Genomic DNA, 115,343 nt, shown 5'->3' on the forward strand with positions numbered 1-115,343 from the left:
TCCAGTGGCAGCCGGGCCGATACCCGAAACCGGTTGTCGCCCAGTTCTTCTACCGGCAACACCTCGTCGGTGTCGTATTCGTCGGCGATCTCACCGACGATCTCCTCCAGCACGTCCTCGATCGACACCAGACCGGCGATCGCACCGTATTCGTCGACCAGCAACGCCATGTGGTTGCGGGTGCGCTGCATCTCGTTGAGCAGGGCGTCGAGTGGTTTGGAGTCCGGCATGAACACCGCGGGACGCATCACCGCGGCAACCTTGGTCTCGCGGCCGCCGTTCGTGGAGTTGTAGGTCTGCTCCACAAGGTCTTTGAGGTAGACGACGCCGACGACGTCGTCCACGTTCTCCCCGATCACCGGGAGCCGGGAGTGCCCGCTGCGCACCGCCAGCGACGTCGCCTGCCCGGCCGACTTGTCGCTCTCGATCCACACCATCTCGGTACGGGGCACCATGACCTCGCGGGCAGGGGTGTCGCCGAGTTCGAAGACGGACTTGATCATTCGCCGCTCTTCGGCGGCCACGACACCACGCTGCTGCGCGAGGTCGACGACCTCGAGCAGCTCGATTTCCGAGGCGAAGGGTCCGTTGCGGAAGCCCCGGCCCGGTGTCAGGGCGTTTCCGATGAGCACCAGCAACCGGCTGATCGGGGTCAGCAGCACCGCGATCACCTGTAGCGGGAGCGCCGACAGCAGTGAGATCGAGTAGGCGTTCTGCCGCCCGACGGTGCGGGGGCCGACGCCGATGGCCACGAAGCTGACGACGACCATGATGGCGGCCGCGGACACCAGTGCCCACCCCCGGCTCAGCTGTTCATCGAGATAGTCGACGAGCATGACGGTTGCCGACGCCTCGCAGACAACCCGAAGCAGCACAACGAGGTTGACGTACTGCGGCCGGTTCCGGACGATCTTCGCCAGCCGCACCGCACCGGGCCGCTCATCGCGGATCAGCTCATCGACGCGGGCGATCGAGACGGTGTTGATGGCGGCATCGATCGCCGCGAACAGCCCGCCGATCACGACGAGCACTATGGCGCCGATCAACGGCGTCAACCCGGTCACGGTTCGTCGAAGTACCGCGACTTGTCCAGCAGCCGGCGGTCTTTCTCGGTCTGCCGATCCTTGTGGTAGGCGTGCACCTGGTCGGCGACCCACTCTTCGAGCAGCTGACGCTGCAGGTCGAACATCTCTTTTTCTTCGTCCGGCTCGGCGTGGTCGTAGCCCAGCAGGTGCAGCACGCCGTGCACGGTCAGCAGCGCCAGCTCATGGCCCAGCGAATGTCCCGCGGCCTCAGCCTGATTCGCGGCGAACTCGGGACACAGCACGATGTCGCCGAGCATCGAGGGCCCCGGCTCTGGCGCGTCCGGGCGGCCGCCGGGTTCGAGCTCGTCCATGGGGAAGCTCATCACATCGGTCGGGCCCGGCAGGTCCATCCAGCGCATGTGCAGGTCGGCCATGGCCGACTGGTCGACCAGCACCATCGAGAGTTCAGCGGCGGGGTTCACGTCCATCTTGGAGATGACGAACCGCGCGACGCTGATCAGCTCGTCTTCGGATACGTCGATTCCCGACTCGTTGGAAACCTCGACCGTCACCCCGTCACCGCCTCGTCCGGCCGGTGGATCGGCGGTGCGCACGGTTGGCCAGACCGTGCTCGCTCACTTTGGCTTCCGCGGCTTCGTACGCGTCGACGATTTCCGAAACCAGCTTGTGGCGCACCACATCTGCACTCGTGAGCTCCGCGATGTGGATGTCGTCGATGCCGTCGAGCACCTCGACGGCCGACCGCAGACCCGACTTCGATCCGCCCGGCAGGTCGACCTGGGTGACGTCACCGGTGACGACGATCTTGGACCCGAAACCCAACCGGGTCAGGAACATCTTCATCTGCTCAGCGGTGGTGTTCTGCGCCTCGTCGAGGATGATGAAGGCGTCATTGAGGGTTCTACCCCGCATGTAGGCAAGCGGCGCAACCTCGATAACCCCCGCCGCCATGAGCTTCGGGATCATCTCGGCGTCCATCATGTCGTGCAGCGCGTCGTACAGCGGCCGCAGATACGGGTCGATCTTCTCGTTGAGCGTGCCCGGCAAGAAGCCGAGCCGCTCCCCGGCCTCGACGGCGGGACGCGTCAGGATGATGCGGCTGACTTGTTTGGTCTGTAATGCGCTGACGGCCTTGGCCATTGCGAGATAGGTCTTGCCGGTACCGGCGGGGCCGATGCCGAAGACGATGGTGTGGGCATCGATGGCGTCGACGTAGCGCTTCTGGTTGAGCGTCTTGGGCCGGATCGTCTTGCCGCGCCGCGACAGGATGTCGAGCGTCAGCACCTGCGCCGGCGACTCGGCGTCGGCGCCGTCGAGCATGCCGACGCTGCGACGGACGACGTCGGGGGTCAGCGTCTGACCGCCGGCGGCGATCGTGATCAGCTCACTCACCACGCGCTCGGCCTTGGCCACGTCGGCGGGCGAACCGGATATCGACAGCGAGTTGCCGCGCACGTGGATGTCGGCTGTCAGGAGATTCTCCAGGGCTCGCAGATTCTCGTCGGCCGAGCCGAGCAGGCCCACGACAAGATCAGGCGGAACAGTGATGCTGCTTCGAACCGACGGGTCGAGCTCCGAGGAGCGCGACGCAGCGGCGTTCGTATCGCGGGGCGTCACGTGGTTTTCGATGCCTGCTTTCTGGTGTAGAGCTGAGGAGCACATTCTACCGCCGGGCCGCGGGGACGCCCAACGAGTTGGCTGGTCACGCAACCGCGGGCGGCACCTTTCGGTGCCGCCCGCGGGTTGCGTAGTAGTTGGGTCGCCGATTACCGGCTCTGGTGGACGTTGGTGTCGACCTTGGGCGACTTGGCGCCCTGGTGCACGTCATCCAGCCAGTTCAGGTGATCAACTCCCGTCGGCACCACTGTTGCCTGCACCCCTGTCGGGGCCGGTCCGGTGGCGGCTACGGCGGGAACGGCGAACCCCATGGCACCGGCGGCCAGGCCACCGGCGATAACTGCTGCAATTCCGAAATTCTTCATGGAGTGTTCCCCTTCGCGTCTTCTGTCCGTCTTTGTCCCCTTGCGGCCCGAGCCGCTGTGACATCCATGTAAACAGGCAGGTCAAAGGATTAATTCCGCTGGCAGGAAATTAGTGTTTACTGGCAGGAATTGCTGTAACCCAGGCCACACGGTTCGGCCCCTCCGACCGCCCCACAGAGTTCCGAATTAGCGCAATGGAGGGGCGTTCAGCGCTGTTAGGCTCGAATTCACCGGCGAGGGTCCGCCGGGGCGATGAGGAATCGGGGAGGGTTCTGCATGGGTCCGCGTCATAGTCATGGCGGCAGTCACCACGGCGGCACCAGCCATCCATCGCCGAGCTCCCGTCACAACCGGCACGGCGACGACGAACCCACCCAGGTCATCCCCCGCCCGCACCGCGACGACCCCCGGCACCGCCGCGGCGACGATCACGACGGCAACTCGCACCGGCGCGACCACGACGGCGGTGACAGCCCGAGCCTCGGCGAGAAGATCAACGACATCCTCGACAAGGCCAACGACGTCCTGGACACCGCATCGGACATCGCGGACAACGTCAAGAAGCTGATGGAGGGCGACCCGATGGGCGCCGTCGGACTGCTCAGCGATGCCGGCGACATCGCCAAGATGCTGATGCCCGCGGCCGCGGGCACACCCATCATCGAGGGTGGTTTGTGGGCCCTGGACCTCGCGGGGCTCGGTTTCGGCATCGGCGATCCGGACACCGGTGAATCGTTCTCCGATGGCGCCGGGCTCTTTCAGGCCGCCGGCGACGGGCTCAGCAGCGCCTATCCGACCGTGTGGAAAGGCACCGCCTCCACGGCCTACTCCAACCGTAACGCCGAGCAGATCGGCAGCGCCGAACAGCTGCTGCAGGCCGACAATCTCGTCGTACAGATCCTGAGCGCCGAGGCCCAGCAGGTGGACGCCGGACGCCAGCAGATGGACAACATCGCCACCTGCCTCGGCGCGATGATCCCCGTCTGCCTCGCACTGGAGGCGACGGTCATCGGCGCCCCCGAGTCGCTCGCGCTACAGGCCGCATCGGTCGCCGTCGCCGCCGCGGCCTCGGCGCTGACGATGAACAACATGATGGCCCAATCATCGAGCAACGCAGCGCAATTGAGCCAGGCGACGAGCATGTACCAGAGCGCGTCGCACGCCCCTCCGCTGAGCACCATGCCGCCGCCCGCGAAAAAGCCGGGCGACGGACCAGATTTCGGCAACGCCGATCCCAATGCGCCGGGCAACCCCAACCAGCCCGGGACGCCGGGAACAGGCACGCCGTCCGGCCCGCCGACGAGCAACCCGCCCGGCACCGGCAGCCCGACGGGCACCGGCGGCGGCGGATCCGGTGGCGGTTCGGGCTCCGGTGGTGGTTCGGGTTCCGGCGGCGGTTCGGGGTCCGGCGGCGGCGCACCGAGCATGCCGAAGATGCCCGAAATGCCCTCCATGCCAGCGGCATCGGGTGCGGGCACCGGCGCAGGCGCCGGCATGGGCGGTATGCCGTCCCTGCCGCAGATGGGCGGCGGCTCCGGCAGTGGGGGCGGCGGCGGCCTGCTCGGCACCCTCGCCGGCCTGGCCGGCCAGGCGGCACAAACCGCGACGCAGGCAGCTCAGGCCGCCCAGCAGGGCAAGCAGGATCCGAACGCCCAGGATCCCAATGCGCCCGGCGAGGACAAGGACGGCGACGGCAAGCCGGACGATCCGGCCGCCGATCCCAATGCCCAACCCGCGCAGGAGAATCCGCCGGGCGCCGCGGCCGGGGCCGAGTCCCCTGCCGGACGCGCACCCATTCAGGTGTCGTTCGATGACGGCGCCCACCACGTCGAGGTGGCCGTCGACCCCGACACCGCCAAGGGCCCGGTGCACGTGAGCCTCGACCCGGCGAATCCCACTGCGCCCCCGCGCATCACGACCGAAATCTAGCTTTCCCGAAAGGAGCAACACATGAGCAGCAGACTCACCGTCGAGACCTCGGAGTTGCAGGCGCTCTCCACCAAACAAGACGATGCCGCCGCCACGTTCAGCGCAGCCGGCGACACGACGTCCTACGTCGAGGTCAAGGTGCTCGCGACGCACGGGCCGCTGTGCATGTCGACGCAGTCCGCGCTGAGCGCCGCGAACAACGCCCGCAAGGCCGCCTGCGAGCAGATGATGAACAAGTCGCGCAACCTGGCCGACAACCTGACCAAGGCCGCGTCGCAATACGATCAGACGGATTCGCAGGAAGGCGCCCACCTCAGCAAGCAGATGCAGATCTGATCGATGTCAGACCATTCCTGGGACGATCACGACGACGATCACGACGACGACCATCTCGCCGAACCCGATGGCGCACTCGACTACTTCGCCACGGACAGCAGCTCTGACACAGACCCGGAGGACTCGGATCTCGACCTCCTGGTGACGTCGGATGGTGAGACACCCGAAGTCGATACGGCGGGCTCCTACGCGGACGCGATCGCGCCGGAAACCGACACCTCATTCGACGACGGCGAGACGCCGGACGACGAAGCGCCGCGAGTGGTGGTGTTCGCGGTATCCGATCCCGCCGGAAACGTCACTGCCGAGGCGTCCATCGCCGGATCCATCCAGCGGATCAAGCTGGCACCCAAGGCCACTTCGATGACCGAGGCCGAACTGTCCCGCAGCATCCTGGCGACCGCGAAGCTCGCGAACATGAAGGGGCGCGCCGTACAACGGGCGCTCATCGAGGGCGTCCTCGCGGCCGAAGGGCTGGACGACGAGCGGGTCGAGGCCATCATCGAGATGAACGCACCCGACCTGCCGACACCGCGACAGGCCGACGACGCAGTAGCCGCGGCAGAGGCGGCATACCTCCGCGGTGAGCACCGCTAGCCGAGCTGCGGGCCACGCGCGAACATGCCTGGGCGACTTGGCTGTTCGGCGGACCCACCAGCGCCGGTCGCGGTGGTACTAGACCTGCCAGCGCGGCGTCAGCACACCCAGGGCGCCCAGCGCGACCGCGGCCGCGGTCGACGTCCGCAGCACCGACGGTCCCAGCCGAACAGCGATGGCACCGGCGGCGACCAACGCCGCCACCTCGCCGTCGGTGATACCGCCTTCGGGCCCCACGATGAGCGTCACCGACTCTGTGGACGCCGAAATCACATCGCGCAGCGGCACTTCCGCCGATTCGTGCAGGACGAGGGTGACACCCATGCCGATGGCCGCGACAAGCTCAGCGGTCGACACCGGGCCACTGACGGACGGCACGTAGGGGCGGCGGGACTGCCGCGCCGCCGACCGGGCCACGGCACTCCAGCGACGTAAACCCTTCTCCACCTTGGCCGCGCCGTCCCAGCGCGCGACGCACCGCTCGGACTGCCATGCCACGAAGGCGTCGGCGCCGGCCTCGGTGGCCAATTCGATGGCCAGTTCGGAACGTTCGGATTTGGGCAGGGCCTGCACCACCGTCACCGTCGGCACCGCGGCCGGGACGTCGGTGACCGACAGCACCCGTGCCGTCAACCGGCCCTTCACGGCGTCTTCGATCACGCAGTGCGCCAACGTGCCCGCGCCGTCGGACAGGTCGAGTTCCTCACCCGGACGGATGCGTCGCACCGTCGCCGCGTGGAAGCCCTCGTCACCGTCGACGACGGCGATACCGCCGACCTCCGGCACCGCGTCGACGTAGAACAGCGCCCGGCTCACCAGCAGCCCCGAAGGCTAACGGCCGCTGAAGGTTTCGCGCAGGCGGCTGAACAGCCCACCTCCGCCGCCGGCCACAGCCTGCGTGGACCGCACCTCGGTGACGTCCCGGGACCGCTGCTCCTTGAACTTGCGCAGCAGCTCGAGGTCACGATTGTCGAGCCGGGACGGCACCACCACATCGATGTGCGCGTGCAGGTTGCCGCGGACCCCGGACCGCAGGTGCGGCATGCCGTGGCCACGCAGGGTGGTGATCGAACCGGGCTGGGTGCCCGGCGCGATGGTGATCTCGGTGGGCCCGTCGAGGATGGCCTCGACGGTGACCGTGGTGCCCAGCGCGGCGTCGACCATCGGGACCGAGACGGTGCAGTGCAGGTCGTCGCCGTCGCGCAGGAACAGCTCGTGCGCCTGCTCGTGCACCTCGACGTACAGGTCGCCGGCGGGTCCACCGCCCGGGCCGACCTCGCCCTGGGCCGCCAGGCGCACCCGCATACCCTCACCGACGCCGGCCGGAATCTTCACACTCACGTCGCGCCGGGCGCGCACGCGGCCGTCGCCGCCGCAGCGGTGACAGGGGTCGGGAATGACCTCGCCAACACCGCCACACACGGGGCAGGGGCGCGATGTCATGACGTTGCCGAGCAGCGAGCGCTGGACCGTCTGGACCTCACCCTGGCCGTGGCAGGTATCACAGCGGGCGGGCTGGGAATTGCCGTGCGTGCCCTTGCCCTGGCACAGGTCGCACAGCACGGCGGTGTCGACGGTCACCTGCTTGGTGACGCCTGTTGCGCACTCCTCGAGGTTCAGCCGCAGGCGCAGCAGCGAGTCCGAGCCCGGGCGCACCCGGCCGATCGGACCGCGCGAGGACGCGCCGCCGCCGAAGAACGCCTCGAACACGTCGCCGAGTCCCCCGAAGCCTGCGAAACCCCCGGCACCGCCGCCGCCTCCGCCGCTCTCCATCGGGTCACCGCCGAGGTCGACGATGCGCCGCTTCTCCGGGTCGCTGAGGACCTCGTAGGCGGTGCTGATCTCAGCGAACCGCTGCTGTGCGCCCTCGTCGGGATTGACGTCGGGGTGCAGCTCCCGGGCCAGCCTGCGGTAGGCCTTCTTGATCTCCGAGTCGCTGGCGCCCTTGCTCACGCCGAGCAGGCCGTAGTAATCGCGTGCCACGCCTAAGAACCTTGCCTAATCTCTCGAACTGCTGGGCACCCTCACCGGGTGCCCAGAACCTCGCCTATGTACCGGGCGACAGCCGCGACGTTGGCGATGGTGCCCGGATAGTCCATCCGGGTCGGGCCCACCACGCCCATGCCGCCGTAAACCTTGCCCAAACTGCCGTAGGCGGTGCTCACGACGGATGTCCCAGCCATCTGCTCGGCCTCGGTTTCGTGGCCGATGCGTACCGTGACTTTACCTGCCTCCTGCTGGGCAGCCAGCAACCGCAGGACCACGACCTGCTCCTCCAGCGCCTCCAGCACGGACCGCAGGGACCCGCCGAAATCAGCCGTGTTGCGCGTCAGATTGGCGGTGCCGCCGAGCAACAGCCGCTCTTCCTGGTGCTCAACCAGCGTCTCGACCAGCACCGTCGCCGCGCGGCCGACAGCGTCGCCCAGGCCGCCGTGGCCGTCCATCTGCGAGGCCAGGTCGGCCACCGCGATCGACGCGGCCGACAGCAGCTTGCCTTCCAGGGCGGCGCCGAGGCGCTCCCGCAGCTGCGACAGCTCATGCTCACCGATGGAGTCGCCGAGTTCGACCACGCGCTGGTCGACGCGTCCGGTATCGGTGATGACCACCAGCAACAGCCGCGCGGGCGTGAGCGCCACGACCTCGAGGTGGCGCACCGTCGAGCGCGACAGGGTGGGGTACTGCACGATCGCGACCTGCCGGGTCAACTGCGCCAGCAGGCGTACCGCACGGCGCAAAACGTCGTCTAGGTCAACGCCGGATTCGAGGAAACTCAGGATGGCGCGGCGCTCGCTGGACGACAGCGGCTTGACGTCGTCGATCCGGTCGACGAACTCGCGGTACCCCTTCTCGGTGGGCACCCGCCCCGAGCTGGTGTGTGGCTGGGTGATGTAGCCCTCGGCCTCCAGAACGGCCATGTCGTTGCGCACCGTGGCGCTCGAAACGCCGAGGTTGTGGCGCTCGACGAGCGTCTTGGAGCCGATGGGCTCCTTGGTGGAGACGAAGTCCGCAACGATGGCACGCAGCACTTCAAAGCGACGGTCGTCGGCACTACCCATTCGTCACCTCCGGTTTCACCGCCATTTTACGGTGACGATGGATTCGGGCGGTTGACAGACGCCATTCGGGGCGATCTTGATGGCCGGATGCCTCGGCAAACCCCCAGTCGACCCGCTAGGGTCACCTGTATGCCGACGCTGTCACCGCGGACCCGCTCGGCGCACGGGGAGCTTGCGGAGTGATCTACTCATGATTTTCAAAGGGGTGCGCGACGGAAAGCCCTACCCGGAGCATGGGCTGAGCTACCGCGAGTGGGCCCAGATTCCGCCGCGCCAGCTGCGTCTCGACGAAATCGTCACCACCACGACGGTGCTCGCCCTGGACCGCCTGCTGTCCGAGGATTCGACGTTCTACGGCGATCTGTTCCCGCATGCCGTGCGCTGGCAGGGCACCATCTATCTGGAAGACGGCCTGCACCGCGCGGTGCGGTCCGCGCTGCGGAACCGGGTGGTGCTGCATGCCCGGGTGTACGACATGGATGTGCCACTGTCGCAGCAGCTTTCGCCAGCCGGCGAATGAGCGCGCGCTAGCGCAGGTACATGCCGGCCAGCACGACGATCACCAGCGCGACAAGCCCGATACCCAGGCACATCAGTGCCGTGACGACCCGGCTGCGGGCGTCGCCCCCCAGCCGGTAGGTGCCACGGAACAACGTGGACATGGCGATGCTCGCGGCGCGCCAGCCCGCGGAGTTGCCGTTGCTCTGCTGTTCGGTTTGCGGCTGCTGGTAGCCCGGTTGCGAGTAGGGGTACGGCGACGGGGCGTACGGCTGCTGCGGGTTCGGGTACCCGGGCGGTGGATATCCGTAGCCCTGCGGGACGGGATGGCCCTGCGGATACGGCCCCGGCTGCGGTTGTTGTTGCGGATACCGGGGATCCGGATACGTCATTGCTGCACTCCCCCTGGTCAGCGTTGGCCATCCGACTCTACTCGGGCCTTCGAGCGTGCGGGACAGCGCAGAAATCCACATGCGTCGAGGGTGCGGAGAGATCGTCGGATCCGCGGCGGAGACGGTCTGACTGCACATTCGTCGTCACGTGCGGTGTGGCCGCTTCGCGACGGTGCGCGCAGATCGTCGGATCTGCGCGGGAGACGCTCTGGCTGCACATTCGCGCGCATGCGCGTGCTGGGCACTTGACAAGCGAATGCCTTCTGGCATTGATTCTGCGCTGAGGCCCACAAAATTCGAGTGGCGAAGACCCCAGGCGCAGAATCGACGTGAGGCCGGCACTGATTCCGCGGCTACGGCGCAAAAACCCGAGTGGGTGAGACCGTGAGCGCAGGATCAAGTGGCGTGACTCGACGGACCGCTTCAGCCCACCAAGGTGTCCCGCAGCGTCTTGGGCCGGATGTCGGTCCAGGTCTCCTCGACGTAGGCCAGGCAGTCGGCGCGCGTGCTCTCACCGAACACGACCCGCCAACCGGCGGGCACGTCGGCGAACACCGGCCACAGGCTGTGCTGCTCTTCGTCGTTGATCAGGACGTAGAACGCGCCGTTCTCGTCATCGAACGGATTGCTGCTCATCGCTTCTCCTCACGGATGGTGTGGCATATTCGGCACCCAGCACGCGGTCGCTGAGCAGACCGAGACAGCTGAGGTTGGGGAATCCGGGGCCCTGCGTGAGCCAGGACAGGCTGGGCAGGAACAACTTCGGCGTCACGCCGCTGACCGCGAGGTCGTAGCCGATGGCCCGCTGCAGCGAGTCGCCCGACAGTGGCGCACCGATACCGAGTTCCAACACGTCCAGCGCGTCCTGGCTCAGGAGCGGCGCGAACCACATGGAATCGGCGCCGGAACCGTCGATCACCAGGTCGAAACCGTGCACCGTCTCCAGGCAGCCGGAGTCGCGTTCGGTCTGCAGCGTCAACCGGATCCGGTCTTCGCGGGGCACGGCATGGGCGACGCGGCCACGCAGGTGCCGGATGCGGTCGTCGGCCAGTAGCGAGTCCTGGACGCGGGCGGAGAACACGCCACGGTCGGTGCGGGCCATGGCATCTCGGCGCTCCGAGATGCTGAGGCCGGCCCAGCCCGTCGGGTCGGAGAACAGGGTGTTCTCGAAATAGCCCTCACCGCGGGTGAACAGGGTGACGCCCGGGGAGATCACCGTGATGGTCGAAACCCGGTGCGAGAACAGCTCATCGAGCATGGTGGCGGCGGTCTCGCCACCGCCGATGACGGCGACCCGCTCGGCATTGATGCGCTCGTCCTGCGCGACGCGATGCCAGAACTGGGCGATCGACAGCACCCGCGGATGTCCCGGCAGGATGGAGCGCTCGGCCTGCCCCGGCCCGGTGATCATCACGCCGTCGGCACGCACCTGCTGATCGCGGCAGTGCAGCACCCACTGGTCACCGTCCACCGACAGCTGGGTGACTTCACCCGTGACCACTTGCATGGCAACGCTTTCCGCCACCCATGCCAGGTACTGGCTCCAGCGCCGGTGCGTGGGTGCGGGCCGGCCGCGGTCGATCCACTCGGCGAACTGTCCCGTCGAGATCAGGTACGACTGCCAGCTGTGCCGCATCATCCGTTCGTCGAGTTCGACGTTGCGGCGCGGCACGAGCGCCGACCGGTACGGGAAGCCGACGTCCTTTTCCGGTCCGGTGCCCAGCCGGTGCCGGCCGTCGGTCCAGCCGCCGGCGGCCTGCCAGTTGGCGCCGACGCCCAGGCGTTCCACCGCGATGACATCGGGCGCGGCCACGCCCATGGCCCGCAGTTCGGCGGCTTTGGCGGCCACGGCGACCGCTTTGGCGCCGGCGCCGATGACGGCCAAGGTGTTCGGGGTTGTCATTTCACCACTTCCCTGAGCTGCGATTCCCACAGCTGTTGCAATTCGGCAATATCGTCTGCGCTGAGAATGTCCGGCACCGTGCGCCATTGGACACCGAGCGCCGCGGTGCCGTCGTGATCGATGACGCCCGCCAGCAGCGTCAGCTCGTGGTGCACCGCGTAGTTCGGTTCGGGTACCGGTGACGCCCCGGCCAGCAGCGTGCCGTCGAGCTGCAGTGCCGCTCCGCTCGCCCCGAGATGTACCCGGCCCAGGTAGTTCAGCAGCACCTGCGGCTCCGGGTACGCCGACAACCGCTCCGCGGTGTCCGCACGCAGATACCGCAGCAGCCCGAAGTCGATGCCATGCCCAGGGACCGCGGCGATCTCGGCGCTGACCTGGTGTGGCGCTTCGGAACTGATCCGCACCGGGTAGATGGCACTGAACAGGCCGACGGTGTCGCCGGTGTCGACCTGGTCCGCGGAGACGACGGTGTCCGCGCGGCCATGGGTCTCCAGCGCCACCAGCGGAGCCGGAGTCTCCTGCCCGCGGCGGTGCCGCCACCTGGTGATGGTGCGGGCGGTCGCGGCGGCCAGCAGATCGGTGACCGGCTGGCTGGCCGCGAGCAGCCGTGCGGTCAGGTCCGGGTCGATGACCGCCATCGACATCACCACGTCTGCGGCACAGTCGGTCTCGGGCTTCACCCGGCGGCTGCCGAGCGCCGGATCCGGCCCGGCGACCTGCGATTCCCAGAAGTCCGCGGTGTCGAGGTCCTGCGCGCGCTCGGCGACCAGCCGGGACCAGGCCCGGTAGCTGGTGTGCTCGCGGACGGCGGCGGGTTCGGCACCGGACTCCAGCGCGTGCCAGCCATTTTCCAACTCGCCGAGCACGATTCGCCAGGATGCCGGGTCGATGGCCAGCACATGGGCACTGAGCACCAGCACCTTGCCGCCCGAGCGCCCCGCGCTGTCCTGTGGGTGCAGCAGCACTGCCTGCAACAGGCGACCCTGCTCCGGATCCAACCGCTCGACCGCGAGATCGGTCTGCTCGGCCACCGCGGCCACCAGGTCACCGTCGACGGTGACCTCGGAGAGGACGTCGCCGACCGGATGGTCGACCAGGGTCATGGTGGCCCGGTCCAACCGGCTGCGCAGGGCGGGGTGCGCGGCAATGACGCTGTGCAGCAACGTGTTCAGTTGCTCGGCGGTGATGGCGTCCGGCAGCCGCACCGCCTGGGTCTGGGCCAGGCGCCGGCCATCGCCGTACTGGTACAGCCAATGCACGTTGGGCAGCACCGGCACCGGTCCGGACTCCTCGACGGCCGCCGCGGCCAACTCGTTCTCGGCATCCAGTTCGTCGGCCAGTTCGCGAATGCTGCTGCAATCCAGCATCATCCGGGCCCGCACCGCCAGACCGCGGCGGCGCGCGGCCTGAACCACCGACAGTGCCACGATGCTGTCGAGCCCCAGATCGAGGAAGTCGGCGGTGACGTCGAGCCCGGCCGGATCGGCCACCTCCAGGACGTCCGCGAACAACTCCGCCACGGCCAGTTCGGTCGCGGTGGCCGGAGCGGCTGCCTGCCCGGCCCCGGCGGCGGCGTCGATCGCGGCCAACGCCGCGTCGTCCACCTTGCCGTTGACCGTCAGCGGAATCTCGTCCACGGCGATGATGTGGTGCGGCACCAGGTATCTCGGCAGCCGGGACGCCAGCATGCGCCGCAACTCGGCGGCACCTGCCGCCCCCGCGACATATGCGACGAGCCGCGGCCCACTGCCGTGCCGCCGGACGGTGACATGCGCGTGCCGCACCCCGGGATGCGCGTGCAACACGGCGGCGACCTCGCCGGGCTCCACCCGGAAACCACGGATCTTCACCTGATCGTCGGAACGCCCCTGGAATTGCAGACCGCCGGTGGCGGGATCGCGGCGCACCACGTCGCCGGTGCGGTACATCCGCGCGCCGGCGACGAACGGGTCGGCGACGAATCGCGCGGCCGTCTCGCCGGCGCGGCCCAGGTAACCGCGGGTGAGCTGGCCACCGGCCAGGTAGAGCTCACCGGTGACACCGTCGGGCACCGGCCGCAGCCACGCGTCCAGCACGTAGGCGCGCGTCGCGGTGGTCGGATGCCCGATCGACGGCGCGTCGTGCTCGGTGAACGCGGCCACGACGGCTTCGACGGTGGTTTCGGTTGGGCCGTAACAGTTGTAGGCCGACATGCCGGTGCGGTCGCACTCGCCGCGGATGGCCGCCCACGCGTTCGGGTCGACGGCTTCGCCGCCCAGTGCCAGCGCGGTCAGCGGCACCGTCGTCAGCAGTCCTTCGGCTTGCAGCTGCGTGAACATCGACGGCGTGGTGTCGATCAGGTCGATGCCGTACTGCCCGATGGTCGCCACCAGCGCCTCGGCATCACGCTGCACCTCGTCGCCGACGATGTGCAGACCGTGGCCGTCCAGCAGCGCGGCCAGCGGCTGCCAGGCCGCATCGAAGGTGAACGACCAAGCGTGCGCAACCCGCAGTGGCCGACCGGCTTTCGCCACCGCCGGGTGCAAGACCCGGGCGGCATGATCGGCGGCATAGGACAGCACCGCGGCGTGGGTGCCGATCACGCCCTTGGGCTTGCCGGTGGTACCCGACGTGAAGACGATGTAGGCACCCTGGCCGGGATGTGTTGGTAGCGGCGTGAATTCGCCGACGGGATGGGTGCCCGCGGCGGCCAGCAGGGCGTCGTCCACGATCACCGACGCGTTGGTCTGGCCCAGGATCTCCTCGACCCGGTCGGCGGGCATCGACGGGTCCAGCGGCACGATCAACCCACCGGCCTTGAGCACGCCGAGCATCGCGACGACGTAGTCGGGCCCCCGGCGCAGCAGCACCGGCACCGGCGCCTCGGTCTCGACGCCGCGCCGCCGCAGTTCGGCGGCGACGCGGTCGGACGCCTCGTCGAGACCGCGGAAGGTCAGTGCGCCGCCGTCATAGGACAGCGCCACCGAACCCGGCTTGTTGCGCGCCGTGGCGGTGAACTTCTCGTGGATGCCACCGGTTTCGGTGGCAGCTGGGGGCACTGCCACCTCGGGTCCGACAAGTTGAATACCGACGTCGCGCAACGGCCGGTCCCAGCCGTCGACGAGGCGCTGCATCACCGCGAGCACCTGCCGGCCGAGGTCCTCGGGTGAGATCAGCCCCGTGGCACCGTCTTTCGTCTCGACCAGGACGGTCAGTTCACCACCGGTGAGGTGCGCGGCGACCGTGACCGGGAAATGCGCCAGGCTCTGCAGCGCCCGGGGCCGGAAAGTGGCGCCACGAACGTCGAATTCACCGCTGCCGACCAAGCCGCCGGGCGGGAAGTTCTCATAGACCAGGAGGCTGTCGAACAGTTCACCGACACCGCCGAGCGAGCGCAGTTCGGTGTGCGACAGGTAGCTGTGCTCACGCAGCTCGGCGGCATCGCGCTGCAGGGCCAGGCACTGCTCGCCGACGCGGCGCAGCGGGTCCAGCCGGACTCGCAGCGGCACGGTGTTGATGAAGAGACCGACCATGGACTCGACGCCGGCCAGCTCCCCCGGCCGGCCCGAGACGGTGACGCCGAAGACGACGTCACGCCGGTCGGTGAGCACCGACAGGATTGCCGCCCAAGCCATCTGGGTGAGGGTGTTGACCGTGACGCCACGGGCCCGGGCGGCCTCGACCAGACGGTGCGTCTCGCCCGCGGATGCCTTGATCTCGGTGGTGTGGGGCAGGTCATCGCCGAGTTCACCGGAGCCGAGCGCCGGTGCCAGCATCGTCGGGCCGTCGAGCCCGGCCAGGTGCTGCTGCCACAGCCGGCGACTGAGTTCGGGCTCGCGGGCCGCGAGCCACCCGATGTAATCCCGGTACGGGCGCGGCGCCACAGGCAGCACGGAGATGTCGCCGCCGGCCGCATACAGTGCGAGCAGTTCACCGACGAACAACGGCAGCGACCACCCGTCGATGACGATGTGGTGCGCGACGACCGCGAAACGCCAACGCTGTTCCGGCATCTCGATGAGCAGGAACCGGATCGCCGGTCCCCGCTCCAGGCTGAACGACCGCCGCCGTTCCTGCGCTTCGAGGTCGTCGGCAGCGTCGGGCGAGGCCGCGGTGAGCTGCCGCCACGGTAGGTCGACCGCACTCGGAATCACCTGCACCGTGCGGGCTCCGGCCTGCACGAAGCTGGCCCGCAGGTTGGGGTGACGCACCAGCAGGGCCGCCGCGCAGTCCCGCAGCAGGACCGCGTCGACGTCGCCGTCGATGTCGGCGGACATCGCGATCAGATACGGGTCATCCGCCTGATCGAGTTGCGCCATCGAGTACAGCCCCTGCTGCAGCGGGCTGAGCGCCAGCACGTCCTCGATGACCGGCGCCGGTTGCAGTGTGGTCACTGCGGATCCTGCGGTGCGGTCCAGGATGTCGCGAACGACGCGGTCAGTTCGGCGAGTTCCTCGGCGGAGAGCCCCGACACCGTCATCGGTGCATGCTCGCGGTCCTCACCTTGTGCCCCTTGGGTATCCGCCGCGGACCGGGCGTCGATGGCCGCGGCCAGCTCATGCACCGTCGGGTACTCGAACACCATGCGGGCGGTCAGTTTCATACCCGCGTCACGGCCACGCGCCGCCAGCTGGACCGCCTTGATGCTGTCGCCACCGAGGCTGAAGTAGTCGTCGCCCCGGCCGATCTCGGTTTCGGCGTCGAGCACCTCGGCCAGCAGGGCGATGAGGGCGCGTTCGGTGTCGGTCCGTGCGGGCTCCACCACCGTCGACCCGGCTCGCGCCGCGCGCAACTGCACGGCCTCGATGCGCTCGAGCTGCCCGTCGGCCAGCCACCTACCACGTTCGCCGGTCGGTGCCGACTCCTGGTAGATGTCGCCGACCACGCCGATGCCCACAGGCTGATGCCACTCATCGAGCACGAGAATGCCGCCTGCCCCCGCTGCTTCAAAGGCTTCGTCGACCCGCAGCTCCCGTAGCCGCTGATCGGCGTTCTCGGCGATGCCGTTGATCACCCGGACGAGCCGGTCGGCGAGGCGCTGCGCGGTCTCCGCCGTGTACAGGTCGGTACGGAAGATCAGGTGACCGCGGTAACCGTCCTGGGTGGCAAAGAAATTCACCGACAGGTCGGCGTGCGCCACGTCGAAGGTCGGCTCGAGTGCGGTGAACGTCGTGTCGCCGTCGGTCCGCGAATCGATGACGTGGTCGGTCGGCAGGTCCTCGCGCACGTGCACGACGACACCGAACAGCGGGTTGCGTGACAGCGAGCGGGCCGGGCTGACGGCATCGACGACGTGGTCGAACGGCAGGTCCTGGTGCGCGTATGCCGCCAGCGCGGTGTCCCGGGAGCGGACCAGAATCTCGCGCAGCGTCGGGTCGCCGCTCAGGTCGTTGCGCAGCACCAGGATGTTGATGAAGAAGCCCACCAGCGCATCGAGTTCGGCCTCGGTGCGGCCGGCCACCGGGGTGCCGAGCGGAATGTCGAGCCCCTCACCCGATTTCGCGAGTGCCACCGCCACGGCGGACTGCAGCAGCATGAAGTCGGTGATGCCGAGTTCCCGGGTCAGCGCGGTCAGCTTGGTCCGCACCTCGGGATCGACGACGAACGGCACCGACGCACCCTCACCCGAGAGCACCGGCGGCCGGGTGAAGTCGGGCCGCAGACCGGGGTCGGCGGGCGGTTCGGCCAACTGGACACGCCAGTAGTCCCGTTGCGCGGCAAGCAGTCCCGACTCGTCGGACAGCAGCGTCGCCTGCCAGGCCGCGTAGTCCGAGTACTGCACCGGCAACGGCGCGAACTCGGGTGCCCGCTGCTCGAGACGCGCCCGGTAGGCGGTGACCAGGTCGGTGAACAGCACGCCGGCCGACCAGTGGTCGGCGGCGATGTGGTGCACCATGATCGACAGCACGTGCTGGCCCGGAATGGACAGCACCGCGGCGCGGATCGGCCACTGCGCTTCCAGGTCGAAAACGTAGCGCCGCTCCCGGTCGAGTTCGGCCTGCAGCCACTCCTCGTCGGCGCCGCGCGCGCGGCGCACCGGCAGCGGTGCCGGGTCGTTCACGACCTGGTAAGGCACACCGTCGATTTCGGTGTAGGTGGTGCGCAGCACCTCGTGCCGTTCGACCAGATCACCGAGCGCGCTGACGAAGGCGTCGACGTCGCACGGGCCGGTGATCCGGGCCGCGAACGGGATGTTGTTGACCGGCCCCGGACCGTCGATGCGGTACTGGAACCACTGGCGCAGTTGCGATGCCGACATCTGACGCGGGCCGGAGTGCTCGATGGCGAGCAGCGGGGGCCGGTTGCGCGGTGCCCCGGTGTCGACGCGCGCGGCGATCTCGGCGACCGTGCCCAGCTCGAATACCTCACGCACCCCGATGTCGGCGTTGCACCGCGCCCGGATCGCCGCGACCAGCTTCGTGGCCAGCAGCGAGTGCCCGCCGAGTTCGAAGAAGGAGTCATCGGCACCGACCTGCTCGACGCCGAGCAGGTCGGCGAACAGCTCGGCGACCTTCCGCTCGGTGTCGGTGGTCAGTTCACGGAATGCGGTGCGGGACTGGATGTCCGGATCGGGTAGTGCGCGGCGGTCGATCTTGCCGTGCGCGGTGATCGGGATTTCGTCGAGCACGACGTAGCCGGCCGGCACCATGTACTCGGGCAGTGCTGCCACCACCCGCGCCTTGATCCGTTGCACGTCAACCGATTCCAGATCGCCACGCTCGGCCGGGGTGAGGTAGCCGACGAGGCTCTTGCCCAGCCCGGGGAGGTCGCTCGCGACGACGACGGCCTGGCCGACGCTGGGGTCCACCGCGATGGCGGCGGCGATCTCGCCGAGTTCGATACGGAAGCCGCGGATCTTGACCTGTTCGTCGGCGCGACCGACGAACTCGATGTCGCCGTCGACGTTGAGCCGGGCCAGGTCGCCGGAGCGGTAGAGCCGGCCGCCCGGGGTGAACGGGTCGGCGACGAAACGCTCGGCGGTCAGACCGGGCCGCTGATGGTAGCCGTGCGCGACATGTGTTCCGCCGATGTAGATCTCGCCGATGACGCCGACCGGCACGGGCCGCAGCGCGTCGTCGAGCAGGTGCATCTGCGTGTTGATCTTCGGCTTGCCGATCGGCACGATGCGCGTGCCCTGCTTGCCCTCGACGCGGTACCGGCTGGCGTTGATGACGGTCTCGGTCGGGCCGTAGAAGTTGTGCAGCAGGGCATCGAAGGTGGCGTGGAACTTGTCGGCCACCTCACCCGGCAGGGCTTCGCCACCGATCGGCACCCGCTTGAGGCTGCGCCACTCGTTGACGCCCGGCAGCGACAGGAACAGCCCCAGCAGCGAGGGCACGAAGTGCATCGAGGTGATGCCCTCGGTGCGCAGCAGCTCGGTCAGGTACCCGATGTCGTTGAGACCGCCGGGGCGCGGAATCACCAGGCGCGCACCGCAGGCCAGCATGCCGAACACCTCGGCGATGGACACGTCGAAGCTCGGCGAGGCCACCTGCAGCAGCCGCTCGTCGGCGTCGATCTGGTACTCGTCGACGAACCACACGAAGTACTCGGCGACCGGCCGGTGCGGCACCGGGACGCCCTTTGGCAGACCCGTCGACCCCGAGGTGTAGATGAGGTAGGCGGTGTTGGCTGCCGTCAGCGGCCGAACCCGGTCGGCATCGGTCGGGTTGTCGTCCCGCAGTCCGTCGAGGTCGGTGATCGGCTCACGGATCACGAGTTTCGGGTCACCGTCGCTCAGGATGAACGACAGCCGGTCCTCGGGGTAGGTCGGGTCGACCGGCAGGTACACACCGCCGGCCTTGACGATCGCCAGCGCGGTGATCACCAGTTCGGGCGACTTCTCCAGCAGGACCGCGACGCGGTCCTCGGTACCGATGCCCTGGCCGATCAGCCAGTGCGCCAACCGGTTCGCTTCGGCGTTGAGTTCGCGGTAGGTGTAGTACCGGCCCTCGTACGCGACGGCGACCGAATCCGGGGTGCGCTCGGCCTGCGCTTCGATCAACGCGGCCAGCGTGGTGTCCGGGGTGCTGAACTGCTCGCCGGTGGCCATCCGGCGCAGCCAGTCGGCGTCGGCGTCGTCCATCAACGCGAACTCGGCCAGGGGCCGGCCCGGATCTGCCAGCGCGGATTCCAGCAGCACCACGTAGTGCCGCAGCATCTGGTCGGCCAGTGCGGCGTCGAGGATTTCGGTCAGGTACTCCGCCTCGACCAGCGCCCCGTCGTCGTCGAATTCCACCATGAAGCCCAGCGGCAGCTGGGTCTGGTGACCGCGGTACTCGGCCCGGCGGCAGGTGATCCCGGACGGGCAGAAGCCGCGGCCGTCGGCCTCGCGCGCGCCGAACGAGACCCGGGCCAGTCGCTCGACACCGTGGCGGCGGTCCGGGTTGAGCTCACGCACCACGCGGTCCAGGTTGATCTGCTGATGGGCGAACGCCCCGTGGGTCGTGTCCTTGGCATGAGTGACGAATTCGCCGAAACTCTGGCGCGCTTCGGGACGCAGGCGCAGCGCCACCGTGTTGCCGTAGTACCCCAGCGCGTCCTCGGTGCCGCCGCCGCGGTTGAGGACCGGGGTGGCGATCAGGATGTCGTCGGTGTGGGTGTAGCGGTGCAGCACGGCGCCGAAGGCCGCCAGCAGCACGGTGTACGGCGTGGCCGCGGTCTGGCGGGCCAGCTCGCCGATCCGGGCCACGGTAGCGGCATCGATACGCCGGGTGACGCGCTGCGAGCGGTGGCCGGTCGGCACGAGGGAGCCGTGCGCACCCGGAAGTTCCAGCGGCTCAGGCGGATCGGCGAGCACGGAGCGCCAGTACTCGAGTGCCTCGGTGTGGTCTTCGGCCGGCACGGGCGCCGGGATCACCTCGGGCAATTGCTCACCTTCGTAGGCCCGCGTGAGATCGCCGAAGAACACCTGCCAGGACGCGTCGTCCCAGGCGATGTGGTGCGCGGTGAGCAGCATGATGTGCTCGTCCGCGCCGGTGCGGATCAGGCTGATGCGCAAGGGCGATTCGGTGTCGAGCCGGAACGGCGTGCCGAACTCCCGCTGCGCCAGCACCTCGAGCCGCAAGGTGCGCGACGCCTCCGGCAGGTCGCTGAGGTCGTGTGTGCTCCAGCCCGGTGCCAACTCGTCGTGGATCGTCAGACCGGGCTCGCCCGTCGCATCCGCCCGATAGGTGGTGCGCAGGACGGGGTGGCGGCGGGCCACCGCGGTCACCGCGTCCTGCAGGCGCTGGTGGTCCAGCGCGCCGGTGATCACAAAGGACACACAGACATTGAGCAGTGCGCCCTCGGGTTCGGCGGTCTGCACGAACCACATCCGGCGCTGGCCGTCGGACAGCACCGGGACGACGGGCGTGCCGTCGCCCGCTTGTGCCTGCCCCTGGGACTGCAGGCCGCGCTCGGCGAGCTTGCGCCGCAACAGCTCCAGGCGCGCGTCTTCTGCCCGGATGTCGGTCTCGGTCACGCTAGCTCTCCACCTTCTCTGATCTGTCGGTTAGCAAATCCACCAGTTCGATACCGGTGATGCCGCTGAGCAGCCCGGCCAGCGGCACGGACCGGCCGGTGCCCCGGCGCAGTCGCTTGCGCAGGTCCAGTGCCAGCAGCGAATCCAGGCCCAGATCGAACAGGGCCGCGGTCAGGTCGATGTCGGCGGGGTCGCCCAGTTTGAGCACCGCCGACAATTCATGACGGACGACGTCTTCGGTGTCGGCGCCGGCGCCCAGTTCGAACGGAACCTGCTGCGGTGCAGCCGGTTCCGTCGCGGCCGGGACCGCACCGAGCAGTGCCGCCAGCCGCTCGGCGTCAGCGCTGAAGATCAGCGGTGCGGACGCGCGGGTTCCGAGCGCCGCCTCGATGGCGATGTCGGGCTCCATTTCCCGCAGTCCGGCGCGCTCGATCCGCGCCACTTCGTCGGCCCCGACGATGCCGGCACCCGGCCACAGTCCCCATCGCACGGCCACACAGTCGAGGCCCTTGGCGCGGAACTGCCCGCCCAGCACATCCTGCATGCGGTTCACCGCCGCGTACGCGACATGACCGAGCCCGCCCCACAGTCCGGACACCGACGAGCACACCAGGATTCGGGCATCCGGACGCAGCGGCCAGTACTCGGCCAGCCGGGCGAGACCTCCGACCTTCGCGGCCGCGGTGGCGATGAATTCGTCCGCCGCCACCGTCGTGCCGAACGCCGCCGCGCCGGCCGCATGGACCACGAGCGTCGCACCGTCACCGCCGTAGGTCGCCGCGGCCGCCGAAATCTGTTCGGGCGACGTGATGTCGCACTGCACCGAGAATACGTCGGTGTCGCCGTCGTACTCGGCCAGTTGCTGCGCGCCGGTGCCACTGCGGCTCACCAACACGATGCGGCGGGCACCCGCGGCGGCGAGGGTCCGCGCGAAGTGCAGCCCGACCGCGCCGTTGCCGCCGGTGATGACCACGTTGTCGAGAAGCCCGGGCGCCGGTGCGTCGACGTCGGGAAGGGCCTGCAGACCGCGCCGGTACTGCTGCGAATCACGCAGCGCCACCTCGGTTCCCGTACCGAGCATGGTCTCGATGACGGCGGTGGCCGACGGCGCGTCGAGGTCCCAGGACGCCAGGTCGAGGTGGCGGAACGTCTGGTCCGGATGGTCGAAGGCGATGCTGCGGTGCATGGCGGCCAGGGCCGCCTGGGCGGGCAGCGCCACCGGCTCGTCGTCGCGCACGTGCTCGCCGCCGACGGTCACCAGCCACACGTCGCTGCATTGCGGCCCAATGGCATTCGGGTATTCGCACAGTCCATCGCCGATCAGCTCGGCGAGGTCGGTGATCGCCGCCTCGGTGTCGGGGTGATCGAGCATCGGTGCGACGACGATCAGCAGATCGGCGTCCGCCGGCTCGACGAGCACGGTGCCGAGGTTGGCCCGCACGCCGTCACGGAGATGGTCGGCGAGCGCACCGGGCGGTCCCGGCAGGTCGACCACGGCAGCGCGCCGGATGATCAGCGGCACGGTCTCGCCCGACTGTGGCAGCCACTGCTCGGCACTGACCGTCAGTCCGGCCACCGGGGGCAGCGGTTCGGGCGCGGCCCAGAGGTGCATCGCCGCCATCGGCGCATGCGGAAATCCCCGCAGCAGCGGTTGATTCGGCTCGATGTGCCCGGCCCAGTCGTAATCCGGGTCGGACACCGCCACTGTGGCGATGTTGTCGGAGAGCACGTCGGCCACCGCCTCGTCGCGGCGTCCAGAGCCGACCGTCAACGGCGCATCAACATCGGCGAGCGCGTGCAGCAAGGCCGGGTGTGCCGACATCTCCACGAAGGCCTCGACGCCGCTGTCTCGCGCCGCGGCGGCGGCCCGGTCGAATCGCACGGTGTTCCGCAGGTTCCGGTACCAGTACTCACCGAATTCGGTGCCCGCGCCGACCGCTTCGCCGGTGACCGATCCGATGAACGGCACCGCCCCGGCGCCGAACTGTGCCTTCGGCACACCGGACAGCAGTTGTGCGCGTAGCGGATCGAGCGCACTGGTGTGCGCGGGGAAGCTCATGGCGATGACGCGGGCGAAGCGGCCGCGGGACTGTAGGTCGGCGACCAGGTCCGCGATGGCGGTCCGGTCGCCGGACACCACGACCGATGCCGACGAGTTGACCACGGACAGTTCCATCCACCCGGCAGCGTTCGAAACCTCTTGCTGTGCTTCGTCGACGCTCATCCCCAGGGCCGCGGCGCCGAAATCGCCGGCCAGGCTGTCCAGTGCCCCGGCCCTGGCGATGACCACGGCGACCGCCTCGTCCAGCGTCATGGCACCGGCGACGTACGCTGCGGCGATCTCACCGAGGCTGTGCCCCAGCGTGGCATCCGGCTCGATGCCCAGGGCCTGCCACACCGATGCCAGTCCGACGGCGTGCGTGAACTGTGCACTCTGACTGTGGATTTGGGTCCAGTCCCGGCCGGCCGGGTCGACCAGGAAGGCCAGCGGCGAGTCGATGCCCGCGGCGACGAACGCGTCGGCGCAGCGGTCGGCCGCGGCGCGGTACACCGGCAGCTGCCGGTAGGCATCGGCGCCCATCGACGGCCATTGGCCGCCGTTACCAGGGAAGACGAAGGCCGTCCGGGGCGCTGCCGTCCGTGCGGAGACCGCGACCAGGGGGTGCTCCTCCCCCGCCGCCAACGCCCGCAATGCGGCAGCCAACTCGGCCGCGTCATGCGCCCGGACCACAGCCCGGAACCGCCGACGGCGACGCAGCCGCAACAACATCGCGGCCACCGAGCCGATGCCCACGGCACCACACGTGTCCAGGTAATCGGCGATGCCCGTCGCCTCGGCAGCCAGGAGCTCTTCGGTGTGTGCGCTGAGCAGGACGGGCACGCGGCCGTCGGGAAAATGCGAAAGGCTCATCACGCCACCAATCCCTCCGGCATCGCGACGACGACGTGCGCGTTGGTGCCGCTCATGCCGAAAGCCGACACCGCGGCGAGGCGCTCGCCGTCGACGGCGGGCCACGGAGTGTGGTCGGTGGCGAGCCGCAGTCCCTGTGCGTTCCATTCGATTTCGGCGCTGGCCTGCGCGGTGTGCAGGCTCGCCGGGATGGTGGCATGCTCGGCCGACACCAGGACCTTGGCCAGTCCCAGCGCACCGGCGGCGGCCTGGCTGTGCCCGACGTTGGATTTCACCGAACCCAGGACCGCGCCCCGACCGGGTGCGGTGGCGCCGTAGGTCTGGGCCAGCGAGGTCAATTCGGTCCGGTCCCCGAGCTTGGTTCCGGTGCCGTGCCCTTCGATCATGCCGATCTGGTCGGGCCGGGCACCGGCGAGATCGAGCGCGCGGCCGAACAGCCGCGCCTGCGCCGGTCCGCTCGGCGCGGTCAGGCCGGTGCTGTGCCCGTCCTGGTTGAGGCAGCTGGCCCGGACTTCCGCGAGCACGCGGTGACCGCCCTGCTGCGCCACCGACTTTCGTTCCAGCACGAACATGCCGGCGCCTTCGGCCCACACCGTGCCGCTGGCCTGCGCGCTGTAGGGCCGGCAGTGCCCGTCGTCCGAGAGGGCGTGCTGTTTGGCGAATTCGACGAAGTATCCCGGCGACCCCATGACGCACACCCCGCCGGCCAGCGCCATGCTGCAGTCGCCCGTGCGCAGGGCTTGTACGGCGGTGTGGAACGCGGTCAGCGCCGATGAGCACGACGTGTCGATCGTCAGCGCCGGGCCATCGAGGCCCAGCAGGTAGCCGACCCGTCCGGAGATCACCCCCAGCGACGTCCCGGTGATGAGATGGCCGCTCAGGTCGGAGTATTCGGCGAGGTCGGGGCCGTACCCGGTGCCCGAGGCGCCGATGTAGCAGCCGACGTCATGCCCGGCCAGGTCATCGGGGTTGATGCCGGCGTTCTCCAGGGCCCGCCACGTCACCCGCAGCGCGACCCGCTGCTGCGGGTCCATCGCCACCGCCTCGCGCGGCGAGATACCGAAGAACGAGGGGTCGAAAAGGGCGGCGCCGGTGAGGAATCCGCCGCGGTTGTGGATGCGCTTGAACCCGTCGCGGCGCGAGCCCGCGAGCAGGTCGCGCACGGCCCAGCCGCGGTCCTCCGGGAAGGTGCTCAGCGCCTCACGTCCGGAAGACAGCAACTGCCAATAACTTTCAGCGCTGTCCACATCGCCCGGGGCTTCCACCGCCATCCCGACGATGACCACCGGATCGTCCGCATTCATCGAGTCAGCCCGCACTGATCACTTCCGCGATCGCGTCGAGCTGGTCGTTGAGGTAGAAGTGGCCGCCGTCGAACTCGGCCAGGGTGAAGGCGCCCGACGTGTGGTTCGCCCAGCGGCTCAGCATGTCCCGGTCGATGCGATGGTCATCGCGGCCGCCGAGGGCATGGATGTCGGCGGCGATGCGGCCGCCGCCCACGTACCGGTTGAGCGCTTCGTAGTCGGCGCCCACCGCCATCAGCAGCATTTCCACGAAATCCACGTCGGCGAGCAGCCGGGGGTCGGTGCCGCCGAGATCGACCATCTCGGCGAGCATTTCGCGCGGTCCGGTGGGCAGCGGCGGCGCGTCGACCACGTCGCACGGTGCCTGGCCGGCCGATGCCCAGAGGCTGTGCACGGTCGCTCCGCTCTGTTCGGCGACGCGCGCGAACTCGAATGCCACCACCGCGCCCATGCAGTGCCCGACGAGCCGCAGCGGGCCCACGCCCGCCCAGTCACCCGCGGCGAACAGGTCGGCGGCCAGCTGCTCGACCGTCGGGTGCGCCGGATGCGCCAGCCGGTCGGCACGGCGCGGGTACTGCACGACATAGGTGTCGATGCCGTTGTCCGACAACGTGGTTGCGAGGTCCCGGTAGGCCACCGCGGCACCGCCGGCATGCGGGAAGACCACCACGGCCCCGGTGTCGCCGGAGCCGGGATAGTGCTTGATCCACGGCGCGAAGGCGCCAGTGGACTCAGGCGCGAAAGCCGTATTGATCTCGGTCATGAGACGGCCGCCGGGTCCAGCGCGGTGAGCACGTCGTCGTGGTTCATCTGAGCTATCTCCAGGTAGAGCTCGGCGACCATCTCCAGTCGCCCGCTGCCGTCCTCGCGGCCGATGAGCCGCTGCGCCAGCGCCCGCACGGTGCGGGCCGCGAAGATGTCGGGCACGCCGACGGTCGGGGTGTCCAGCCATTTGCGGATGCGCGCCACCGTGGCGGTGGCCAGCACCGAGTCGCCGCCGAGTTCGAAGAAGTCGTCTTCGACGCCTGCTTCGACTGTCAGGAGTTCCGAGACGATGGCCACGAGCGCCCGCTCGAGCATCGTTTCCGGCAGGGCCCGTCCGGCGCCCTCGGCCGACGAGACCAGAGCCGCCAGCTGTCCCGCCGCGGCCCTCCGGTCGGTCTTGCCGCCGACGGTGAACGGAATCGCCGCGACCACCTGCAGCTGCCGCGGGATCATGTGCGGCGGCACGAGTTCGGCGACGGCCGAGGTGATGCGGTCGGTGGACAGCTCCGCGTCGTCGACAGAGACCAGGGCCGCCAGCACGTCGTGCCCACGCTCCCCACCGGAGACCACACCGGCCACCGCGGCACGCACCCCCGGAACCCGCTGCAGCGCGGCCTCGACATCGCCGAGCTCGATCCGGTAGCCGCTGATCTTCACCCGGTGGTCGGCACGCCCGACGAACTCGAGGACGCCGTCCGGCCGGTAGCGCGCCAAGTCCCCTGAGCGGTACCAGGTTCGGCCCGCGTAGCGCACGAAGCGGTCAGCAGTCAGGTCCGGTCGGCCGCGGTAGCCCGAGGCGATGCCACGTCCGGTGAACCACAGTTCGCCGGCCACCCAGTCGGGGCAGTCCTGGCCCGCCTCGTTGACCACCCGGCACGCGTTGTTGGTGAACGGCACGCCGTAGGGCACCGCCGACCAGGTGTCCGGCAACTCGCCGGCCTCGAAAATGGTTGCGTGGATGGCGGTTTCGGTGGCGCCGCCGAGACCGGCGACGCGGACACCCGGGGCCTGCGCCTGCAGGTGCCGGACCATGGCGGTCCGAACCCAGTCGCCACCGGTGAGCACCACCCGCACGGTGTCCAGCCGCCCGGCACCGACCTCCACCAGCATCTCCAGCCAGCCCGGCAGGAAGTTGAGCACCGTCACGCCGTGCTCGGCGATGAGGGCGGCCCAGCGGTCCGGGTCGCGCCGGTACGGCTCATCGACGACGACGATGCTGCCGCCGGTGGCGAGCGTGGCGAACATGTCGAGCACCGACAGGTCGCACTCGAGGGTCGCGAGCGCCAGGCAGCGGTCATCCGGTCCGATACCGAAGTGCCCGTACAGGAATTCCGCGGTGTTCATCGCGGCGCCATGGGTGACCTCGACGCCCTTGGGCTCACCGGTCGAGCCCGAGGTGAACAGCACATAGGCCAGCTCGTGCGGATCGGTGGCGGCCGGGACGAATGGCCCCTCGGCGCGGCGCCCGATGCGCAGCGCCTCCGTCACGGTGAGCGACGGCTTCCACGACGGCGCCAGGTCACCGCAGTACAGCGCCATCCGAACCCCGCCGGTGGCCAGGATCTTCTCGGTGCGGTCGGCGGGCTGGTCCACGCCGATCGGTAGGTAGACGCCACCCGCGGCCAGGATGGCCAGCAGCGCGATGATCTGCTCTGCGCCCTTGGGCCCGAGCACCGCGACGGTGTCCCCCGGCACGATGCCGGCGATCTGCAGCGCCGATGCCACGGCGGAAACTTCCTCGGCCAGTTCGGCATACGTCCACTGCCGGGCCTCACCGATCATGGCCGTGGCGGCCGGCCGGGCGGCAGCCGCGGCGAAGAAGCCGGTGTGCAGCGCCGCGCCGCTGGGTGCCGCGGTGCGGCTGTTGGCCGCATCGCGAACCGCGCGCTGCGCGGCAGACATGGGCTCCGGCGTGGGCGCCTCCCACGCCATGTCATCGGTGGCCAGACGCTCCAACTCGGCGATGTGCCGGGCGAACATGGCGTCGATGACGCCGTCGGGGAAGGCGTCCTCGCGCACATCCCAGTTCACCAGCACGCCACCGTTGAACTCGGTGACCTGGGCGTCCAGCATCACCTGCGGCCCTTGCGAATTGATCCACCCGGGAGTGCCGAACGCCTCGATCACGGCCGAGCCGAACAGTTCACCGAGCCCGAGGGCACTGGTGAACACCACCGGCGCCAGCACCTGGGTGCCGCGGTGCCGGCTCAGGTCGCGCAGCACCTCGAGGCCGGAATACTCGGAATGCGCAGCGGCGCCACGGAATGCGTCCTGCAGGACACCGCAGCGTGCCGTCGCGGTGGCCGCATCGGTGAGGTCGACATCGAGCAGCAGCGACGAGGTGAAGTCACCGACCAGGCGGTCGACATCGGCGTGCCGTTGATCGCGCCCGAACAGCGGCACATTCAGCAGGAAGCGCTGCCCGGCCGACCAGCAGGCCAGGGCGTCGGAGAAGGACGCCGCGAGGGCCATCGCAGGCGTGATACCGCGCCGGCGGGCCGCGGCATACAGCGCGTCCCGTACGTCCGGGGCCAGCCAGTGCCAGCGCCGGGTGGTGTGCCGCGGGTCATCCTGCTCAGCGACCGGAACCAGTGGCAGGCGCGGCGGATCGGGCAGTTCCGGGAGCCGGTCGCCCCACCACTGCCGATCCGCGTCGGCCCGAGGATTGGGCTCCTGCGCCGATTGCGCTGTGGCCATCCGGTATTCGCGGTACGTGTAGGCCAGCGGAGCGAGCTCGACACCGCCGTACAGGGCCGCGAGATCCGTCATCAGGGTGCGGTAGCTCATGGCGTCGGCGGCCTGCATGTCCAGATCGACGTGCAGGCGGGTCTTACCGTCCGGGAGCAGCGTCAGGCTCAGTTCGAAGACCTCATCGGTCAACTGCTGATGCGCCTTGCGGCGCTGAGTGACGGCGAGCTGTTCGGCGATCTGATCCGCCGGCAGGTCCCGCAGGTCGGTGACCGCGACCGGGAAGTCGCCGTCCTGGGGTTTGATGCGCTGCGTACCGTCGGCCAGGAACTGCACGCGCAGCATGGGATGCCGCGCCGCCAAAGCCGTTGCGGCGGCGGTCAATCGCTCGGGATCGACGCCGTGGCCGTCGAATTCGACATAGAGGTGTCCGGCGACGCCGCCCAATTGCTGGTCGTCCTCCCGGCCGATCCACATGGCGTGCTGCATCGGGGCCAGGCCGAACGGCTGATCGTGTGCCGAATCAACCTGCGGTACCGGCACTTCCGCGCGCTGCAGGCCACCGGCGGCAGACAGCAGTTCGGACCAGGCGGCGATGGTGGGCTCGGCGGCCAGCGCCGCGAAGTCGATGTCGATGCCCTGCTTCCGCCAGCGTCCGGCGAGCGACATCATCCGGATCGAGTCCAGCCCCTGGCCGATGAGGTCGGCGCCAGGGTCGAGGGTGTCGGCGGGCGCACCCAGCAGTTCGGCAACCTCCTCGCGGATGGCCTGCGAATTCACTGCCACGACGCCCACAAAACCCTCCCGAACACGTTAAAGACAGGCTGTCCTAATTTTGATTAGGCTACCCTATATTGCTGCTACCTCCATGCCTACCCCGAGGGATCTGCCGTGACGCGCACCACTGCCTCCACCGAGGCCGACCAGCATTTGCTGAACGGATTCGTTCCGTTCCCGCACGAACGCGCCGAGCGCTACCGCCAGGCCGGCTACTGGGTCGGCAAACCACTGGACAGCATCCTTTCCGACGCCGCACGCCAGTGGCCGGACGGTGTCGCCGCCGTCGACCCGTCCGCGTCATACACATTTGCTCAACTCGATCAGCTGGCCTCCGAAGCAGCCGCCGGGTTCGCCGCTCTCGGCATCGGAACCGGCGACCGGGTACTGCTGCAAATGCCCAACACCGCCGACTTCGCCATCGCCCTGTTCGGGCTGCTGCGCGCGGGCGCGGTGCCCGTCATGTGCCTGCCCGCCCACCGCCGCGCCGAGCTCAGCCATTTCGCCACGGTCAGCGGCGCCGTCGCCCTCGTCATCGCCGACCGGTTCGGCGGCTTCGACTACCGCGACATGGCGCGCGAACTGGTCGCCGAGCACCCGCTCCTGCGGCAGGTGGTCGTCGACGGCGATGCCGGCGAATTCACCAGCTGGACTTCCCTTTTCGGCCACGGATCGGCAGCCGCACCGACGATCAACACCGCGGAACCCGCCCTGCTCCTGGTATCCGGCGGCACCACCGGGGCACCGAAGCTCATCCCCCGCACCCATGACGACTACTACTACAACGCCACCGCCAGCGCCGCGCTGTGCGAAATGACCGGCGACGACGTGTATCTGACGGTGTTGCCGGCGGCGCACAACTTCCCGCTGTCCTGCCCGGGAATGCTCGGCGCCATGTCCGTCGGTGCCACCACCGTCTTCACCACCGACCCCAGCCCGGAGTCCGCGTTCGCGACCATCGCCCGGCACCACGTCACCGTCTGCGCTCTGGTGCCCGCGCTGGCCACCCTGTGGACGCAGGCCTGCGATTGGGAACCGCAGCGCCCCACCACTTTGCGACTGCTCCAGGTCGGCGGCGCCAAGCTGTCCGCACCGGATGCGGCGGCCGCGCGCGACGCGCTGACGCCCGGCCTGCAACAGGTTTTCGGCATGGCCGAAGGGCTGATCAACTACACCCGCCCCGGGGACGATCCCGAACTGCTGGACCACACCCAAGGGGCACCGCTGTGCCCCGACGACGAATTGCGCATCGTCGACGACGAGGGCGCCGACGTGCCGGTCGGCGGCGAGGGCGAACTGCTGGTGCGCGGGCCGTACACCCTGGGCGGCTACTACCGGGCCCCTTCCGACAACGAGCGGTCGTTCAGCCCCGACGGCTTCTACCGCAGCGGGGACCGGGTGCGCCGCCGCGCCGACGGCTACCTCGAGGTCACCGGCCGCATCAAGGACGTCATCCACCGGGGCGGCGAGACCATCTCGGCGCTCGATCTCGAGGAACACCTGCTCACGCACCCGTCGATCCGGGCTGCGGCCGCCGTCCCGGTACCCGACCCGTACCTCGGCGAAAAGATCTGCGCGGTGGTGGTTTTCAGCGGACCTGCCGTCAGCCTCAGCGACCTCAACGGCTACCTCGATGACCGCGGTGTCGCGGTCCACAGCCGGCCTGACACCCTGATCGCCCAGACGTCACTGCCGGTGACCGCGGTCGGCAAGGTCGACAAGAAAGCCATCACCCGAAACCTCACCACATCTCGCGAGCAGACGTAAAACTGTCGATTTTCGACTGATATCGACAGTTTTCGGTCTGCTCGCGGGAGAAACCGACCCCCGCAAGGAGCCAGTCCCCCATGTCCGATACCCCGAAGACCCTGCGCGAGTACATCGTCAACACCGCGATCAACACCATTCCGCCACTGATCGCGTACTACGTGCTGCGCGTGTTCGACTTCGAGCCCTACCTGGCGCTGGTCGGGGCGATCATCACCGCGGCCTTGCAGGGCGCGCTGACCATGGTGCGCAAGCGGAAGGTCGAGCCCGCGAACGTAGTGGTGATCGTCGGTGCGGCGTGCTCGCTGATCATCGCACTGACCACCAAGAACCCGCGCATCGTTCAGGCCCTCGAGCTCGTCCCGATGTCACTGTTGGTCTGGTCGTTCGCCATCAGCGGGCTGCTGCGCAAGCCAAATTCGAAGAAGATGGCAGGCGTCATCTCGCCCGCGCTGGCCGAAGCGGCCCTGCCCGAACGCGGCTGGCCCGAGCAGAGCATCCAGGATTGGCACCGGTTGCACACGCAGCTGTGCATCGGGCTCGGGCTGCTCTGTGGTTTCTACCCCGTCTTCGCGCTGTACATGATCTTCAACTACCCGGTCGACATCTCGCAGTTCGTCATCGTCGCGACCGGACCCACCCTCGTCGTACTCTGCATCGTCTTCGCGGTGGCCCGCGTTCGCCGGTTCGTCGGGCACCACGACGCGGCCGCCGACACCGCGGTGATCGCCGGCGGGTCTGAGTAGTCACACTCATCCGCGCCGCGCGGCGCTCGGGCATCATCAGGTCATGCCCAGACTGTTGCCCGACTTCCGCGCCGTGATCGACGGCACCGCGCCCGACCGGGACCGCAGCATCGACGTGGCCCGGCTGAGCGCACTGCTGGTGGTGATGTTCGGCCACTGCGCGCTGTTGCTCGCCACCATCACCGCCGACGGCGTCCAGATCGGCAACACCCTGGGCGCCGTCCCCCGACTGCAACCGGCCACCTGGGTACTCCAGGTCATGCCGCTGTTCTTCTTCGCCGGAGCCGCAGCGGGCGTGCACAGTTGGCGGGACGGGACGCCCTGGGGCACCTGGCTTTTCACCCGGGCGCAGCGGCTGTGCCGGCCGGCGCTGTGGTACCTGGGCGCGTGGACGGTCGCCTTGATCGCGGTCCGGTTCACCATGGGCGCCGAATCCGCAGCCGCACTGGGCAACGAGGCGGTGGCCCTGCTCTGGTTCCTCGGCACCTACCTGATCGTGCTGGCATTCGTCCCCGCACTGGCCCGGTTGCGGTCGGCACGTGCTGCCGCGTTGGTCATCGCTGTCCTCCTGGTGGTCACGGCGCTCGGTGACTGGGCCCGGATCAGCACGCACACGTTGGCGGCGGGCGCGGCGAATCTCGTTGTGGTCTGGCTGATTCCGATGGTCATCGGCGCGGTCTACGCGCACCGATTCGTCACTGCCGGCAGGGCGCTGATCGTGGCGGCCGGCGCGCTGGCCGTCCAGGTGGCGGTTGCCAGGTTCGGGCCGTACGACGTGTCACTGGTGGTCACCGGCACCGAGCGCATGTCGAACGTCACCCCGCCCACGCTTCTGCTTGCCCTGCAGTGCATCTGGATGTCCAGTCTGTTCATCGCCTGCGCCGGCGCGGTCCGCCGGTGGGCCCAGCGTCCCCGCGTCTGGTACCTGATCGTGGTCGGCAACAGCGGGGCGATGACCCTGTACCTGTGGCACATCGCCGCCATCGCCATCGCGACGTTCAGCCTGCATGCGGTGGGCCTGGACGCCTATGACCCTGCGGCCCCGCACTTCTGGCGCAACATCGCGATCCGGGCGCTGGTCTTCGCGGTGGTGATGACGGTCATGTTCCTGCTGCTGTCCCCGCTCGAGCACAACCCGCTGTGGTGGTGGGATGCCCGGGTCCGGGCGACGGGACGCGCGGCAACCCTCGCCGGTGCGCTGATCTGTGCCGCCGGGGCCGCGCTCCTGCTGATGGCCAAGTACGGTCTGGGCACGACGTCGGGCTGGATGCTGCTGGCGCTGTTCACGGTCACCGTCGTCGCTGCCCGGATCAGCGCGGGACGACCGCCGGCGCGCCGCGAGGCTGCGGAAACGAGCCCCGCCGCCGGGATCAGTGCGCGCTGACGAACGTCACGGTCGGCGTCGGTGCGCCCTTGACCAGCGTCGGCCCCGAAGCCGACATGACATAGGCCTCGTTGCCCGTCGGGTAGCCGCCGCCGTTGGTCGAGATGTGCACGTGCGTGTAGTGATTGGCGTCGGGGCCGCCGTAGTCCGGCATCCGGTGGGCGGTGCCGTCCGGGAAATAGATCGCCTGCCGCCAGATCACATGGTTCAGATCGAACTTCTGCGCGTTGGCCAGCACGTACGCCAGGATGCGGTCCCCGAGCGCCTTGCCGCCGGACGAACCGTAGTCGGGCACCATCACGTCCAGAGCCAGGCCCTCGGGGTGCCAGCGCAACGAGTCCGGACGGACGCCGGTCATGGTGTGGATCTCCGGGAACGTCGCGCTGACGGCCCGCTCGGCGAGGATGGTGTCGACCTGCAGTCCCCGTTCGGCGGCGACACCCACCGGCAAAGCGACGGTGCGCACCATGGCGCGGGAACTCTCGGCCGCCTCGGCGACCACCAGCGCACCCGGATGCGAAGCGGCCGAATCGGCCAGGACCACCTGCGCACAGCAGACATCCACTTCACTGGCAGTGGTGACCGCGTGGGTCGCGGTGCCGGCGGTCACGAACGCCGTGGCCGGCATGACGAGCGCCGCCAGAGCCACCGACCAACGGCGCCGGGAGCGCGTGTCAGTAGCTAATTCGGGCTTGTCCACCGGTGCACCATACCCCGCAGGTCACCGTTTGGTAACGGCTTCAAATTTGGCAAACTGGTAAATTTGCACTACCCCAGCCGAGGAGGAACCGCGGTGACCGCCCGTCCGAGAACCGCCGCCGAGCCGTCGGTCGACGCCATCGCCGACGCACTCGTCACCGCATCGCGCCTGCTCCTGGACATCACCGCCCGCGCGGTGGCGGTCGTCGACGACACGCTGACGGTTCCCCAGTTGCGGGTGCTGGCGCTGCTGTCGTCACACGGTCCCACCAACCTGACCACGCTGGCCGCTCAACTCGATGTACAGCCCTCGACCGTCGGCCGGATGGCCGACCGCCTGGTCACCGCCGGTCTGATCGACCGGCACAGACACCCCAGCTCGGGCCGCGAGATGGTCGTCGAACTGACGCGCCGGGGACGGGCCGTCGTGGACACCGTGAGCGCCCGACGCCGCGCCGAGATCGCCCGGGTCGTCGAGGTCATGCCACCGCGTGAGCGCCTGGGCATGGTCCGCGCGCTGCATGCGTTCAGCGAAGCCGGTGGCGAACCGCCTGCCGATGCCCCGGCCGGCCTGGACTTCTAGCTCAGGCTCGCGGCACCAGGTAGGGCGCGAGCGTCGTCAGCTTCTCGCAGGTCTCTTCGAACTCACGCTCCGGAGTCGACTCGGCGATGATGCCGGCGCCGGCGCGCAGCCAGGTCTGACCGTCGGCCTCGTAGGCCGAGCGCAGCGTCAGCGCCGCGTCCATGCCGCCATCGGCACTGAACATCACGACCGCGCCCGAGTACAGCCCGCGCGGCGCCTCGTCGAGCCGCATGATGGCGTCGACGCTCTCCGCCTTGGGGATTCCGGAGGCCGTCACCGCCGGGAAGAGCGCCTCCAGCGCATGCATCCGGTCCATCTGGTCCGACAGCTGCCCGGACACCGTCGAACCCAGGTGCTGCACGCTGCCACGCTCACGCACCGTCATGAAGTCACTGACGACCGTGGTGCCCGGCTTGGCCACCTCGGCGATCTCCTCCTGCGAGCTGCGGACCGAAATGGCATGCTCGACAATCTCTTTCGAGTTCGATTCCAGGTCCTCACGGGCCGCGCGGTCGTGATCCTCGCCGCGGCCGAACGCACGGGTGCCGGCCAGCGGCTCGGTGATGACGGTGCCGTCGGCGCGGACCGCGGCGACGAGCTCGGGGCTGAAGCCGAGGGCGCGAATCCCGCCCAGCCGCAACAGGAATGACCGCACCGGGGTGTTGTTCGCCCGGCCCACGCGGTACGTCGCCGGGAAGTCGACCGCGAACGGCACCTCGAACCGGCGCGACAGGATCACCTTCTGGTAGTCGCCCGCCACGATCTCGGCGACGGCGGCGGCAACCCGCGACGGGTAGTCACTGCCGTCGACCCGTACGTCGACGGCGCGGGTGACACCGGCCGCCGGGATACCCGACTGCAGCAGCCGATTGAGGGTCTCGGCGACCACGTCGCCGTCGCCCGACACACGTACCTCACCGTCGGTGACGACCACCTGCGTCTGCGCGCTGAACACCCGCGCCAGCGGGGTTCCGGCCGGCAGGCGCTGCGCCAGCCCGAACCGGTAGGCGCCGAATTCGAAAGCGACCCAACCGAACAGCCGGTCCGCCTCCAGGAGCAGCCGGTCGACCGCGTCGCCGAGCACCTCTCCGGGCCGGCCAGTCCACGACTGGCGGGCGACTGCGCCGCCGGCGTCGACGATCCGCAGTTCGTCGCTGTCGAATTCGATGGCGGTGCGCACACCGATGGCCAGCACCCACTCGCCCGAATGCTCGTAGCCGACATAGTCGGCGCCGGAGCGCTCCGGCAGTTCGGCTGCCAGTTGCGCGATCAGATCGGCCGGGGCGACGTCGGCGGGCAAAGCAATGCGCGTCACCGACGCCGCGTCTATAGCTTCAGCAGTCACGAAAGTTAATTTAGCCTAACCTCACCAAAAAAACACTGCCCGCCCCTGTGATTCAGGACCCAGCGCCGGCTTTCGCCTCGCGCTTCGCGACGGTCCATCCACTGGCCGACGTCCGTTGCGCCCAGAAATCGGCGTAGCGGCCGCCGCGCGCCATCAGCTGGTCATGCGTGCCGGTGTCGTCCACCGTGCCGCGGTCGGACAGCACGACGATGTTGTCGGCCGCGGTCACCGTCGACAGTTTGTGCGCGATCACGATCACGGTGCTGCGGTCCGCCAACTCGCGGATGGACGCGGCGACGTGACGTTCGTTCTCGGGATCCAGCGCGCTGGTGGCCTCGTCGAACAGCACCACCGGAGCGTTTTTCAGCAATGCGCGCGCGATCGAGACGCGTTGCCGTTCACCGCCGGACAGCGCCGTACCACCCTCACCGACGCGCGTCTGCCAGCCGGCCGGCAGCCGGTCCACGACGGACTGCAGACCCGCGGTGCGGGCCGCTTCCCGGATGTCGTCTTCGGACGCGGACGGCGCACCGATCCGCACGTTCTCCCACAGGGTGTCGTCGAACAGGTAGACGTCCTGGAACACCAGCGACAGCTGGGCCATCAACTCTGCCGTGCTCTGGTCCCGTACATCGACGCCACCCACCCGGACCACGCCGGCGTCCACGTCGTAGAAGCGCGCCAGCAGACGGGTGATGGTGGTCTTGCCCGAGCCCGACGGACCGACCAGGGCGGTCATGGTGCCCGGCGCCGCGACGAAACCGACGTCCTCGAGCACACGGCGCCCCGGATAGCTGAAGGCGACGCCGTCCAGTTCAACCTGCCCGGGCAGCGAAACCGACTGCGGCGCAGCGGGTTCCGGAAGCGCGGGGGTGTCGAGTACCGACGTGATCCGGTCCAGTTCGGCACCGGCCATCCGCATCGCGGAGCCGTATTCGGCCAGTTCCGACAGTGGCGAGGTGAATCGCGCCGCGAGACCCAGGATGGCCACCAGCGTCACCGGGTTGATCTCGCCGCCGACGGCCAGCCAGACACCGACCGTGATGAGGCCGCCCAGCACCGCCTGCACGCCCACGCCGCTCAGCATCATGCCGGCCACCGAGGCCCACAGCGCCCGCTTGCCGACCTGCTCCTGCTCGGCCAAAGCCCCTGTCAGCGGATCGAATTCGGCCCCGGTCCGCCCGAACGCCCGCAACACCGGCTGGCAGCGCGCGAACTCGATGACCCGGGAGTTCACCTCGATCTCGGCGGCATGGGTGCGCGCCTCGGCCGACGCGATCAACGCGGCCGAGGCCCGGGTGGCGAGGATCAGGACCACCCCACCGGCCAGCGCGGCGACACCGATCCGCCAGTCGAAGACGAACAGCCCGACCACCACGGTCAGCGCACTGGTGGTGTTCACCACCAGTGGCGTCACCAGGTGGGCGCTACTCGTACCGACGAAAGTCGTGCCCTTGACCGCGATCTGGGACACCTGGCCGACCCGCTCGCGGGTGAACCAGCCCAGCGGCAGGGTGACCATGTGGTCGCCGAGCCGGTGGTGCAGCAGCCGCATGGTGGTCAGCGCCATCCGCATCGACTGCGCCGCCTGGACGTAGTGCGCGACGGCGCTGAGCAGCACCACCACCGCCAGCACGACCAGCCAGCGCGCCGCCGCACCGACGTCACCGTCGAACAGGGCCAGTGAGATCGGCACCAGCAGCGTCATCGAAAGACCGTGCAGCAGGCCGTAACCGACGGCCCAGGCCAGGAAGCTGTACATGCGGCCGCGCTCCGGGCCGAGGATCCGCAGGAACCCGTTGATCATCGTCATCGCGCCGCCTCCAATTCACCGGTGGCCGTATAGGTCTGCCACATGCGCGCGAAAACACCCTCCCGGGAAAGCAATTCATCATGCCGCCCCTGTTCGACGATGCGCCCGTCCCCCAGGACGACGATGTTGTCAGCGCCGACGATCGACCCCAACCGGTGGGCGATCACCAGCACCGTCCGGCCGTCGATCAGGGTCGACAGCGCCGCCTGGATCTGCGCCTCGGAGTCCGGGTCGGCGAAGGCCGTGGCCTCGTCGAGCACCAGGATCGGGGTGTCGGCGAGCAGTGCGCGGGCGATGCTGATGCGCTGCGCCTCGCCGCCGGAGAAGTGTGCGTCCTCCCCGACCACCGAGTCATATCCGTTGGGCAGCGCCATGATCCGGTCGTGGATGTGCGCGGCGCGCGCGGCGGCGCGCACCGCATCGTCGTCGGCGCCCGCGCGGCCCAGCCGGATGTTGTCGGCCACGCTCATGCCGAGCAGCTGCACGTCCTGCAGGACGAAGCCGACGTGCCGGTACAGCACCGCCGGATCGATCTGGCGCACGTCCACGCCGCCGATGCGCACCGCACCCGCGGTGACGTCATGGAACCGCGGGACGAGCGTCGCCAGCGTGGACTTGCCACTGCCGGACGGCCCGACCAGCGCCGTGATGCTGCCGGCGGGCAGATCCAGTGAAATGTCTTGCAGCACCGTGTTTGTGCCGTCGTAGGAGAATTCGACGCCTGAGAATCGGACCGAATTGTCCTGTGGCACTTGCGGGTTCTCGGCGATCGGCAACTCGGGGGCGGTCAGCAGCGCCGTCAGCCGGCCGGCCGCGGCGACCGCCTGGCGGCTCGCGGCAGCGGAATACCCGACGGCCAGCACCGCGGTCGGGATGGTGACGGCGACGAGCGTCGAACCCAGCACCTCGATGGGCGTCACCCAGCCGTTGCGGATGAACCACAGACCGCCGGCGAGGTTCACCAGCAGCACCACCGGCGCCTCGACGAACACCGATGACACCGCGCGCAGCCGGACCATGGGCCCGACGAATCCGGCGAAACCGTCGTTGAACTCATCGGCAGCGTCGGCGAATCGCTTGTGCGCCTTGCCGGTTTCCCCGAATGTCTTGACGACCGAGACACCGGCGATGAACTCGACGATGGTCGCGCTGATCTGCGCGATGCCCTCGTTCATCTGCGCCATGCGGGCCATCGCGCCGCGCATCAGCACGCCGTAGACCACGAGGTAGATCGGGATGGTGCCGATGGCCAGCAGCCCCAGCCGCCAGTCCAGGTACCAGCAGTACGCCAGGCCGAACGCCGGCGTGGCGAGCGCTCCGGTCTTCTCGACCGCGGCATGCGCCACCAGGTGGTGCAGTTCGCCGACGTCGTGCTGGACGGCCTTGCGCACCTCACCGGAGGATGTCGCGCCGAACCAGCCCAGCGGCAGCCGCCCGAGCGTGGCGACCAGTCGACGGCGCAACTCCGCCTGCAACTGCACGTCGGCGTGGTGGGTGAGCGTCAGCGCCAGGCCGCCGGCCAGGGTGCGCACCGCCAGGCCGCCGCCGACGAAGACCGCGACGATGGTCCACACCCGCGCCGCGTCGATCGGACCACCACTCAGCAGGTACCGGCCCAGCTCGACGATGCCGATGAACGGCACCACGGTCGCGGCCGCGGCGATCAGCTGCAACAGCTGCGCCAGCGCGGCGCGGCCCCGCACCGGGGCCAGCAACTCCTTGAGCGCGACGCGGTCCTGCGCTGCCGCGAGCTTCGCCTGTTTGAGCTGCTCACGGGCCGACGGTTCTGCGTTGGTCATACGAATACCCACTCCACCCGAAGACTAAGGTTTGCCTAACCATAGCGACAGGCCGTCGGTTGCGGGCACCCGCCCGCTCCGGTTCGGTCGAGGGTTCAGTCCAGGACGGTGCGCACCACGGCGTCGGCCAACAGCCGGCCGGACTCGGTCAGCACCAGACGGTCGTCGGCGACCGCCACGAGGCCATCGGCCACGGCCCCCTGCGCGCGGTCGCGCTCGGCCGCGGTGAGCACCGCGACCGGCAAACCGCTGCGCAGCCGCAACCGCAGCATGACGTCCTCGACGTGACGGGTGGCGTCGTCGAGCTCCTCGAAGTCCGCGACCGGCAGCCTGCCCTCGGCCAGCGCCTCGGCATAAGCGTTGGGGTGCTTGACATTCCACCATCGTCGGGCCCCGACGAAACCGTGCGCGCCCGGCCCGGCGCCCCACCACTGGCCACCGTCCCAGTAGCCCAGGTTGTGCCGGCATTCGCCGCCGGGACGGCTCCAGTTCGACACCTCGTACCAGTCCAGGCCGGCCCGGCTCAGGTGCGTGTCCAGCAGCTCGTAGCGGGCCGCCAGCACGTCGTCGTCGGGCGCCGCGATCTCGCCGCGCCGGACCTTACGGGCCAGGGCCGTGCCGTCCTCCACGATCAGCGCATACGCCGACACGTGGTCGACACCGGCTTCGATCGCGGCATCGGCCGAACGGCGCAGATCGTCGTCGGACTCCCCCGGCGTGCCGTAGATGAGATCGAGGTTGACGTGCTCGAACCCGGCCGCCAGCGCCTCGCGCGCGGCCGCCGGGGCACGGCCGGCCGAGTGAGTCCGATCGAGCGCCGCCAGCACGTGCGGCGCCGTCGACTGCATACCCAGCGAAATCCGCGTGTAGCCGGCCTCCAGCAGCTCGGCGAAGAACTCGGGCGACGTCGACTCCGGATTCGACTCGGTGGTGACCTCGGCGCCGGGATCGAGGCGGAAATTGTCCCGCACCGCGTCGAGCACCGACCGCAGCCCGGCACCGCCGAGCAGGGACGGGGTACCGCCGCCGACGAACACCGTGTCGACCGGCAGGTCGACCTGCGCGCCGGCCATCGCCAGCTCGGTGCGCAGCGCGTTCAGCCAGCCCTCCGGACTGGCTCCGCCCAGCTCACTGGCGGTATAGGTGTTGAAGTCGCAGTATCCGCAGCGGGTGGCGCAGAACGGCACATGGATATAGATGCCGAACGGCCCGAGACGGCTGGCGTCGGCGTCACTCATGCGAACAGTGTCCCATCGCAGGCAGCGAACATTTTGCTCGCGATGATTCCGAACCTGGCCCGGTTAGGCCGAATGTCCTGTTCGTGGCAGAATGGCCGGGTGTCCGCCAGCCTCAACCGCGCCCTCGGTTCAGCATTGGTATTGCGGCGGCATGTCGACTTCAAGCGTGTATGCAGCTGTTGCTGTCTGCCTTGATGCCTGCCTTGCTGCTTCAGCTCTGACAACCAGATCTTTCAGCCGGCACAGGATCGGCAGTGCCGGACAGCCCCCGGTGTACGCGTGATCCAACGCCTGCTCTTGCGCGAAGGAAACCACCCAGTGACAACAGCAAAACCCGCCAAGACCCGCGACGAAGGCCAGTGGGCGCTGGGCAATCGTGAGCCGCTGAACCCCAACGAGGTGTTCAAGCAGGAGGACGACGCCCTAAACGTGCGGCAGCGCATCATCGATGTGCACTCCAAGCAGGGCTTCGAGTCGATCAGCAAGGACGATCTCCGCGGGCGCTACCGCTGGATGGGCCTGTACACCCAGCGCGAGCAGGGCTACGACGGCACCTTCACCGGCGACGACAACGCCGACATGCTGGAGGCGCCGTACTTCATGATGCGGGTGCGCTGCGACGGCGGCGCCCTGACCAGCGCCGCGCTGCGGACCATCGGCGAGATCTCGGTCGAGTTCGCGCGCGACAGCGCCGACATCACCGACCGCGAGAACATCCAGTACCACTGGATCCGGGTCGAGGACGTGCCGGAGATCTGGCGTCGCCTCGAATCTGTCGGCCTGCAGACGACCGAGGCGTGCGGCGACTGCCCGCGCGTCGTGCTCGGCGGCCCGCTGTCGGGTGAGTCCCTCACCGAGGTGCTCGATCCGAGCTGGGCGGTCGACGAGATCGTGCGCCGCTACGTCGGCAACCCCGAGTTCTCGAACCTGCCGCGTAAGTACAAGACCGCCATCTCGGGTCTGCAGGACGTCGCGCACGAGATCAACGACATCGCCTTCATCGGCGTCAACCACCCCGAGCACGGCCCGGGTCTGGACGTCTGGGTCGGCGGTGGCCTGTCCACCAACCCGATGCTCGCCCAGCGCCTCGGCGCCTGGGTGCCGCTGGCCGAGGTGCCCGAGGTCTGGGAAGGCATCACCAAGGTCTTCCGCGACTACGGCTACCGCCGCCTGCGCTCCAAGGCCCGCCTGAAGTTCCTGATCAAGGACTGGGGCGTAGAACAATTCAGGGAAGTTCTCGAACAGGAATACCTGAAGCGCCCCCTCATCGACGGCCCGGCCCCCGAGCAGGTGCCGCACACCATCGACCACGTCGGTGTGCAGAAGCTGAAGAACGGCCTGAACGCCGTCGGCGTCGCGGCCATCGCCGGCCGCTCGTCGGGCACCATCCTGACCAAGGTCGCCGACCTGGCCGAGGCCGCCGGCTCCGACCGAATCCGCCTGACCCCCTACCAGAAACTGGTCATCCTCGACGTGCCCGACGACAAGGTCGAGGAACTCGTCGCCGGCCTGGACGCGCTGGGTCTGCAGACCCGGCCGTCGCACTGGCGCAAGAACCTGATGGCATGCACCGGCATCGAGTACTGCAAGCTGTCGTTCGCCGAGACCCGGGTGCGGGCCCAGACGCTGGTCCCGGAGCTGGAGCAGCGCCTTGCCGACCTGAACGCCGAACTGGACGTGCCGGTCACCATCAACCTCAACGGCTGCCCCAACTCGTGCGCCCGCATCCAGATCGCCGACATCGGTTTCAAGGGCCAGATGATCGACGACGGCAACGGCCCCGAGGAGGGCTTCCAGGTGCACCTGGGCGGCAGCCTGGGCCTGGACAGCGGTTTCGGACGCAAGCTGCGTCAGCACAAGGTGCTGGCCACCGAGCTGGGTGACTACATCGACCGTGTCGTGCGCAACTTCGTGAAACAACGCGAGGCCGGCGAGCGTTTCGCCCAGTGGGCCATTCGGGCCGACGAAGCTGACTTGAGGTGACCGCTGATATGACGGACGTTTCAGAAACCGACCTACGGGAACTTGCGGCGCGCGGCGCTGCCGAACTGGCCGACGCCACTGCCGAGGAACTGCTGCGCTGGGTCGAGGAGAATTTCTCCGGGCAGTACGTCGTGGCCTCCAACATGCAGGACGCGGTTCTGGTCGAGATGGCGGCGAAAGTCCATCCCGGCGTCGACGTCCTGTTCCTGGACACCGGCTACCACTTCGCCGAGACCATCGGCACCCGGGATGCCGTCGAGGCCGTCTACGGCGTGAACATCGTGAACGTGACGCCCGAGCAGACCGTGGCCGAGCAGGACCAGCTGGTGGGCAAGGATCTGTTCGCCAGCGATGCCGCCCGGTGCTGCAATCTGCGTAAGGTCCAGCCGCTGTCCAAGGCGCTCAAGGGCTACTCGGCGTGGGTCACGGGTATCCGCCGGGTCGAGGCGCCGACGCGCGCCAACGCTCCGCTGATCAGTTTCGACGAGGCGTTCGGTCTGGTGAAGATCAACCCGATCGCCGCGTGGAGCGACGAGCAGATGCAGGAATACATCGAAGCCAACGGCATTCTGGTGAATCCGCTTGTGGACGAAGGCTATCCGTCCATCGGCTGCGCACCGTGCACCCAGAAGCCGGCCGAGGGCGCTGATCCCCGCAGTGGTCGCTGGGCCGGTCTGGCCAAGACCGAGTGCGGTCTGCACGCGTCCTGAGTTCGCCCTGGGCGAGCGCAGCGACGGGAGAGAACTCGTGCAACTGATCCTCACCGCGCACGGCAGCGCCGATCCGCGGTCTGCGGCGAACGCCCGCGAGGTGGCCCGAACGGTGGCCACCCTGCGGCGCGACGTCGACGTCAAAGTGGCGTTCTGCGAACAGAATTCGCCGAATCTGCGGGACGTGCTCGCCGACGTCCCCGCCGACGGCGTTGTGGTGCCGCTGCTGCTGGCCGACGCCTACCACGCGCGCATCGACATCCCCGCGATGATCGCCGACGCCAATCCGGCGGTCCGGCAGGCCGCCGTCCTCGGCGAGGACGACCGGCTGATCCACGTGCTGAGCCAGCGGCTCACCCACTCCGGGGTGTCCCGGCTGGACGCCGGCGTCGGCGTCCTGGTGACGGCCGTCGGATCGTCGTCGGCCGCGGCCAACGCGCGCACCGCCACCGTGGCCACCGGGCTGGTCGCGGGCACCCACTGGCGCGCCACGACGGCTTTCGCCACTGGTCCGCACGCCAGCCTGGCCGAAGCCGCCGAGCTGCTGCTGGATCAGGGTGCGACGCGCCTGGTCATCGCGCCCTGGTTCCTCGCCCACGGCACGATCACCGACCGGGTCGCCAAATTCGCTGCTGCCCAAGGGGTTCCGATGGCACAGCCCCTGGGCGCACACCGGCTCGTCGCCGAAACCGTGCTGGACCGCTTCGACGAGGTCGCCGCGGTTCCGCGCGCCGCCTGATCGAAGACCGTCTGAATCCCGGCAAGACCGCGGCCGCTGCCGTATGGATTGCGTATGGATCGTGGCACCGCGGCGCCGCCGCCGGTTGACTCGCATTCATGCGAATATTCGGGACCGCTGATGTCTGACCTGCTGCAATTGCTGTCCATGATGGCGCTGCCGGCATCGGTCCTGCTGCTGTGCCGGCGGGTCAACCGCCGCAACCCGCCGTCGGGTGCAATTCGAACCTGATCACACGTCACGGCTACGTCGCCTACGATCCGGACGGTCGGCCAACGATCCGGACGAAGGAGACACCGCGCGTGGGCACACACCCCGACACCGGTCGGAAGGGGCTGGGAGCGGGCCTGGCCATCAGCGCCCTGGGCGTCGTCTTCGGCGACATCGGCACCAGCCCGATCTACACCATGCAGACGCTGTTCAATCCCGATGATCCACATCCGGTGCCGATCGGCCACGACAACATCTACGGCGTCGTCTCCCTGGTGTTCTGGTCGGTGATGCTGATCGTCACCATCACCTACGTCAGCTTGGTGATGCGCGCCGACAACGACGGTGAGGGCGGCGTCATGGCGCTGATCACCCTGGTGAAGCAGTCGTCGGACAAGCTCGGCAGGCGCACCGCCTCCTTCCTCGCCGCGCTCGGAATCCTGGGTGCCGCACTGTTTTTCGGTGACTCGATGATCACCCCGGCCATCTCGGTGCTGTCGGCCGTCGAAGGCTCGAAAACCATCGACCCTGGCCTTTCGGACTGGGTGGTGCCCATCACCGCGGTGATCATCATCGCGTTGTTCAGCGTGCAGCACCGCGGCACCGCGGTCGTCGGCCGGTTCTTCGGTCCGGTGATGATCGTGTGGTTCACGGTGATCGGCGCCTGCGGTGTCGGCGGCATCATCAGAGAGCCCGAGATCCTGCGCGCGCTGAATCCGCTGTACGCGCTGAGTTTCATGGCCGGACACTTCCACATCGCGTTCTTCGCGCTGGCCGCCGTGGTGTTGTCGGTGACCGGCGCCGAGGCCCTGTACGCCGACATGGGGCATTTCGGCCGTAAACCGATCACTTTCGCGTGGCTGCTGCTGGTGTTCCCGGCGTGCATGCTGAGCTACTTCGGGCAGGGCGCGCTGCTGCTGCAGAATCCGAACGTCCACGACGCCCCGTTCTTCCTGCTGACGCCCGAATGGGGCCGGCTGCCGATGGTCCTGCTGGCCACGGCGGCGACCGTGATCGCGTCGCAGGCGGTGATCACGGGGGCATTCTCCGTAGCGGCCCAGGCCGCGCACCTCGGCTACCTGCCGCGGCTGCGGATCCTGCACACGTCGGCGTCCACGATGGGCCAGATCTACGTGCCGTGGATCAACAGCATGCTGCTGATCGCCGTGCTGACCCTGGTCTTCGCCTTCCGCAGCTCCGCGGCACTCGGCTACGCCTACGGCATGGCGGTCACCGGGACCATCACCATCACCACGCTGTTGTTCCTCAACATCGCGCGCGCCCGGTGGAACTGGCCGCTGTGGTCCGTCGTCGCGATCGGCGCGCCGCTGCTCACCGTGGACCTGCTGTTCCTCGCCGCCAACCTCACCAAGCTGGTACACGGCGCCTGGCTGCCGTTGCTGATCGGGTTGATCGCGTTCACGGTGATGACAACGTGGCAGGACGGCCGTGCGGTGGTGACGCGGGCCCGCGACGCCGTCGAAGGCCCCCTGCGGCAGTTCGTCGAATCGATCGTCACGAGCGAGCCGCCGCTGACCCGGGTGCCGGGGACCGCGGTGTTTCTCAACCGCGGCATCGAGACCGCCCCGCTGGCCATGCGCGCCAACGTGAAGTACAACCGGATGCTGCACGAGCATGTGGTGGTGCTGTCGCTCGAGACCGCGACGGTGCCGAGGGTCGCCGACGGCGCCCGGCTGGCGGTCGACGACCTGGGCTACCGCGACGACGGCATCATCCACGTCACCGCCACCTACGGATACATGGACCGGCCCGACGTCCCCGCCGCGCTGGCGCAGCTGAACTCAGCCCAAACCGAGGGGCCGCTGGATCTCGCGGGCGCGACCTATTTCCTGTCGAAGGTCGATCTGGTGATGGGCAAGGAACCGTCGATGGCACCCTGGCGGACAAGGCTTTTCATCGGGACGTCATACATCACGTCCGACGCCGCGGCCTATTTCCAGCTGCCGTCCGACCGCACGGTGATCCTGGGCTCCCGCATCGAGGTGTGAAATACCGACCCGTGGGGCACGCGTTGTCCCAAGCAGATAGATTTTGTGATGAATGAAACCCTTGACGGAGCACCTGCGATTCAGCAGATTCGGCAGGTGCCTGCGCGGGCACCACAATTTCACCAAGCTAGCGCCGACGAGAGGTCACCGATGGGCAAGATCTACGCCAATGTCACCGAATTGGTCGGGCGCACGCCGCTGGTCCGGCTCAATCGGTTGACCGAGGGCGCCGGCGCGCAGGTCGTGGCGAAGCTGGAGTTCTACAACCCGGCGAACAGCGTGAAGGACCGCATCGGTGTGGCGATCGTCGACGCCGCGGAGCAGTCCGGTGAACTCAAGCCCGGTGGCACCATCGTGGAGGCCACGAGCGGCAACACGGGCATCGCGCTGGCGCTGGTGGGCGCGGCCCGTGGCTACAAGGTCATCCTGACCATGCCGGAGACCATGTCCCTGGAGCGGCGCGTCATGCTGCGCGCGTTCGGCGCCGAGATCGTGCTGACGCCGGGCTCCGAAGGTATGGCCGGCGCGGTCGCCAAGGCCAAGCAGATCCTCGCCGACACCCCCAACTCGGTCGCGGCCGATCAGTTCGCCAACCCGGCCAACCCCGCGATCCACGCGAAGACCACGGCCGAGGAGGTCTGGGCCGACACCGACGGTGAGGTCGACATCTTCGTCGCCGGTATCGGCACCGGCGGCACTCTGACGGGCGTCGGGCACGTCTTGAAGGAGCGCAAGCCCGACGTGAAGATCGTCGGCGTCGAGCCGGTCGACTCCCCCATCCTCACCGGCGGCCAGGCCGGGCCGCACAAGATTCAGGGCATCGGCGCGAACTTCATCCCCGAGGTGCTGGACCGCGCCGTCTACGACGAGATCATCGACGTCTCCTTCCCGGATGCCATCGAGGTGGCGCGGCAGCTGGGCACCCAAGAGGGCATCCTCGGCGGCATCTCGGCGGGTGCCAACGTCTGGGCGGCCCTGCAGCTCGCCAAGCGCCCCGAGAACGACGGCAAGCTCATCGTGGTGGTCATCCCCGACTTCGGCGAGCGGTACGTCTCCACGGCGCTGTACGAGCACATCCGGGACTGACCGGACGAGCGAAGCGACGGGAAAAAGACAGGGATATGACGCTGTTCTCCACCCTCCGTGAGGACCTGGACAACGCACGCAGCCACGACCCGGCAGGACGCGGAGACTTCGAGAACGCCCTGGTGTACTCAGGCCTGCATGCCATCTGGTCGCACCGCCTGGCGCACCGGCTGTGGGCCAGGCCGGCCTGGCGCGGCCCGGCCCGCGTGCTGGCTCAGGCAACCCGGTTTTTCACGGGCATCGAGATTCACCCGGGCGCGACCATCGGGCGTCGGTTCTTCATCGATCACGGCATGGGTGTGGTGATCGGCGAGACCACCGAGATCGGCGACGACGTCATGGTCTACCACGGCGTGACGCTGGGCGGTCGCAGCCTCAACAAGGGCAAGCGCCACCCCACCATCGGCAACCGGGTGACCGTCGGCGCCGGCGCCAAGGTACTCGGCCCCATCCTCATCGGCGACGACTCTGCCGTCGGCGCGAACGCCGTTGTGACACACGATGTTCCGGCAGACTCCATTGCCACCGGCATCCCGGCGATCGTGCGCCCCCGCACCGAGAAGCAGCGCGAGCCCGCGGTCGACCCGACGACCTACATCGACCCCGCGATGTACATCTGAGCTTCGGCTGGTATTCGGCCCAGTGGCGTTGACCCGGTAACCAGGGTCAACGCCACTCGCGCTTCTACGCCCTGGTTACAGGCTCAACGACAAAACACCGCGGCCGCGCAACCAGTCCGGTTGCGCGGCCGCGGTGCGTGATCCCTTGTGGCTCAGGCCCCGGCGAGGACCGCCTCGACCTCTTGCGTCTGTCCCGCGATCGGCGGGATGCGGGTGGCCCGGACGTACACGGTGTCGCCCTCGAGGAGCTGCAGCGCTTCGGCGTCGCCGCGGGTGATCTGCGCGGTGAACGGCGTGTGGTCCGCCGCGGTCGTCAGCTCGACGCGCACCTCGAAGCCCAGCACGACGACACGGTCGACCTTGGCCCGCAGCACTCCGGTGGCCGCGACGTCGTCGTCGGCCTGGGAAATGGCCATGTCGGGGTTGCGGCCCACGCGGATGTCGTGGGGGCGCACCAGCGTCCCGTTGATGGTCGACACGGCGCCCAGGAACGACATCACGAACGGGTTGGCCGGGCTGTCGTAGACCTCGGTCGGCGACCCGACCTGCTCGATGCGGCCCTTGTTGAGCACCGCGATCCGGTCGGCGACGTCGAGCGCCTCGGCCTGGTCGTGCGTGACGAGCACGGTGGTCACGTGCACCTCGTCGTGCAGGCGGCGCAGCCAGCTGCGCAGGTCGTCACGCACCTTGGCGTCGAGGGCGCCGAACGGCTCGTCGAGCAGCAGCACCTGAGGATCGACCGCGAGCGCGCGGGCCAGCGCCATGCGCTGGCGCTGACCGCCGGAGAGCTGGCTGGGGTAGCGCGTCTGGAAACCGCTGAGCCCCACCACCTCGAGCAGGCTGTCGACCTTCTCCTGGATCTCGGCCTTCGGCTTCTTGCGGATCTTCAACCCGAACGCGACGTTCTCGCGCACCGTGAGGTGTTTGAACGCCGCATAGTGCTGGAAGACGAACCCGATGCCGCGCCGCTGCGGCGGCACCCCGGTGACGTCGTTGCCCTTGATGGTGATGGTGCCGGTGTCCGGGGTGTCGAGGCCGGCGATGGCCCGCAACAGCGTGGACTTACCCGACCCACTGGGGCCCAGCAGCGCCGTCAGCGAACCTTCGGGCACGTCGAAGTCGACGTTGTCGAGGGCCGCGAAGTCGCCGTAGCGCTTGTTGGCGCCGCGCACCGTGATGGCGGGAGTGCTGCCCTGCTTCTGCTCGTCACTCATGATCGGTTTCTTCCTATCGAAAGGCTATTGTGCCGCCCGGACACGCCGGGCGTCGAGGATTACCTGCACGATCAGCACGATCACCGCGACGGCCATCAGCAGCGTCGACACGGCATAGGCGCCATACTCGGCGCCGCGGCTGTACCGGTCCGAGACCAGCAGGGTGAGGGTCTGGGACTGGCCGGGCAGATTGGAGGACACCATGATGACGGCGCCGTACTCCCCCAGCGTGCGGGCGACGGTCAGGACGATGCCGTAGGTCAGGCCCCAGCGGATGGACGGCAGCGTGATCCGCCAGAACGTCTGCCACCATTGCGCGCCGAGGGTGGATGCCGCCTCTTCCTGGTCGGTGCCCAGTTCGTGCAGCACCGGTTCGACCTCGCGGATCACGAACGGCACCGTCACGAAGATGCTCGCCAGCACGATGCCGGGGAAGCCGAAGATGATCTTCAGGCCCCAGCTGTTCTCGACGAAGCCGAGCAGGCCGGCCGATCCCCACAACAGGATCAGGGCGACACCCACGACGACGGGCGACACCGCGAACGGCAGGTCGATCACGGCCTGCAGCACGCTCTTTCCGCGGAACCGGTTGCGCGCCAACACCAATGCGGTCGGTACCCCGAACAGCACGTTGAGCGGCACCACGATGGCAACGACGAGCAGTGACAGCTGCAGCGCGGAAATGGCTGCCGGCGTGGTGATCTGGGTGATGAACGCGCCGAAGCCGGGCTGGAACGTACGCCACAAGATCAGTCCGACGGGCACGATGACGAGGATCGTGATGTACGCCAGCGCCAGGTAGCGGGCGAGGTAACGAACCACCGGCGAGAGGGTCATGGCGCAAGCTCCTCACGCTTGGCCGCCCGCGATCCGATGACCCGCAACACGAACAGCACCAGGAACGAAATCACCAGCAGCACAATCGAGATCGCGGCCGCACCGGTGCGGTCGTCGTTCTCGATCAGGGTGCGGATCCACTGCGACGACACCTCGGTCTCGCCGGGCACCGCACCGCCGATCAGCACCACCGAACCGAATTCGCCGATGGCGCGGGAGAAGGCCAGGCCCGCACCCGACAGCAGTGACGGCAGCAGTGCCGGCAGCACGACCTTGGTGAAGATCACGAAGTTGTTGGCGCCGAGTGACGCGGCCGCCTCTTCGGTTTCGTGGTCCAGTTCGAGCAGCACCGGCTGCACCGATCGCACCACGAACGGCAGCGTGACGAACAGCAGCGCGACGCCGATGCCCCACTTGGTGTGCTGCAGATGCAGATCGACCGGGCTGGCCGGACCGTACAGCGCCAGCATCACGAGGCTCGCCACGATGGTCGGCAGCGCGAACGGCAGGTCGATGACGGCGTCCACCAGTCGCTTACCGACGAAGTCGTCGCGCGTCAGCACCCACGCCACCAACAACCCGAAGACCAGGTTGATGAGCGCGACGGCCGCCGAGACCTCGAGCGTCACCCGGAAGGACGCGATGGCCGAGTTCGACGTGACGGCGGACCAGAAGTACCCCCAGCCGCCACGCGCGGATTGAACCAGGATCGCGGCGAGCGGCAGCAGCACGATGACGGACAGCCAGATGCTCGCCGCGCCCACGCGCAACGACGTGGTGCCGAAGGCATGCTTCACGCCGGACCCCGGCCCGGCCGAGCCACCATTGGTGGACTCGGACCGGGCCGGGATGTCGTCGAACTCAACAGCGGATGTCATCCAGTGGCCTGCTTGTAGATCTTGGTGATGCTGCCGTTTTCCTTGTCGAACAACGCCGGATCGACCGTCTTCCATCCACCGAGGTCAGCGATGGTCCACAGCTTCTCAGGGGTCGGGAAGTCCTTGGCGAACTCAGCGGTCACGGCCGGATCGACCGGACGGAATCCGGCCTGCGCCCACAACTTCTGTCCTTCCGCGGTGAACAGGAAGTTCTTCAGCGCGTTGGCCTTGTCCTGGTGCTGACCGGTGTTCAAGACCGCAACCGGGTTCTCGATCTTGAAGGTCTGCGCGGGGTTGACGTGCTCGACGTCCTTGCCCTGCCGCTCGACGTTGATGGCTTCGTTCTCGTAGCTGATCAGCACGTCACCGGTTCCGTGCAGGAACAGGTCGGTGGCTTCCCGGCCCGAGCCCGGACGGGTCTTGACGTGCTCGACGACGAGCTGCCGGATGTAGTCGATGCCGCCCTGGGCGTCCTTGCCGCCGTTGCTCTTCGCGGCGTACGGCGCCAGCAGGTTCCACTTGGCCGAGCCCGAGCTCAGCGGGCTCGGGGTGACGACCTCGACGCCCGGCTTGAGCAGGTCGTCCCAGTCCTTGATGCCCTTGGGGTTGCCCTTGCGCACGACCAGCGACACCACCGAACCGAACGGGACGCCCTTCGTGGCGTCGGCGTTCCAGTCCTTGCTGACCTTGCCGGCCTTCACCAGGCGGGTGACGTCGGGCTCCACCGAGAAGTTGACGATGTCGGCGGGGGCACCGGATTCGACCTTGCGCGACTGGTCACCGGAGGCACCGTACGACGTGGTGACGGCGACGCCCTTGCCCTCAGGGGTGGCGGCGAACGCCGGGATGATCTTGCTCCAGCCGGGTTCCGGCACGGCGTAGGCCACCAGGGTCAGGGTGGTGTTGGCACCCGACTGTGCACCGCCACCACCGGCGGTGTCACTCGCTCCGCCACCGCAAGCGGCGAGCACCGTGGTGCTGGCCACGACGGCGGCGACCGCGGTGGCGGGCCGCCAGTTCTTGATGATCTTGTGCATTGATGGACCTTCCTTGCTGGTTTACGGATGGACTACCCGTCACACGGCAAGGGTGATTGATCAGCACGTGGGCATAGCAGAAGCCGACGCCGATCCCAGAAACCGCGGACGGAAACGGGTCAGCGACAACAGGCGACGTCAGCAACAGCGCGGGTACCCACGGCGATGAGAGCCAGGATGTGGCCCTCGGTTGTGCCGGACGCTGCGTGCATGGCGGGAAGAATATCAGAGGTCGGCTGGTAGCAACTGCTCAGCGAGTCAACAGCCACGTGACAATGACCAGCACCACCAGCAGCACCAGAATCAGCGTCACCCGGGACTGCGGCAGTCCGTTCACAGTGCGTCCTCCTCGACGTGGCGGGCCCGGTGCAGCAGCGTGATGGAGTAGCCCAGCGCCACGTCGAGCAGCACTGCCAGGCCATATGCGAGGGCCAGCACCACGGGCATCACGATGATCGTCTGCACCACGAACGACAGGCCGGACAGCCACAGCTCGACGCCGTCCCACCAATTCAGAATGCCGTTCATCGATTCCCACCCTACGGTGTGCGCCCTTTCGAATCGCGCTGGGTCGAAACGGGAACGCCCCGTCCGGGCTTTCGGTGGACGGCAACCGCAGATGCAGTCGATGATGTGCGAATGGTGCTGCCACAAACGGACAAGTCGGGCCAATCCAGCGACCCAGGCCACATCCTGGCGAACGGCCACGGGATTCCTCACCTCGCCGCAGCGGGCGACGATTCACTGACCGGCGGTGCGATCTCGACCGCGGTCCGCACGCCGTTTCCGCCGATCGCGGATTACGCCTTCCTGTCCGACTGCGAGAACACCTGCCTGATCTCGTCCGCGGGCTCGGTGGAGTGGATGTGCGTGCCGCGGCCGGACTCCCCCAGCGTCTTCGGCTCGATCCTGGACCGCGGTGCCGGCCACTTCCGCCTGGCGCCCTACGGGGTGACGGTGCCGTCGGCGCGGCGGTACCTGCCGGGCTCATTGATACTGGAGACCACCTGGCAGACGCACACGGGCTGGGCCATCGTGCGCGACGCCCTCGTGATGGGCCCGTGGCACGACATCGAGACCCGGTCCCGCACGCACCGTCGCACCCCGATGGACTGGGACGCCGAGCACATCCTGCTGCGCACCGTCCGCTGTGTCAGCGGCACCGTCGAGTTCGTCATGAGCTGTGAGCCGTCGTTCGATTACCACCGCGAGAGCGCGACGTGGGAGTACTCGGCCGCGGCCTACGGCGAGGCGATCGCGCGGGCCGGCAAGAACCCGGAGGCGCACCCGACCCTGCGGCTGACCACGAACCTGCGGATCGGTCTGGAGGGCCACGAAGCGCGGGCCCGGACGCGGCTGACCGAGGGTGACAAGGTTTTCGTCGCGCTGTCGTGGTCCAAGCACCCGTCGCCGCAGACCTTCGACGAGGCCTCCGACAAGATGTGGAAGACCAGCGAGGCCTGGCGCCAGTGGATCAACGTCGGCGACTTCCCGGACCATCCGTGGCGGTCGTACCTGCAGCGCAGCGCGCTGACATTGAAGGGCCTGACGTACTCACCGACCGGTGCGCTGCTGGCCGCGAGCACCACGTCGCTGCCGGAAACGCCTCACGGCGAACGGAACTGGGATTACCGGTACTCGTGGATCCGGGACTCCACGTTCGCGCTGTGGGGTCTGTACACCCTGGGACTGGACCGCGAGGCCGACGACTTCTTCTCGTTCATCGCCGACGTGTCCGGCGCCAACAACGGTGAGCGCCATCCCCTTCAGGTGATGTACGGCGTCGGCGGCGAACGCAGCCTGGTCGAGGAAGAACTGCACCACCTGTCCGGCTACGACTATTCGCGGCCGGTCCGGATCGGCAACGGCGCCTACAACCAGATGCAGCACGACATCTGGGGCACCATGCTCGATTCGGTGTACCTGCACGCCAAATCCCGTGAGCAGATTCCCGAGATGCTCTGGCCGGTGCTGAAAAACCAAGTGGAAGAAGCGATCAAGCACTGGAAGGAACCCGACCGCGGCATCTGGGAGGTCCGCGGCGAACCGCAACACTTCACTTCCAGCAAGATCATGTGCTGGGTGGCATTGGATCGCGGCTCGAAACTCGCTGAGCTGCAAGGGGAAAAGTCCTACGCGCAGCAGTGGCGTGCCATCGCCGACGAGATCAAGGCCGACGTCCTGGCCCACGGTGTCGACAAGCGCGGTGTGCTGACCCAACGCTACGGCGACGACGCCCTCGATGCCTCACTGCTGCTGGCGATTCTCACCCGGTTCCTGCCGGCCGACGACCCGCGGGTGCGCGCGACCGTGATGGCCATCGCCGAAGAACTCACCGAGGAAGGCCTGGTGCTGCGCTACCGCACCGAGGAGACCGACGACGGATTGTCCGGCGAGGAAGGCACTTTCACCATCTGCTCGTTCTGGCTGGTGTCGGCGCTCGTCGAGATCGGCGAGGTGAGCCGGGCCCGGCACCTGTGCGAGAAACTGCTGTCGTTCGCCAGCCCGCTGCACCTGTACGCCGAGGAGATCGAGCCGCGCACCGGCCGGCACCTGGGCAACTTCCCGCAGGCGTTCACGCACCTGGCGTTGATCAACGCCGTCGTGCACGTCATCCGCGCCGAAGAGGAGGCCGACAGCAGCGGGGTGTTCCAGCCCGCCAACGCGCCTATGTGACAAGTGATTTGTGCACGATTTTCCGCGGACCGCGCGGAAAATCGTGCACAAATCCCACTGGGCTAGAAGGTCAGCTCGAAGTCGATGACGGTCGGGGTCGGCACCGCGAGGGCGACAGGCGTCAGGCTGCTGTCGTGCGCCACGCCGGTGATCACGCGGCCGCCGAAACCGTTCTGTGCCGCAGGCATACTCGCGGTGATCGTCGCCCGGCGCGTCGCCGTCGCGGGCCGCAGGTAGACGTCGCTCCCGGGAAGCACCGGAGTGGTGATCGGCTCGCCTGCCGCGTCGACGAGGCTGCCACCCACGGTGGTGAGCGTCGCGGCGTCGGTGGCCTCGAACCGGAATGGACCCACCACATCGGCCACCACTGCGCGGTCCGCGATGAGCCGCGGCACCACCGTCAGACTCCGCGCCGCCTGGGCACCGGCCACGAGGTAGTTGTACAGCGCGACAACGCGTTCGGCGTTGCGGTAGTGGCCGGACCCATGGAGCGTGAAAGTCACGTCCTCGATGTCGACGAATGCTCCGCTGTCGGCGAGAATCTGCAACCGGTAGAAGCGGTAACCGCGGTGCTGGCGGCCCGGCCGGCTGTCCGACGCGGTGGCCCCGACCCCGATGCCCCGGCGGTGGCGCCCGTAGCCCGCCGCGACGTTGAGCCCCGACGCGGCGACATCGCGCCACGACGTCCCGTCGACGGACTTCTGCAACACCAGCGAGACGGCGGCGTCACTCGTCAGTTCGACTGTGTAGCTACCCAATTGGGGTTCGCCGTCGAACTCGAAGGTGACGGCGTCCGGCTCTCGCGTGACCGCAACCGGCACGTTGAGAGGACGGTTGTCCAAGCGCAGGCCGTTGGTGAAATGCCAGATCGCGGCCTGCGTCGCGGCGATGGCCTCGTGCTCGGCGAGGTGCGCGTCACCGCTCAGGTGACCCGCCCCGCGTACCCGGCGACTCAGTTCAACCGTGCCCAGGGTGGGGTACGAGTTGCGGATGATCCAGTCGACCTCGGCCTCGAAGGCACGCGCTGCCACGTTGGGGACCGCCGACCAGTTCGCGGGCCGGTACTGCGACGGCCGGGTGGGGGCCACGCCGAGGAAGTCCAGCGAGTACGCGTCGATGTTCGGGTTGAGCCGGATCAGGTCGGTGCGGGCCGTCGTTCCGTCACTGAACACCACCGTGTCGACGGTCGGCGAATAGGTGCCGCCGCGGTAACGGGTCATCCGGGTGATCTCGGCGTCCCGGCGCACGGTCCGGCGGACCGCGACGGAGCTGCGGGCCGCCGCGAGCGGCGAAACGGAGGTCAGAGCGGGCAGAGTGGAGAACATTGCGGTGTTGCTTTCTGGAGGCTGTGAACAGCGCGTTTACAAGCTCCGCCAGAAGAAGGGCGGGCAGAACGCAGAGGGCCGGCGTCAGAAAATCAACAACAACAACACGGCACGACGAAGCAGCGCCGCATGGGCATGCGCAGCGATCCGTCGTGGGTCATGCCGCCTACCATACGGCACTCACGCAGAAAAGCCACGGCCGAATTCGTCACAGCAAACCGGGTTTCAACCACGCTGCGCGCTAACCCTGTGGGGACCCCCATAAAGCCGTATCGTGGCCGCCGCATCCCCATCACAACCCGTCGGAGGTAGCCCCCCATGACGTCTGCGCAGAACGAATCGCAGGCCCTCGGCGATCTCGCCGCAAGGCAGCTAGCCAATGCCACCAAGACAGTTCCGCAACTGTCGACCATCACCCCGCGATTCCTGCTGCACCTGCTGAGCTGGGTGCCTGTCGAGGCCGGTATCTACCGCGTGAACCGCGTGGTGAACCCCGAGCAGGTCGCCATCCACGCCGAGCAGGGTTCGGGCACCGAGGATCCGCTGCCCGAGACCTACGTCGACTACGAGACCAGCCCGCGCGAGTACACGCTGCGCTCCATCTCGACGCTGCTCGACGTGCACACCCGGGTGTCGGACCTCTACTCCAGCCCGCACGACCAGGTCGCGCAGCAGCTGCGCCTGACCATCGAGACCATCAAGGAACGCCAGGAGTCCGAGCTGATCAACAACCCGGAGTACGGGTTGCTGTCGCAGGTGACGCCCGAGCAGACCATCCAGACGCTGCGCGGCACCCCGACCCCGGATGACCTCGACTCGCTGATCACCAAGGTATGGAAGACCCCGGCCTTCTTCCTGACCAACCCGCTCGGCGTGGCGGCGTTCGGCCGCGAAGCCACCCGTCGCGGCGTGCCGCCACCAGTGGTCAGCCTGTTCGGCGCCCAGTTCATCACCTGGCGCGGCATCCCGATCATCCCATCGGACAAGGTGCCGGTCGTGGACGGGAAGACGAAGTTCATCCTGGTCCGCACCGGCGAGGAGCGTCAGGGCGTGGTCGGGCTGTTCCAGCCGGGCCTGGTCGGCGAGCAGGCCCCGGGCCTGTCGGTCCGCTTCACCGGCATCAACCGGTCGGCCATCGCGTCCTACCTGGTCACGCTGTACTCGTCGCTGGCGGTGCTCACCGACGACGCGCTGGCGGTCCTCGAGGACGTCGGAGTGGACCACTTCCATGAGTACAAGTGATCTGCCGCTGAGCGAGGACGACCTGTCGGCGCTGGCCAGCCAGATCTACGCCACGAGCCTTCGCCCCGGCCCGGACAGCCCGCCGGTGACCACTCAGGTGGCACCGCGCGGGGTGGCTCCGGATGCGACCGCCGGAACGTCCGCGGCCGCCACCGCGGCCGGTCTGGCACACCCGGGCACACCCGGCGAGTTCGTCTCGGTGCCAGAGCTGTTCGCGCCGGCACCGACTTCGCCTGGGCCGGAAGGGATCCCGCCGGGCACGGCGCCGGTCGCACCGCGCGGTAACGCGGTGAGCCCGGTCTCGCCGTTCGGTGGCCTGGAGGCGTTCGCGGTGCCGTCGGGTCTGGTCCCGACGGTGCCGGGTGTGCTGGCGGGGACGCCGAGCGCTCCTGTCACACCCCGTGGTTCGGCTCCGACGTGGCCGGGCACCGTTCCGACGGTGCCCGATCTCAACTGGTCCGCTGCGCCGGCACCATCGGAGGATGCCGGGAGCTACTACTTCCTGCAGTCTCCGGCAGTTGCTCCCGAGCCTGTCGAACCGGTGCCGTCCATCCAGGATGATCACGAGGTCTTCGACGTCCACGCGATCCGCGCCGACTTCCCGATCCTCAAGGAGACGGTCAACGGCAAGCCGCTGATCTGGTTCGACAACGCGGCGACGACGCAGAAGCCGCAGTCGGTCATCGACCGGCTGGCGTACTTCTACGCCCACGAGAACTCGAACATCCACCGGGCCGCGCATGAGCTGGCGGCGCGGGCCACGGATGCCTACGAGGACGCCCGAGAGGCGGTCCGGCGGTTCCTCCGCGCGTCGAAGACCGAGGAGATCATCTTCGTCCGCGGCACGACCGAGGCCATCAATTTGGTGGCGTACTCGTGGGGTGGCAAGCACCTGGGTCCGGGCGACGAGATCGTCATCACCCACCTGGAGCACCACGCCAATATCGTTCCGTGGCAACTGATTGCGCAGCAGACGGGCGCGGTGATCAAGGTCGCGCCGGTCGACGATGCGGGCAACCTGTTGCTGAGTGAGTTCGAAGACCTGCTGGGCCCGCGAACGAAATTGGTTGCAGCGACGCAGGTTTCGAATGCGTTGGGCACGGTCACGCCGGTCAAGACCATCGTCGAACTGGGCCACCGCTACGGGGCCCGAGTCCTGATCGACGGCGCGCAGTCCATCCCGCACATCCCGATCGACGTGGCCGAACTCGGCGCGGATTTCTTTGTGTTCTCCGGGCACAAGATCTTCGGGCCGACGGGCATCGGCGTGCTGTACGGACGCGAGGATGTGCTGGCCGAAACCCCGCCCTGGCAGGGTGGCGGCAACATGATCGCCGACGTGACACTGGAGCGTTCGGTGTTCCAGGGTCCGCCCAACAAGTTCGAGGCCGGCACCGGCAACATCGCCGATGCCGTCGGGCTCGGTGAGGCGATCCGCTACGTGGAACGCATTGGCATCGAACGGATTGCGGCCTACGAGCACGCTCTGCTGGAGTACGCCACCCCACGGTTGGCGGCCATTCCGGGAGTGCGACTGGTGGGCACGGCCGACGAGAAGGCCAGCGTGCTGTCCTTCGTGCTGGCCGGGCACGAACCGTTGGAGGTCGGCAAGGCGCTCAACGCCGAAGGTATCGCGGTGCGGGCCGGGCACCACTGTGCCCAGCCCATCCTGCGGCGCCTGGGACTCGAGGCGACGGTGCGTCCGTCGTTCGCGTTCTACAACACGTTCGAGGAGATCGACGTGTTCATCGACGCGGTCCGCCGCATCGCCGAGGGCTCGCCCTAACCCTCGACAGCAGTCACTGATGCCCCTGCATGCCTGGCGCGCAGGGGCATCAGTGTCTGTCTGGTCCCGCGCAAGAAAGGCATACCCACCTGCGGGTTTGCGGCATATATTGGAAGCGTGACCAGGGGCCGCGGCACCAGATGTGACGTCACGGACCGGCGGTCTGCCGGCCCCTCCCCTTTCGTTGGGCCCAATCGTTCCCGACATCCAGGCCGCGCCTAGGGCCGTCCCCGACGCTGCGTGCGAGTCGACCGGTGCGGACGTCGTCGCCGGAACATTTCCGAGAATCGGAGGACAGGATGAAGCGCTATCTGACACTTGGCTACGGCGCGCTGTGTTACGCGGTGTTCCTGGCCTCGTTCCTCTATGCCATCGGTTTCGTGGGCAACATCGTGGTGCCCCGCACCGTCGACCACGGGATCACCGCGTCCATCGGTGAGGCCGTGGTGGTCAACCTGATCCTGCTCGGCCTGTTCGCAGTGCAGCACAGTGTGATGGCGCGGCCGGCATTCAAACGGATGTGGACGCGCATCGTGCCGCCGTCCATCGAACGCAGCACCTACGTGCTGCTGTCGAGCCTGTTGCTGGGACTGCTCTATTGGCAGTGGCGGACCATGCCGCAGGTCGTCTGGCACGTCTCCGCGCCGGCCGGGCGCTACGTGCTGCTGACACTGTTTTGGGCCGGCTGGGCGATCGTGCTGACGTCGACGTTCATGATCAATCACTTCGATCTGTTCGGGCTGCGGCAGGTGTACCTGGCGTGGCGCGGAGAACCCTACCGCGACTTGGCTTTTCGGACCACGCTGTTCTATCGCGTGGTGCGGCACCCGATCATGGTCGGCTTCATCGTGGCGTTCTGGGCCACCCCGACGATGACGGCGGGGCACCTGATGTTCGCGCTGGCCACGACCGGGTACATCCTGATCGCGATCCAGCTCGAGGAGCATGATCTGGTCGCCGGTCTCGGCGACTCGTACCGGAACTATCGCGCCGAGGTGCCGATGATGATCCCGGGCCTGCACCCGCACCAGCACTCGGCGCGCCCGCACCACGCGGCGTAGCTCAGCGATTTGTGCACGATTTTCCGCGGTGACCGCGGAAAATCGTGCACGAATCGCTACTTCTTGGCCTTGTCTCCGGCAGCATCAGTTGATAATGCGGCCACAAAGGCCTCCTGCGGAACTTCCACCCGGCCAATGGTTTTCATGCGCTTCTTGCCCTCCTTCTGCTTCTCGAGCAGCTTCCGCTTACGGGTGATGTCACCGCCGTAGCACTTGGAGAGCACGTCCTTGCGGATGGCCCGGATGTTCTCGCGCGCAATGATTCTCGAGCCGATGGCAGCCTGCACGGGCACCTCGAACTGCTGACGCGGGATCAGCTCCTTGAGCTTGGTCGTCATCTTGTTGCCGTACGCCGACGCGCCGTCCTTGTGCACGATGGCGCTGAACGCGTCGACGGCCTCGCCCTGCAGCAGGATGTCGACCTTCACCAGATCGGCTTCCTGCTCGCCGGCCTCTTCGTAATCCAGCGACGCGTAGCCACGGGTGCGTGACTTCAGCGAGTCGAAGAAGTCGAAGATGATCTCGCCGAGCGGCATGATGTACCGCAATTCGACACGTTCCGGCGACAGGTAATCCATGCCCTGCAACTCGCCGCGGCGGGACTGGCACAGCTCCATGATGGTGCCGATGAATTCGCTGGGCGCGATCACCGTCGTCTTCACGATGGGCTCATGGACGGCGCGGACCTTGCCCTCGGGCCAGATCGACGGGTTGGTGACGATCAGCTCGGTGTTGTCTTCCTTCTCCACCCGGTACACCACGTTGGGCGAGGTCGAGATCAGGTCCAGGTTGAACTCGCGCTCGAGGCGCTCGCGGGTGATCTCCATGTGGAGCAGACCCAAGAAGCCACAACGGAAGCCAAAGCCAAGGGCCACAGACGTTTCCGGCTCGTAGGTCAGCGCGGCGTCGTTGAGCTGAAGCTTGTCGAGCGCCTCGCGCAGGTTGGGATAGTCCGAGCCGTCGACCGGGTACAGGCCCGAGTAGACCATCGGCTTGGGTTCGCGGTAGCCCGTCAGCGCTTCGGTGGCGCCCTTGCGGGCCGTCGTCACCGTGTCACCGACCTTGGACTGGCGGACGTCCTTCACACCGGTGATGAGGTAACCCACCTCGCCGACGCCCAATCCCTCCGACGCCTTGGGCTCCGGCGACACGATGCCGACCTCGAGCAGTTCGTGGGTGGCACCGGTGGACATCATGGCGATCTTCTCGCGCGGGACGATCTTGCCGTCCACGACGCGGACGTAGGTGACCACGCCGCGGTAGATGTCGTAGACCGAGTCGAAGATCATCGCGCGGGTGGGGGCATCCGGGTCGCCGGTCGGCGCGGGGACCAGCCGGACCACCTCGTCGAGCAGTTCCTTCACACCTGCACCGGTCTTGCCCGATACCCGCAACACGTCGGTCGGCTCGCAGCCGATGATGTGCGCGATCTCACCCGCGTAGCGGTCCGGGTCGGCGGCCGGCAGGTCGATCTTGTTGAGCACCGGGATGATGGTCAATCCGCGGTCGAGCGCCAGGTACAGGTTGGCCAGGGTCTGCGCCTCGATGCCCTGCGCGGCGTCGACCAGCAGCACGGCACCCTCACAGGCCTCCAGCGCGCGCGACACCTCGTAGGTGAAATCAACATGCCCAGGCGTGTCAATTAAATGCAGGACGAACTGCTCGCCGTTGACTTCCCACGGCAGGCGCACGTTCTGCGCCTTGATCGTGATACCGCGCTCACGCTCGATGTCCATGCGGTCCAGGTACTGCGCGCGCATCGACCGGTCGTCGACGACGCCGGTGAGCTGCAGCATGCGGTCGGCCAGGGTGGACTTGCCGTGGTCGATATGGGCGATGATGCAGAAGTTCCGAATCTGCGCCGGCGCAGTGAACGTCTTGTCGGCGAAACTGCTGATGGGAATCTCCTGGTGACGATGGGTCTGCGCGTATCACGCGCGGCTACCAGGGTATCTAGCCAGGACCCCGGCGACTAAATCGCGGCCCGGAAACTCCCCTATGCTCGATGGCATGGCGTCGCAGTGGAGGACGTTCCAGCGTCTGGCGGAACAACTGGTGTTCAACGACGCGCCCAAGCTCATCCGCACCTTGCAGCAGCCTGACGGGCTGTCCCGGACCATTCAGCAGGGCATCCGGTTCGGCATCGAAGTGGGCCTGACGGCGCTCGGCGCGGTTCCGGCGGAGCAGCAGGCGGCCATCACCGCCGGCCGCCCGGTCACCGAGAACATCGTCCCCACCGCACACCGCGCCCGTCGCATCGTCTACTCACCTGACCTGGACGGCCAGGCCGACCCGGGCGAGATCGTCTGGACCTGGGTCGTCTACGAGGACGACCCGACGCGCGGCAAGGACCGGCCGGTGCTGGTCGTCGGCCGCGATCGCAACACCTTGCTGGGGCTGATGTTGTCCAGCCAGGACCGCCACCAGGGCGACCCCGACTGGGTGGGCATCGGATCGGGCAGCTGGGACTACGAGGGACGCGCCAGCTGGGTGCGCCTCGACCGCGTGCTCGACGTGCCGGAGGAAGGCATCCGCCGCGAAGGCGCGATCCTCGAGCGCGAGAAGTTCGAGATCATCGCCGCCCGCCTCCGCGCCACCTACTCCTGGCGCTAGCTCCTGGCGCTAGCCACCACTTCCGCGAGCGGCCGTGTTTGTACGGCAACACGCCGCTTCTTGCGTGCACTTCGGGGCCGCTCGCGCCCGACGAGCGGGCGTTGAACGCGCACCTACCGCGGCTGCCGCCACATCGGAATCAGGCTCGGCCCGCCGTTCGGCAGCACCATCTCGCCGGTGACCTCGAACCCGAACCGCTCGTAGTAGGGCACGTTCGCCGGGTTGCTCGACTCCAGATAGGCCGGGGCGTGTTCGGCGTCGACGCGGTCCAGCCGGGACCGCATCAACGCTTGCCCGAACCCGCCGCCGCGCACCGTCGGGTCGCTACCAATCACCGCGAGGTACCAGTGCGGCTCCTCCGGATGGTGCTTCTTCATCAACTCCGCGGCGGCCTGTCCGCGCAACACGGCGGTGCCCAATGTCCACAGCATGATCGGCCCGGTCCGCAGCTCGTCGCCGCGCGTCTGCTGCCACCTGCCCGGCGGATCCCACAACGCCGCGGCCCCGATACCGTCCGCAGACGAGGCCACCTCGACGCCGCCGTGGTCCAGATGCTGGTACTTGGTCAGTGCTGCGAACAGGCGCGGCAGCCGGCGGCGGCGCACCCGATCGTCGGGAATCATCCACTTCATCACCGGGTCGTCGGCGAAGGCGCGGGCAAGGGTCTGCGACAAGTCGCCGATGTCGGCACGCGTGGCGGCCCGGGTCTGAATTTCACGCATGCCGCCAGCTTGCCGTGAACTGCCACGCCCCGCCCGGATCTCCGAACAGTCTGCGGCCGCTCGGCGCTGACGAGCGGCCCCGAATTGCACACCGAACACGGCGTGTCGCGGTACAAACACGGCCGCTCGCGGGAGGTTAACCGCCCTGGGTGATGTAGTCCTGCAGGTGCTGCTGCTCGGTCTCGAGTTCTTCCATCCGGGTCTTGACCACGTCGCCGATGCTGACGATGCCGGCCAGCCTGCCGTCGTCGAGGACGGGCACGTGCCGCACCCGGTTCTGGGTCATCAGCACCACGAGATGGTCGACGGTGTCCCGCGGCGTGCAGGTCGCCAGGACGGTTGTCATGATCTCCGAAACCGGCTGGCCCAGTAGGCCACCGCCGCGCTTGTGCAGTTCGCGCACGACGTCGCGCTCGGACACGATGCCGGCCAATCCGTCGGCCCCGACGACCACCATGGCGCCGATGTTGAGCGCCGCGAGGCTGGCCAGTAGTTGCGACACTGTGGTCTCCGGGGCGATGGTCGCTACCGCGGCACCCTTGTTGCTCAGTACGTCCGCGATCCGCATCGCCCGCCTCCGATCGTGATCCACCTCACATCCATGGTAGTCGGCGGCGGAGAGTGCGCGGCGAAAGTCAAGCGAGCCGGGTGATTTCCACGACGACATCCAGGTCGGTGGAGCCCTCGCCGGAGTAGATGCCCTTCAGCGGGGTGACGTCCGAATAGTCCCGCCCCACCGCGACCGTCACGTACTGCTCGTTGATCTCGACGTCGTTGGTCGGGTCGTAGTCCCACCAGCCACCGGTCCAGGCCTGCACCCAGGCGTGGCTCTGACCTTCGATGGTGTCGCCGACCTCGGCCCGGCGCTGCGGGTGCAGGTAGCCGGACACGTACCGGGCCGGAATCCCCATGCTGCGCAACAAGATCAGCGTCAGATGCGCGAAGTCCTGACAGACGCCCTTGCCTTCGCGCAGCGCATCCAGCCCTGACGAGTGCACACCGGTGGTGCCGGGAACGTAGTCGAGTTCGGTGTCCACCCAGTTCGCCGCGGCGATCACGGCTTCCTGCGGGTCGTAGTACTTCATGATCCGCTGGCCGACGCGCTGCAGCCGCTTGCTGACCGGCGTGTACGCGGTGGGGACGAGCAGTTCGTCGAACCGGTCCCGCACGCCGGCACCGGCCAGGTCATCCCAGGTGACCAACTCCGCGGGCATTTCGCCCTTGTCGGTCTCGACGACCGAGGACGACGTCACCTCCAACTCGGTGTGCGGCGCGTGCAGATCGAAGGCCGTCACCGCGGTGCCCCAGTAGTCGATGTACCGGTACGACCGGGTGGCCGGTGTGGTCTCGACGCGGTTGAGGACGACGTTCTGCCGCGAGTCCGAGCGCGGCGTCAACCTGGCCTCGTTGAACGACGCCGTCACCGCCGACTTGTAGGCATACCCGGTGGCATGGACAACTCTGAGCCGCCACATATCAGATCTCACCTTCTTCGATAACCGACACCGGGTGGCCCGCGTCCGTCCAGGCGACCCACGGCGCCGCGTGAAAGTACTCCAGCGCCAACGCTTCTCCGATTTCTCGGCAGCTGCGCTGCAGGCCCGCCAGGCGCGCCTCCAGCGAATCCAGCAGCAGGCCCGGCTGCAGGAACTCCAGCTCGCTGCGCGCCCGGCCGAGGAGACGCTGGGCCTCACCGGTGGCGCCGATGCGGTCGTGCGGCCGGTTGTGCAGCTCGTCGAGATGCCGCTCGGCCAGCCGTAGCGAATAGAAAACCGACCGCGGAAACAGCCGGTCCAGCAACATGAATTCGACGACCCGACCGGCGTCGAGCACGCCGCGGTAGGTGCGCAGGTAGGTGTCGTGGGCACCGGCCGAGCGCAGCACCGTCACCCACGCCGGCGACGACGCGCTGTCACCGACACGGGCCAGCAGCAGGCGCACCGTCATGTCGACGCGCTCGATCGCCCGGCCCAGCATCATGAAGCGGTAGCCGTCGTCGCGCGACAACGTCGAGTCGGCCAGACCCGCGAACATCGCGGCGCGGCCTTCCACGAAGCTCAGGAACTCGTGCGGCCCAAGCCTTCTGGCGGCCCGCTCCCGCTCAGACAGAGCGTTGTAGGTGGTGTTCAGGCACTCCCACATCTCGGTCGAGGTGACTTCCCTTGCCCCGCGGGCATTCTCGCGCGCCGCGGAGATCGACTCGACGATCGAATTCTGCGCATCACCGCGGCCGAACGCGACCAGGTCGGTCAAGGACCACATGTCCAACGGAGCCGCAGGCGGCTCGATCCCCAAGACCCGCAACAGGGTTCGGGACGCCAGGTCGGGGTCGACGCTCGAGTCCTCCAACAGCTGGTGCACCGTCACGTCCAGGATGCGGGCGGTGTCGTCGGCCCGCTCGACGTAGCGGCCGATCCAGTACAGCGATTCCGCGTTGCGCGCCAACATCAGTACATCACCGCCTGTTGCTGTTGCTGCTGCTGTTGATGGGCAGTTTGGACGGCCTGCTGTGGGGGCCCCTCGTCGGCGGCCTGGCCGGCCGACGGCAGCGAGCGGACGACTTCGGCGGCCGCCAGCTCGTGGTCGGCGGTCGAGGCCCGCGATGCCAGCACCCAGGTGTCCTTCGATCCCCCGCCCTGGCTGGAGTTCACCACCAGCGAGCCCTCCGGCAGCGCGACGCGCGTCAGGCCGCCGGGCAGCACCCACACGTCGTCACCGTCGTTGACCGCGAACGGCCGCAGATCGACGTGCCGCGGGGCCAGCTTGTCGCCGATCCGCGTCGGCACCGTCGACAGTTGCACCACCGGCTGGGCGATCCACCCGCGCGGGTCGGCGCGCACCTTCTTCGAGATCGCCGCGATCTCCTTCTCGGACGCGTCCGGCCCGAAGACGATGCCGTAGCCGCCCGAGCCCTCGACCGGCTTGATGACGAGCTCGCGGATGCGGTCGAGCACTTCCTCGCATTCGTCCTCGAGCCAGCAGCGGTAGGTGTCGACGTTCGCCAGCAGCGGCTTCTCGCCGAGGTAGTACTCGATGATGGTCGGCACGTAGGTGTAGACGAGCTTGTCGTCACCGACGCCGTTGCCCACCGCGCTGGAGATGACGACGTTGCCCGCGCGGGCCGCGTTGAGCAGGCCGGCGACGCCCAGCACGGTGTCGGGCCGGAACTGCATGGGGTCGAGGAACATGTCGTCGATCCGGCGGTAGATGACGTCGACCTGGCGCTCGCCCTCGGTGGTCCACATGTAGACGACGTTGTCGCGACAGAACAGGTCGCGGCCCTCGACCAGTTCGACGCCCATCTGCCGGGCCAGCAGGGAGTGCTCGAAGTAGGCCGAGTTGTAGACGCCCGGGGTGAGCACCACCACGGTCGGGTCCGCCTCGTTCGATGCCGCGGCGTTGCGCAGTGCCCGCAGCAGGTGCGACGAGTAGTCACCGACCGCCCGCACCCGGTGCGTCGCGAAGAGGTTGGGGAAGACGCGGGCCATGGTGCGCCGGTTCTCCATGACGTAGGACACCCCGGACGGCGAGCGCAGGTTGTCCTCGAGCACCCGGAAGTCGCCCTTGTCGTCCCGGATCAGGTCGATGCCCGCGACGTGGATGCGGACGCCGTTGGGTGGGACGATGCCGGCCGCCTCGCGGTGAAAGTGTTCGCACGAGGTCACCAGCCGGCGCGGGATGACTCCGTCGCGCAGGATCTCCTGATCGCCGTAGACGTCGTCGAGGTACATCTCGAGCGCCTTGACCCGCTGCTTGATGCCCTTTTCCAGCTTCGACCACTCGGCGGCCGAGATGACCCGGGGCACCAGATCCAGCGGAAACGGCCGTTCCTGGCCAGACAGCGAGAACGTGATGCCCTGGTCGGTGAACGCGCGGCCGAGCGCTTCGGACCGGGCCGCCAGCTCGTCGGTGTCCGACGGCGCCAACTCGGCGAAGACGCCCTTGTAGAGACCGCGCACGGCGCCCTGGGCGTCGAACATCTCGTCGTACGCGGCGGCATAACCGTCGACGTCGTCGTAGCCGTTGAAAACACCGTCGTAGCGATTCCCTGGGGAGGTGGGCCGCGTCCGCGCGGGGCCACTGTGCGATGTCCGTGGGCTCATGGCAGACATGCTGCATCAACCTGGCGGTTTCGGCAGGGCAACTTGGCATTCACGGATATGCTCGGGGTCGTCGCCGGCCAGTGCGCGTATGCCGCGCTTTGGGGATTTCGCATGGACGCTGGTAACCTGAACAGTCGCTGCCCGTTGACGGGCGAAGAGCGCAGACTTAAGACCGAGCATGTTCTTCCCGGACGTGCCCAATTTGAGATTTAGAAGGAACGACACGCGTGGCCAACATCAAGTCGCAGGAAAAGCGGATCCGCACCAACGAGCGTGCGCGTCTGCGCAACCAGTCGGTGAAGTCGGCGCTGCGTACGGCCATCCGCGGCTTCCGTGAGGCCGTCGAGGCGGGCGAGAAGGACAAGGCCGGCGAGCTGCTCGTCGCCACCAACCGCAAGCTGGACAAGGCCGCCACCAAGGGTGTCATCCACAAGAACCAGGCCGCCAACAAGAAGTCAGCGCTGACCCTGGCCTTCAACAAGCTCTGATCTGAGCCTGTAGTTTTCGCGAAACCGCGGCCCGATGATCGGGCCGCGGTTTTGTTGTGTCTGTGAATAGGTGGCGGCTCAGCTGTCGGCCAGTTCGGCCACGCGACGCACGGCCGACTCCAGCGCGTAGTCGGCGTTGGCTGCGGCACCCTTGACGTCGGCGTTCAGCGCCGCGACCACCCGCAGCGCCTCGGCCACGGTGTCCCGGGACCAGCGCCGGGCCTGCTTCTGCGCTTTCTGGACCCGCCACGGCGGCATCCCCAACTCCCCTGCCAACCGGTACGGATCACCCGACTGACCACCGACCCGCGCGATCGAATGCACGGCCTCGGCCAGCGCATCGGCCAGCACCACGTGCGGCACACCGCCGGCCATCGCCCAGCGCAGCGCTTCGGCGACGCCACTGACGTCACCCGAGACGGCCTTGTCGGCGATGTCGAAGCCGTTCACCTCGGCCTTGCCGGAGTGGTAGCGCCGCACGGCCGCCGCATCGATCTGACCGCCTGTGTCGGCCACCAGCTGCGAGCACGCCGCCGCCAGTTCCCGGATATCAGAGCCGACGGAATCGAGGACGGCGTTGACGGCGTCGTCGCCGACCTTCACCTTCAGCGACCGGAATTCCTTGCGCACGAAGTCGGCGCGCTCGGCAGCCTTGGTGATCTTCGCGCACGGATGCACCTCGGCGCCAAGCTTTTTCAGCTGATCGGCCAGTGCCTTCGCCCGGCCACCACCGGAGTGCACGACGACGAGCATGGTGCCGCCCGGCAGGTCGGCCGCGGCACCTTCGATGAGGCCGACGGCTTCCTTACCCGCTTCTGCCGCGGCCTCGAGGACCACCACGCGTTCCTCGGCGAACAGCGACGGACTCAGCAATTCAGCGAGCTCGCTGGTGGACACGTCACCGGCCCGGAGCCGGTCGACGGGGACGTTGTCGTTGCCGGCCAGCTTGCGCGCGTTCCGCAACACATCCGCGACGGCACGCTCGACCAGCAGTTCTTCGTCGCCCAGCACCAGATGCAGCGCCTCGGTCGATCCACTCACCCGTTAATCGTTTCATGGCGTGCAGACAATCAGCGCAGTGCGGGTTGCGAAACCCGGGTTAGGGTTGCATTGCGCGATTGGTGATGCCGGGGAGGGGACCATGGCTGGCATCGACGAGGAAACTCTCATTGCCGCAGTCGCGGACTGGCAACTGAACGAGGTTCGAATTCTCGAACCGGGAGCAACGACGCGACAGCTCATTCCTGAAGCTTGGTGGCCGGTGGCGGAATCTACTGACCCCGACGAACGCAAACACGCGGCCCTGGATTTGTGGAACGAGGACTTCCTCGCCTTGATCCCCCACTATGCGCACGCGCTACAGACTGCTCTCGTCGACGTCCGGGTGGCCAAGCACAAGTACTACAGCGCACCCTCACTCGACTATGTCCTGCGGACCGACGAAGGCGAACTACGCGTATGGGCGGGCGATGACCCTCGCACCTTCGGAGACATCGACCCCCCGCTCTTCGATGCTGTCCCAGCACCAGTACAAACATTTCTGCGCCAAGTTCACGCCGGCTACGCCACATCCGACGGCGAAACCCACGGACTGGTTGCGCCGTCCGGCATGGTCACCCTCGCGGCACGCTGGTTTCAGGCGTCCGACACCAACGAGATCATCGAGTGGTTCGAGGACGTTCCGTTCCCCGGTACCCAGCGATTGCTATTCCTGACCGGCAATGGAGATGACATCGCGCTCTATGTCTCGCCAGACCTCCCCCCAGGTCAGGCAATCACCTACTACGAACCCGACTTCGAAATCGCACCATTTGGTGAAGCATTAGACGACTTCATTACGCGGCCGTTGGATAACTGAGCCATGAGTACTCTCGGACCGTGGCGGCCGCAGCCCAACGAGCCGAGGCGTGCACCGCGAACCTGGCTGCTGCCTGTGCTGCTGGCCGTTGCCGGAGGCATCGGCAGATTGGGGTATTGGGGTATAGCCGGTGTCCGTCACATACTCCAGGCCAGCCGGAACTTCTCGGCCAGTTCGCTGTCGGAAAGGCCGCCGTAGTTCTGCTGTTCGTAGCCGCGCACACCCAGCACGGCGTCGACCGGCGCGTCCCCGAGGATGTCGCGGACCACAGCGCTGTGGCGTAGCGCGGCGAGCACCTCGGCTTGCTTCGACGGCAGTGTCACCACGCCGGCGTACTCGCGTTGGGCAAGCGTAAGGGACCCCGGGTCGACGGTGACTTCGGGCGGCAGCGACAGTTCCCGGCTGATGCCGTCAAGTGCCAAGCCGAGGATGGTCGCCGACGCCAGGTATGGGTTGGCCGACGGATCGACGATCTTGAGCTCGACGTTGGCACCGTACGGATTTCCGGACGCGGCGCTGACGAAGCGGACAGCGGCCTCCCGGTTCTCGGTGCCCCAGCAGACGTTGGCGCCGGACCAGCTTCCCGGCTGGATGCGCAGCCCGGAGACGATCGACCCGCACAGGACTCCTTGCGCGCCGGGCAGTCCCGCCAGCAGGCCCGCCACCGCGGACTCACCCGCTGCCATCATGCCGCGCTCCCCCGTACCGCCCGAGAACAGCGACACACCGTCGCGACTCAGTGAAAAGTGTTGATGCGCCCCGGAACCCACGCTGCCCGCGAACGGCACCGGAGACAGACTGACGCGCAGCCCCTGGCGGCGGGCGACGCGGCTGATGATGATTCGCGCGAGCACCAGCTGGTCCGCGGCGGTGACCGGATCGCGGGGCGTCAGCGAGAATTCGAATTGGTTGGCCCCGTACTCGGGATGGAACTGTTCGATGGACACCCCCGCGGCAGCGGCCGCCTCCATCACGTCCCGGACGAAACCCTCGAATTCGAGCACGCCGGCCAATCCGTACTGCGCCCACAGGTCGGACGGCAGCTGCGCGCCGTCCGGGCCGACGAGTACGAACTCCACCTCATGCCCGACGACGGCCGTCAGCCCGGCGGCGGCCAATCGCTGCGTAACCCGTTGCAGCACACCGCGACCGCAGTGCGGGTCCGGCTTGCCGTCCTGAGTGAAGAACGAGCACGGCGCCCAGGCGAGCCCGTCACCGAGTAGGGCCACATCCGCCAGGTCGGCGCGCACCCGCCGGTCCCCGACCACACCGATCTCATCGCTCACCACGATGCCCGCCTGATCGATGGCGAAGACATGCCACGTCGGGCTGGTACCCAGCCCGTGGTCGGCGAACACCGCCACCCGATCGAGCGATACCACTTTGACCTGCGTCAGGCCTGCGGCATTGACCACGGTGCCGATCAGGGTCCGGACGCGGGCCGCTTCGAGCGCCGCCACCTTCGCCGCGGACCCGGCCGGTTCGTCATTCACGTCAATAATTCTGCAACTCGACGCGCGAGTTCATGGCCGGATCGCATTTCCTCGTCGCCGGCGCCACACGGCCAGCAGCAGCGCCCCGGCAACCGTCGCCCCGCCGAGCAGCACCGCGCCGCCCCAGCCCGACGGGACGCGGACCGCCGCTCCGGGAACCGCGGCACTCCACCGCGCGACGTGCAACAGCCACCACAGCTCGGGTCCGGTGAACCGGATGAGCAGTTGCGCCGCCGCAGGCCAGCACCACGCCACTGCGGCCGCCGCGGTGCCGAGGATCGTGATAGGCGGAATTACCGGAGCGACAAGGAGATTGGCCGCCACCGCGACCAGACTCAGGCTACCCGAGATCGCCGCCACCAACGGCGCCGTCACGAGTTGCGCGGCAACGGCCACACACACGGCGTCAGCGATCAACTTCGGCCAGCCGCGGTTCACCAGTCGGCGCGACCACCCTGGCGCAATCACCACGAGCCCCGCCGTCGCCACCACCGACAGCGCGAAACCGGCGTCCACCGCGAGCACCGGGGAGATCACCATGAGCACCAGCACGCTCGCCGCCAACGCGGGGATGGCCTGTCGACGTCGATGCACCAGCATGCCCATCAACATCACCGAACCCATTGCCGCAGCCCGTAATACACTCGGCGATGGCTGCACGATGACGACGAACGCGAACAGCGTCACCGCCGCCAGCGCCACGGCGATCCGCGGCCCCACCACCGCCGCGCTGAGCAGCACCGCGCCGCACACGATGGTCACGTTGGCGCCAGACACCGCCGTCAGATGCGTCAACCCCGCCCGGCGGAACGCGGCCGTCGTATCCGACTCGACCGCCGACACATCGCCCAGCACAAGACCCGGGAGCATCGCGGCCTGATCGGGCGGTAACGCCAGTCGCGCGGCCTCGCCGAATTCAGCCCGCACGTGCGCGGCCGCGCGCTGCCCGGTCGAGGCGGTCCCGTACCGGGGCGCGCCCACCGCGGCCAGCACCGCCACCGACAGGTCGCGCCGTTTGGGCCGGGCGACCCTGGCCCGGAATGCCATCGGGCGGCCCACTCCGACCTCCGAATAACCGACGGCCGGCGCGAAAACCATTACCCTCCCGGATGATTCGGCATCCCCCAGCCTCTGCATCGACGCCGTGAACATCAGCCTGCCGCCTTGGATCGTCCTGGGCGACTCGGTGGGTGTGACCGTCACCGCCACCGTCGTGCCTAAGCGTGACGCCAGCGGATGCGTATCGACCGCATGCACACGCACCGCCGCGACGATCGCGAATGCCGCGCCCACCGCCGCCACGGCGAGCACTGCGGGCCAACGCACCGAGCCCATCCACAACCCGACTCCCACGGTGCCCGCCACCGCGATCACCACCGCCGTCAGCGCTGCCCACGGCCCCCACCACACGCCGACCGCCGTCACCGTCCAGCACGTCACGGCGGCCGGTACCAGCCGCAGGTCGATGCCGGGGACGTCCGGCGCGGGACCGGCCGTCACACTTTGACCAGGGCACGCAGCTTCTCCAGCCGGCTCGGCCCGATGCCGTCGACCTCGCCCAACTGGTCGACGCTCGCGAACCGGCCGTTGGCCTCCCGCCACGCCACGATCGCTTTCGCCATCACAGGTCCGATGCCGGGCAGGCCGTCGAGTTGCTCCTCCGTCGCGGTGTTCAGATCAACGGGCCCCTGTGCTCCAGCACCTTTTCCGTCGCCGGGCGGCCCCTTCTCCGGCGGCCCGGACGTCGCACCGGCCGAACTGCGCATCACCGTGGGCGCGCCCAACGGCGCGGTGATGCCGACCAGAATCTGCTCGCCGTCGGCCACCTTGCGGGCCATGTTCAGGCCGACGATGTCGGCGCCGGCCAGTGCTCCCCCCGCTGCGGTGACGGCGTCGGCGATGCGGGCGCCGGCAGGAAGGGTCACCAGCCCCGGTTTGTGGACCAGCCCTGCCACGCTCACCACGACGTCCTCGGCTTTGGCAGGCGGCGCGGGCGCTCCAGGAGCGGATGACGAAACCATCTGCACCGGAGGCAATTTCGCCGCGGTTACGGGCGGCTTGTCGTCGCCGAGCACCGCGATCACGGTTACGAGGACCGCGACCACGCCGACCACTGCGAGCCCTATGACCCCCGCTCGTCCCGGATCGGCCCGCACCGACGCGACCCACCCGGGACTCCCCGGCATCGCGTCGGGCAACCACCGCGACAGCGAGGTGTCGTCGTTCGGGTCGGATTCTCCGTCGGGTTCCGTCGCGTCTCCCGGCTGCGCGGTGAGCCGCCGCTGCGCCCGATCGACCGGTGTCTGAGTGACCATGCCCGCGACGTTAGGCACCGGGACCGACCAGAACGCCCGGAAAAGGCGGCCACCGGGGGCTGCCTGTGGATCAATCGCGTTCTGTGGATAGATGTGGTCGGCTCGCGCAGTTGGCCGGTCGATCGCCGCCAAAATTGGCATCGTGGTGCGCCGAACTGTGGGCCGACAAGCGCCGCGGGCCCTAGAGTCGGGGTAACCATGACCACCGAAACACCTTCGCCACGTTTGAGTTTGACCGCGCAGCAACGCGAAGCGCTGGCTGCGGCGGCGAGGTTCCCGCTGTTGAGTGCGATCCAGGGCAGGCGGTCACGGCGATTTCCCGTTGGCGGCTCCATCCCGGCAGGGCCGTTGGCCTACACCAGTACCCGGGACGTCGAACCACTCGACGAGGTCGAACGCGCACTGATCCTGGCGACGGTAACCGGCGTCAGCGGCTGGCATTTCGGGATCAGTCACCATCCCGGATATGCACCGGCGTTCCCGAACTACAGCGGGTCGGCATCAGGTCGCACGTTCCCGTCAGCCGCGGGATTCGAAATCGTCGAGTTCTTCTTCACCGACGATTCGGGCACCTACTTCCTGTCGTCCCGAGACACGGCACCGACAGTGCCGGTCGACGACGGCGTGGTCGACATCGACGACTGGCTGGCCGCGACGGTGTCGTCCTATCGCCAGCTCTCCACCGATCGCATCCACATTCCACGGTCGGAGCCCTACCTCGAAGGCCACAACACGTGGATCGCCAATCACCCCGGCTCGCTGCTGGTCATCCCGGTCGCCGATATCGCACAGCATCTGTTGGCCAATCTGGCGTTCTTCCTGCAGAACGGCTACCTGATCTATGACGACGTCAACAACCGGCCGATCCCGGGACTGAAGGAGGCCGCCGCGGGCCTGGCGCACCGGGACGACGACCCGTTCCCGCTGACCTTCGTCGAGCAGTACTCGCTCACGGAAGCCACCGCCGAGTTGATGACCAGCGTCTACAACGGGCACCTACTACTCGGGGCGCTGGGCCTGGGCGGTTGGACATTCGACGGTATCGACCGGCTCACCATCCTCGGCGCGTCCGGCGACCCGGACGTTCCCGGCTTGGGATTCAACGTGCAAACCGACGAACGATGGGCACTGCCCAACCCCACCGGGCTGCCCGGCGTCTTCGAAACCTACAGCCGGCCCCACTACCCAGACATCGCCACTGCGGTGCGCGCCTTCGCCAACCGAAAATTCGGCCCCGGCGGGCCTTTTCACCCGGATACCCCAGGGCCGTGGCGGGATTCGCGAGCCGTGCGTTCGGCGGCGGCCGGGCAGGACGAGCAGTTCATCGAACTGTTGACCATCGCCGCGCAATACATCGACGACACGTTCGGCAAGTTTCCCGGCACCGTACCCACCGTGCACATCATGAATTACCTTCAGGCACAACACATCGACCTCGGGTTCTACGACACGCATTTCCAGCCGGGGGCGTATCTGTCGACCCATGCCGAGCACGACCGGATATGGCATGGACGACAGGACTCTCGCTGAGCTGTGGCTCAGAGACCCTTGTACTTGATGAGTTCCGTGAGCCGGTCACGCTGCTGAGAGCACCTTCGACGCCCTTAACTGGATCCCCGTCTTGGCTCCGCGCGCAGCACGTCGCGGGCGTCGTTCATGTGCGCCGCGATCGCCATGCAGCAGCTGCAGTGGATTCCATCAGGAGACTCCCAGGAAAGCGCTACGATCCGGTGATGAGGCGGGGGCACTCGGCTGTGGCAGTTCGAACTCTCGCGGTGACCCAGGAGCTGTCAGCGGATACCGCGAGTGCTGGCCCGTTTGTTATCAGACCGGTCCGCGCGGATTCCCGACGTATGGGCGACGGCCATGGTGACTGAGCCAGGTTGGTACCCCGATCCATTGGGCGGTCAGGGTGCCCGCTACTGGGATGGCGCTCAATGGGAAGGCGCCATTCAACCAGGACCGCCGACGGCGCCCCAGGAGTACCCAGAGCCCCCGCCGACACGAGAGCAAACGCGACGCCAGTGGCCGATCTGGTTGGGATTGGGTCTGGCCGTCGTCATCGCAATCGGCTCTGCGGTTTTCGTGGTGACGCGCCCAACTGGAGAACGCACGAACGCAGCACCAATGATCACGCCGACTACGACGCCCGAGCCGAAAGTGTCTCGGGCCAACGAGGTTGCCGCGGAAGTGCGGTCGGCAATGCAGTCCAAGCTCGACACTGATCCAGACCTTTCACCTCTGCACCTCAAGGTGACTCACGTCGACCTGGCCAACAAAGCGGGCAACGAATACAAGGGCATAGCGACAGTGACCACCTCGCGTGGGAAGACCCACGATGTGCCGATTGACGTCACAGCCGATGGCGACAAGCTCGTGTGGGAGACCGCCCCCGGCGCATTTCTGTTTGCGGTCCAGGACCTGCCGACGCAAGCGCCTGATCGCGCCGCGGCTCCACCGCCACCTCGGACGGTTGTTCTACCGCCGCCCTCGGCCATGGGACCCGTCGAGAATTTCAAAATCTGCCCATCAGGCACCAGTGGTGTTGCCTCTGATGAGACAAGCTGCGCGTTCGCAGACAGCGTGCGCTCATCGTGGTATTCCCAACCAGGCCAGAGCGTTATCGCCTACAGCCCGGTCACCCACCAGTCATACCTGATGACTTGTGTGCCGGCGACGACCAACATCTGGCCGGGAGCGAAGCGTTGCTCAGGCGTGAATGCCCAGGGCACGACCCTGATCGTGTACATCGACTAACCAGCTAATGCCGTTAACGCTATTCACTGCGTTGTCACGATCATCTTTGTGACGTTGACGGGCGCGGCACCACATCCTGTGGGTCCAACAAAAGAAGCGACGGACGTGGGCCCATGGTCGGCCGACTCCAGGGATTGAATTATCAAGGGTCAACTCCGCTCCGTCTCCTCGATCGTCCGGCCACCGGGACCCCCGAAGGCCGGTAGACACCTGCGGCATAGTGTCTAGCGAAAGCACAGCCCCAACGAGGAGGCCTCCATGACCACCGACCGCCCGCTCCGCGTCATCCAGTGGACCACCGGCAACATCGGCAAGCGATCCCTGCACGCCATCATCGCCCGTGACGACATGGAGCTGGTCGGCGTCTACGCGTACGGCGCCGAGAAGGTCGGCGTGGACGCCGCCGAGCTGGCGGGCTGGCCCGAGCCGACGGGCATCAAGGCCACCAACGACATCGAAGAGCTCGTCGCGCTCAAGCCCGATGCCTGCTGCTACAACCCGATCTGGCCCAGCGTCGACGAGCTGGTCCGGCTGCTGGAATCAGGCATCAACGTGTGTTCGACCGCGGCCTGGATCACCGGCGGCAAGCAGAGCCCGGAGGACCTCGCGCGCATCCAGAAGGCCTGCGAGGCAGGCAATTCCACGATCTTCGGCAGCGGCGCGCACCCTGGCCTGACCAACATGATGGGCATGGTGCTGTCCAGCGCGTGCGAGAGCGTCGACGAAATCCGCATCACCGAGTCGGTCGACTGCGGCGTCTACGAATCGGCCGGCACCATGGCCGCGATGGGCTTCGGCAAAGACCCGGAGACGCCGGGCCTGGCCGAGAGCGTGCGCCTGGAGAGCGAGGTGTTCGCCGAGTCGGCCGCGATGATGGCCGACGCCATCGGCGCCAAACTCGACAAGATCACCTTCGACGTCACCTTCACGCCGGCGACCGAGGACTCTGACCTGGGGTTCATGCAGATCCCGAAGGGCACAGTGGCCAGCGTCTACGGCTACCACCGCGGCTGGGTCGGCGACAAGAACGTCGTCAGCGTCGGCTTCAACTGGATCATGGGCGAACACGTCACGCCGCCGAAGCCGGTGGCACACGGCCACGTGATCCAGGTGTTCGGCGTACCCAACATGCGCACCGTCGTGTACTGCCTGCCGTCAAAGGACTGGAGCGAGGTCAGCCTCAACGGCCTCGGCATGATCTACACCGCGCTGCCGGTCACCAACGCGGTGCCTGCAGTAGTGGCCGCCGCACCGGGCATTCTCACGCTCAAGGATCTGCCGCCGGTCACCGGACGCTTCCACGGGTAGCCAAATCCGTTCAAAGCCGGTACATTTCACGCGCCATCAGCGCGTCCTCGATGTACTCGACATGAGTGTCGTAGATGGGATGCTCGTCGGCCAACCGATGCATCACATCACCGATGGCATGCTCCGCATCGGTGAGCCAGTGGGGTGCGGAAGGTGCGTGAGCTGCCAGGGCGTGGGGCCAGCTGAGGTGCAGTGTGTGGCTCATGGTCGTCACCTTTCAGTCGGGTCTGCGGAAGGGCTGCCGCTCTGGATTCAGAGTGCGGTGACGGCGGCGCCGGGGAGCGAGTAGCCGGGTACTCGAATGCGACCCCGCGTGGCGGACCCCTACCTGCGTAGTTCGGCCTGTCCACGGAGCGGGCCGCCAACTACCCTGTTCCAATGCGGTTGAAATGGCCGCTGACCGGCCGCAACGAGGAACTGCAGTCCATCGCCGACGCCATGTCGGACCCGACACTGGCGGGAATCGTGTTGTGTGGCGCCGCGGGCGTCGGAAAGAGCCGCGTGGCCCGAGATGCGTTACACGCCATGGCGTCAGCCCAGACCCGGACTCGATGGGCGGTCGGTACCGCATCGGCACGTGCACTTCCGTTGGGCGCTTTCGCCTCATGGGCGCCGCCCGCCGCGGATTCGCTCCAACTGGTTCGTGGCGTGATCGACTCTTTGACGACGACGCCGGCAGGCTCGGACGTCGTCCTGGGGGTCGACGACGCACACCTACTCGACGATCTGTCGGTGTTCGTCCTGCACCAGATCATCCAGCGACGCGCCGCGAAAATCATCCTGACGATTCGCGACGGCGAGCCGATGCCGCCCGGACTCGAGGATGTGCGTTCGAGTGGCGAACTCGGGCGCCTCGACCTACAGCCCTTGTCCCGCGAGGAGACCTCGACGCTGCTCGCTGCGACGCTGAACGGGCCGGTGGCTTCCGACACCGCGCAGCGGTTGTGGGCGCTCACTCGTGGCAATGCCCTCTACCTGCGCAACATCGTCGACCAGGAGGTGGCAGACGGGCGCCTGGCCCGATGCCGCGGCACGTGGACCTGGACGGGCGACATCGCCATCCCATCGAGCCTGGTGGAGTTGATCGAGTCCAGGATGCGCGGCCTTCCGCCTGCCGCCGGCGAGGTCGTAGACCTCTTGGCTGTCGGCGAGCCGCTCGACCTGGCCGCACTGCGCCGGATCGCCGATCCGGTAGGAATCGAAGAAGCCGAGGTGCGCGGCCTGATCACGCTGAAGTCGAACGACGTCCGGCTGGCCCATCCGCTCTACGGAGAGGTACGTCGTGCCCGTGCCGCGCAGACCCGCCTTCGTCGGCTGCCCAAGACCGGCACCACCAACCGCGACGAACTCGCCGCACTCCTGAGCCGCTGACAGCAACGCCGTAGCAGTGCCGTCCCGCCGTGATCCCGCCTACGCTGTCTGAGTGCGCCTGACCTGGCCACTGACCGGCCGCAACGAAGAACTTGCGGCCATCGACGCCGCGATGTCCGACCCCGACTCGTCCGGCGTGGTGCTGCACGGCGCTGCCGGCGTGGGCAAGAGTCGCATCGCGCGCGAAGCCCTGGCGCGCGCTGCCGGCGCGGGCAGCACGACGCACTGGGCGGTGGGCACCGCATCGGCGCGCGCACTGCCCCTCGGCGCGCTGACCGCCTGGATGACGGCCGAGATGGATGGGCCCCAACTCGTTCGGCTGATGGTCGATGCCCTCACCACCACGTCGCACGGCGCCGCGGTCATCGTCGGCGTGGACGACGTCCACCTGCTCGACGATCTGTCGGCTTTCGTCCTGCATCAGATCGCGCGTCGGCGGACCGCGAAACTCGTCTTGACGCTGCGGGACGGTGAGACAGTTCCCCCTGGGGTCCAAGAGATTTGGGCTGCAGGCGAGTTTCATCGCATCGATCTGCAACCGTTGTCGGCCGACGAGACCGCCGGCCTCTTGAGCGTCACCCTCGGCGGAACTGTCGACCCGGGCGCGGGGCACCGGCTGTGGAGTCTCACGCGCGGCAACGTCCTCTACCTGCACCACATGGTGGAACAGGAGGTGTCGGCCGGCCGACTGGCACCCGACGACGGCTGCTGGCGCTGGGCCGGAGGAATGACCGTGGCACCGGCACTCGTCGAGCTGATCGAATCGCGGATGGGTGCGCTACCTCCTGCGGTCGGGGACGTCATCGACATCCTGGCCGTCGGCGAACCGATGGACATCCGATCACTCACTGACATCACCGATCCGGCGGCGGTGGAGGACGCCGAAGTACGCAGCCTCATAACCCTCGACAGCAGTGACGGCACGGCGAAAGTCCGGCTGGCGCATCCCCTCTACGGTGAAGTGCGCCGCGAACGCGCTCCGGCGCTGCGGCTCCGGCGGCTCCGCGGCCTGGTCGCAACTGCCTTGGTGGCCGACACGGACCAGGACGATGCGATGTTGGTACGTCGCGCCACCTTGGTGCTCGATTCCGATCTTCCGCCCGAACCCGACCTGTTCCTGGCCGCATCTCGAGCAGCCGTTCACCTGCTGAATACGCCACTGGCGGAACGGCTGTCGGAAGCTGCGGTAGCAGCCGGCGGTGGCATGCCGGCAGAGCTCCAACTCGGCTACTGCATGGTCTGGCTGGGCAGCGCAGCGGAGGCACAATCCAAGTTGGCCGCACTCGCCGACCGCGCGGAGACCGACGTCGAACGGGCCCGAATAGCCACCCTCCGCGGACACAACACGTACTGGACCCTTCGTCAGCCGAAGTCAGCCGAAGCAATCCTCGACGAGGCCGAAGCGGCCGTTGCCGATCCACTCGCCCGGCGGATCCTCGCCGCACAGCGAGCCTCTTTTCACGCGGATCTCGGCCGACCATCAGCGGCGGTCCGGATGGCCGACGCGGCCCTTTCCGGACCGCTGCCCGACGAGGACGGGGCCCTTGCCTCCTGGGCCAAGGTCGGCGGACTGGCGCTGTTGGGCCGTGTCGGCGAACTCGGGACGGCGGCCGCACTGGGCCAGACCGCCGCGACCGTCGCACCCAACGGCTCGGTGCTTCGCAACGGCCTCAGCTACCGATACATGATCGGCCTCAAGCTCGCAGGCCTGATTCACGACGCCGAGGACGTCGCGCGACAGGCCTGGCGCGACATGCAGGACACCTGGCTTCCGCACAGCGGAGAGGTCCATCTGGGACAGGCCCAACTCGCCGGCGGGCAGGTCGCCGTGGCGCTGAAGCGACTACAACGGGCCGTGACCGTAATGGCCCCGTTCGGCGAAGTCGGTGGCTGGCCCTTCCGCGGCCGACTGGGTATTACGCAGGCACTGGCGTGGGCCGGCGATGCCACGGCCGCCCGGCACGCTTTGATCGACCTCGAGGCGAACCTGCACCCGGGAATGTTGTTCCTCGCAACCGAGGTGACACTGGCCCGGGCGTGGGTGGCCGCCGCCGAAGGGTCGCTGACCGAAGCCGTGCAACTGGCTCGCACCGCCGCGGCCGACGCCCGCGACGCAGGACAGCCGGCATACGAAGTGCTGGCGTGGCAGACCGCGGCGCAGTTCGGCGACGGCTCAGGAGCCGACCGACTGCTGCAACTCACCTCTATCGTCGAAGGCCCCCGGGTCGGCCTGGCAGCACGCTTCGCCTGCGCGCTGCAGGCCGGTGCCGCCGACGAACTCGTCACCATGTCAACGGATTTCGAGGACCACGGCGAGCTCATCGCGGCGATCGACGCAGCCGCCCACGCGGCACTGGCCTACCGCAAACACGGCCAACGCGGCTCGGCGCTCACCTGCGTGACCCGCGCGCAGACACTCGCCCAACACTGCGGCGCCAGTACACCCGCGCTCCGGCGGGCCGCCCAACCGCTCCCTCTGACCGATCGCGAACGCGAGATCGTCATCCTCCTCGGCCACGGCCTTTCCAGCCCCGCCATCGCCCACAGACTCACCCTGTCCCCCCGCACCGTCGAAGGCCACATCTACCGTGCCATGGCCAAGACCGGCACCACCAACCGCGACGAACTCGCCGCGCTGCTGCGGCGGTAGGGACGCCCCCGCCCGATTCGAGTACCCGCCTACTCAGTCCTGCGTGCCCAGTAACGCACAGGCTCATCACATGGCCACGTCAACTTCCCGCGAGCAGGCGCTGCGGCGGCTGCCGTTGCCCTATTCACTTGCCCTGCGGTTGCGCGACGCACGCGTCGCTGCGGACCTGATCTGCGAGTACGTCGGCGTCGAGCCGTCCGCACTGGCCGGCATCTACCGCATCGGCGAGGCGAAACTGGCTGCCGCACAACATGACCTGGGAGTGACGGGGCCGGCCACGCTGCCGGTTGCGTTCGAGCCGGGTCGCTGACGACGGACGCTAGCCCTGCGTGTTGACGATGACACCGACCGCGCCGGAGCCGACGTGCACCGCCAGCACCGGCCCCATGTCGGTCACCACGAGTGATTCGACCTGGGGTAGACGGGAAGTCAGTGCGGCGCCGATCGACGCGGCGTCGTCGTGATTGTCGACGTGGTGCACGGCGATGGATGCGGGCCGGTCGCCGACGAGCGCGACCACCCGCTCGATCATCGCGGCATGCGCCTTGGCGACGGTCCGAATCCGCTGATCCAGTACCAGCCGGCCGTCGATGTCCAACTGCAGCAACGGCTTCAGCGACAACGCGGTACCGAGCCAGGAGGCCGCCGTGCCGATGCGGCCACTGCGCCGCAGGTTGTCCAGCCGGTGCACGACGATGAACCCGTGCTGCCGCCCGGATTCCGAACGCGCCTGCGCTTCGACGGCATCCAGATCGGCACCGGCCGCTGCGGCCCGGGCCGCAGCCACGGCGACGAATCCGACGCCCATCGCGGCAGAACGCGAATTGACAACGCGCACAGACGAACCCAGCTCGCGGCCCACCGCCGCCGCGGCACTGAACGTGCTCGACAGACCGGCCGACAGATGCACCGCCACCACGCCGTCGCCGCCGCTGTCGGCCAGCGCCTGCTTGTAGACGTCAGTCAGATCCGCGGGCGCCGCACCGGACGTGGACACATGCGACCGGTCCTGGATGTCCTGCGGAATCGGGTCGATCCCGTCCTGGTAATCGATGCCGTCCTGCAGCACGTGCAGCGGGACCACCCGAATGTCCCAGCGCTTCAACTCTTCTGGGTCAAGCCGAGCCGACGAGTCGGTGACCACCACCACTGCCATGGCTAGCCGTCGGTCCGCTGCGACACCACACCGGCCTCGGCCAGCCCCTTGAGCATGAGTTCGGCGACCGCGCGGTGCGCCTCGAAATTCCAGTGGATCCCGTCCGGATTCGCCCGGCCGGACATCACCTCGTCACCGACTGCGGCCTTGAGGTCGACGATCGGAATCTGCTTGGCGTCGGCCCAATCGGTGATCGCCGAGACCGTGGCGTCGCGCCAGCGGTGCGAGCTGCCGTAGGTCTCCGCGATGTGCACCGACGGGATGGTCGCCACGAACGGGATGCCGGGGCGGTTGAAATCGATTGCCCCGCGGGTCTCTTCGAGATATTCGACCGTCAGGTGCGCCGGCAGCGCAGGCCGGGCAACCGGGGATAGGCGCGGCTGCATCCAGCCATAGCCGTCCCGCACGATGCGGCGCAGCCACGGCGGCCGCACGTAGCGGATCAGTTCCCGCAGCGCCGTCGGCAACGGCGACGGCAGCGAATCCATGCCGCACGTCGCGAAGATCACCGCACCGGCCTTGGGCAGGGCCGCCCACGACCGCGGATCCTGCGTCGCGGCCCACCACACGTCGCGACACGTCCAGCCGATGCGGCCGATCAGCTCCAGGTCCCAACCGAGTTGCGACGCAACGATGTTGGGCCAGATCCGCGGATCATCCGACGGCAGCCCGCCGGTCGGTCCGTAGTAGGACAACGAGTCGCAGAAGACCAGCAGGACTGGGCGGTCAGAGGACATCGTTGGCCACCTGAGCCGAGGCGTTCCACACGTCCAGACGCCACTTCACGGGGTCGTCGTCGGCAAGTCCGGCACTGTGCCCCGACAACTGCACCCAGCTGGCATTACCCATGCCGCCGAGCACCGGCCAGTTGTCCACGGGCAGCTCCAGCAGGGCCGCGGTCAGCGCGGCGATCAACCCACCGTGCGCGACGAGCACCACGGGCCGGTCGACCTCGTCGATACCCCATTCGGGCAGCTTGCGCAGCTGCTCGGCCACCACCGGGAGGCTGCGGTTCGCCACATCCACGCGGCTCTCGCCGTTGTGCGGCGCCCAGCGGGCATCGTCACGCCAGGCCAGCCGCGCGCCGGGCGCAATGTCATCGACCTCGTGATGGGTCAGGCCCTGCCAGTCGCCCAGGTGTGTCTCGCGCAGTCGCTCGTCGATCGACACCGGCATACCGGCCTGTTCCCCAAGCGTGGTCGCGGTGTCGAGGGCACGGCGCAGATCCGACGACACGATCACCAGGGGCTGGCGTTTGGCCAGCACCTCGGCCGCCGCCACCGCCTGCGCCCGGCCCAAGTCACTGAGGTCGGTGTCGAGCTGGCCCTGCATCCGGCTGGTCGCGTTGTATTCCGTCTGGCCGTGACGCAGCAGCAGGAGACGGCGGTTCCTCACTCGCCGTCCCCGTCGGACGCGTCATCACCGTCGGGGTTCACCGGCAACTCACCATCCAGGTCGACCTCGACCGCCGGGCAGTCCCGCCACAGCCGGTCCAGCGCGTAGTACTCGCGCTCTTCCTGGTGCTGGATGTGCACCACGATGTCGACGTAGTCGAGCAGCACCCAGCGGCCCTCGCGGGCGCCTTCGCGACGGGCCGGCTTGTGGCCCGCCCAGCGCATCTTCTCCTCGACCTCGTCGACGATGGCGTTGACCTGGCGGTCGTTGGACGCGGAAGCGATGACGAAGTAGTCGGTGATCACCAACTGATCCGAGACGTCGATGACGCTGATGTTCTCGCCGAGCTTGGCGGACGCCGCGCGCGCGGCGACGGTCGCCATGCTGAGGGCTTCGGGGGTGGCGGTCATGAACTCTCCTGCTTGTTCCTGGCATTGTCGCGGGCCTGGTAGAGCCCACGTTTGGATACGTATTGGACGACGCCGTCGGGCACCAGGTACCAGATGGGCCGGTTGGCCTGGGCGCGGCGACGGCAGTCGCTCGACGAGATGGCCAGCGCGGGCACCTCGACCAGCGTCAGGGCGTCGGCCGGCAGTTCTTTCTGCGCTTCCTCGATGTGCTTGCCGTCCAGCTCGTAGCCGGGCCGGCTGACCCCGATGAACCGGGCCGTGGAGAACAGCTCCTCCCAGTTCTGCCAGGACAGGATCGAGGCCAGCGCATCGGCGCCGGTGATGAAGAACAGGTCGGTGTCCGGGTTCTGTCTGGCCAGGTCGCGCAGGGTGTCCTTGGTGTAGGTGGGGCCGCCCCGGTCGATGTCGACGCGGCTCACCGAGAACCGCGGGTTGGCAGCCGTCGCGATGACCGTCATCAGGTACCGGTCCTCGGCGGCGGTGACGTGCCGATCGCGCTTCTGCCAGGGCTGCCCGGTCGGCACGAAGATCACTTCGTCAAGCTCGAACAGGTCGGCCACCTCGCTGGCCGCGACGAGGTGTCCATGGTGAATGGGATCGAACGTCCCACCCATCACTCCCAGCCTGCGTCGAGTCACGATTGGCCAGCTTACGGCAGTGTTCGGAGCTAACCCGGGGGCAGGACCTCGGCGGCTAGACCGGCAGCAGGTTGTCGATCACCGACGCGAGCTGCTTGGCGGACCGGCATTCGTGCATGGTGATGACGTCCTGGTACTTGGCCGTCGCCGAGTCGCCGCTGCCCCACAGGTGCTTGGGCTCGGGGTTGAGCCAGTGCGCGTGCCGGCTGGCGCTGACCATGTGCGCCAGCAGGTCGGCCTGCGGGTTGCGGTAGTTGTTGCGGCCGTCGCCGAGCACCAGCAGGGCCGTGCGGGGCGAGAGCGCATTGGGCCACTTGTCCATGAACGAGACGAAGGCGTGGCCGTAGTCGGAGTGCCCGTCCCGGGTGTAGACGGCGGCCTCGCGGGTGATCTTCTGCACCGCGACGGCCAGGTCGGCGTCCGGCCCGAACAGCTCGGTGACCTCGTCGGTGGTGTCGATGAAGGCGAAGACGCGCACCCGCGAGAACTGCTGGCGCAGGGCATGCACCAGCATCAGGGTGAAGTGGCTGAAGCCCGCGACGGAGCCGGAGACGTCGCACAGCACCACGAGCTCGGGACGGGCCGGGTGCGGTTTCTTGAGCACGACGTCGATGGGCACGCCGCCCGTGGACATCGACTTGCGCAGCGTCTTGCGCAGGTCGATCTGCCCGGCATGCGAACGACGCCGACGCGCGGCGAGGCGGGTGGCCAGCGTACGGGACAGGGGCGCAACAACATTGCGCATCTGGCGCAGCTGATCACCTGAAGCCCTGAGGAATTCGACGTTCTCGGCGAGCTGCGGGATGCCGTAGGTCTGCACGTGGTCGCGGCCGATCTGCTCGGCCGTGCGCCGCTTGGTCTCGGACTCGACCATGTGCCGCAGCTGCGAAATACGCTTGGCCGCCATCGCTTTGGCGATCTGTTCCTGCGTGGGCGTGGGCTCGTCGCCATACGGCGCCAGCAAGCCGGCCAGGAGCTTGCCCTCGAGTTGGTCCAGCCCCATGGCTTTGAGCGCCTGATACGACGAGTACGACGGACCGCGGCTCGAGTTGTACTTGCCGTAGGCATCGACGATCTGCGCGATCATCGCCATCAGGCGGTCGTCCAAGTTGGCCATGTCGGCGTCGGACAGCAGGTCGATGAGTGCCGAGCGCATGCCCTCGACGTCCTCGGGCGGAATCCGGTCGGGCCGGTTCTCCGGGTCCTCCTCGTCGTCGAGTTCCAACACGGCCCGGTCTCCCATGGCCGCGGGGAACCACAGATCGAACAGCGCGTTGTAGGTCTCGCGGTGGTCGGGCCGGCGCAATACGGCGCACGCCAGGCCTTCGCGCAGCACCATGCGGTCACCCAGCCCCAGGGTGGCCATCACCCGACCGGCATCGACGGTCTCCGACGGCCCGACGTTGATGCCCACCTTGCGCAGGGCTTCGACGAACCCCACGAGGTGGCCTGGAATGCCTTGCGGGGCAAGCGGTTGTGCGGGGGTTCGTCCAGTCATGGCGAGCCCTAGTTCAGCTTCAGCTCACCGGCAGCGCGCTGCTGGTCGGACTGGTGCTTGAGCACCACGCCCAGCGTGGCGGCGATCATCGCGTCGTCGAGGGTGTCCATACCCAGCGCCAGGACCGTGCGGCCCCAGTCGATGGTCTCGGCGACCGACGGCAACTTCTTGAGCTGCATGCCGCGCAGCACCCCGATGATGCGGACCAGCTCGTCGGCGATCTTCTCCGGCAGCTCGGGCACCCGGGACAGCAGGATGCGCCGCTCCAGATCGGGGTCGGGGAAATCGATGTGCAGGAACAGGCAGCGCCGCTTGAGCGCCTCGGACAGCTCGCGCGTGGCGTTCGAGGTCAGCACCACCAGCGGCGTCTGCTGCGCCTTGATCGTGCCGAGTTCGGGCACGGTGACGGCGAAGTCGGACAGGATCTCCAGCAGCAGGCCTTCGATCTCGATGTCGGCCTTGTCGGTCTCGTCGATCAGCAGCACGGTGGGCTCGGTGCGGCGGATTGCCGTCAGCAGCGGGCGGCTCAGCAGGAATTCCTCGCTGAAGACGTCCATCTTGGTCTGGTCCCAGTCGCCAGACTGCTGACCGGACTGAATCCGGAGGATCTGCTTGGCGTGATTCCACTCGTACAGCGCACGGGCCTCGTCGACGCCCTCGTAGCACTGCAGCCGCACGAGCTCCGAACCGGTGCACTGGGCGATGGCCCGCGCCAGTTCGGTCTTGCCGACGCCCGCCGGCCCTTCGATCAGCAGCGGTTTACCCAGCCGGTCGGCCAGGAAAACCGCTGTGGCCGTTGCGGTGTCGGGCAGATATCCGGTTTCGGCGAGCCTCTTGGCGACGTCATCGATATCCGCGAACAGCGGCACCGAACGAGCGGGTGTACTCAAGTTCTTCTCCTCTTACACAGGCCGGGTCTGGCCGTCGCCCCACACGATCCATTTGGTGGATGTCAGTTCCGGCAGCCCCATCGGACCGCGCGCGTGCAGCTTCTGGGTCGAGATGCCGATCTCGGCGCCGAAGCCGAACTGCTCACCGTCGGTGAAGGCCGTCGACGCGTTGACCATCACCGCGGCGGCGTCCACCTGTTCGGAGAACCGCTGGGCCGCAGCAAGATTGGTGGTGACGATGGCCTCGGTGTGCCCGGTGCCGTACTCGTTGACGTGCGCGATGGCGCCGTCGACCCCGTCGACCACGGCCACCGCCATGTCCAGCGACAGGAACTCGGCGCGCAGCTCGTCCTCGCTCGGGTCCAGGTGCACCGTCACCCCGGCGTCCTGCAGCGCGGTCACCAGCCGCGGCAGCGCGGTGTCGGCTATGGCCCGGTCCACCAGCAGGGTCTCGGCCGAATTGCACACGCTGGGGCGGCGGGTCTTGGAGTTCAGCAGGATGCTCTCGGCCATGTCGAGATCAGCGGCTTCGTGGACGTAGACGTGGCAGTTGCCGACGCCCGTCTCGATGGTCGGCACGGTGGCGTCGCGCACCACGGCGTCGATCAGGCCGGCACCGCCGCGCGGGATCACCACGTCGACCAGACCGCGAGCCTGGATGAGGTGAGTGACGCTGGCGCGGTCCTCGCTGGGCAGCAGCTGCACCGCGTCCTCGGGCAGCCCCTCGGCCGCCAGGGCCGCCCGCAGCGCGGTGACCAGAGCCTCGTTCGACCGGACCGCCGACGAGCTGCCGCGCAGCAGCGCCGCGTTGCCCGACTTGAGGGCGAGGCCGAAGGCGTCGACCGTCACGTTGGGCCGGCTCTCGTAGACCATGCCAACGACGCCCAGCGGTACCCGCTGCTGACGGAGCTGCAGGCCGTTGGGCAGCGTGCTGCCGCGCAGCACCTCACCGACGGGGTCCGGCAGCCCCGCGACCTGCCGCAATCCGGCGGCGATGCCGTCGAGCCGTTGCGGGTTCAGGGCCAGCCGGTCGATCATCGCCTCGGCGGTACCCGCGGCGCGCGCGGTCTCGATGTCCTCGGCATTGGCGGCGAGCACCGCGTCCGCGGCGGCCAGTACGGCATCTGCGGCGGCGTGCAGCGCGCGGTTCTTGGCTTGAGTGGTCAGTGTCGCCAGCACGCGCGACGCGACGCGGGCCCGCCGGGCGGCGTCATGCACCTGCTGGCGAAGATCGGTGTCCGTAGCTGCGTGCACACTCATTAACCCAGGGTAACGAGGTATCTGCGGTTCAGCCCGGTCGGGGCTACCGTGGCCGGGTGACTCGGATCACCGTCGTGGGCAGCGTCAACATGGATCTGGTGTTCGGCCTCGCCGACCTGCCGCGACCGGGGCAGACGGTGCTGGCGTCGGCGCTGCATTCCGAGCCCGGCGGCAAGGGCGGCAATCAGGCCGTGGCCGCGGCACGGGCGGGTGCCGATGTGCAGTTGGTCGCCGCGCTCGGGGCCGACGCCGCCGGCGATGTGTTGCGAAAGCATCTGCAGGACAACGGTGTCGGCCTGGTCGGCGCAGTCAGCCTGCCGGTCCCCAGCGGCACCGCGGCCATCATGGTCGGCGACAACGCCGAGAACATGATCGTGGTGGCGGCGGGCGCCAACGCGCACCTGACCCTGGACTCCGCGCACGTTCGCGCGGTCGTCGCCGACTGCGATGTGCTGTTGCTGCAGCTGGAGATCCCAACGGCCACCGCGTTGGCGGCGGCGCGGCTGGCGAAGGACAGTGGTGCCACGGTGGTGCTCAACGCCTCGCCGCCCGGCGCCGATCCGCACGTGCTCGGCGAGCTGGCCGGCGTCACCGACGTGGTGATCGTCAACGAAACCGAAGCGGCCCAATGGCATTGGGCCGTCCCGCATCTGGTCATCACGCGCGGCGCCGACGGGGCGGTGCACCGCACGCCCGCGGGTGAGACGTCCGTCGCGGCACCCGCGGTCGAGGCGATCGACACCACGGGCGCCGGTGACGTCTTCGCCGGCGTCCTGGCCGCGGGTTGGACCGCGGACCCCGCCCATGCGCTCCGGCGGGCGGTGACGGCGGGTGCGCTGGCGACCCTGGTTCCCGGTGCCGGCAACTGCGCACCGCGTGACGAGGCCATCGAGGACGCGCTGGAGAGCGGCGTGGACAACTGATGCGCAGATCTACGCCAGTTGGCCGATGATCTGCTGGCCAAGTCGCCGGATAGTCAATGCATGACCATCGCAAGCGGTATTCCGAGCGTCTTCGACGTCGCGCTTCCGACCATCGACTATTCGGGCGCGCACGGCCCGGACGAAGCGCAGGCGATCCTCGCGCCCGCGCGTGCACAGTCGCCGATCGCGATCGGGCCGCACGGACCGGAGGTACTGACCTAATGACCTGGCCCACGAGGTGCTGCGGGACCCGCGCTTCCGGATTCCCCAGGGCATGTTCCTCGTCGCGCAGGGCATCACGTCGGGTCCGGTGTGGGACCGGGTCAGCTCGTCGATCATCAGCATCGACGGTCCCGAGCACACCCGACTGCGTCGACTGATTGCCACCGCTTTCAGCCGCCGCGCCATCGAACGCTTGCACACCACGGTCATCGACGTCGTCAGCGACCTGATCGACCGCCAGGTGGCGCGCGGCCACTGCGACGTCGTGACCGACATCGCGCGGCAGTACCCGACCCCGGTCATCTGCGCGCTGCTCGGCGCCCCAGCCGAGGACTGGGAGCAATTGTCGTTCTGGGTCGACGATTTCATGCACGCGTTCGACTGGCATGTCGCCGAACACGAGGCCGCGATCCTGACCGCCTGGCAGGCCCTCGACGACTACATCGACGACATGGTGGCCCGTCGCCGCGACCACCTCACCGACGATCTCCTCTCGGACCTCATCCGCGCCGAGGAGGACGGCGACCGGCTCAGCGCCGATGAACTGCGGATGCTCTCGACCGGCCTGCTGGCGGCCGGCACCGATACCACTCGCAACCAGGTTGCCGCCTCGGTACAGGTGTTGTGCGAGCACCCCGATCAGTGGGCCTTGCTGGGTACACATCCCGACCTGGCCGACCGTGCCGTCGAAGAGACCATGCGGCACTCGCCCATCGTGATCAGCTCGCTGCGAATGGCCCGCGAAGATGTCGAACTTGCTGGAATGCTCATCCCCGCAGGAACTTTCCTGCAGGTGAACACCGGAGCAGCCAACCGCGACCCCGCCGTGTACGACGACCCAGACCGTCTCGACATCACCCGTGCGGGCGCCCCGGCGATGCAGACCTTCGGGGCCGGGATGCACTACTGCCTCGGCGTGCACCTGGCCAAGATGGAGCTCGCCGAAGCGCTCGCCCTGATGACGCAGCGCATGCCGAACGCAAGGGTGACCGGGCCGGTGCCGTGGAAGCCGTTGGTGGGCTTGAGCGGACCCATCACGCTGCCCATCGCCTTCGACCCGGTTGATGGATCATTGCGGGCGGCCTCCTGAGCGAGCCGCCCGCACGCGTCGACTGAACGCGCCATCGCCCGAAATCCGCGCACCGGTTCCACTTCAGCAAATACTGCGGGTTTACCCTGGGTGGCCCTAGAATCTGACGTTCAAATGGACGGCCACAAGGGAATCGCGGTGTCACGGCGATTCTTCGTGCTCACGATCGCCATCGCCGCCATCTATGTGCCGCTCGCACTCAATTACACCTGGCCACTTTTCACGCCCGGCTTGTCGCGTTGGCAGGACGTCGTAAACTCCGCGATCAACGGCGATGGCTACGCCCTCGGAAACGGGTCGGTCGAATCGGTTCGTCATGGCGCCTACGCCGAGCATCGCGTGGTCCTCATGGTGCACACCACCCTGGCCGGACTTGCCTTGACGCTCGGGCTGTTTCAGTTCTCGTCACGACTGCGCACCCGCTGGCCGGCCGTACACCGCTGGATCGGCCGCGGCTATCTCGCACTGATGTCCGTCAGCATGCTGACCGCGTTGGTGTTCCTATACCTCACGCCGCCGGCACAGCATTTCATCGGGCCGGCATTCGAAACGCAGTTGCGCGCCTTGGCAATCGGCACGCTCGGCAGCGCGTGGTACGCGGTCTACGCGATCCGCCGCCGCGACGTGATCACACACCAGGCCTGGATGACCTACGGCATTGCTCTCATGATGACGGCGCCGTTGCTGCGCGTCATCTGGATCGGGATACAACCGCTTATCCCGCAACACGATCTGCTGACCAACATCGGCGTGGGTTCCATCATCCTCGGTGTCGCCGCGCCCGGTAGCGCGGTGTTCGCGTTCATGCTGACCAAGCAGGCGACGCCGGAGGCCGGCGTTCGTTCCGTCCCGACGTGGACGTACGGTGCGGCGGTCGCGTTGGCCGTTGTCGGCTCGCTGGCCTACACCGCGCTGGTCCTCCGATTGCCGGCGCCGATCCCGCACGGCCTCGTGCTTTTTCATCTGGTGCCCGCCTGGATCACCATCGCGATCGCCGCGCGCGGGGTGGTCCGTGCGCGCACCGCGGGCGACGCGGCACGCGAACGGCAGTGGCGCTGGCTCCTGTGGGGTTTCGCCGCCGCGCCCACCGCTGCGAGCTTGTACGCGCAGATCGTGCCGCCCGCCTTCACCACGGCCGACGCCGTCCTCGCCGGCGGCATGGACGGCCCGGTCATCCCGATCACCGTCGCCTTCGCGTTGGTGGTGCATGCGGCCGCGCGGTCGCAGCGTCGGACCGACGACGACCTCGATGAGCCGAACGTGCTGGCCGCCGCCTGAGCGCGTCCGCCTCGGCAAGTTATCCACAGAACGCGATTCATCCACAGTCGGTGCCTGCCAGGAAGATTGAAGCAGTAAACGCCGCTAGAATCGAAAGCATGTTCGAATCGTTGGTCATCGCGACCCGGGAAGCCGACGACGGCGCCCTGGTCGACATGATGACCAGCGCCACCCGCACCGAAGCCCAGCACGCCGGCCGCCGCCTGGCCGCCATCGCCGAACTGACTCACCGCCGCTGCACCGACCACGAGGACCGCGACCTATGGGCGTGCGACGGTTGGGATGCCGCTGCCGCCGAGATCGGCGCCGCGCTGACCATCAACCGCTGGCAAGCCGCCAGCCAGATGCAGCTCGCTCTGGCCCTGCGCGACCGCCTCCCCGAAGTCGGCGCCCTCCTGGCCGCCGGAGATCTGCCCCTACAGCTGGTGACCCAGATCTGCTGGCACACCGAACACGTCCAGGACCCGGCCACGCTCGCCCTCATCGACGTCGCCATGGCGGGCTCCGCGCGCGAATGGGGACCCCTGTCCAAAGCCGACACCATGGCACAGATCGACAGCTGGATCGAAAAGTTCGACCCCGCCGCCGTGCGCCGCACCCGAGGCGCCGTCCGCGGCCGCGACGTCGAGTTCGGCAAGCCCGGCGACCCAGCAGGGGTCACGTCCGTCTGGGCCCTGCTGCTGGCCACGGACGCCGAACTGCTCAAGCGCACCCTCACCGCCATGGCCCACGAAGTCTGCCCCGACGATCCCCGCAGCCTCGCCCAGCGCCGCGCCGACGCGCTGGGTGTCCTGGCCGTTCGTGGCGACCGCCTCCCGTGCCATTGCGGCCGGCCCGATTGCCCCGCCGCCGGCGCCGATCCCCGCGCCGCCGCCGTCAGCATCCACGTCCTCACCGATGCGGCACCCGAACCGATCAGTGACGCGCACCTCGACACCCCCGAAACCGCCGCAGACGCCGCACCGGTCACTGCCGATACACCCGTCGCCGAGGCCCACGCCCCGTCACCCGAACCCGCCCCCGTCGTCGACCAGACGGCGGTCGGATTCCTGCTCGGTGGATCCGTAATCCCCGCCGTCCTACTGTCGGACCTCGCGGCCCGCGGCGCCACTGTGAAAAATGTTGAAACACCAGAGTTCCCGGCCGACGGGCAACCCCACTACCGGCCGTCGTCCGCGCTCGACCATTACATCCGGATGCGGGACATCACCTGCATGCACCCCGGCTGCGACCAACCCGCCGTCAACGCCGACCTCGACCACACCATCGCGTGGCCGGCCGGAGCGACCCACCCGGGCAATCTCACCCCCAAATGCCGCAAACACCACCTGCTCAAAACCTTCTACAGCGGCGCGACCGGATGGCGCACCCGCCAACAGCCCGACGGCACCATAGTCTGGACCGCACCCACCGGGCACACATACACCACCGTGCCTGGTAGCCGAATCCTGTTCCCCGACAAACACTTCCCCACCCCGGCTCCACCACCATCGGCTGCGGCAACCACCAGCGACCAACCCGGCCGCGACCTCATGATGCCCACCCGCCGCCGCACCCGAGCAGCAGACCGCACCCGGCGCATCCGGCACGAACGCACACTCAACTGGGCCGAGCTGCTGGAGTCCGCACCGACCACCGACGCCAAACTCCAACTCGCCCAACAACTCATCAACGGCGACAGCTCCCCACCCTTCTGAAGCCGGGGGTGCGGCTGAACGACCCGCTCAGGACTCCGGAACGTTGCGCTCGATCTCGTCGAGCCAGATGCGTGCCGACATGTCCGACGGGGCGCGCCAGTCCCCGCGCGGGGACAGCGCGCCACCGGCGGACACCTTCGGGCCGTTCGGCAGCGCCGACCGCTTGAACTGGCTGAACGAGTAGAACCTCTGGACGAACACTTTCAGCCAGTGCCGGATGTCGGCCAGCGAGTACGCCACGTGCTCGTCGTCCGGGAAGCCGGCCGGCCAGTCACCGGCATCGGCGTCGCGCCAGGCATGCCAGGACAGGAACGCGATCTTCGATGGCCGGAAGCCGTACCGCAACACCTGGAACAGCGAAAAATCCTGCAAGGCATACGGTCCCACCTTGGCCTGGCTGCTCTGCACTGCCTCGCCGTCGGCCGCCGGAACCAGTTCCGGGGTGATCTCGGTGTCGAGCACCGACTGCAACACGTCGTTGACGTCGCTGTTGAACTGACCTGAGGAGATCACCCACCTGATCAGATGCTGGATCAGGGTTTTCGGCACCCCGCCGTTGACGTTGTAGTGGGACATCTGGTCGCCGACGCCATAGGTGGACCAGCCCAGGCCGAGCTCGGACAGGTCGCCGGTACCCAGCACGATGCCGCCACGCTGGTTGGCCAACCGGAACAGGAAGTCGGTCCGCAGCCCGGCCTGCACGTTCTCGAACGTCACGTCGTACACGGCCTCGCCGCGGGCGAACGGGTGCCCCATCTCGGCCAGCATCAGCCGCGCGGTGTCACGAATATCCAACTCGGAGAACGTGACTCCGAGCGCCTTGGCCAGTGCCGTCGCGTTGTTCTTGGTGTGGTCGCCCGTCGCGAAACCAGGCATGGTGAAGGCCAGGATGTCGCTGCGGGGCCGGCCCTCGCGGTCCATCGCCTTGGCCGCGACGATCAGCGCGTGCGTGGAATCCAGCCCGCCGGACACGCCGATCACCACCGTCGGGAAGTTCAGCGCCCGCAGCCGCTGTTCCAGACCGGACACCTGGATGTTGTACGCCTCGTAGCAATCCTGTTGCAGCCGAGCCGGATCCGCGGGCACGAACGGGAACCGCTCGACCTCGCGCAGCAGACCGATATCGCCGGCCGGCGGCGACAGCGTGAACCCGATCCGGCGGAAGCCCGACGTCCGGTCTGTGAAGGTGCGCCGGTTGTCGTCGAACGTGCCCATCCGCAGCCGCTCGGAAGCCAGCAACTCGGTGTCGACGTCGGCGACCGAGCGTCGCTCCCCGCGCGGAAACCGCTCGGATTCGGCCAGCAGCACACCGTTTTCGTAGATCATGGTCTGGCCATCCCACGCCAGATCCGTCGTGGACTCGCCCTCTCCCGCGGCCGCGTAGACGTACGCCGCCAGGCATCGCGACGACGCCGACCGGGCCAGCAGCTTGCGGTCGTCGGCCCGGCCGATGGTGATCGGGCTGCCGGACAAGTTCGCCAGCACCGTCGCACCGGCCAGCGCGGCCGTCGCACTCGGCGGCACCGGCACCCACATGTCCTCGCAGATCTCCACATGCAGCACGAAATTCGGCAGATCGTCGGCGGCGAACAACAGGTCGGGGCCGAACGGCACGTCGACCCCGTTCAGCCGGATGGTCCCCTCGACATCATCACCGGCCGCGATCTGACGGGATTCGTAGAACTCGCGGTAGGTCGGCAGGTACGACTTGGGCACCACGCCCAGGATCGCGCCGCGGTGGATGACCACCGCCGTGTTGTAGATCCGGTGCCGGTACCGCAGCGGCGCACCGACCACCAGCACCGGCAGTAGCTCGGCGGACGCCTCGACGATGGTCGCCAGCGCCTCGGTCGTCGACTCCAGCAGCGTGTCCGACAGCAGGATGTCCTCGATCGAGTACCCCGACAGGGTCAGTTCGGGGAACACCGCCAGCGCGACGGCGTCGTCGTGGCACTCCCGGGCCAGGCGCAGCACCGACTCGGCGTTGGCCGCCGGGTCCGCGAGCGCGGTGTGGTGCGTGCATGCAGCCACGCGGACGAATCCGTGCCGGTAGGCGGAGTAGAAGTCCACGTCTCGATTGTTGCACCGACCCGTGGTGCAACTCCGTGGACGGCCTACCCTCGATGAGGTGCAGGCTCCTGAACTGGTCAATCTTCTGGCCGACCGGCGGCTCGCCGTGCTGACCGGCGCCGGCATCTCCACCGATTCGGGCATTCCGGACTATCGCGGGCCGGACTCGCCGCCGAGCAATCCGATGACCATCCAGCAGTTTCTGTCCGGTCCGGCATTCCGGCAGCGGTACTGGGCCCGCAATCACATCGGGTGGCGGCACATGGCTGCCCGCCGGCCCAACGCCGGCCACCGCGCCGTGGCCGCCCTGGAACGGGCCGGGCTGGTGACGGGCGTCATCACCCAGAACGTCGACCTGCTGCACACCAAGGCCGGCTCCCAGACGGTGGTGAATTTGCACGGCACCTACGCGCAGGTCGTCTGCCTGAGCTGCGGGCACACCATGACCCGCGCCGCGCTGGCCGTCGAGCTGGAGCGGCTCAATCCCGGGTTCACCGAACGCGCCGAAGTCGGCAGCATCGGCGTGGCACCCGACGCCGACGCGACGGTCGAGGACACCGCGACATTCCGGTACCTCGACTGTCCGCGCTGTGGCGGCATCCTCAAGCCCGACATCGTGTACTTCGGCGACAACGTGCCGAAAGACCGGGTGCAGCAGGCGTACGCCCTGGTCGACGCCGCCGACGCGCTGGTGGTCGCGGGCTCGTCGCTGACGGTGTACTCGGGCTACCGGTTCGTCCGGCACGCCGCCGCGGCCGGCAAGCCCGTCGCGATCATCAACCGCGGGCCCACCCGGGGCGACGACCTGGCCACGGTCAAGATCGACAGTGGCTGTTCGGAAATCCTCGCCCTGCTGGCCAGTGAATTGCCGGCTCAGAACCTGTCCGGGTGCCAGTAGACGTCCTCGGGCGTGCCGGACAACGCGTTGTCCACGGCCTCGCGGCCCTGCAGGTAGCCGTAATCCTGATTCGAGGACTCGTAGCGCCAGCCACCGAAGCGGCCCCGGCTGTGGATGCCGTGCGCGCGCAGCCGCTCGTCGACGGTCCGCACGATGTCGTCACGGCCCAGGGTCGGCACCGGATAGCCCATCGGGACTTCCCGCACGAACCGGCTCACCACGTACTCCGACTCGGCGCCCAGCGCCCGCAGTGATTCCTCGGTGCGCCGCACCGCGTCGTCGGCGGTCAGTGGCTGCCCGGGCAGCAGCGGCACCTCGCACAGCACGTTCCAGCGGCCGTCGCCGGCGTTGGCGGGATCGTAGTTGTTGAGCATCGTGGCCCGGTACCACGGCACGGCCAGGTCCGGGCAGTACAGCCAGGTCTTGTCGGCCAGCGCCTCCGGCGCCGCACCGCGGTACCCCAATCCGACCGCATAGATGCGACTGGCACACAAGCTGTTTCGCTCGGCCGTCCCTTCGGCGCCGGCGCCACCGAGCCAGCCCCAGGCCGTCGTCAACGGCGCCGAGCTGACACAGTGGTCGTACGCGACGGCCGAGCCGTCGTCCAGCGTGGCGATGCGCCTGGTCACATCGACGTCGACCACCTGCGTGTTCAGTCGCACCGTCTCAGGCGCGAGCATCTGGTCATGCACGCCCTGCCACAGGGCGCCGGTGCCACCGATCGGGTACGGAAAGCTGCCCGCGGGTCCGGTCGCCGAGCCGGCCAGGCCAAGACGCGGCACATTCGGTGCGGCACTGCCGCTGCGCAACGACGTCCATTCGTGGTCGATGTGCTCGAGTGGGGCCGTCCACATCTTGTAGTTGTAGGGGCCGAAAAACTCGTCAAAAAGTTTGCCACCGAAATTGTTCCGGTAATAGTCGGCGAGGTTGTGCAGCGGTGCGTCCGGGTACAGGTCGGTCGGCATCTCGGCGAGTTGCTGCTGGATGGGCGTGGGCACCAGACTCTGCGGCCCGCTGCCCTCGAGCCACACCCAGCCGTTGCGGGCGACATCGTTCATCTTCACGCCCGAGGCATCGACCGCGCGGTCGAACTCCGCGAAGTGGCTGTGCAGCACGTGGCCGCCAAGATCCCAGGTGAAACCCTGTTCGTCGCGGACCGACGTGGCCATGCCACCGACCTGATCGCCGGCATCCACCACCACGTGGTCGATGCCGAGTTCGGTCAGCCGGACGGCAGCGCCCAGCCCCGTCGGGCCGGCACCGACAATCAGAAAGGTCGGCACTGGGTCAGAAATCAACGACCAGTCGGGCCGGTTCGAATCCCTCGGCGAACGTCCTGCGGCACAGGAAGCCGTAGTGCTCGGCAGAACTGCGCACCCAGGAGGCACTGACCTTTTCGCTGGCCTCGGCCTGCGACACGTGCGACATCAGGGCTTCGATCTTCTTGTCCAAGGAGTCGGAGATGTCGACGAACGCCGTCGGGTTGAAGCCGATGGCCGACGGTCCGCCGTAGGTCATGATCGACGACACCCATCGCGCGGCACCGAGCGTACAGCGGGAAACCACCCGATGGTCCTGGTGGCTGTCATTGGCAGTGTGGGTGTAAACGATTGTGGCTGAAGACTTTTCGATCGCATCTTCGATCAGGTGCACCAGCTCGAACTCCTGCAGCGAAACGCGGCAATCACCGAAACCCTGGCCCCACAGCAGTTCGTGGACGCCGAGCACCTCCACCGCACGGAGTTGCTCACGCACCCGCTCCTGCGAGTCACCCGGCCCCTCCTCGCCGCGGGTGACCACCAGCATGGTGACCCGGTCACCGGCCGCCACATGCTTTGCCAGCGCACCGCCGCAGCCCAGTTCGATGTCATCGGGATGCGCGCCGACCGCCAGCACGGACTGTCTCGCCATCGCCCCCTCAATTCTGTTTGCTGCGCGAGTGTTGAAGGCAGCATAACCCTAATTTAATAGGTCGGCCTTCTTCAGCAGGGAAAACACCGAACGAGGCGTCGATTCTAGCCAAATACACACGAAGTCGACGTCAAATTGCTACCAGGTCATCCGCGTGCACCGCAGGTCGGCGCAGTTCGACGGGTAGCTCGGTGGTCGAACGGCCGATGATGCCGGCCAGCTCGGAATCCTCGTAGGCCACGACGCCGCGCGCCACCGCGTTGCCGTCGGGTCCATGCAGTTCGACGACGTCGCCGCCGTGGAAGCGGCCTGAGACCCCGGTGATCCCGGCAGGCAACAACGACTTTCGCTGCCCGACGACAGCCCGCACCGCACCGGCGTCCAGGGTCAGCGTCCCTGTCGTCTCCGCGGCGTAGCGCACCCAGAACCGGCGCGCCGACATGCGCTCGGGACGCGCGGCGAAGACCGTACCCACCGAGGCGTCGGTCAGCGCGGCGGCCGCGTCGCCGGCCGCGGCCAGCAGCACCGGCACCCCGGCGTCCGCGGCCAGCAGCGCGGACGACAGCTTCGATGCCATACCGCCCGTACCCAGGTGGCTGCCCCCGGTCGCGGACACGCCGTCGAGGTCACCCGACGCGGCGACCTCCGGGATGAAGCGCGCGTTGCCCTTGCGTGGGTCGGAGTCGTACAGCCCGTCGATGTCGCTCAACAGAATCAGCGCGTCGGCACCGACCAGCTGGGCCACCAGAGCCGACAGCCGGTCGTTGTCGCCGAACCGAATCTCGTTGGTGGCCACGGTGTCGTTCTCGTTCACGATCGCCACCGCGTGCAACGCCCGCAGCCGGTCCAGCGTGCGCTGCGCGTTGTTGTGCTGTGCGCGCTGAGCGATGTCGTGGGCCGTCAGCAGTACCTGGCCCACGGTCCGGTCGTACCGGCCGAACGCCGCACTCCACGAGTTGACCAGGGCCACCTGTCCGACGCTGGCCGCGGCCTGCTTGGTGGCGAGGTCCGTCGGGCGCCGGCTCAGGCCGAGCGGCTCGATGCCCGCGGCGATGGCGCCCGACGACACGATCACGACGTCCGAACCGGCCTTCATCCGCTTCTCGATGGCATCGGCCAGCGTGGCCAGCCGGCCGGCGTCGAACATGCCGTTGGGCGCGGTGAGCGCCGTGGTTCCGATCTTGACGACGACGCTGCGCGCGGTGCGCACGGCCTCACGATGGGGCGAGACTGTGTCGGAGCTGTGCGTCACAACTCTTCCTCGGCATCCTCCGCTGACCGACGACGCTCCTTGCGGGCCGCCTTACGTTCCGCGGCCCCGACTCGGTCGGTCTGCTCCAGCCGAATGTCGGTGCCGCGCCCGGACATCTGCATGTCGACACCTGCGGGTGTCTGCGGCTCCCAGTCGAAGGTGACGTCGCCGATGGTCACCGCGCAGCCGGCGCGGGCACCCTTCTTGAGCAGTTCGTCCTCGACGCCCAGGCGCGCCAGGCGGTCACCGAGATAGCCGACCGCCTCGTCGTTGTCGAAGGCCGTCTGTGCGATCCAGCGTTCCGGCCGGGTGCCACGCACGATGAAGCCACCGGAGCCATCCGATTCGACGGTGAAGCCAGTCTCGTTGACGGCGACGGGCCGGATGATCGGCCGGCGCGGAGCCACCACGGGTTGCGCGGCACGGTACGCCGCGACCATGTCCCACAACGCGAAGGTCAACGGGCGCAGGCCATCTCGGCTGACGGTCGAGATTTCGTAGACGGGCCAGCCGTACTTGGCCGCCACCTCTTCCTTGACGAAGTCGGCGAGTTCGCGGGCGTCGGGCACGTCGATCTTGTTGAGCAGCACCGCGCGGGGCCGCTCGGCCAGGTCGCCGAGGGTCGAATCCCCTTGCAAAGTCGGGGTATACGCGGCCAGCTCGGCCTCGAGCGCCTCGATGTCGGAGATCGGGTCCCGGCCCGGCTCCAGCGTGGCGCAGTCGACCACGTGGACCAGCACGGCGCAGCGTTCGATGTGCCGCAGGAAGTCCAGGCCCAGGCCGCGGCCCTCGGAGGCACCGGGAATCAAGCCCGGGACGTCCGCGACGGTAAAGGTGTTGTCGCCCGCCGAGACCACACCCAGATTGGGCACCAGAGTGGTGAACGGGTAGTCCGCGATCTTCGGCTTGGCCGCCGAAATGGCCGACACCAGAGACGATTTACCGGCCGACGGGAAACCGACCAGACCGACATCGGCGACCGTCTTCAGTTCGAGGGTGAGATCGCGGATCTCGCCCTTCTCCCCCAGCAGCGCGAAACCGGGCGCCTTGCGGGCCCGCGAGGCCAGTGCGGCGTTTCCCAGCCCGCCGCGGCCGCCGGCGGCGGCCTCGAAGCGGGTGCCGGCACCCACCAGGTCGGCCAGCATGCGGCCCTGGTCATCGAGCACAACGGTGCCGTCGGGCACGTGGACCTCGAGATCGGCGCCCGCGGCACCGTCCCGGTTGCTGCCGGCGCCGGGCTTACCGGAGGGGGCGTCGACGTGCGGGCGGAAGTGGAAGTCCAGCAGGGTGTGCACCTGCGGGTCGACGACCAGGACGATGCTGCCGCCCTTGCCGCCGTTGCCGCCGTCAGGCCCGCCGAGCGGCTTGAACTTCTCCCGATGTACCGACGCACAGCCATTGCCGCCGTTGCCGGCGCGCGCGTGGATCACCACACGGTCAACGAACCGGGGTGCCATCTGACGTCCTCTCCCTCACACGACAATCCCCGTCACCGGGGAAAAAGAAAAGCTGCCACGAGGCGAAACCTCGTGGCAGCTTCACACCTCGTGTAAAAGGTTAGGCCTCGACCGGGACGATGTTGACCGTCTTGCGACCGCGCTTGGAGCCGAACAGCACCGAGCCGGCGGCCGTGGCGAACAGGGTGTCGTCGCCACCGCGACCGACGTTCACGCCCGGGTGAAAGTGAGTGCCGCGCTGACGGACGAGGATCTCGCCGGCCTTGACGACCTGGCCGCCGAAGCGCTTGACGCCCAGTCGCTGGGCGGCGGAATCGCGACCGTTACGAGAGCTTGACGCGCCCTTTTTATGTGCCATGTCTGTTCGCTCCCTTACTTACTTGATGCCGGTGACCTTGACGACCGTCAGCTGCTGACGGTGGCCCTGGCGCTTGTGGTAGCCGGTCTTGTTCTTGAACTTGTGGATACGGATCTTCGGGCCCTTGGTGTGCTCGAGCACCTCACCGGTGACAGCGACCTTGGCCAGCGCGTCGGCGCTGGTGGTGACCTTCGCACCCTCGACCACGAGAGCGACGGGCAGCGACACCGAGGCGCCCTGCTCAGCGTCGAGCTTCTCGATCTTGACCACGTCACCGACGGCAACCTTGTACTGCTTGCCACCAGTCTTGACGATTGCGTACGTGGCGTTATCGGCTGCCATCGTTGGTGTTCCTCTGTTCTTCGTTTCGTCTACTGCGGGGCGCGCGCCACCCGAAGGCTGGCGGGCGCTGGTCTTAGGTCGGAGTGGTTGCGGGGCACCCCGCGTCTCCATGTCGCCGGTGTCGGCCAGGCGACAACTGGTCAAGGGTACGTGACCAGCTATTCGAGGGTCAAACCGCGTGGACCCTCACGGCATCAGCCATCGACACCTCCGACCGGCGGACCGGCGGGACGGGCCGCGGCGCGGCGCCGCTGCCGGACGACGGGAGCCCGGGTGACGACCACTGCAGCGGGCTCATCAGCCTCGTCGTCGTCCTCGTCCTCGTCGTCTTCGTCGTCCGCATCCTCATCGTCTGCGTCGTCGTCTGCGTCGTCGTCATCCGCGTCGTCGTCTTCGTCGGCGTCGTCCTCGTCGAGGTCCAGATCGTCGTCATCGTCCGAGTCGTCGTCGCTGTCCTCGAAGTCCTCGTCGAGCTCGACTTCGAGCTCGTCCTCATCCGAGTCCTCATCGTCCTCGGCTTCGGCCTCGTCAACCTCGTCGGTGTCCAGCTCGGTCACGACCTCGTCGGACTCGATCACGCCGTCGGCGGAGTCGTCGGCAAGCCCCTCGGCGTCCTCGACGACGTCCTCGTCGAGTTCGTCCTCGTGCTTGCCGTTGGCCGCCGCCATGGCCTTGAACATCGGGTGCTCGCCCTGCGGATGCGAATGCACCTTGGCCAACTGCGGCTCTTCTTCGGGGCGCGGGGCGACCTTCTTGGCCCGCTTGCTGCGGCGGCCACCGCCGCCACCGGCGCCACCGGCCGCCTCGGCCTTGCGGCCGTTCGCCGACGCGGTGTCGACCGGATCGCCGTGCAGCATGATGCCGCGGCCCGCGCAGTGCGTGCAGGTCGTGGAGAACGCCTCGATCAGGCCGGTGCCGAGGCGCTTGCGCGTCAGCTGCACCAGACCCAGCGAGGTCACCTCGGACACCTGGTGCCGGGTGCGGTCACGGGCCAGCGCCTCGGTCAGGCGGCGCAACACCAGGTCGCGGTTGGACTCGAGCACCATGTCGATGAAGTCGATGACGATGATGCCGCCGATGTCGCGCAGCCGCAGCTGACGGACGATCTCCTCGGCCGCTTCGAGGTTGTTGCGGGTGACCGTCTGCTCGAGGTTGCCGCCCGAACCGGTGAACTTGCCGGTGTTGACGTCGACGACCGTCATGGCCTCGGTGCGGTCGATCACCAGGGTGCCGCCCGAGGGCAGCCACACCTTGCGGTCCATGGCCTTGGCCAGCTGCTCGTCGATGCGGTACACCGAGAACACGTCCGGACCGGTCCGAGCCGGGTTGCCGGCGACATCAGACTGCGCACCGCCTGACGATCCATATTGCGACATCCGTGAAAGCAGTTCCGGAGCAACGGAATTGACGTAGTTGCTGATGGTGTTCCAGGCTTCGTCACCCGACACGACGAGCTTCGAGAAGTCTTCGTTGAACAGGTCGCGGATGACCTTGACCAGGACATCGGGCTCTTCGTACAGCGCCACGGCGGCGCCGGCGGCCTTGCCCTTGGTTGCAGCGGCGGTTGTCTCGATCTCGGTCCAGCGTTCCTGCAACCGGTTGACGTCCGCGCGGATGTCCTCTTCTTTCACACCCTCGGACGCAGTGCGGATGATCACACCGGCGTCGGCGGGCACGACCTCCTTGAGGATTTCCTTCAGGCGCTGCCGCTCGGTGTCGGGCAGCTTGCGGCTGATCCCGGTCGACGACGCGCCCGGCACGTACACCAGGTAGCGACCGGCAAGCGAGATCTGCGTGGTGAGGCGGGCGCCCTTGTGCCCGACCGGGTCCTTGCTTACCTGCACGACCACATAGTCGCCGGGCTTGAGCGCCTGCTCGATCTTGCGGTTGTTGCCGCCGAGGCCCGCGGCCTCCCAGTTGACCTCACCGGCGTACAGCACACCGTTGCGGCCACGGCCGATGTCGACGAACGCCGCCTCCATCGAGGGCAGCACGTTCTGCACGATGCCGAGGTAGATGTTGCCGACCAGGCTGGCCGACGCCGCGGAGGTCACGAAGTGCTCGACCACGACGCCGTCTTCCAGCACCGCGATCTGGGTGTAGCGGGCGCCCTCGTGCGGCGGTTCGGTGCGGATCTTGTCGCGCACCACCATCACGCGCTCGACGGCTTCGCGGCGGGCCAGGAACTCGGCCTCGCTCAGGATCGGCGGGCGCCGGCGGCCGGCATCACGGCCGTCGCGGCGGCGCTGACGCTTGGCCTCGAGCCGGGTCGACCCGGTGATGCCCTGGATTTCGTTGTTGTCCGACTTCGCCCGCGGGGCGCGCTCGTGGACGACGGTGTTGGGCGGATCGTCCGGCGAACCGGCCTCGCCATCGGCATCGTCACCACCGGCGCCGCCCGACTTGCGGCGGCGACGGCGACGGCGACGGCGGCTGGCACCGTCGGATGCGTTGGCGTCGTCGTCACCGGAGTCGTCGTCGCCCTCGGCGTCGGTGTCGTCTTCACCCTCAGCCGACGCGTCCTGCGTGTCGCCTTCGGCGTCGCCGTCGGTCGCGTCGTCGCTGCTCTGTTCGCCCCGACCGCGGCCACGGCCACGGCGACCACGGCGGCGGCGCCGGTTGGCGGGCCGTTCGCCGTCTTCATCGGTGCCGTCCTCGCCACCGTCGTCGGCGGCATCGGCCGCGTCGTCAACGGTGTCTTCGTCGGCGAAGTCGTCAGGCTCGGCGGGCGCCCGGAACGTCACGGGCTGCGGAGCCACGAACAGCGGCAGGTAGTCGGCGGGTTCGGCAGAGCTTGCCGCGGGCGCCTGCACCGTCTCGAGCAGCAGGCGCGACTCGGGCTCGTCTTCGTCGGGCTCCGCGTCTCCGGCGTCGGCCGCCTCGCGGGCGATCTCGACGGCGGCTTCGGCGACGTCGACGGCTTCGACGGCAACCTCGGCGGACACCCCTTCGCTTTCGGTGGCGACCTCGGTGGCGACCTCGGTGGCGACCTCGGTGGTGACCTCGACCAGCACCTCGGCAGCCGGCTCGGCGGTCTCCGCCGGCGCGGCGGCGGCCGGGCTCTGCGCCGCTTCGCCGCCGAGACCCAGCAGGTCGCGGACGCGCTCCGCTTCGGCACGGGTCACCGTGGAAGCGGGGTTGCGGGGCCTACCGTCGACCCCGGCGAGGGTCTCGGTGATGTTCTTGCTGGTGGTCCCGAGGATCCGGGCCAGCGAGAAAATCCGCAGGCGCTCGGGGAGCTCTATCGGCTCCGCTGCGCTGCCGGCGTCTTCGGATCGGGCTTCAAGTTGGGCATCGTCGGCCACGTATTCTCCTCAAGCCCCCGGGCGCGTCGTGCGACGCGGCCACGCGAGGGCTTCTTGTATTGGCTCGGGGAACTTCTCCCGAGATTGTTGTGGTCTCGCACCTAGCGGCCCACGGGGAGCCCTCGGTGCCTGGCTGAATGATGGCTGGACGGTCGGCGCCGCACCTGGATTTCTCCCGGTGGTCGCGTCGTCTAAGTCTTCATCCGGGCGTCCGCTCCTGGTATGAAGCAGGTCACCCGTACGCCAGTATCCCACATCGTCGGCCAATCTCCGACGAGGTGCCGCCGGTAGCTCAGCTACCGGCGGCCCACAGTGTCAGTTACCGGGGAACCACAGGGCGATTTCGCGGGCCGCGGACTCCGGGGAATCCGAGCCGTGCACCAGGTTGTCCTGGGTGATCAGGGCCAGGTCGCCACGGATGGTGCCGGTCGCGGCCTTCTCCACCGGGTCGGTGCCGCCGGCAATCTGCCGGAACGCGGCGACGGCGCGCGGACCCTCGACGATGGCGGCCACAACCGGGCCGGAGGTGATGAATTCCAGCAGGTCAACGAAGAAGGGCTTGCCCTCGTGCTCGGCGTAGTGCTTGGTCGCCAACTCGACACTGACGGTCTTCAGCTCGAGAGCAGCAAAGGTCAGGCCCTTGCGCTCGATCCGGCTGATGATTTCGCCGATCAGGTTGCGCTTGACGCCGTCGGGCTTGATCAAAACAAGGGTCTGCTCAGTCACGGCGGACAGCGTACTAGTCGGTAACCGAAACCAGCGATTTGTGCACGATTTCCCGCGCTCACCGCGGATTATCGTGCACAAATCACGACTGTTGGCCGGGCAGCAGGCCGCGGTCCTGGCGGCGCTTGACCTCGGACCGGAGATACGCGATCAAGACCCAGACGAGCAGGAAGATGATGCCGACGATGCCGATGGTCACGTCGATGAACGCACCGAGGATCAGCACGAACTGCATCCCGATGTTGGCCCACAGCGCCCAGGACCGGCCCTGCATCCCCGACATCAAGGCCAGGACGATCGCCATGCCGATCAGATAGCCGCTGCTGACGGGCGTCAGCCCGCCGTGGAACACCGACACGACCGGCAACGCCAGCAGCACCACGATGACTTCCAGGATCAGGGTGCCCGCCATCACGCCGCGGAAGCTCTTCCAGGGGTCGGGCTGGTTCGGGGCGGTCATGCCGGATCCTTTCCGAACAGGGTGCGGGCCGCGCCGGCCGTCACAACCGAACCGGTGATCACCATGCCCGCACCCGAGAAGCCGTCCGACGAGCCGTCGTTGCCCGACTCCTCCACCAACGCCGTCGCCGCCTCGATGGCGTCGGGCAGGTTCGGCGCGGTGACGACGCGTTCGGGCCCGAACGTCTCCTCGGCCAGGGACGCCAGCGTTTCGGTGTCCATGGCGCGCGGCGACCCGTTGTGGGTCACCACCACCAGATCGAACGCGGGCTCGAGCGCGGTCAGGATGCCGGCGACGTCCTTGTCCGCCATGACCGAGATGACACCGACCAGGAACCGGAATTCGAACTCCGTCTGCAGCGCGTCGGCGAGCGCTGCGGCGCCGGCCGGATTGTGCGCGGCATCGATGAACACCGTTGGCGCACTGCGCATCCGCTCGAGGCGACCGGGGTTGGTCACCGCGGCGAAGCCCTGGCGGACGGTGTCGACGTCGAGCTGGCGGTCGGCTCCGGCACCGAAGAACGCCTCGACCGCGGCCAGCGCCAGGACGGCATTGTGCGCCTGATGCTCGCCGTGCAGCGGCAGGAAGATGTCGGAGTAGACGCCGCCGAGGCCCTGCAGTTCCAGCAGCTGCCCGCCGACGGCGACCTGCCGGCCCCGTACGGCGAACTCGGAGTCCTCGCGCGCCACAGCGGCATCGGCCGTAACCGCCTGTGCCATCAGCACTTCCATCGCCTCGGGAACCTGGCGGGCGATCACCGCGACGGTGCTGGGGTCGGTGCCCGCGGGCACCAGGTCGGGCTGCTGACGCGCGATGATGCCCGCCTTCTCCCCCGCGATGGCGGCGATGGTGTCGCCGAGATAGTCGGTGTGGTCCATGCCGATCGGGGTGATGACCGCGACCGGCGCTTCGACGACGTTGGTGGCATCCCACCGTCCTCCCAAACCGGTTTCGATGACCGCGACGTCCACGGGCGCGTCGGCGAACGCCGCGAACGCCATGGCGGTGAGCACCTCGAACTTGCTCATCTTGGGGCCGGGTTCACCCAGCTCGCCGGCTTCCGACTGCCGGTCGACGATCTCGACGAACGGTTCGATCTCGGTATACGTGGAGACGTATTGCGCTGGGCTGATGGGCTTTCCGTCGATCGCGATGCGCTCGGTGGCCGCCTGCAGGTGCGGGCTGGTCGTGCGGCCGGTGCGCCGCGAGAACGCCGTCAGCAGCGCGTCGATCATCCGGGTGACCGAGGTCTTGCCGTTGGTGCCGGCCACATGGATGCTCGGGTACCCGCGCTGCGGTGAGCCCAGCATCTCCAGCAGCGCCTCGATGCGGACCGTGCTCGGTTCGATCTTCGTTTCCGGCCACCGCTGGTCGAGCAGATACTCGACCTGCAGCAGTTCGGCGATCTCGTCAGGTGTCGGCGTGCTCATGCGGACGGCAGGCCGGCCAGCCGGGTGTTGATCCGGTCGACCTCTTCGGTGGCCAGCTGCTGACGGGCTTTGATCTTGGCGACGACGTCCTCGGGCGCCTTCGCGAGGAACGCCTCGTTGCCCAATTTGCCTGCGGTCTGGGCGAGTTCCTTCTGCGCGGCGGCCAGGTCCTTCTCGAGCCGGCGTCGCTCGGCGGCGACGTCGACCGTGCCCGACGTGTCCACCTCGACGACGACGGTGCCCTTGGACAGCCGGACCTCCACGGCCGCGGACGGGTTGAAGTCGCCGGCCGGTTCGGTCAGCCAGGCCAGCGACGTCACCGCGGCCACCTGGGCGTCCAGGTCGGCTTCGGCGATGCCGACCAGGCGGGCGGGCACCTTCTGCCGGTCGTTGAGGCCCTGGTCGCTGCGGAACCGGCGCACCTCGGTGATCAGCTTCTGCATGTCGGTGATCCGCTGCGCGGAGACCTGGTCGAGCGCGACGCCGGAGGCCTGCGGCCACTCGGCGATGACCACCGATTCGCCACCGGTCAGCGACTTCCACAGCGCCTCGGTGACGAACGGCATCACGGGATGCAGCAGTTTGAGCAGCACGTCGAGCACCGCGGCCAGCACGGCCTTGGTGTGCTCGGTGCGCGAACCGCCTTCGAACAGTTGGGCTTTCGCGAGCTCCAGGTACCAGTCACAGAACTCGTCCCACGCGAAGTGGTACAGCGCCTCGCAGGCCCGGCTGAATTCGTAACGGTCCAGCGTGTTGTCGACCTCGACGCGGACCTCTTCCAACCGGCCCAGAATCCAGCGGTCGGCGTCGGTGAGCTCGGCAGCGTCCGGCAGCGCAGCGGGTGCCGCACCGTTCATCATCGCGAAACGTGTTGCGTTGAACAGCTTGGTCGCGAAGTTGCGGGACGCGCGGGCGTGGTCCTCACCGATGGACAGGTCGCCGCCCGGGCTGGCGCCGCGGGCCAGGGTGAAGCGCAGCGCGTCGGCGCCGAACATCTCGACCCAGTCCAGCGGGTCGATGCCGTTGCCCTTGGACTTGCTCATCTTCTGGCCGAACTGATCCCGGATCAGGCCGTGCAGGAAGACGTTCTCGAAGGGCACCTTCGCTCCGTCGAGCACCGGGTCGTCGGCGACGAACGTGCCGAACATCATCATGCGGGCCACCCAGAAGAACAGGATGTCGTAGCCGGTGACCAGAACCGTTGTGGGATAGAACTTCTCGAGCTCCGGCGTCTTCTCCGGCCAGCCCATGGTCGAGAACGGCCACAGCGCGGACGAGAACCACGTGTCGAGCACGTCGGGGTCCTGCTCCCAGCCGGCCGGCGGCTCCTCGTCCGGGCCGACGCAGACCGTCTCGCCGTCCGGGCCGTGCCAGATCGGGATGCGGTGTCCCCACCACAGCTGACGGGAGATGCACCAGTCGTGCATGTCGTCGACCCAGGCGAACCAGCGCGGTTCCAGGCTGGTCGGGTGAATCACGGTGTCGCCGTTACGGACTGCGTCACCGGCGGCCTTGGCGAGCGATTCCACCTTGACCCACCACTGCATGGACAGCCGCGGCTCGATGGCCTCACCGCTGCGCTCGGAGTGCCCGACGCTGTGCAGGTAGGGCCGCTTCTCGGCGACGATCCGGCCCTCGCCGGCCAGCTTCTCGCGCACCTTGACGCGGGCCTCGAAGCGGTCCATACCGTCGAATTCGGTTCCGGTACCGGCGATGGCGCCCTTGGTGTCCATGATGGTCGGCATCGGCAGGTTGTGCCGCAGGCCGATCTCGAAGTCGTTGGGATCGTGCGCGGGTGTGACTTTCACTGCGCCCGTGCCGAATTCGGGGTCGACGTGCTCGTCGGCGACGATGATGATGTCGCGGTCCAGGAACGGGTGCGGCAGCGTGCTGCCGACCAGCGCGCGGTAGCGCTCGTCCTCGGGGTGCACGGCGATGGCGGTGTCACCGAGCATCGTCTCGAGACGCGTGGTGGCCACCACGATGTGGGGCTCGGCGTCGTTCATCGAGCCGTACCGGAACGAGACCAGCTCGCCCTCGACGTCGTCGTACTTGACCTCGAGGTCGGAGATCGCGGTCTCCAGCACCGGTGACCAGTTGACCAACCGCTCGGCGCGGTAGATCAGGCCGGCGTCGAACAGCCGCTTGAAGATGGTGCGGACGGCGCGTGACAGGCCTTCGTCCATGGTGAACCGGTCCCGGCTCCAGTCGACGCCGTCGCCCAGGCGACGCATCTGGCCGCCGATGGTGCCGCCGGACTCGCGCTTCCACTCCCAGACCTTCTCCACGAAGCCCTCGCGGCCGAAGTCTTCCTTGGTCTTGCCGTCGGCGGCGAGCTGCTTCTCGACCAGGGTCTGCGTGGCGATACCGGCGTGGTCCATGCCGGGCAGCCACAGCACCTCGTAGCCCTGCATGCGCTTGCGTCGCGTCAGGGCGTCCATCAGGGTGTGGTCGAGCGCGTGGCCCATGTGCAGGCTGCCGGTGACGTTCGGCGGCGGCAGCACGATGGAGTACGGCGGCTTGTCGCTCGTCGGGTCGGCGGTGAAGTACCCGGCGTCGACCCAGCCCCGGTACATGTCAGCTTCTACCGCGCTGGGATCCCACGTTTTGGGCAGGGAATCGGCCGCAGTCACGGTCGCGGGATCAGGCGTATCGCTGGCAGTCACCGGCCAATTCTAGGTAAACCCCGTGAGCAGACGTAAAACTGCCCTGAATCACCTGGCAGTGGACAGTTTTATGTTCCCCCGCAAGCGGGCGGTGCCCCCAGGTCGCGAGAAGGAAGCCCGGGCCTACTTCTTGTTGCCGAACAACCCACCGAGGACACTGCCGAGCACGCCGCCGGCGCCCTGGTTACCGCCGCCGCCGAGGACGCTGCCCAGGATGCTGCCGAGCGGGTTGTCACCGGAGTTCGTGTTGCCGCCCGCCTTGTTGCCACTCAGCGCGCCGCCGAGGATGTTGCCCAGCACGTCGCCGAGACCGCCGCCGGACGCCGCGGGTGTCGAGGCCCCGCCGCCACCGCCGGTCAGCTGCTTGCCGATGTAGGCCAGCACAATGGGCGCCAGGATCGGCAGCAGCTTCTGGATCAGCTCGCTGTTGCCCGCGCCGCCACCGGCCAGCGCCGACGCGACCTGGCCGCTGTCGTTGCCGCCGAAGATCTTCGCGATGGCGTCGGCGCCCTGGTCCTGGTTGACCTGGTCGACCGTCACGCCACCGTCGAGGAGTCCGCTCGCCGCGTGGCCGGCGGCCTCGTTCTCGATGCCGGCCGCGGTATCGGGGTCTTCCGCGTTGTGCTGCAGGCCGCCCACCAGCAGCGGCACCAGTTGTTGTACGGCGCTGTTCACCTCCCCTTCATCAGCGCCGAGCTTGGCCGCAATCTCTTGTGTCGGAATCTGATTGAGCAGTTCGTCAAGACCAGCCATGGCTTTCCACCTCATGTCCCCGGGATGTGTGTGAAACCTCGTCGCCGACACTTGCCCGGTCGGCGACGCGGCACAGCACTTCCACGCTCGCTGCGCGAATCAGCGCCCCAGCGCCTCGGTTTCGAACGTGACCCCGGCGGCCGGCAACCGCGTCATCAGCACGTCGCCCATCGCCGCGGCCGGCGTCAGGACACCCGTCAAATCCGACAGCCGGTCGCGGTCGAGGGCCAGTCCCAGCCCGCTCTCCCCCAGCAGCACCGCGGTGGCCTTGTAGCCGGGATCGCCCTGCTGCGCCATGACCGAGCGGTACCGGGCGCCGCTGGTGGTGCGCGTGTACGTCTCGACGCGGTAGTGCCCCTTGTCCCGCGCCTGCTCGCTGGGCCCGGTCCCGGGCTTCGGCACCACGCGGTCGATCAGGCCGCGGGGCAGCTTGTTGAAGAATCGGCTGCCGAGGTTCATGACGGCGGCGTTGGCCGCGGTGCCCAGCGCCGACGCCACCGGGGCGATGGGCGACGAGCCCAGGCTCATGTGCTCCGAGTACCGCAACCGGCGGCCGTACTCCCAGTCCAGCAGCGCGTTGCTGCGCCGCACGATGCGGGTATTGGCCACCGCCATCACGAAGGCCCCGGTCCAGGTCCCGGCGAGTTCGGGGGCGATGTCGCGGCCCCGGCGCCACGGGGTGTCGGTTTGGTGGCCCAGGTCGGGCTCGGCGCCACGATCGGTGGTCAGCGTGTAGGGGTCGAACATGGCCTGGCGCAATTCCTCGTCACCGGAGGTCCGCGAGAACAGCTCGAGCATCGATGCGACAGTGCCGCCGGAGACCCCGCCGGAGAATCCGCGGAGCACGTAGTCGGTGTCGGTGAGCTCGCCGGCGCCGTCCGCCTCGGCCGCCTTGTACAGCGCGTAGACGGTGAGATCCGAAGGGATGGAATCGAATCCACACGAGTGCACGATGCGGGCGCCGGTGTCGGCGGCCTGCTTGTGGAACAGGTCGATGCTCTCCCTGATGAACAGGCTCTCGCCCGTGAGGTCGGCGTAGTCGGTACCGGCCGCAGCACACGCCGCCACGAGCGGCAGACCGTATTTGAGGTACGGACCGACGGTGGTGACGACCACCCGGGTCCGTTCGGCCATGACATCGAGGGTGTGCTGTGACGACGCGTCGGCCTGGATCAATCCCCAGGTCTGTCCGGCCGCGCCGAGCGAATCCCGGACCGCCGCCAGTTTGTCCATCGACCGGCCCGCGAGCGCTATCCGCGCCTGCCCTCCGTGCTCTGCGAGGTATTGGGCGGTCAGCTTCCCGACGAAGCCGGTGGCGCCATAGAGAACGATGTCGAATTCGCGCTGCGGTGCGGTCATTCTGCAAACCTAACCAAGCATCTCCGGTAGGTCGACCGCCACCTTCAGCACGTGCTCGGACAGGAACGCCGCCACCACCTGGTACCAGAGCTTGGCGTGCTGCGGCGCGGCGATCCAGTGCCCTTCGGACGGGTAGTAGAGGTAGCGGTGCGCGGTGGCGCCGGTGTCGTCGGCCGGCAGCCCGGAGCGGGTCAGCAGGTCGTTCCACAACCGCAGGCCCTCACCGATCGGCACGCGGTAGTCCTTGTCACCGTGGATCACCAGCATCGGGGTCGTGATGTTCTCGACGTGCAGGTGCGGTGAATTGCGTTCGGCCATCTCGGGTGTCATCTCGCGCGCCCACCAGTAGGCACCGTCGGTCGTCGGCCCGAACTGGTCGAGCGCCCACAGACTGGCGTGCGTGACGATCGCGGCGAACCGGTCGGTGTGCCCGGCGATCCAGTTGGCCATGTAGCCACCGAACGAGCCACCCATGGCGGCGATCCGGCCGGCGTCGATGCGCGAATGCGCACACGCGCCGTCGACGGCCGCCATCAGATCGGTGTACGGTGCGAAACCCCAAGCGCCCCAGCCACGCTGGATGAAATCCTGACCGTAACCGGTGGACAGCGCCGGGTCCGGCATCAACACCGCATAACCGAGCGCGGTGAGCAGCCAGGGATTCCACCGCCAGCGCCAGGTGTTCCAGCTGCCCAGCGGCCCGCCGTGCACCCACAGCAGCAGCGGCGCGGGGGCGTCGCCGGCAGGCAGGGTCAGCCAGGAACGAACCGGCGTGCCGTCGGCCGCGGTTGTCGTCAGTTCGACGAGTTCACCTGGCAATTCGGGGAATTCGACGCACGGCAGCACGGTGACAGATCCGTCGGCGTCGACGCGGACCGGATGCGGCGGGGTCAGGTAACTGCTGCGCAGGGCATACAGTGCACCACCGGGCACGGGCCGCACCTCGCCGTACGCGAAGTCGTCGTGCGTCAACTGCGTGACCGCACCGCTCGACGGGTCGACGGCGAAGATGGGCGCGCGGCCGTTGTCATCCGCGGTGACCAGCAACGTCGACCCGTCGTGCGACCAGGTCACCGATGCCGGCCAGCGGTCCCAATCCGCGGCGAGTTCCACCGGCTCGCCGCCGAAGGCCTTTGTGCACAGGGTGATTCGCGGCGCCTGCTCCGGTGTCGAGTGCGTCTCCCGCAGGTACGCGACGGTGTTGCCGTCGGGCGATATCGCCGGGCTCCCCAGGTCGGCGAGCGGGTCGTCGGCGATGACGGTGCGCTCCCTCGTGGCGATGTCGATGCGGACCAGCACGCTGCGCAGTGCGGCCCCCGCAGCGGGCACCTCCCAGGAGGCGACCGCGAAGCTGCCGTCCGCGCTGAGGTCGACGGTGGCCTCGTTCAGCGCCATCCCCGGCTGCGGTGTGATGTCTTGGGCCGCATCCGATTCGACCCGGAGGAGGTGCGCATGATCCGGGCCCAGGTCGTGGTCCCAGTGCCGCACCGGGTAGCCGGTGTGCAATATCGCCGACACCTTCTTGTCCTTGCGGAGGACGCGCAGCCGCTTGTCATCGTCGGGCGTGGCGGCCGACGGGAGCAGCGGTGCCGTCACCACCACGACGTCGGCGGCACGGGCTGTGTGTACCGCACTGACGCCACCCGCCAGGCCGAGAACCCGTTGCGTTTCACCGCCTTTCGCCGGCAATCGCCACAAGGCCGCGGCCGGGTCGTCGTCGGTGTCGGTGGGACGTGCCGCGACGAACAGCAGGTCACCTGCCACGGTGAAAGCCGGCTGCGACTCCCCCTTGGGCCCGTACGTCAGCC

Annotated in this window: 93 protein-coding genes and 2 pseudogenes (2 of these 95 cut by a window edge); 33 read left to right on the forward strand and 62 right to left on the reverse strand. The window is 68.3% G+C overall.

Annotated features, from left to right (window positions below; genetic code table 11):
* From G6N46_RS09715 to G6N46_RS09730, 4 genes are all read right to left on the reverse strand, one after another.
* On the reverse strand, positions 1 to 1,064 hold the 5' portion of the coding sequence (locus tag G6N46_RS09715) for a hemolysin family protein (protein WP_061009724.1). 277 nt of this gene lie to the left of the window's left edge; 1,064 of the gene's 1,341 nt are visible here — the first part of the coding sequence; its start codon is at positions 1,062 to 1,064; the stop codon falls past the left edge of the window.
* Positions 1,061 to 1,597, reverse strand: a complete 537-nt coding sequence (ybeY, locus tag G6N46_RS09720; RefSeq protein ID WP_020102089.1) for an rRNA maturation RNase YbeY — start codon at positions 1,595 to 1,597, stop codon at positions 1,061 to 1,063. The genes G6N46_RS09715 and ybeY overlap by 4 nt, the downstream gene beginning before the upstream one ends.
* Positions 1,598 to 1,601: 4 nt before the next feature.
* Complete coding sequence (locus G6N46_RS09725) at positions 1,602 to 2,663, reverse strand: PhoH family protein (protein ID WP_138248459.1); 1,062 nt, start codon at positions 2,661 to 2,663, stop codon at positions 1,602 to 1,604.
* 149 nt (positions 2,664 to 2,812) lie between these two features.
* Complete coding sequence (locus G6N46_RS09730) at positions 2,813 to 3,028, reverse strand: hypothetical protein (protein ID WP_061009718.1); 216 nt, start codon at positions 3,026 to 3,028, stop codon at positions 2,813 to 2,815.
* Between the two features lie 276 nt (positions 3,029 to 3,304).
* Between G6N46_RS09730 and G6N46_RS09735 the strand changes: the two genes are divergently transcribed.
* From G6N46_RS09735 to G6N46_RS09745, 3 genes are read left to right on the forward strand one after another with little or no spacing between them, the layout of a single operon-like run.
* Complete coding sequence (locus G6N46_RS09735; protein ID WP_163692694.1) at positions 3,305 to 4,957, forward strand: EspA/EspE family type VII secretion system effector; 1,653 nt, start codon at positions 3,305 to 3,307, stop codon at positions 4,955 to 4,957.
* Positions 4,958 to 4,978: 21 nt separating this feature from the next.
* On the forward strand, positions 4,979 to 5,293 hold the full coding sequence (locus G6N46_RS09740) for an ESX-1 secretion-associated protein (RefSeq protein WP_138248456.1): 315 nt from the start codon (positions 4,979 to 4,981) through the stop codon (positions 5,291 to 5,293).
* A 3-nt stretch (positions 5,294 to 5,296) separates the two neighbouring features.
* On the forward strand, positions 5,297 to 5,890 hold the full coding sequence (locus tag G6N46_RS09745) for a hypothetical protein (protein WP_138248455.1): 594 nt from the start codon (positions 5,297 to 5,299) through the stop codon (positions 5,888 to 5,890).
* A 78-nt stretch (positions 5,891 to 5,968) separates the two neighbouring features.
* On the opposite strand, the gene G6N46_RS09750 is transcribed toward G6N46_RS09745, so the two are convergent.
* Genes G6N46_RS09750 through hrcA form a run of 3 tightly spaced genes read right to left on the reverse strand, consistent with a single transcriptional unit; the run spans position 5,969 to position 8,946 of the window.
* Positions 5,969 to 6,706 carry a 16S rRNA (uracil(1498)-N(3))-methyltransferase gene (locus tag G6N46_RS09750; protein ID WP_138248454.1) on the reverse strand — a complete coding sequence of 246 codons (738 nt, stop codon included), beginning with the start codon at positions 6,704 to 6,706 and terminating at the stop codon, positions 5,969 to 5,971.
* Between the two features lie 15 nt (positions 6,707 to 6,721).
* Positions 6,722 to 7,873 (reverse strand): molecular chaperone DnaJ, encoded by a 1,152-nt coding sequence (gene dnaJ, locus G6N46_RS09755; RefSeq protein ID WP_138248453.1) that lies wholly within the window; start codon positions 7,871 to 7,873, stop codon positions 6,722 to 6,724.
* A 41-nt stretch (positions 7,874 to 7,914) separates the two neighbouring features.
* Positions 7,915 to 8,946, reverse strand: coding sequence for a heat-inducible transcriptional repressor HrcA (gene hrcA, locus G6N46_RS09760; protein ID WP_020102097.1), 1,032 nt, complete (start codon positions 8,944 to 8,946; stop codon positions 7,915 to 7,917).
* 190 nt (positions 8,947 to 9,136) lie between these two features.
* Here hrcA and G6N46_RS09765 point away from each other — a divergent pair, with 190 nt between their 5' ends.
* Entirely contained in the window at positions 9,137 to 9,466 is a 330-nt protein-coding gene (locus tag G6N46_RS09765; RefSeq protein ID WP_064860908.1) for a type II toxin-antitoxin system VapB family antitoxin, read from the forward strand.
* Between the two features lie 7 nt (positions 9,467 to 9,473).
* On the opposite strand, the gene G6N46_RS28350 is transcribed toward G6N46_RS09765, so the two are convergent.
* From G6N46_RS28350 to G6N46_RS09810, 9 genes are all read right to left on the reverse strand, one after another.
* Positions 9,474 to 9,836: a hypothetical protein gene (locus G6N46_RS28350; protein WP_138248452.1), complete on the reverse strand. Its 363-nt coding sequence runs from the start codon at positions 9,834 to 9,836 to the stop codon at positions 9,474 to 9,476.
* A 423-nt stretch (positions 9,837 to 10,259) separates the two neighbouring features.
* On the reverse strand, positions 10,260 to 10,472 hold the full coding sequence (locus G6N46_RS09775) for an MbtH family protein (RefSeq protein ID WP_138248451.1): 213 nt from the start codon (positions 10,470 to 10,472) through the stop codon (positions 10,260 to 10,262).
* Complete coding sequence (gene mbtG / locus G6N46_RS09780; RefSeq protein WP_138248450.1) at positions 10,450 to 11,739, reverse strand: NADPH-dependent L-lysine N(6)-monooxygenase MbtG; 1,290 nt, start codon at positions 11,737 to 11,739, stop codon at positions 10,450 to 10,452. The genes G6N46_RS09775 and mbtG overlap by 23 nt, the downstream gene beginning before the upstream one ends.
* The gene (locus G6N46_RS09785; protein WP_138248449.1) at positions 11,736 to 16,112 is read right to left on the reverse strand and encodes a non-ribosomal peptide synthetase; all 4,377 of its coding nucleotides are present in this window, start codon (positions 16,110 to 16,112) and stop codon (positions 11,736 to 11,738) included. The genes mbtG and G6N46_RS09785 overlap by 4 nt, the downstream gene beginning before the upstream one ends.
* Positions 16,109 to 21,181 carry a non-ribosomal peptide synthetase gene (locus G6N46_RS09790; RefSeq protein WP_138248448.1) on the reverse strand — a complete coding sequence of 1,691 codons (5,073 nt, stop codon included), beginning with the start codon at positions 21,179 to 21,181 and terminating at the stop codon, positions 16,109 to 16,111. Before G6N46_RS09790 ends, G6N46_RS09785 begins: the two co-directional genes overlap by 4 nt.
* Position 21,182: 1 nt before the next feature.
* A complete protein-coding gene (gene mbtD, locus G6N46_RS09795; RefSeq protein ID WP_138248447.1) occupies positions 21,183 to 24,092 on the reverse strand; it encodes a mycobactin polyketide synthase MbtD in 2,910 nt (969 codons plus the stop codon).
* Entirely contained in the window at positions 24,092 to 25,396 is a 1,305-nt protein-coding gene (locus G6N46_RS09800; RefSeq protein WP_138248446.1) for a beta-ketoacyl [acyl carrier protein] synthase domain-containing protein, read from the reverse strand. Before G6N46_RS09800 ends, mbtD begins: the two co-directional genes overlap by 1 nt.
* A gap of 4 nt (positions 25,397 to 25,400) precedes the next feature.
* Positions 25,401 to 26,159: a thioesterase II family protein gene (locus tag G6N46_RS09805; protein ID WP_064860915.1), complete on the reverse strand. Its 759-nt coding sequence runs from the start codon at positions 26,157 to 26,159 to the stop codon at positions 25,401 to 25,403.
* Positions 26,156 to 29,644, reverse strand: a complete 3,489-nt coding sequence (locus G6N46_RS09810) for a non-ribosomal peptide synthetase (protein WP_138248445.1) — start codon at positions 29,642 to 29,644, stop codon at positions 26,156 to 26,158. Before G6N46_RS09810 ends, G6N46_RS09805 begins: the two co-directional genes overlap by 4 nt.
* Positions 29,645 to 29,740: 96 nt before the next feature.
* On the opposite strand from G6N46_RS09810, the gene G6N46_RS09815 reads away from it, so the two are divergent.
* From G6N46_RS09815 to G6N46_RS09825, 3 genes are all read left to right on the forward strand, one after another.
* Positions 29,741 to 31,393 carry a (2,3-dihydroxybenzoyl)adenylate synthase gene (locus G6N46_RS09815; protein ID WP_138248444.1) on the forward strand — a complete coding sequence of 551 codons (1,653 nt, stop codon included), beginning with the start codon at positions 29,741 to 29,743 and terminating at the stop codon, positions 31,391 to 31,393.
* Between the two features lie 80 nt (positions 31,394 to 31,473).
* Positions 31,474 to 32,139, forward strand: a complete 666-nt coding sequence (locus G6N46_RS09820) for a VC0807 family protein (RefSeq protein WP_138248443.1) — start codon at positions 31,474 to 31,476, stop codon at positions 32,137 to 32,139.
* A gap of 43 nt (positions 32,140 to 32,182) precedes the next feature.
* Positions 32,183 to 33,523, forward strand: coding sequence for an acyltransferase family protein (locus G6N46_RS09825; protein ID WP_138248442.1), 1,341 nt, complete (start codon positions 32,183 to 32,185; stop codon positions 33,521 to 33,523).
* Here the strand turns inward: G6N46_RS09825 and G6N46_RS09830 are convergent.
* Positions 33,510 to 34,223, reverse strand: coding sequence for a VldE C-terminal domain-containing protein (locus G6N46_RS09830; protein ID WP_234880585.1), 714 nt, complete (start codon positions 34,221 to 34,223; stop codon positions 33,510 to 33,512). The two genes, G6N46_RS09825 and G6N46_RS09830, sit on opposite strands and share 14 nt — an antisense overlap.
* A gap of 93 nt (positions 34,224 to 34,316) precedes the next feature.
* On the opposite strand from G6N46_RS09830, the gene G6N46_RS09835 reads away from it, so the two are divergent.
* A complete protein-coding gene (locus G6N46_RS09835) occupies positions 34,317 to 34,805 on the forward strand; it encodes a MarR family winged helix-turn-helix transcriptional regulator (protein WP_138248441.1) in 489 nt (162 codons plus the stop codon).
* A gap of 1 nt (position 34,806) precedes the next feature.
* On the opposite strand, the gene G6N46_RS09840 is transcribed toward G6N46_RS09835, so the two are convergent.
* The 4 genes from G6N46_RS09840 to hemW form a co-directional block, all read right to left on the reverse strand.
* Positions 34,807 to 36,150, reverse strand: coding sequence for a salicylate synthase (locus G6N46_RS09840; protein ID WP_163692696.1), 1,344 nt, complete (start codon positions 36,148 to 36,150; stop codon positions 34,807 to 34,809).
* A gap of 52 nt (positions 36,151 to 36,202) precedes the next feature.
* Positions 36,203 to 37,957, reverse strand: a complete 1,755-nt coding sequence (locus tag G6N46_RS09845) for an ABC transporter ATP-binding protein (RefSeq protein WP_138248593.1) — start codon at positions 37,955 to 37,957, stop codon at positions 36,203 to 36,205.
* A 2-nt stretch (positions 37,958 to 37,959) separates the two neighbouring features.
* On the reverse strand, positions 37,960 to 39,762 hold the full coding sequence (locus G6N46_RS09850; protein ID WP_234880584.1) for an ABC transporter ATP-binding protein: 1,803 nt from the start codon (positions 39,760 to 39,762) through the stop codon (positions 37,960 to 37,962).
* A gap of 95 nt (positions 39,763 to 39,857) precedes the next feature.
* Positions 39,858 to 41,000: a radical SAM family heme chaperone HemW gene (gene hemW / locus G6N46_RS09855; RefSeq protein ID WP_138248439.1), complete on the reverse strand. Its 1,143-nt coding sequence runs from the start codon at positions 40,998 to 41,000 to the stop codon at positions 39,858 to 39,860.
* Between the two features lie 318 nt (positions 41,001 to 41,318).
* Here hemW and G6N46_RS09860 point away from each other — a divergent pair, with 318 nt between their 5' ends.
* The 6 genes from G6N46_RS09860 (at position 41,319) to epsC (ending at position 48,357) form a co-directional block, all read left to right on the forward strand.
* Positions 41,319 to 42,983, forward strand: a complete 1,665-nt coding sequence (locus tag G6N46_RS09860; protein ID WP_138248438.1) for a nitrite/sulfite reductase — start codon at positions 41,319 to 41,321, stop codon at positions 42,981 to 42,983.
* Positions 42,984 to 42,991: 8 nt separating this feature from the next.
* Positions 42,992 to 43,693, forward strand: coding sequence for a phosphoadenylyl-sulfate reductase (locus tag G6N46_RS09865; RefSeq protein WP_138248437.1), 702 nt, complete (start codon positions 42,992 to 42,994; stop codon positions 43,691 to 43,693).
* A gap of 37 nt (positions 43,694 to 43,730) precedes the next feature.
* On the forward strand, positions 43,731 to 44,432 hold the full coding sequence (locus G6N46_RS09870; RefSeq protein WP_138248436.1) for a sirohydrochlorin chelatase: 702 nt from the start codon (positions 43,731 to 43,733) through the stop codon (positions 44,430 to 44,432).
* A gap of 302 nt (positions 44,433 to 44,734) precedes the next feature.
* Entirely contained in the window at positions 44,735 to 46,651 is a 1,917-nt protein-coding gene (locus G6N46_RS09875) for a potassium transporter Kup (protein WP_138248435.1), read from the forward strand.
* A 150-nt stretch (positions 46,652 to 46,801) separates the two neighbouring features.
* Entirely contained in the window at positions 46,802 to 47,737 is a 936-nt protein-coding gene (gene cysK, locus G6N46_RS09880; protein WP_138248434.1) for a cysteine synthase A, read from the forward strand.
* 35 nt (positions 47,738 to 47,772) lie between these two features.
* Complete coding sequence (gene epsC / locus G6N46_RS09885; protein WP_138248433.1) at positions 47,773 to 48,357, forward strand: serine O-acetyltransferase EpsC; 585 nt, start codon at positions 47,773 to 47,775, stop codon at positions 48,355 to 48,357.
* A gap of 152 nt (positions 48,358 to 48,509) precedes the next feature.
* On the opposite strand, the gene G6N46_RS09890 is transcribed toward epsC, so the two are convergent.
* The 6 genes from G6N46_RS09890 to G6N46_RS09910 form a co-directional block, all read right to left on the reverse strand.
* Positions 48,510 to 49,571, reverse strand: a complete 1,062-nt coding sequence (locus G6N46_RS09890) for a sulfate/molybdate ABC transporter ATP-binding protein (protein WP_138248432.1) — start codon at positions 49,569 to 49,571, stop codon at positions 48,510 to 48,512.
* A 24-nt stretch (positions 49,572 to 49,595) separates the two neighbouring features.
* Positions 49,596 to 50,408, reverse strand: a complete 813-nt coding sequence (gene cysW, locus G6N46_RS09895; protein WP_138248431.1) for a sulfate ABC transporter permease subunit CysW — start codon at positions 50,406 to 50,408, stop codon at positions 49,596 to 49,598.
* A complete protein-coding gene (gene cysT / locus G6N46_RS09900) occupies positions 50,405 to 51,286 on the reverse strand; it encodes a sulfate ABC transporter permease subunit CysT (RefSeq protein WP_174814038.1) in 882 nt (293 codons plus the stop codon). Before cysT ends, cysW begins: the two co-directional genes overlap by 4 nt.
* Positions 51,283 to 52,323 (reverse strand): sulfate ABC transporter substrate-binding protein, encoded by a 1,041-nt coding sequence (locus tag G6N46_RS09905; RefSeq protein WP_138248430.1) that lies wholly within the window; start codon positions 52,321 to 52,323, stop codon positions 51,283 to 51,285. The genes cysT and G6N46_RS09905 overlap by 4 nt, the downstream gene beginning before the upstream one ends.
* 119 nt (positions 52,324 to 52,442) lie before the next feature.
* Positions 52,443 to 52,745, reverse strand: a complete 303-nt coding sequence (locus G6N46_RS29050; protein ID WP_407665090.1) for an Ms4533A family Cys-rich leader peptide — start codon at positions 52,743 to 52,745, stop codon at positions 52,443 to 52,445.
* A complete protein-coding gene (locus G6N46_RS09910) occupies positions 52,657 to 52,851 on the reverse strand; it encodes a hypothetical protein (protein ID WP_020102126.1) in 195 nt (64 codons plus the stop codon). The genes G6N46_RS29050 and G6N46_RS09910 overlap by 89 nt, the downstream gene beginning before the upstream one ends.
* A 111-nt stretch (positions 52,852 to 52,962) precedes the next feature.
* Here G6N46_RS09910 and G6N46_RS09915 point away from each other — a divergent pair, with 111 nt between their 5' ends.
* Complete coding sequence (locus G6N46_RS09915) at positions 52,963 to 54,999, forward strand: glycoside hydrolase family 15 protein (RefSeq protein WP_110767782.1); 2,037 nt, start codon at positions 52,963 to 52,965, stop codon at positions 54,997 to 54,999.
* 62 nt (positions 55,000 to 55,061) lie between these two features.
* Here the strand turns inward: G6N46_RS09915 and G6N46_RS09920 are convergent, their stop codons facing one another.
* Positions 55,062 to 56,324: a thioester domain-containing protein gene (locus G6N46_RS09920; RefSeq protein ID WP_138248429.1), complete on the reverse strand. Its 1,263-nt coding sequence runs from the start codon at positions 56,322 to 56,324 to the stop codon at positions 55,062 to 55,064.
* Between the two features lie 318 nt (positions 56,325 to 56,642).
* On the opposite strand from G6N46_RS09920, the gene G6N46_RS09925 reads away from it, so the two are divergent.
* The 3 genes from G6N46_RS09925 (at position 56,643) to mddA (ending at position 60,413) form a co-directional block, all read left to right on the forward strand.
* Entirely contained in the window at positions 56,643 to 57,566 is a 924-nt protein-coding gene (locus G6N46_RS09925) for a family 2A encapsulin nanocompartment shell protein (protein ID WP_138248428.1), read from the forward strand.
* Entirely contained in the window at positions 57,553 to 59,352 is a 1,800-nt protein-coding gene (locus tag G6N46_RS09930) for a family 2A encapsulin nanocompartment cargo protein cysteine desulfurase (RefSeq protein ID WP_138248427.1), read from the forward strand. Before G6N46_RS09925 ends, G6N46_RS09930 begins: the two co-directional genes overlap by 14 nt.
* Before the next feature lie 299 nt (positions 59,353 to 59,651).
* Positions 59,652 to 60,413 (forward strand): methanethiol S-methyltransferase, encoded by a 762-nt coding sequence (gene mddA / locus G6N46_RS09935; protein ID WP_138248426.1) that lies wholly within the window; start codon positions 59,652 to 59,654, stop codon positions 60,411 to 60,413.
* Between the two features lie 56 nt (positions 60,414 to 60,469).
* On the opposite strand, the gene lepA is transcribed toward mddA, so the two are convergent.
* Complete coding sequence (gene lepA / locus G6N46_RS09940; protein WP_138248425.1) at positions 60,470 to 62,317, reverse strand: translation elongation factor 4; 1,848 nt, start codon at positions 62,315 to 62,317, stop codon at positions 60,470 to 60,472.
* A 94-nt stretch (positions 62,318 to 62,411) separates the two neighbouring features.
* On the opposite strand from lepA, the gene G6N46_RS09945 reads away from it, so the two are divergent.
* Positions 62,412 to 63,026, forward strand: coding sequence for a type II toxin-antitoxin system PemK/MazF family toxin (locus G6N46_RS09945; protein ID WP_064860929.1), 615 nt, complete (start codon positions 62,412 to 62,414; stop codon positions 63,024 to 63,026).
* A 113-nt stretch (positions 63,027 to 63,139) separates the two neighbouring features.
* On the opposite strand, the gene G6N46_RS09950 is transcribed toward G6N46_RS09945, so the two are convergent.
* The 5 genes from G6N46_RS09950 to G6N46_RS09970 all read right to left on the reverse strand — a co-directional run bounded on the left by G6N46_RS09950 (position 63,140) and on the right by G6N46_RS09970 (position 67,851).
* Positions 63,140 to 63,748: a GNAT family N-acetyltransferase gene (locus G6N46_RS09950; protein WP_138248424.1), complete on the reverse strand. Its 609-nt coding sequence runs from the start codon at positions 63,746 to 63,748 to the stop codon at positions 63,140 to 63,142.
* 136 nt (positions 63,749 to 63,884) lie between these two features.
* Entirely contained in the window at positions 63,885 to 64,316 is a 432-nt protein-coding gene (locus G6N46_RS09955) for a CBS domain-containing protein (protein WP_135355834.1), read from the reverse strand.
* Between the two features lie 67 nt (positions 64,317 to 64,383).
* Positions 64,384 to 65,223, reverse strand: a complete 840-nt coding sequence (locus tag G6N46_RS09960) for a transglutaminase family protein (RefSeq protein ID WP_138248423.1) — start codon at positions 65,221 to 65,223, stop codon at positions 64,384 to 64,386.
* 1 nt (position 65,224) lies between these two features.
* A complete protein-coding gene (locus tag G6N46_RS09965; protein ID WP_138248422.1) occupies positions 65,225 to 66,196 on the reverse strand; it encodes an alpha-E domain-containing protein in 972 nt (323 codons plus the stop codon).
* Entirely contained in the window at positions 66,196 to 67,851 is a 1,656-nt protein-coding gene (locus tag G6N46_RS09970) for a circularly permuted type 2 ATP-grasp protein (protein WP_138248421.1), read from the reverse strand. The genes G6N46_RS09965 and G6N46_RS09970 overlap by 1 nt, the downstream gene beginning before the upstream one ends.
* 227 nt (positions 67,852 to 68,078) lie before the next feature.
* On the opposite strand from G6N46_RS09970, the gene rpsT reads away from it, so the two are divergent.
* Positions 68,079 to 68,339, forward strand: a complete 261-nt coding sequence (gene rpsT, locus G6N46_RS09975) for a 30S ribosomal protein S20 (RefSeq protein ID WP_064860034.1) — start codon at positions 68,079 to 68,081, stop codon at positions 68,337 to 68,339.
* A gap of 78 nt (positions 68,340 to 68,417) precedes the next feature.
* Here rpsT and holA read toward each other — a convergent pair whose 3' ends face one another.
* Positions 68,418 to 69,380: a DNA polymerase III subunit delta gene (holA, locus tag G6N46_RS09980; protein WP_138248420.1), complete on the reverse strand. Its 963-nt coding sequence runs from the start codon at positions 69,378 to 69,380 to the stop codon at positions 68,418 to 68,420.
* A gap of 100 nt (positions 69,381 to 69,480) precedes the next feature.
* Between holA and G6N46_RS09985 the strand changes: the two genes are divergently transcribed.
* A complete protein-coding gene (locus G6N46_RS09985; protein WP_138248419.1) occupies positions 69,481 to 70,197 on the forward strand; it encodes a hypothetical protein in 717 nt (238 codons plus the stop codon).
* Positions 70,198 to 70,334: 137 nt separating this feature from the next.
* On the opposite strand, the gene G6N46_RS09990 is transcribed toward G6N46_RS09985, so the two are convergent.
* From G6N46_RS09990 to G6N46_RS10000, 3 genes are read right to left on the reverse strand one after another with little or no spacing between them, the layout of a single operon-like run.
* The gene (locus tag G6N46_RS09990) at positions 70,335 to 71,690 is read right to left on the reverse strand and encodes a type I glutamate--ammonia ligase (RefSeq protein WP_138248418.1); all 1,356 of its coding nucleotides are present in this window, start codon (positions 71,688 to 71,690) and stop codon (positions 70,335 to 70,337) included.
* 30 nt (positions 71,691 to 71,720) lie between these two features.
* Entirely contained in the window at positions 71,721 to 73,190 is a 1,470-nt protein-coding gene (locus G6N46_RS09995) for a ComEC/Rec2 family competence protein (RefSeq protein WP_138248417.1), read from the reverse strand.
* Positions 73,187 to 74,005, reverse strand: a complete 819-nt coding sequence (locus G6N46_RS10000) for a ComEA family DNA-binding protein (RefSeq protein WP_138248416.1) — start codon at positions 74,003 to 74,005, stop codon at positions 73,187 to 73,189. The genes G6N46_RS09995 and G6N46_RS10000 overlap by 4 nt, the downstream gene beginning before the upstream one ends.
* Before the next feature lie 198 nt (positions 74,006 to 74,203).
* Between G6N46_RS10000 and G6N46_RS10005 the strand changes: the two genes are divergently transcribed.
* The 4 genes and pseudogenes from G6N46_RS10005 to G6N46_RS10020 all read left to right on the forward strand — a co-directional run bounded on the left by G6N46_RS10005 (position 74,204) and on the right by G6N46_RS10020 (position 78,070).
* Positions 74,204 to 75,535 (forward strand): hypothetical protein, encoded by a 1,332-nt coding sequence (locus tag G6N46_RS10005; protein WP_163692698.1) that lies wholly within the window; start codon positions 74,204 to 74,206, stop codon positions 75,533 to 75,535.
* Between the two features lie 336 nt (positions 75,536 to 75,871).
* A pseudogene (locus tag G6N46_RS29055) lies at positions 75,872 to 75,970 on the forward strand (DUF2510 domain-containing protein); the annotation flags it as partial.
* 162 nt (positions 75,971 to 76,132) lie between these two features.
* Positions 76,133 to 76,762 carry a hypothetical protein gene (locus G6N46_RS10015; RefSeq protein ID WP_162563725.1) on the forward strand — a complete coding sequence of 210 codons (630 nt, stop codon included), beginning with the start codon at positions 76,133 to 76,135 and terminating at the stop codon, positions 76,760 to 76,762.
* Positions 76,763 to 77,020: 258 nt separating this feature from the next.
* Positions 77,021 to 78,070, forward strand: a complete 1,050-nt coding sequence (locus tag G6N46_RS10020) for an NAD(P)H-dependent amine dehydrogenase family protein (RefSeq protein ID WP_138248415.1) — start codon at positions 77,021 to 77,023, stop codon at positions 78,068 to 78,070.
* A 10-nt stretch (positions 78,071 to 78,080) separates the two neighbouring features.
* Here G6N46_RS10020 and G6N46_RS10025 read toward each other — a convergent pair whose 3' ends face one another.
* Positions 78,081 to 78,275, reverse strand: a complete 195-nt coding sequence (locus G6N46_RS10025; protein ID WP_133427244.1) for a hypothetical protein — start codon at positions 78,273 to 78,275, stop codon at positions 78,081 to 78,083.
* A 173-nt stretch (positions 78,276 to 78,448) separates the two neighbouring features.
* Between G6N46_RS10025 and G6N46_RS10030 the strand changes: the two genes are divergently transcribed.
* The 3 genes from G6N46_RS10030 to G6N46_RS10040 all read left to right on the forward strand — a co-directional run bounded on the left by G6N46_RS10030 (position 78,449) and on the right by G6N46_RS10040 (position 82,401).
* Positions 78,449 to 79,441, forward strand: coding sequence for an ATP-binding protein (locus tag G6N46_RS10030; protein WP_133427243.1), 993 nt, complete (start codon positions 78,449 to 78,451; stop codon positions 79,439 to 79,441).
* A gap of 52 nt (positions 79,442 to 79,493) precedes the next feature.
* Positions 79,494 to 82,091, forward strand: a complete 2,598-nt coding sequence (locus G6N46_RS10035) for a helix-turn-helix transcriptional regulator (RefSeq protein WP_133427242.1) — start codon at positions 79,494 to 79,496, stop codon at positions 82,089 to 82,091.
* A gap of 70 nt (positions 82,092 to 82,161) precedes the next feature.
* A complete protein-coding gene (locus G6N46_RS10040; RefSeq protein ID WP_133427241.1) occupies positions 82,162 to 82,401 on the forward strand; it encodes a hypothetical protein in 240 nt (79 codons plus the stop codon).
* Between the two features lie 9 nt (positions 82,402 to 82,410).
* Here the strand turns inward: G6N46_RS10040 and G6N46_RS10045 are convergent, their stop codons facing one another.
* The 8 genes from G6N46_RS10045 to G6N46_RS10080 are packed head-to-tail and all read right to left on the reverse strand — an operon-like array spanning position 82,411 to position 89,338.
* Positions 82,411 to 83,247 (reverse strand): DegV family protein, encoded by an 837-nt coding sequence (locus G6N46_RS10045; protein ID WP_133427240.1) that lies wholly within the window; start codon positions 83,245 to 83,247, stop codon positions 82,411 to 82,413.
* A gap of 2 nt (positions 83,248 to 83,249) precedes the next feature.
* A complete protein-coding gene (gene octT, locus G6N46_RS10050) occupies positions 83,250 to 83,984 on the reverse strand; it encodes a diglucosylglycerate octanoyltransferase (RefSeq protein WP_133427239.1) in 735 nt (244 codons plus the stop codon).
* Complete coding sequence (gpgP, locus tag G6N46_RS10055) at positions 83,974 to 84,642, reverse strand: glucosyl-3-phosphoglycerate phosphatase (RefSeq protein ID WP_064860900.1); 669 nt, start codon at positions 84,640 to 84,642, stop codon at positions 83,974 to 83,976. Before gpgP ends, octT begins: the two co-directional genes overlap by 11 nt.
* A complete protein-coding gene (gene rsfS / locus G6N46_RS10060; protein WP_133427238.1) occupies positions 84,639 to 85,052 on the reverse strand; it encodes a ribosome silencing factor in 414 nt (137 codons plus the stop codon). Before rsfS ends, gpgP begins: the two co-directional genes overlap by 4 nt.
* On the reverse strand, positions 85,049 to 85,693 hold the full coding sequence (gene nadD / locus G6N46_RS10065; RefSeq protein ID WP_082934916.1) for a nicotinate-nucleotide adenylyltransferase: 645 nt from the start codon (positions 85,691 to 85,693) through the stop codon (positions 85,049 to 85,051). Before nadD ends, rsfS begins: the two co-directional genes overlap by 4 nt.
* 52 nt (positions 85,694 to 85,745) lie before the next feature.
* Positions 85,746 to 87,188 carry a vWA domain-containing protein gene (locus G6N46_RS10070; protein ID WP_138248414.1) on the reverse strand — a complete coding sequence of 481 codons (1,443 nt, stop codon included), beginning with the start codon at positions 87,186 to 87,188 and terminating at the stop codon, positions 85,746 to 85,748.
* Between the two features lie 8 nt (positions 87,189 to 87,196).
* A complete protein-coding gene (locus G6N46_RS10075) occupies positions 87,197 to 88,078 on the reverse strand; it encodes an AAA family ATPase (RefSeq protein WP_029105383.1) in 882 nt (293 codons plus the stop codon).
* Between the two features lie 12 nt (positions 88,079 to 88,090).
* Entirely contained in the window at positions 88,091 to 89,338 is a 1,248-nt protein-coding gene (locus G6N46_RS10080) for a glutamate-5-semialdehyde dehydrogenase (protein ID WP_061006378.1), read from the reverse strand.
* Positions 89,339 to 89,394: 56 nt separating this feature from the next.
* Between G6N46_RS10080 and G6N46_RS10085 the strand changes: the two genes are divergently transcribed.
* From G6N46_RS10085 to G6N46_RS10100, 4 genes and pseudogenes are all read left to right on the forward strand, one after another.
* Positions 89,395 to 90,261 (forward strand): PfkB family carbohydrate kinase, encoded by an 867-nt coding sequence (locus G6N46_RS10085; protein WP_167526402.1) that lies wholly within the window; start codon positions 89,395 to 89,397, stop codon positions 90,259 to 90,261.
* Between the two features lie 60 nt (positions 90,262 to 90,321).
* Positions 90,322 to 91,573, forward strand: a pseudogene (locus G6N46_RS10090) (cytochrome P450).
* Between the two features lie 114 nt (positions 91,574 to 91,687).
* The gene (locus G6N46_RS10095; RefSeq protein WP_138248413.1) at positions 91,688 to 92,851 is read left to right on the forward strand and encodes a DUF2306 domain-containing protein; all 1,164 of its coding nucleotides are present in this window, start codon (positions 91,688 to 91,690) and stop codon (positions 92,849 to 92,851) included.
* A gap of 98 nt (positions 92,852 to 92,949) precedes the next feature.
* Positions 92,950 to 94,548 (forward strand): HNH endonuclease signature motif containing protein, encoded by a 1,599-nt coding sequence (locus G6N46_RS10100; protein WP_138248412.1) that lies wholly within the window; start codon positions 92,950 to 92,952, stop codon positions 94,546 to 94,548.
* Between the two features lie 27 nt (positions 94,549 to 94,575).
* Here the strand turns inward: G6N46_RS10100 and G6N46_RS10105 are convergent, their stop codons facing one another.
* The gene (locus G6N46_RS10105) at positions 94,576 to 96,618 is read right to left on the reverse strand and encodes an NAD(+) synthase (RefSeq protein WP_138248411.1); all 2,043 of its coding nucleotides are present in this window, start codon (positions 96,616 to 96,618) and stop codon (positions 94,576 to 94,578) included.
* A gap of 58 nt (positions 96,619 to 96,676) precedes the next feature.
* Here G6N46_RS10105 and G6N46_RS10110 point away from each other — a divergent pair, with 58 nt between their 5' ends.
* Complete coding sequence (locus tag G6N46_RS10110; RefSeq protein WP_138248410.1) at positions 96,677 to 97,516, forward strand: NAD-dependent protein deacetylase; 840 nt, start codon at positions 96,677 to 96,679, stop codon at positions 97,514 to 97,516.
* Here the strand turns inward: G6N46_RS10110 and G6N46_RS10115 are convergent.
* From G6N46_RS10115 to G6N46_RS10180, 14 genes are all read right to left on the reverse strand, one after another.
* Positions 97,492 to 98,799 (reverse strand): protoporphyrinogen/coproporphyrinogen oxidase, encoded by a 1,308-nt coding sequence (locus tag G6N46_RS10115; RefSeq protein WP_138248409.1) that lies wholly within the window; start codon positions 98,797 to 98,799, stop codon positions 97,492 to 97,494. The genes G6N46_RS10110 and G6N46_RS10115 overlap by 25 nt on opposite strands.
* 4 nt (positions 98,800 to 98,803) lie before the next feature.
* A complete protein-coding gene (locus tag G6N46_RS10120) occupies positions 98,804 to 99,427 on the reverse strand; it encodes a PIG-L deacetylase family protein (protein ID WP_061002567.1) in 624 nt (207 codons plus the stop codon).
* A 130-nt stretch (positions 99,428 to 99,557) separates the two neighbouring features.
* Positions 99,558 to 100,679, reverse strand: a complete 1,122-nt coding sequence (gene proB, locus G6N46_RS10125) for a glutamate 5-kinase (RefSeq protein WP_138248408.1) — start codon at positions 100,677 to 100,679, stop codon at positions 99,558 to 99,560.
* Positions 100,676 to 102,136, reverse strand: coding sequence for a GTPase ObgE (obgE, locus tag G6N46_RS10130; protein WP_133427232.1), 1,461 nt, complete (start codon positions 102,134 to 102,136; stop codon positions 100,676 to 100,678). The genes proB and obgE overlap by 4 nt, the downstream gene beginning before the upstream one ends.
* Before the next feature lie 100 nt (positions 102,137 to 102,236).
* On the reverse strand, positions 102,237 to 102,494 hold the full coding sequence (gene rpmA / locus G6N46_RS10135; protein ID WP_020102180.1) for a 50S ribosomal protein L27: 258 nt from the start codon (positions 102,492 to 102,494) through the stop codon (positions 102,237 to 102,239).
* Positions 102,495 to 102,512: 18 nt separating this feature from the next.
* Entirely contained in the window at positions 102,513 to 102,836 is a 324-nt protein-coding gene (gene rplU, locus G6N46_RS10140) for a 50S ribosomal protein L21 (RefSeq protein WP_020102181.1), read from the reverse strand.
* Positions 102,837 to 103,030: 194 nt separating this feature from the next.
* Positions 103,031 to 106,141 carry a ribonuclease E gene (locus G6N46_RS10145; protein ID WP_138248407.1) on the reverse strand — a complete coding sequence of 1,037 codons (3,111 nt, stop codon included), beginning with the start codon at positions 106,139 to 106,141 and terminating at the stop codon, positions 103,031 to 103,033.
* A gap of 315 nt (positions 106,142 to 106,456) precedes the next feature.
* Positions 106,457 to 106,867 carry a nucleoside-diphosphate kinase gene (gene ndk, locus G6N46_RS10150; RefSeq protein ID WP_138248406.1) on the reverse strand — a complete coding sequence of 137 codons (411 nt, stop codon included), beginning with the start codon at positions 106,865 to 106,867 and terminating at the stop codon, positions 106,457 to 106,459.
* Between the two features lie 82 nt (positions 106,868 to 106,949).
* Complete coding sequence (locus G6N46_RS10155; RefSeq protein ID WP_138248405.1) at positions 106,950 to 107,327, reverse strand: DUF4233 domain-containing protein; 378 nt, start codon at positions 107,325 to 107,327, stop codon at positions 106,950 to 106,952.
* Entirely contained in the window at positions 107,324 to 108,757 is a 1,434-nt protein-coding gene (folC, locus tag G6N46_RS10160) for a bifunctional tetrahydrofolate synthase/dihydrofolate synthase (RefSeq protein ID WP_138248404.1), read from the reverse strand. The genes G6N46_RS10155 and folC overlap by 4 nt, the downstream gene beginning before the upstream one ends.
* On the reverse strand, positions 108,754 to 111,423 hold the full coding sequence (locus tag G6N46_RS10165) for a valine--tRNA ligase (protein ID WP_138248403.1): 2,670 nt from the start codon (positions 111,421 to 111,423) through the stop codon (positions 108,754 to 108,756). The genes folC and G6N46_RS10165 overlap by 4 nt, the downstream gene beginning before the upstream one ends.
* Positions 111,424 to 111,546: 123 nt before the next feature.
* A complete protein-coding gene (locus G6N46_RS10170) occupies positions 111,547 to 112,176 on the reverse strand; it encodes a DUF937 domain-containing protein (protein ID WP_138248402.1) in 630 nt (209 codons plus the stop codon).
* A gap of 99 nt (positions 112,177 to 112,275) precedes the next feature.
* The gene (locus tag G6N46_RS10175) at positions 112,276 to 113,535 is read right to left on the reverse strand and encodes a saccharopine dehydrogenase family protein (RefSeq protein WP_138248401.1); all 1,260 of its coding nucleotides are present in this window, start codon (positions 113,533 to 113,535) and stop codon (positions 112,276 to 112,278) included.
* Positions 113,536 to 113,544: 9 nt separating this feature from the next.
* Positions 113,545 to 115,343, reverse strand: partial view of a S9 family peptidase gene (locus G6N46_RS10180; RefSeq protein WP_138248400.1) — the 3' portion only. It continues 181 nt past the right edge of the window; only the last 1,799 of its 1,980 coding nucleotides appear in the window; its start codon lies beyond the right edge, outside the window; it ends in the stop codon at positions 113,545 to 113,547.

This window comes from Mycolicibacterium phocaicum (assembly GCF_010731115.1).
Taxonomy (GTDB): Bacteria; Actinomycetota; Actinomycetes; order Mycobacteriales; family Mycobacteriaceae; genus Mycobacterium; species Mycobacterium phocaicum.

Coding starts and splice junctions, on each gene's coding strand:
- G6N46_RS10170 (WP_138248402.1), bottom strand. CDS start 112,176: ATGGCTGGTCTTGACGAACTGCTCAATCAGATTCCGACACAAGAGATT.
- G6N46_RS10040 (WP_133427241.1), top strand. CDS start 82,162: ATGGCCACGTCAACTTCCCGCGAGCAGGCGCTGCGGCGGCTGCCGTTG.
- G6N46_RS09740 (WP_138248456.1), top strand. CDS start 4,979: ATGAGCAGCAGACTCACCGTCGAGACCTCGGAGTTGCAGGCGCTCTCC.
- cysT (WP_174814038.1), bottom strand. CDS start 51,286: ATGACATCCGCTGTTGAGTTCGACGACATCCCGGCCCGGTCCGAGTCC.
- G6N46_RS10025 (WP_133427244.1), bottom strand. CDS start 78,275: ATGAGCCACACACTGCACCTCAGCTGGCCCCACGCCCTGGCAGCTCAC.
- G6N46_RS10005 (WP_163692698.1), top strand. CDS start 74,204: ATGACCACCGAAACACCTTCGCCACGTTTGAGTTTGACCGCGCAGCAA.
- hrcA (WP_020102097.1), bottom strand. CDS start 8,946: ATGGGTAGTGCCGACGACCGTCGCTTTGAAGTGCTGCGTGCCATCGTT.
- G6N46_RS10000 (WP_138248416.1), bottom strand. CDS start 74,005: ATGGTCACTCAGACACCGGTCGATCGGGCGCAGCGGCGGCTCACCGCG.
- epsC (WP_138248433.1), top strand. CDS start 47,773: ATGACGCTGTTCTCCACCCTCCGTGAGGACCTGGACAACGCACGCAGC.
- G6N46_RS09890 (WP_138248432.1), bottom strand. CDS start 49,571: ATGAGTGACGAGCAGAAGCAGGGCAGCACTCCCGCCATCACGGTGCGC.
- G6N46_RS09920 (WP_138248429.1), bottom strand. CDS start 56,324: ATGTTCTCCACTCTGCCCGCTCTGACCTCCGTTTCGCCGCTCGCGGCG.
- G6N46_RS09805 (WP_064860915.1), bottom strand. CDS start 26,159: ATGACCGAGATCAATACGGCTTTCGCGCCTGAGTCCACTGGCGCCTTC.
- G6N46_RS09825 (WP_138248442.1), top strand. CDS start 32,183: ATGCCCAGACTGTTGCCCGACTTCCGCGCCGTGATCGACGGCACCGCG.
- G6N46_RS10155 (WP_138248405.1), bottom strand. CDS start 107,327: ATGACCGCCCCGAACCAGCCCGACCCCTGGAAGAGCTTCCGCGGCGTG.
- G6N46_RS09945 (WP_064860929.1), top strand. CDS start 62,412: ATGCTCGATGGCATGGCGTCGCAGTGGAGGACGTTCCAGCGTCTGGCG.
- G6N46_RS09915 (WP_110767782.1), top strand. CDS start 52,963: ATGGTGCTGCCACAAACGGACAAGTCGGGCCAATCCAGCGACCCAGGC.
- G6N46_RS09865 (WP_138248437.1), top strand. CDS start 42,992: ATGACGGACGTTTCAGAAACCGACCTACGGGAACTTGCGGCGCGCGGC.
- mddA (WP_138248426.1), top strand. CDS start 59,652: ATGAAGCGCTATCTGACACTTGGCTACGGCGCGCTGTGTTACGCGGTG.
- G6N46_RS10070 (WP_138248414.1), bottom strand. CDS start 87,188: ATGACTGGACGAACCCCCGCACAACCGCTTGCCCCGCAAGGCATTCCA.
- G6N46_RS09735 (WP_163692694.1), top strand. CDS start 3,305: ATGGGTCCGCGTCATAGTCATGGCGGCAGTCACCACGGCGGCACCAGC.
- rpmA (WP_020102180.1), bottom strand. CDS start 102,494: ATGGCACATAAAAAGGGCGCGTCAAGCTCTCGTAACGGTCGCGATTCC.
- G6N46_RS09930 (WP_138248427.1), top strand. CDS start 57,553: ATGAGTACAAGTGATCTGCCGCTGAGCGAGGACGACCTGTCGGCGCTG.
- rsfS (WP_133427238.1), bottom strand. CDS start 85,052: ATGACCGCCACCCCCGAAGCCCTCAGCATGGCGACCGTCGCCGCGCGC.
- G6N46_RS09845 (WP_138248593.1), bottom strand. CDS start 37,957: ATGATCAACGGGTTCCTGCGGATCCTCGGCCCGGAGCGCGGCCGCATG.
- G6N46_RS09955 (WP_135355834.1), bottom strand. CDS start 64,316: ATGCGGATCGCGGACGTACTGAGCAACAAGGGTGCCGCGGTAGCGACC.
- G6N46_RS10015 (WP_162563725.1), top strand. CDS start 76,133: ATGATCACGCCGACTACGACGCCCGAGCCGAAAGTGTCTCGGGCCAAC.
- G6N46_RS09950 (WP_138248424.1), bottom strand. CDS start 63,748: ATGCGTGAAATTCAGACCCGGGCCGCCACGCGTGCCGACATCGGCGAC.
- G6N46_RS10020 (WP_138248415.1), top strand. CDS start 77,021: ATGACCACCGACCGCCCGCTCCGCGTCATCCAGTGGACCACCGGCAAC.
- G6N46_RS09775 (WP_138248451.1), bottom strand. CDS start 10,472: ATGAGCAGCAATCCGTTCGATGACGAGAACGGCGCGTTCTACGTCCTG.
- G6N46_RS10120 (WP_061002567.1), bottom strand. CDS start 99,427: ATGGCGAGACAGTCCGTGCTGGCGGTCGGCGCGCATCCCGATGACATC.
- hemW (WP_138248439.1), bottom strand. CDS start 41,000: ATGAGTGACGCCGACGCCAGCCGTCTCGGGCCGTTCGGCATCTATATC.
- obgE (WP_133427232.1), bottom strand. CDS start 102,136: ATGGCACCCCGGTTCGTTGACCGTGTGGTGATCCACGCGCGCGCCGGC.
- rplU (WP_020102181.1), bottom strand. CDS start 102,836: ATGGCAGCCGATAACGCCACGTACGCAATCGTCAAGACTGGTGGCAAG.
- G6N46_RS10080 (WP_061006378.1), bottom strand. CDS start 89,338: ATGAGTGTGCACGCAGCTACGGACACCGATCTTCGCCAGCAGGTGCAT.
- G6N46_RS09925 (WP_138248428.1), top strand. CDS start 56,643: ATGACGTCTGCGCAGAACGAATCGCAGGCCCTCGGCGATCTCGCCGCA.
- G6N46_RS28350 (WP_138248452.1), bottom strand. CDS start 9,836: ATGACGTATCCGGATCCCCGGTATCCGCAACAACAACCGCAGCCGGGG.
- G6N46_RS09970 (WP_138248421.1), bottom strand. CDS start 67,851: ATGAGCCCACGGACATCGCACAGTGGCCCCGCGCGGACGCGGCCCACC.
- folC (WP_138248404.1), bottom strand. CDS start 108,757: ATGAGCACGCCGACACCTGACGAGATCGCCGAACTGCTGCAGGTCGAG.
- G6N46_RS09800 (WP_138248446.1), bottom strand. CDS start 25,396: ATGAATGCGGACGATCCGGTGGTCATCGTCGGGATGGCGGTGGAAGCC.
- G6N46_RS09960 (WP_138248423.1), bottom strand. CDS start 65,223: ATGTGGCGGCTCAGAGTTGTCCATGCCACCGGGTATGCCTACAAGTCG.
- cysK (WP_138248434.1), top strand. CDS start 46,802: ATGGGCAAGATCTACGCCAATGTCACCGAATTGGTCGGGCGCACGCCG.
- mbtD (WP_138248447.1), bottom strand. CDS start 24,092: ATGAGCCTTTCGCATTTTCCCGACGGCCGCGTGCCCGTCCTGCTCAGC.
- G6N46_RS09730 (WP_061009718.1), bottom strand. CDS start 3,028: ATGAAGAATTTCGGAATTGCAGCAGTTATCGCCGGTGGCCTGGCCGCC.
- G6N46_RS10095 (WP_138248413.1), top strand. CDS start 91,688: ATGGACGGCCACAAGGGAATCGCGGTGTCACGGCGATTCTTCGTGCTC.
- G6N46_RS09905 (WP_138248430.1), bottom strand. CDS start 52,323: ATGCACAAGATCATCAAGAACTGGCGGCCCGCCACCGCGGTCGCCGCC.
- G6N46_RS09850 (WP_234880584.1), bottom strand. CDS start 39,762: ATGACCAACGCAGAACCGTCGGCCCGTGAGCAGCTCAAACAGGCGAAG.
- G6N46_RS09965 (WP_138248422.1), bottom strand. CDS start 66,196: ATGTTGGCGCGCAACGCGGAATCGCTGTACTGGATCGGCCGCTACGTC.
- G6N46_RS09745 (WP_138248455.1), top strand. CDS start 5,297: ATGTCAGACCATTCCTGGGACGATCACGACGACGATCACGACGACGAC.
- octT (WP_133427239.1), bottom strand. CDS start 83,984: ATGTCCTCTGACCGCCCAGTCCTGCTGGTCTTCTGCGACTCGTTGTCC.
- G6N46_RS10030 (WP_133427243.1), top strand. CDS start 78,449: ATGCGGTTGAAATGGCCGCTGACCGGCCGCAACGAGGAACTGCAGTCC.
- mbtG (WP_138248450.1), bottom strand. CDS start 11,739: ATGACAACCCCGAACACCTTGGCCGTCATCGGCGCCGGCGCCAAAGCG.
- G6N46_RS09820 (WP_138248443.1), top strand. CDS start 31,474: ATGTCCGATACCCCGAAGACCCTGCGCGAGTACATCGTCAACACCGCG.
- G6N46_RS10175 (WP_138248401.1), bottom strand. CDS start 113,535: ATGACCGCACCGCAGCGCGAATTCGACATCGTTCTCTATGGCGCCACC.
- G6N46_RS29050 (WP_407665090.1), bottom strand. CDS start 52,745: ATGGCCTGGCAGTGCTGCTCGACGTGGCGCTGGGCTACTCCATCACGC.
- G6N46_RS10100 (WP_138248412.1), top strand. CDS start 92,950: ATGTTCGAATCGTTGGTCATCGCGACCCGGGAAGCCGACGACGGCGCC.
- cysW (WP_138248431.1), bottom strand. CDS start 50,408: ATGACCCTCTCGCCGGTGGTTCGTTACCTCGCCCGCTACCTGGCGCTG.
- G6N46_RS10045 (WP_133427240.1), bottom strand. CDS start 83,247: ATGGCAGTGGTGGTGGTCACCGACTCGTCGGCTCGGCTTGACCCAGAA.
- G6N46_RS09765 (WP_064860908.1), top strand. CDS start 9,137: ATGATTTTCAAAGGGGTGCGCGACGGAAAGCCCTACCCGGAGCATGGG.
- G6N46_RS09985 (WP_138248419.1), top strand. CDS start 69,481: ATGGCTGGCATCGACGAGGAAACTCTCATTGCCGCAGTCGCGGACTGG.
- G6N46_RS09910 (WP_020102126.1), bottom strand. CDS start 52,851: ATGAACGGCATTCTGAATTGGTGGGACGGCGTCGAGCTGTGGCTGTCC.